Annotated in this window: 104 protein-coding genes and 2 tRNA genes (1 of these 106 only partly in view); 17 read left to right on the top strand and 89 right to left on the bottom strand. The window is 59.3% G+C overall.

What is annotated here, in order from left to right; all coding sequences use genetic code 11:
• From DXB98_RS00540 to pyrR, 30 genes are all read right to left on the bottom strand, one after another.
• Window positions 1–594 carry the start of a RodZ family helix-turn-helix domain-containing protein gene (locus DXB98_RS00540; RefSeq protein WP_117742750.1) on the bottom strand. The gene continues 918 nt to the left of window position 1, outside the view, so only the first 594 of its 1512 coding nucleotides appear in the window; it begins with the start codon at window positions 592–594; the stop codon falls past the left edge of the window.
• Window positions 594–3374 carry a DNA translocase FtsK gene (locus DXB98_RS00535; RefSeq protein ID WP_233505042.1) on the bottom strand — a complete coding sequence of 927 codons (2781 nt, stop codon included), beginning with the start codon at window positions 3372–3374 and terminating at the stop codon, window positions 594–596. The genes DXB98_RS00540 and DXB98_RS00535 overlap by 1 nt, the downstream gene beginning before the upstream one ends.
• 1 nt (window position 3375) lies before the next feature.
• Entirely contained in the window at window positions 3376–5046 is a 1671-nt protein-coding gene (locus tag DXB98_RS00530) for a ribonuclease J (RefSeq protein ID WP_117742749.1), read from the bottom strand.
• Window positions 5047–5695: 649 nt separating this feature from the next.
• Complete coding sequence (locus tag DXB98_RS00525) at window positions 5696–7942, bottom strand: polyribonucleotide nucleotidyltransferase (protein ID WP_117742748.1); 2247 nt, start codon at window positions 7940–7942, stop codon at window positions 5696–5698.
• Window positions 7943–8092: 150 nt separating this feature from the next.
• Window positions 8093–8371: a 30S ribosomal protein S15 gene (gene rpsO, locus DXB98_RS00520; protein WP_035138510.1), complete on the bottom strand. Its 279-nt coding sequence runs from the start codon at window positions 8369–8371 to the stop codon at window positions 8093–8095.
• Window positions 8372–8509: 138 nt separating this feature from the next.
• Window positions 8510–9259 (bottom strand): DNA repair protein RecO, encoded by a 750-nt coding sequence (gene recO, locus DXB98_RS00515; protein ID WP_117742747.1) that lies wholly within the window; start codon window positions 9257–9259, stop codon window positions 8510–8512.
• Between the two features lie 15 nt (window positions 9260–9274).
• The gene (gene era, locus DXB98_RS00510; protein ID WP_199407081.1) at window positions 9275–10342 is read right to left on the bottom strand and encodes a GTPase Era; all 1068 of its coding nucleotides are present in this window, start codon (window positions 10340–10342) and stop codon (window positions 9275–9277) included.
• A gap of 12 nt (window positions 10343–10354) precedes the next feature.
• Entirely contained in the window at window positions 10355–10732 is a 378-nt protein-coding gene (locus DXB98_RS00505; protein WP_117735184.1) for a diacylglycerol kinase family protein, read from the bottom strand.
• A 9-nt stretch (window positions 10733–10741) separates the two neighbouring features.
• Window positions 10742–11251, bottom strand: coding sequence for an rRNA maturation RNase YbeY (gene ybeY / locus DXB98_RS00500; RefSeq protein ID WP_117735183.1), 510 nt, complete (start codon window positions 11249–11251; stop codon window positions 10742–10744).
• A complete protein-coding gene (locus DXB98_RS00495) occupies window positions 11248–12234 on the bottom strand; it encodes a PhoH family protein (protein ID WP_117742746.1) in 987 nt (328 codons plus the stop codon). Before DXB98_RS00495 ends, ybeY begins: the two co-directional genes overlap by 4 nt.
• Complete coding sequence (locus DXB98_RS00490; RefSeq protein ID WP_117742745.1) at window positions 12215–13507, bottom strand: MiaB/RimO family radical SAM methylthiotransferase; 1293 nt, start codon at window positions 13505–13507, stop codon at window positions 12215–12217. Before DXB98_RS00490 ends, DXB98_RS00495 begins: the two co-directional genes overlap by 20 nt.
• 9 nt (window positions 13508–13516) lie before the next feature.
• Window positions 13517–14665 (bottom strand): molecular chaperone DnaJ, encoded by a 1149-nt coding sequence (gene dnaJ / locus DXB98_RS00485; protein WP_117735180.1) that lies wholly within the window; start codon window positions 14663–14665, stop codon window positions 13517–13519.
• An 81-nt stretch (window positions 14666–14746) separates the two neighbouring features.
• Window positions 14747–15850 carry a DnaJ domain-containing protein gene (locus DXB98_RS00480; protein WP_199407080.1) on the bottom strand — a complete coding sequence of 368 codons (1104 nt, stop codon included), beginning with the start codon at window positions 15848–15850 and terminating at the stop codon, window positions 14747–14749.
• A 58-nt stretch (window positions 15851–15908) separates the two neighbouring features.
• The gene (gene hemW / locus DXB98_RS00475; RefSeq protein WP_117735179.1) at window positions 15909–17141 is read right to left on the bottom strand and encodes a radical SAM family heme chaperone HemW; all 1233 of its coding nucleotides are present in this window, start codon (window positions 17139–17141) and stop codon (window positions 15909–15911) included.
• 2 nt (window positions 17142–17143) lie between these two features.
• The gene (gene dusB, locus DXB98_RS00470) at window positions 17144–18187 is read right to left on the bottom strand and encodes a tRNA dihydrouridine synthase DusB (RefSeq protein WP_117735178.1); all 1044 of its coding nucleotides are present in this window, start codon (window positions 18185–18187) and stop codon (window positions 17144–17146) included.
• A gap of 4 nt (window positions 18188–18191) precedes the next feature.
• Entirely contained in the window at window positions 18192–20003 is a 1812-nt protein-coding gene (gene lepA, locus DXB98_RS00465; RefSeq protein ID WP_117742744.1) for a translation elongation factor 4, read from the bottom strand.
• A 96-nt stretch (window positions 20004–20099) separates the two neighbouring features.
• A complete protein-coding gene (gene rpsT, locus DXB98_RS00460; RefSeq protein WP_022094714.1) occupies window positions 20100–20366 on the bottom strand; it encodes a 30S ribosomal protein S20 in 267 nt (88 codons plus the stop codon).
• A 133-nt stretch (window positions 20367–20499) separates the two neighbouring features.
• A complete protein-coding gene (gene holA / locus DXB98_RS00455) occupies window positions 20500–21462 on the bottom strand; it encodes a DNA polymerase III subunit delta (protein ID WP_117742743.1) in 963 nt (320 codons plus the stop codon).
• A 78-nt stretch (window positions 21463–21540) separates the two neighbouring features.
• The gene (locus tag DXB98_RS00450) at window positions 21541–23844 is read right to left on the bottom strand and encodes a DNA internalization-related competence protein ComEC/Rec2 (RefSeq protein ID WP_117742742.1); all 2304 of its coding nucleotides are present in this window, start codon (window positions 23842–23844) and stop codon (window positions 21541–21543) included.
• Window positions 23841–24554: a helix-hairpin-helix domain-containing protein gene (locus tag DXB98_RS00445; RefSeq protein WP_117735174.1), complete on the bottom strand. Its 714-nt coding sequence runs from the start codon at window positions 24552–24554 to the stop codon at window positions 23841–23843. Before DXB98_RS00445 ends, DXB98_RS00450 begins: the two co-directional genes overlap by 4 nt.
• A gap of 213 nt (window positions 24555–24767) precedes the next feature.
• Window positions 24768–26012, bottom strand: coding sequence for a tRNA uracil 4-sulfurtransferase ThiI (gene thiI, locus DXB98_RS00440; protein ID WP_117742741.1), 1245 nt, complete (start codon window positions 26010–26012; stop codon window positions 24768–24770).
• Entirely contained in the window at window positions 26013–26294 is a 282-nt protein-coding gene (locus DXB98_RS00435; protein ID WP_035138532.1) for a DNA-directed RNA polymerase subunit omega, read from the bottom strand.
• 5 nt (window positions 26295–26299) lie between these two features.
• Complete coding sequence (gene gmk, locus DXB98_RS00430) at window positions 26300–26869, bottom strand: guanylate kinase (RefSeq protein ID WP_117742740.1); 570 nt, start codon at window positions 26867–26869, stop codon at window positions 26300–26302.
• A complete protein-coding gene (gene mihF / locus DXB98_RS00425) occupies window positions 26870–27178 on the bottom strand; it encodes an integration host factor, actinobacterial type (protein WP_006236130.1) in 309 nt (102 codons plus the stop codon).
• A 240-nt stretch (window positions 27179–27418) separates the two neighbouring features.
• Window positions 27419–28135: an orotidine-5'-phosphate decarboxylase gene (gene pyrF / locus DXB98_RS00420; protein ID WP_117742739.1), complete on the bottom strand. Its 717-nt coding sequence runs from the start codon at window positions 28133–28135 to the stop codon at window positions 27419–27421.
• On the bottom strand, window positions 28129–29037 hold the full coding sequence (locus DXB98_RS00415; RefSeq protein WP_006236128.1) for a dihydroorotate dehydrogenase: 909 nt from the start codon (window positions 29035–29037) through the stop codon (window positions 28129–28131). Before DXB98_RS00415 ends, pyrF begins: the two co-directional genes overlap by 7 nt.
• Before the next feature lie 14 nt (window positions 29038–29051).
• Entirely contained in the window at window positions 29052–29819 is a 768-nt protein-coding gene (locus DXB98_RS00410) for a dihydroorotate dehydrogenase electron transfer subunit (RefSeq protein WP_117742738.1), read from the bottom strand.
• A 116-nt stretch (window positions 29820–29935) separates the two neighbouring features.
• Complete coding sequence (locus DXB98_RS00405) at window positions 29936–31225, bottom strand: dihydroorotase (RefSeq protein WP_117742737.1); 1290 nt, start codon at window positions 31223–31225, stop codon at window positions 29936–29938.
• Window positions 31209–32153 carry an aspartate carbamoyltransferase catalytic subunit gene (locus DXB98_RS00400; RefSeq protein ID WP_035138537.1) on the bottom strand — a complete coding sequence of 315 codons (945 nt, stop codon included), beginning with the start codon at window positions 32151–32153 and terminating at the stop codon, window positions 31209–31211. The genes DXB98_RS00405 and DXB98_RS00400 overlap by 17 nt, the downstream gene beginning before the upstream one ends.
• 4 nt (window positions 32154–32157) lie before the next feature.
• Complete coding sequence (gene pyrR, locus DXB98_RS00395; protein WP_117742736.1) at window positions 32158–32742, bottom strand: bifunctional pyr operon transcriptional regulator/uracil phosphoribosyltransferase PyrR; 585 nt, start codon at window positions 32740–32742, stop codon at window positions 32158–32160.
• Between the two features lie 452 nt (window positions 32743–33194).
• Here pyrR and rpmB point away from each other — a divergent pair, with 452 nt between their 5' ends.
• Window positions 33195–33383: a 50S ribosomal protein L28 gene (gene rpmB, locus DXB98_RS00390; RefSeq protein ID WP_022094725.1), complete on the top strand. Its 189-nt coding sequence runs from the start codon at window positions 33195–33197 to the stop codon at window positions 33381–33383.
• 226 nt (window positions 33384–33609) lie between these two features.
• On the opposite strand, the gene DXB98_RS00385 is transcribed toward rpmB, so the two are convergent.
• The gene (locus DXB98_RS00385; RefSeq protein ID WP_117742735.1) at window positions 33610–34386 is read right to left on the bottom strand and encodes a transposase; all 777 of its coding nucleotides are present in this window, start codon (window positions 34384–34386) and stop codon (window positions 33610–33612) included.
• A 332-nt stretch (window positions 34387–34718) separates the two neighbouring features.
• Here DXB98_RS00385 and adhE point away from each other — a divergent pair, with 332 nt between their 5' ends.
• Window positions 34719–37367, top strand: a complete 2649-nt coding sequence (adhE, locus tag DXB98_RS00380; RefSeq protein ID WP_117742734.1) for a bifunctional acetaldehyde-CoA/alcohol dehydrogenase — start codon at window positions 34719–34721, stop codon at window positions 37365–37367.
• Between the two features lie 88 nt (window positions 37368–37455).
• On the top strand, window positions 37456–38220 hold the full coding sequence (locus tag DXB98_RS00375; protein ID WP_117742733.1) for an aminoglycoside phosphotransferase family protein: 765 nt from the start codon (window positions 37456–37458) through the stop codon (window positions 38218–38220).
• 180 nt (window positions 38221–38400) lie between these two features.
• Here the strand turns inward: DXB98_RS00375 and DXB98_RS00370 are convergent, their stop codons facing one another.
• The 26 genes from DXB98_RS00370 to rpsP form a co-directional block, all read right to left on the bottom strand.
• Window positions 38401–40122: a proline--tRNA ligase gene (locus tag DXB98_RS00370; protein ID WP_233505041.1), complete on the bottom strand. Its 1722-nt coding sequence runs from the start codon at window positions 40120–40122 to the stop codon at window positions 38401–38403.
• Window positions 40123–41205, bottom strand: a complete 1083-nt coding sequence (gene ispG, locus DXB98_RS00365; RefSeq protein WP_117742732.1) for a flavodoxin-dependent (E)-4-hydroxy-3-methylbut-2-enyl-diphosphate synthase — start codon at window positions 41203–41205, stop codon at window positions 40123–40125.
• A 13-nt stretch (window positions 41206–41218) separates the two neighbouring features.
• Window positions 41219–42580: an RIP metalloprotease gene (locus tag DXB98_RS00360; RefSeq protein ID WP_117742731.1), complete on the bottom strand. Its 1362-nt coding sequence runs from the start codon at window positions 42578–42580 to the stop codon at window positions 41219–41221.
• Window positions 42581–42605: 25 nt separating this feature from the next.
• Complete coding sequence (gene dxr / locus DXB98_RS00355) at window positions 42606–43793, bottom strand: 1-deoxy-D-xylulose-5-phosphate reductoisomerase (protein ID WP_117742730.1); 1188 nt, start codon at window positions 43791–43793, stop codon at window positions 42606–42608.
• Entirely contained in the window at window positions 43793–44707 is a 915-nt protein-coding gene (locus DXB98_RS00350) for a phosphatidate cytidylyltransferase (RefSeq protein WP_233505040.1), read from the bottom strand. Before DXB98_RS00350 ends, dxr begins: the two co-directional genes overlap by 1 nt.
• Before the next feature lie 2 nt (window positions 44708–44709).
• Window positions 44710–45504, bottom strand: a complete 795-nt coding sequence (locus DXB98_RS00345; RefSeq protein WP_117742729.1) for an isoprenyl transferase — start codon at window positions 45502–45504, stop codon at window positions 44710–44712.
• A 1-nt stretch (window position 45505) separates the two neighbouring features.
• On the bottom strand, window positions 45506–46042 hold the full coding sequence (frr, locus tag DXB98_RS00340; RefSeq protein ID WP_006236112.1) for a ribosome recycling factor: 537 nt from the start codon (window positions 46040–46042) through the stop codon (window positions 45506–45508).
• 2 nt (window positions 46043–46044) lie between these two features.
• A complete protein-coding gene (gene pyrH, locus DXB98_RS00335; protein WP_117742728.1) occupies window positions 46045–46767 on the bottom strand; it encodes a UMP kinase in 723 nt (240 codons plus the stop codon).
• A gap of 117 nt (window positions 46768–46884) precedes the next feature.
• The gene (gene tsf / locus DXB98_RS00330) at window positions 46885–47754 is read right to left on the bottom strand and encodes a translation elongation factor Ts (protein ID WP_117742727.1); all 870 of its coding nucleotides are present in this window, start codon (window positions 47752–47754) and stop codon (window positions 46885–46887) included.
• A 45-nt stretch (window positions 47755–47799) separates the two neighbouring features.
• The gene (gene rpsB, locus DXB98_RS00325; RefSeq protein ID WP_006236109.1) at window positions 47800–48528 is read right to left on the bottom strand and encodes a 30S ribosomal protein S2; all 729 of its coding nucleotides are present in this window, start codon (window positions 48526–48528) and stop codon (window positions 47800–47802) included.
• A 219-nt stretch (window positions 48529–48747) separates the two neighbouring features.
• Window positions 48748–49644, bottom strand: a complete 897-nt coding sequence (locus DXB98_RS00320; RefSeq protein WP_117742726.1) for a tyrosine recombinase — start codon at window positions 49642–49644, stop codon at window positions 48748–48750.
• Window positions 49645–49664: 20 nt separating this feature from the next.
• Window positions 49665–51002: a methylenetetrahydrofolate--tRNA-(uracil(54)-C(5))-methyltransferase (FADH(2)-oxidizing) TrmFO gene (gene trmFO, locus DXB98_RS00315; RefSeq protein WP_117742725.1), complete on the bottom strand. Its 1338-nt coding sequence runs from the start codon at window positions 51000–51002 to the stop codon at window positions 49665–49667.
• Window positions 51003–51016: 14 nt separating this feature from the next.
• Window positions 51017–51949, bottom strand: a complete 933-nt coding sequence (locus tag DXB98_RS00310) for a DNA-processing protein DprA (RefSeq protein WP_117742785.1) — start codon at window positions 51947–51949, stop codon at window positions 51017–51019.
• Window positions 51949–53472 carry a YifB family Mg chelatase-like AAA ATPase gene (locus DXB98_RS00305; RefSeq protein WP_117742724.1) on the bottom strand — a complete coding sequence of 508 codons (1524 nt, stop codon included), beginning with the start codon at window positions 53470–53472 and terminating at the stop codon, window positions 51949–51951. Before DXB98_RS00305 ends, DXB98_RS00310 begins: the two co-directional genes overlap by 1 nt.
• The gene (locus tag DXB98_RS00300) at window positions 53472–53957 is read right to left on the bottom strand and encodes a YraN family protein (protein WP_117742723.1); all 486 of its coding nucleotides are present in this window, start codon (window positions 53955–53957) and stop codon (window positions 53472–53474) included. The genes DXB98_RS00305 and DXB98_RS00300 overlap by 1 nt, the downstream gene beginning before the upstream one ends.
• Before the next feature lie 189 nt (window positions 53958–54146).
• Window positions 54147–54935: a ribonuclease HII gene (locus DXB98_RS00295; RefSeq protein WP_117742722.1), complete on the bottom strand. Its 789-nt coding sequence runs from the start codon at window positions 54933–54935 to the stop codon at window positions 54147–54149.
• A gap of 93 nt (window positions 54936–55028) precedes the next feature.
• Window positions 55029–55370 carry a 50S ribosomal protein L19 gene (rplS, locus tag DXB98_RS00290; RefSeq protein WP_006236098.1) on the bottom strand — a complete coding sequence of 114 codons (342 nt, stop codon included), beginning with the start codon at window positions 55368–55370 and terminating at the stop codon, window positions 55029–55031.
• A gap of 210 nt (window positions 55371–55580) precedes the next feature.
• Complete coding sequence (gene ppdK / locus DXB98_RS00285) at window positions 55581–58331, bottom strand: pyruvate, phosphate dikinase (RefSeq protein WP_117742721.1); 2751 nt, start codon at window positions 58329–58331, stop codon at window positions 55581–55583.
• Between the two features lie 403 nt (window positions 58332–58734).
• Window positions 58735–59610, bottom strand: a complete 876-nt coding sequence (locus DXB98_RS00280) for a pyruvate, water dikinase regulatory protein (RefSeq protein WP_117742720.1) — start codon at window positions 59608–59610, stop codon at window positions 58735–58737.
• A gap of 34 nt (window positions 59611–59644) precedes the next feature.
• Entirely contained in the window at window positions 59645–61741 is a 2097-nt protein-coding gene (gene glyS, locus DXB98_RS00275) for a glycine--tRNA ligase subunit beta (protein WP_117742719.1), read from the bottom strand.
• A 3-nt stretch (window positions 61742–61744) separates the two neighbouring features.
• Window positions 61745–62656, bottom strand: coding sequence for a glycine--tRNA ligase subunit alpha (locus DXB98_RS00270; RefSeq protein ID WP_006236091.1), 912 nt, complete (start codon window positions 62654–62656; stop codon window positions 61745–61747).
• A 59-nt stretch (window positions 62657–62715) separates the two neighbouring features.
• Window positions 62716–63279 carry a signal peptidase I gene (lepB, locus tag DXB98_RS00265; RefSeq protein ID WP_117742718.1) on the bottom strand — a complete coding sequence of 188 codons (564 nt, stop codon included), beginning with the start codon at window positions 63277–63279 and terminating at the stop codon, window positions 62716–62718.
• A gap of 2 nt (window positions 63280–63281) precedes the next feature.
• On the bottom strand, window positions 63282–64040 hold the full coding sequence (gene trmD, locus DXB98_RS00260; RefSeq protein ID WP_117742717.1) for a tRNA (guanosine(37)-N1)-methyltransferase TrmD: 759 nt from the start codon (window positions 64038–64040) through the stop codon (window positions 63282–63284).
• 10 nt (window positions 64041–64050) lie between these two features.
• Window positions 64051–64542, bottom strand: a complete 492-nt coding sequence (rimM, locus tag DXB98_RS00255) for a ribosome maturation factor RimM (protein ID WP_233505044.1) — start codon at window positions 64540–64542, stop codon at window positions 64051–64053.
• A gap of 34 nt (window positions 64543–64576) precedes the next feature.
• A complete protein-coding gene (locus tag DXB98_RS00250) occupies window positions 64577–64822 on the bottom strand; it encodes a KH domain-containing protein (protein ID WP_229042092.1) in 246 nt (81 codons plus the stop codon).
• 42 nt (window positions 64823–64864) lie between these two features.
• On the bottom strand, window positions 64865–65206 hold the full coding sequence (gene rpsP, locus DXB98_RS00245; RefSeq protein WP_117735148.1) for a 30S ribosomal protein S16: 342 nt from the start codon (window positions 65204–65206) through the stop codon (window positions 64865–64867).
• A 201-nt stretch (window positions 65207–65407) separates the two neighbouring features.
• Between rpsP and dinB the strand changes: the two genes are divergently transcribed.
• Window positions 65408–66661, top strand: coding sequence for a DNA polymerase IV (gene dinB, locus DXB98_RS00240; RefSeq protein ID WP_117742715.1), 1254 nt, complete (start codon window positions 65408–65410; stop codon window positions 66659–66661).
• Between the two features lie 96 nt (window positions 66662–66757).
• Here the strand turns inward: dinB and rsfS are convergent, their stop codons facing one another.
• The 19 genes from rsfS to DXB98_RS00145 form a co-directional block, all read right to left on the bottom strand.
• On the bottom strand, window positions 66758–67213 hold the full coding sequence (gene rsfS / locus DXB98_RS00235; protein ID WP_117742714.1) for a ribosome silencing factor: 456 nt from the start codon (window positions 67211–67213) through the stop codon (window positions 66758–66760).
• A 28-nt stretch (window positions 67214–67241) separates the two neighbouring features.
• The gene (yqeK, locus tag DXB98_RS00230; RefSeq protein ID WP_199407085.1) at window positions 67242–67775 is read right to left on the bottom strand and encodes a bis(5'-nucleosyl)-tetraphosphatase (symmetrical) YqeK; all 534 of its coding nucleotides are present in this window, start codon (window positions 67773–67775) and stop codon (window positions 67242–67244) included.
• A gap of 87 nt (window positions 67776–67862) precedes the next feature.
• Window positions 67863–68540 (bottom strand): nicotinate-nucleotide adenylyltransferase, encoded by a 678-nt coding sequence (gene nadD, locus DXB98_RS00225; RefSeq protein WP_089573445.1) that lies wholly within the window; start codon window positions 68538–68540, stop codon window positions 67863–67865.
• Between the two features lie 3 nt (window positions 68541–68543).
• Window positions 68544–70010: a GTPase ObgE gene (gene obgE, locus DXB98_RS00220; RefSeq protein ID WP_199407079.1), complete on the bottom strand. Its 1467-nt coding sequence runs from the start codon at window positions 70008–70010 to the stop codon at window positions 68544–68546.
• 85 nt (window positions 70011–70095) lie between these two features.
• Entirely contained in the window at window positions 70096–70353 is a 258-nt protein-coding gene (gene rpmA, locus DXB98_RS00215; RefSeq protein ID WP_089573443.1) for a 50S ribosomal protein L27, read from the bottom strand.
• A gap of 33 nt (window positions 70354–70386) precedes the next feature.
• On the bottom strand, window positions 70387–70761 hold the full coding sequence (rplU, locus tag DXB98_RS00210; RefSeq protein ID WP_035138585.1) for a 50S ribosomal protein L21: 375 nt from the start codon (window positions 70759–70761) through the stop codon (window positions 70387–70389).
• Between the two features lie 67 nt (window positions 70762–70828).
• Window positions 70829–71641 carry a TIGR03936 family radical SAM-associated protein gene (locus DXB98_RS00205; RefSeq protein ID WP_117735143.1) on the bottom strand — a complete coding sequence of 271 codons (813 nt, stop codon included), beginning with the start codon at window positions 71639–71641 and terminating at the stop codon, window positions 70829–70831.
• The gene (locus DXB98_RS00200; protein ID WP_117742711.1) at window positions 71638–73515 is read right to left on the bottom strand and encodes a TIGR03960 family B12-binding radical SAM protein; all 1878 of its coding nucleotides are present in this window, start codon (window positions 73513–73515) and stop codon (window positions 71638–71640) included. Before DXB98_RS00200 ends, DXB98_RS00205 begins: the two co-directional genes overlap by 4 nt.
• A 10-nt stretch (window positions 73516–73525) precedes the next feature.
• Window positions 73526–74455 (bottom strand): YcjF family protein, encoded by a 930-nt coding sequence (locus DXB98_RS00195; RefSeq protein ID WP_117742710.1) that lies wholly within the window; start codon window positions 74453–74455, stop codon window positions 73526–73528.
• An 18-nt stretch (window positions 74456–74473) separates the two neighbouring features.
• Window positions 74474–75700 carry an FtsW/RodA/SpoVE family cell cycle protein gene (locus DXB98_RS00190; protein WP_117742709.1) on the bottom strand — a complete coding sequence of 409 codons (1227 nt, stop codon included), beginning with the start codon at window positions 75698–75700 and terminating at the stop codon, window positions 74474–74476.
• Between the two features lie 9 nt (window positions 75701–75709).
• Window positions 75710–77779 carry a penicillin-binding protein 2 gene (gene mrdA / locus DXB98_RS00185; RefSeq protein ID WP_117742708.1) on the bottom strand — a complete coding sequence of 690 codons (2070 nt, stop codon included), beginning with the start codon at window positions 77777–77779 and terminating at the stop codon, window positions 75710–75712.
• Window positions 77780–77792: 13 nt separating this feature from the next.
• Window positions 77793–78359: a hypothetical protein gene (locus tag DXB98_RS00180; RefSeq protein WP_117742707.1), complete on the bottom strand. Its 567-nt coding sequence runs from the start codon at window positions 78357–78359 to the stop codon at window positions 77793–77795.
• 11 nt (window positions 78360–78370) lie between these two features.
• The gene (mreC, locus tag DXB98_RS00175; RefSeq protein ID WP_117742706.1) at window positions 78371–79312 is read right to left on the bottom strand and encodes a rod shape-determining protein MreC; all 942 of its coding nucleotides are present in this window, start codon (window positions 79310–79312) and stop codon (window positions 78371–78373) included.
• A gap of 78 nt (window positions 79313–79390) precedes the next feature.
• Window positions 79391–80422 carry a rod shape-determining protein gene (locus DXB98_RS00170; protein ID WP_006236061.1) on the bottom strand — a complete coding sequence of 344 codons (1032 nt, stop codon included), beginning with the start codon at window positions 80420–80422 and terminating at the stop codon, window positions 79391–79393.
• 127 nt (window positions 80423–80549) lie between these two features.
• On the bottom strand, window positions 80550–81854 hold the full coding sequence (locus DXB98_RS00165; RefSeq protein ID WP_233505038.1) for a tetratricopeptide repeat protein: 1305 nt from the start codon (window positions 81852–81854) through the stop codon (window positions 80550–80552).
• A gap of 11 nt (window positions 81855–81865) precedes the next feature.
• A complete protein-coding gene (locus tag DXB98_RS00160; protein ID WP_006236059.1) occupies window positions 81866–82408 on the bottom strand; it encodes a peptidylprolyl isomerase in 543 nt (180 codons plus the stop codon).
• A gap of 107 nt (window positions 82409–82515) precedes the next feature.
• Window positions 82516–83658, bottom strand: a complete 1143-nt coding sequence (locus DXB98_RS00155) for a zinc ribbon domain-containing protein (protein ID WP_158553108.1) — start codon at window positions 83656–83658, stop codon at window positions 82516–82518.
• 231 nt (window positions 83659–83889) lie between these two features.
• A complete protein-coding gene (locus DXB98_RS00150) occupies window positions 83890–86613 on the bottom strand; it encodes an HAD-IC family P-type ATPase (protein WP_117742704.1) in 2724 nt (907 codons plus the stop codon).
• A 76-nt stretch (window positions 86614–86689) separates the two neighbouring features.
• A tRNA-Arg gene (locus tag DXB98_RS00145) sits at window positions 86690–86766 on the bottom strand.
• Between the two features lie 204 nt (window positions 86767–86970).
• On the opposite strand from DXB98_RS00145, the gene aroF reads away from it, so the two are divergent.
• The 11 genes from aroF to glf all read left to right on the top strand — a co-directional run bounded on the left by aroF (window position 86971) and on the right by glf (window position 98395).
• Window positions 86971–87993 (top strand): 3-deoxy-7-phosphoheptulonate synthase, encoded by a 1023-nt coding sequence (gene aroF, locus DXB98_RS00140; RefSeq protein ID WP_022094767.1) that lies wholly within the window; start codon window positions 86971–86973, stop codon window positions 87991–87993.
• 3 nt (window positions 87994–87996) lie between these two features.
• Window positions 87997–88911 (top strand): prephenate dehydrogenase/arogenate dehydrogenase family protein, encoded by a 915-nt coding sequence (locus DXB98_RS00135; protein WP_117735132.1) that lies wholly within the window; start codon window positions 87997–87999, stop codon window positions 88909–88911.
• Between the two features lie 36 nt (window positions 88912–88947).
• Complete coding sequence (gene aroB, locus DXB98_RS00130; RefSeq protein WP_117742703.1) at window positions 88948–90054, top strand: 3-dehydroquinate synthase; 1107 nt, start codon at window positions 88948–88950, stop codon at window positions 90052–90054.
• A complete protein-coding gene (gene aroA, locus DXB98_RS00125) occupies window positions 90048–91367 on the top strand; it encodes a 3-phosphoshikimate 1-carboxyvinyltransferase (RefSeq protein ID WP_117742702.1) in 1320 nt (439 codons plus the stop codon). Before aroB ends, aroA begins: the two co-directional genes overlap by 7 nt.
• A 1-nt stretch (window position 91368) precedes the next feature.
• Entirely contained in the window at window positions 91369–92466 is a 1098-nt protein-coding gene (gene aroC / locus DXB98_RS00120) for a chorismate synthase (RefSeq protein ID WP_117742701.1), read from the top strand.
• 149 nt (window positions 92467–92615) lie between these two features.
• Complete coding sequence (pheA, locus tag DXB98_RS00115; RefSeq protein WP_117742700.1) at window positions 92616–93761, top strand: prephenate dehydratase; 1146 nt, start codon at window positions 92616–92618, stop codon at window positions 93759–93761.
• Entirely contained in the window at window positions 93762–95012 is a 1251-nt protein-coding gene (locus tag DXB98_RS00110; RefSeq protein ID WP_117742699.1) for a shikimate kinase, read from the top strand. It begins immediately after the preceding gene.
• An 85-nt stretch (window positions 95013–95097) separates the two neighbouring features.
• Window positions 95098–95535: a type II 3-dehydroquinate dehydratase gene (aroQ, locus tag DXB98_RS00105; protein WP_117742698.1), complete on the top strand. Its 438-nt coding sequence runs from the start codon at window positions 95098–95100 to the stop codon at window positions 95533–95535.
• 132 nt (window positions 95536–95667) lie between these two features.
• Window positions 95668–96117, top strand: coding sequence for a DUF4869 domain-containing protein (locus DXB98_RS00100; RefSeq protein WP_117742697.1), 450 nt, complete (start codon window positions 95668–95670; stop codon window positions 96115–96117).
• Window positions 96117–97118, top strand: coding sequence for a hypothetical protein (locus tag DXB98_RS00095; protein WP_117742696.1), 1002 nt, complete (start codon window positions 96117–96119; stop codon window positions 97116–97118). Before DXB98_RS00100 ends, DXB98_RS00095 begins: the two co-directional genes overlap by 1 nt.
• A 152-nt stretch (window positions 97119–97270) precedes the next feature.
• Window positions 97271–98395 carry a UDP-galactopyranose mutase gene (gene glf / locus DXB98_RS00090; RefSeq protein WP_117742695.1) on the top strand — a complete coding sequence of 375 codons (1125 nt, stop codon included), beginning with the start codon at window positions 97271–97273 and terminating at the stop codon, window positions 98393–98395.
• Window positions 98396–98653: 258 nt separating this feature from the next.
• On the opposite strand, the gene DXB98_RS00085 is transcribed toward glf, so the two are convergent.
• Window positions 98654–102100 (bottom strand): RICIN domain-containing protein, encoded by a 3447-nt coding sequence (locus DXB98_RS00085; RefSeq protein WP_117742694.1) that lies wholly within the window; start codon window positions 102098–102100, stop codon window positions 98654–98656.
• A 300-nt stretch (window positions 102101–102400) separates the two neighbouring features.
• Between DXB98_RS00085 and DXB98_RS10335 the strand changes: the two genes are divergently transcribed.
• Complete coding sequence (locus DXB98_RS10335) at window positions 102401–102574, top strand: glycosyltransferase (protein WP_233505037.1); 174 nt, start codon at window positions 102401–102403, stop codon at window positions 102572–102574.
• A gap of 891 nt (window positions 102575–103465) precedes the next feature.
• Here the strand turns inward: DXB98_RS10335 and DXB98_RS00075 are convergent.
• The 3 genes from DXB98_RS00075 to DXB98_RS00065 all read right to left on the bottom strand — a co-directional run bounded on the left by DXB98_RS00075 (window position 103466) and on the right by DXB98_RS00065 (window position 106252).
• Window positions 103466–104656, bottom strand: coding sequence for an IS256 family transposase (locus tag DXB98_RS00075; RefSeq protein ID WP_117742693.1), 1191 nt, complete (start codon window positions 104654–104656; stop codon window positions 103466–103468).
• Window positions 104657–104933: 277 nt separating this feature from the next.
• Window positions 104934–105149, bottom strand: coding sequence for a type II toxin-antitoxin system RelB/DinJ family antitoxin (locus tag DXB98_RS00070; RefSeq protein ID WP_117742692.1), 216 nt, complete (start codon window positions 105147–105149; stop codon window positions 104934–104936).
• Window positions 105150–105196: 47 nt separating this feature from the next.
• Window positions 105197–106252 carry an IS1595 family transposase gene (locus tag DXB98_RS00065; protein ID WP_199407078.1) on the bottom strand — a complete coding sequence of 352 codons (1056 nt, stop codon included), beginning with the start codon at window positions 106250–106252 and terminating at the stop codon, window positions 105197–105199.
• A 289-nt stretch (window positions 106253–106541) separates the two neighbouring features.
• Between DXB98_RS00065 and DXB98_RS00060 the strand changes: the two genes are divergently transcribed.
• A complete protein-coding gene (locus tag DXB98_RS00060; protein ID WP_117742691.1) occupies window positions 106542–107690 on the top strand; it encodes a phosphorylcholine transferase LicD in 1149 nt (382 codons plus the stop codon).
• Between the two features lie 51 nt (window positions 107691–107741).
• Here DXB98_RS00060 and DXB98_RS00055 read toward each other — a convergent pair whose 3' ends face one another.
• From DXB98_RS00055 to DXB98_RS10330, 9 genes are all read right to left on the bottom strand, one after another.
• Window positions 107742–108269: an adenylyltransferase/cytidyltransferase family protein gene (locus tag DXB98_RS00055; RefSeq protein ID WP_369831377.1), complete on the bottom strand. Its 528-nt coding sequence runs from the start codon at window positions 108267–108269 to the stop codon at window positions 107742–107744.
• 4 nt (window positions 108270–108273) lie between these two features.
• Window positions 108274–108347: transfer RNA gene (locus DXB98_RS00050), tRNA-Arg, on the bottom strand.
• Between the two features lie 18 nt (window positions 108348–108365).
• Complete coding sequence (locus DXB98_RS00045) at window positions 108366–109133, bottom strand: ABC transporter ATP-binding protein (RefSeq protein ID WP_117735121.1); 768 nt, start codon at window positions 109131–109133, stop codon at window positions 108366–108368.
• A gap of 9 nt (window positions 109134–109142) precedes the next feature.
• Window positions 109143–109979, bottom strand: coding sequence for an ABC transporter permease (locus DXB98_RS00040; protein ID WP_233502199.1), 837 nt, complete (start codon window positions 109977–109979; stop codon window positions 109143–109145).
• Window positions 109980–110148: 169 nt separating this feature from the next.
• Window positions 110149–111066, bottom strand: a complete 918-nt coding sequence (locus DXB98_RS00035; protein WP_117742690.1) for a glycosyltransferase family 2 protein — start codon at window positions 111064–111066, stop codon at window positions 110149–110151.
• Complete coding sequence (locus tag DXB98_RS00030) at window positions 111056–112756, bottom strand: glycosyltransferase (protein WP_199407077.1); 1701 nt, start codon at window positions 112754–112756, stop codon at window positions 111056–111058. Before DXB98_RS00030 ends, DXB98_RS00035 begins: the two co-directional genes overlap by 11 nt.
• Window positions 112757–113698 carry a glycosyltransferase family 2 protein gene (locus DXB98_RS00025; protein WP_199406630.1) on the bottom strand — a complete coding sequence of 314 codons (942 nt, stop codon included), beginning with the start codon at window positions 113696–113698 and terminating at the stop codon, window positions 112757–112759.
• A 39-nt stretch (window positions 113699–113737) separates the two neighbouring features.
• Entirely contained in the window at window positions 113738–114700 is a 963-nt protein-coding gene (locus tag DXB98_RS00020; protein WP_117735118.1) for an acyltransferase family protein, read from the bottom strand.
• Between the two features lie 257 nt (window positions 114701–114957).
• Window positions 114958–115173, bottom strand: a complete 216-nt coding sequence (locus tag DXB98_RS10330) for a hypothetical protein (RefSeq protein ID WP_147330277.1) — start codon at window positions 115171–115173, stop codon at window positions 114958–114960.
• Window positions 115174–115343: the final 170 nt, after the last annotated feature.

Raw genomic sequence — 115343 nt, 5'->3', positions numbered from 1 at the left:
AGTATCGGCATCCGCATAGCCACCGCGAGAGCGTCCGGTGGAGACACCACGGTAACCGCGATCGGAATAGCCGCCGTCGCCGTAGCCGGCACGAGGGTCACGCGCCACGCCGCGGGCAGCGGGGAGTGCACGGTCCTCGGGCATCGGCGCACTGCGGAACCGGTCACGCTGTGAGCGAATCTCCTCGCCCGAACCCGTCTCGGTAATATAACCGGCCTGCTGAGGACGCTGTCCATAGCGGGTCGAACGACCGCCCTGAACCATCAGAAAGCGCCCGTTATCGACCGAGGAACGCGAATTGACGTAGCCGGCGGCGTCCTGAAAACGACCGCCCTGCTGCGACGTCTCGCGTTCGTATGCCATCAGGTCGTCAAAGTAGGCATTGACGACCTCGCGCGGATTGAGGCCCAAAAAGCGAGCATAGCTCGAAATCATGCCCTGCGCATAGCCGCGCGGCGGCATCGAAGCAAAGTTACCGGTCTCGAAAAACTCGATGATCTGCGGCCTGATTTTGATGGTGTTGGCGACCTGCTGAATGGAAAGGCCCATTCGGCGACGCTGCTCGAGCAGCATGTCACCAAAGCGTGCAGCCATCAGAATCCTCCAAACTCACGATCTTCACGTGCCATCTCGGCGTCGACAAATTTCAGCGCGGCAAGTCCCTCCTCGTCCAGCAGAACCTCGCGCGGCTTCGAACCGTCGGGCGGGCCGACGACACCCTTTTCTTCCAGCATGTCCATAATACGCCCGGCGCGCGCATAGCCAACCTTCAGACGACGCTGCAGGCCAGATGTGGAGCCAAGCTGCGAATCCACCACAATATGGGCGGCTTCCCAGATGAGCGGATCATCGTCTTGCGGCTCGGCGACTCCGGTGCGGACAATGCCGCCGCCACCCGCCATGGACATGGAAGCGGGCGCCACGGCAGACAGGATCTCCTCGTGGTAGTCGGGCTCGCTCTGCGACTTGACGAACTCGACAATCTCGTTGATTTCGTCGTCCGAAACAAAGCAGCCCTGGATACGGCGAGGCTTGCCCCAGTCGACCTTGGAGAACAGCATGTCGCCCAAACCGGTGAGCTTTTCGGCACCCATCTGGTCGATGATGACGCGCGAGTCGATGCCCGTGGCGACGTTAAAGGCGATGCGGTTGGTGATGTTGGCCTTGATGAGACCTGTCACCACGTTGGAGCTGGGGCGCTGCGTGGCCACGATAAGATGAATACCGGCGGCACGGCCCAGCTGAGCGATACGAACGATCGACGCCTCGACATCCTTGCCGGCGACCATCATCAGGTCCGAAAGCTCGTCGATGATGATGACCAAGTAGGGCATCTTTTGCGGCGGGTTGTCGTAATGTTCAAACTCGCCGGCGGCCTGCTTTTCGTTGTAGGTCGAGATCTTACGCACGTTGAGACGCTCGAAGACCTTCAGGCGACGCTCCATCTCGGACACGGCCCATTGCAGAGCGCTAGCGGCTTGCTTGGGCTCGGTCACCACGGGCACATAGAGATGCGGCAGACCGTTATAGCCCGCAAGCTCGACGCGCTTGGGGTCGACCATGATCAGGCGAACGTCCTCGGGAAGGGCGCGCATGAGCAAGGTCGTGATGATGGAGTTGATCATGACCGACTTACCGGAGCCCGTGGTACCGGCAATCAGCAGGTGGGGCATCTTGGCGAGATCGGCGACGACCGGCGTGCCCTCAGCGTCGCGGCCGATGGCGAGCTCGAGCGGACCGCCCTTCACATAGGGCAGCACGTCGCCCAGATTGACGTTCTGGCGCTTGCGGTTGGGAATCTCGATGCCCACGAGCGAGGTGCCGGGAATCGGGGCAAAGATACGCACCGACTGAGCAGCGAGCGAAAGCGCGATATCGTCCTCGAGGCTCGAAATCTTGCTCACGCGCTCGCCCTCGCCAGGTTGCAGCTTAAAGGTCGTCACCGTAGGGCCGGCGATCCAGCCGACCACGCGGGCACTGCGGCCAAACTCAAGCAACGTGGACTGCAGCGACTCGGCAGTCTGTTCAAGCTCCTTGTCCGAAGACGCGGCAGAAGCCGACTGCGGGTTGGCATGCAGGATCTCGAGCGGCGGAAGCTTGAGGCCATCCCCTTCTTCGCCCTCGTTATCTGCAGCGTCGTCGTCCACTCCCCCATCACGAGCCGCAGCCGATTCGACAGCACTCGAGGCAGCGCTATCGGCAACCTTGGGATGCTTCAAGAAGTCGGGAATCTGAGGTGTTGCCGAGACAGGATTCACGGCAAACGGCGGCTCGGACTCGTCAATCTTATCGGGGTCGTCTTCCATCGAAAGCTGGCCGGTTACCTGGCCGCGCTTTGCATGGCGACGCGGCAGCAAAGTTGTCTTTGCGGTCTCAATCGGAGTCTCGTCGTCCTCGTCATCACCCTCGGTAAGCTCAATCTCGCTCTCGGACCAAGACGGATCGGGCTCACTCGTATTGAGCTTGGGAACCGTTTTGCCCTTCTTGGCATGTCGGCGCGGCAGCAGCGTCGTCTTAGCGCGCTCAGCCTCCACGGCATCGGACACGTCGACAAACGGATCCTCATCCTCGTCGTCATCGTCCAAAACCGGGTCCGCATCGTTGCCCATGACCGTGGTCATGGCAGCATCAGAGCCCTTTTGACGAAGAATGCTCAGATGCGGACGGGCGACACCAGGCACCGACAGGGCCTCATCGTCACCCCACGGGCTCGCGTTAACATCGGCACGACGGCGTTCGGCAAAATCTGCCGCACGATCGCGGGCGGAGCGCAGCACGCCGCCCACCGAAAAGCCAATGATAACCAGGCCCACGACGACAAGGCCCAGCAGGACTACCATCGCGATAGGCTTACCCAGGGCATTCTGCAGCGCACTCGCAATAAACGCACCGATGTAGCCACCCGAGGCGGACAGATTTTGCGGCGTAAACATGAGGTCACACGAGTTACTCGTACCCGGCACCATCAGCGAAAGAATGGAGACGACGGCGATAAAGACCACGGCGCCGCCCGCAACAGAGCGCACGTTGAGCGGCGAGTCCTCGCCTAAAAAGAGCGTGGCGGCAAACAGCAAGATGACGATCGGCAACACGTAGGCGCCCAGACCAAAGCCTAAGTGGTAGAAACCGGCAACCGCAGCTGTAACGGGTGCAGTCGCCGGCGAAATCACGGCAATAAAGGACGCAATCGCCAAAACGGCAATGACCACGCCGGCGATATCGCGATTGGCTGAGGGCTCGACCAAGGGCTCAAAATCGTCGAAGTCTGCCTCGTGGCCCTTATTGGCACGCAGATGGGAACCGGCACCCTTAGCAGATGCCGGTTGGTTATTGGCCTTATTGCCTTTGGCGTTTTGTGCAGATCCGCGCGCCAAACTAAACCTCCATGACGACCGGGATGATCATCGGACGGGTACGCATACGGCTCCAGATAAAGTTAGAGAGCGAATCGCGCACGGCCTTGCGAATGGCATCGGAACCGCTGCTGGTAAAGCTGAACTTGCCCTTCTCGATCGTCTTCATGATGGCTGCGGAGGCATCCTCGGAGAACTGGTCGTCGATGGCAAACGAAACACCGCGGCCCGAAAACTCGATGGCCTCGATCTTCTTGTGCTTGAGCGAGACGATGGCAACAGCGGTAACCATACCGTCGTTGGCGAGCTTCTGGCGATCGCGCAAGACGATGGGGTCGGTATCGCCGATACGCAGGCCGTCGACATAGACGACGCCGGACTCGACGGGCGTACCGCGCTTGACGATACCGCCGCGCATCTCGAGCGTGTCACCGTTATCGAGGATAAAGATATGGTCGTCCTTGAGACCCATCTTGCGGGCCAGCTGGGCGTGTGCCCGCAGATGCACGGCCTCACCGTGAACCGGCATAAAGTACGTGGGCTTGGCCATGGCCATCAGAAGCTTGAGCTCCTCCTGGCTACCGTGACCGGAGACGTGGACGAGAGCGCGGTTCTTATCCCACACGTCGCAGCCGAGCTTGGCCAGGCTGTTGACGACCTGCTGAACGGCCTTCTCGTTGCCGGGAACAGGAGTTGCCGAGAGGATAACGGTATCGCCCTCGTGGATGGAGAGCGTCTTGTGCTCGCCATTGGCCATGCGGGACAGGGCCGACAGCGGCTCACCCTGCGAACCGGTGCACATGACGACAATCTTGTCGTCGGGCAGGTTATCAATGTCGAAGGCATCGATGATATCAGCGTCGTCGATGTTGAGGTAGCCCAGCTCACGCGCCACGCGGGTGTTCGTGAGCATGGAGCGACCGGTCACAACGACCTTACGGCCGCACTTGCGGGCGGCATCGCAGATCTGCTGCAGACGATGGATGTGGCTCGAGAACGACGCGACGAACACGCGACCCGGCGCATTCTTGATGGCGTGCAGCAGGTTGGGACCAACCTCGGCCTCGGACTTGGTAAAGCCGGGAACCGTGGCATTGGTAGAGTCGGAAAGCAGCAGGTCGATGCCCTGCTTGGCAAAGCGGCTGATAGCGGCATAGTCGGGCGTAACGCCGTCGATGGGCGTCTGGTCGAGCTTAAAGTCGCCGGTGTGCATAACGGTGCCCTGATTGGTGCGGATGAACACGCCCAGAGCGCCGGGGATGGAGTGTGTCATCGAGAAGAAGTCGAGCGAGATGCCGCCGAGGTTGACATGGCTACCGCCCTTGACCTCGCGGAACTTGGGTGCGCGGATGCGGAACTCGGAAAGCTTGCCCTCGATGAAGCCGAGCGTCAGCTTGCTCGAGAAGATGGGCACCTTGTTGTTGAGGTCCTGCAGCAGATACGGAAGCGAACCGGTGTGGTCCTCGTGGCCGTGGGTGACGATGATACCGCGGAGCTTCTCCTCGTTCTCCAGGACATAGGTGTAGTCGGGAAGCACCAGATCGATACCGGGCTGGGAGTCATCCGGAAACATGAGGCCGGCGTCGACGAGCACCATGTCGTCGCCGCACTCGAAGACCGTCATGTTCTTGCCGATGCCATCAAGGCCGCCGAGCGGGATGATCTTCAAGGGAGATGATTTTTTAGCTGCCATAGGTAAGTGTGGTTTCCTTTCTTCGAAACGGGTCTGGAACAACCGACGGGGCGCTTCTGGCAAACCGACCGCCGGGAACGTACAAACATGCATCGCAGAGTCGATGCAATAACTAAAATATGATACCCATTTGCACGAGCACAGACCACCCATGCATCAAAGCCCCATCTGAACCGATCTATCCCGCCGGTCTGGTCTCAGCGGGCCCGGCGCGGGCTAAGTTTCCTGCTCTACAGTCCTGCGCAAGACGGAAAGCGCATTAAGTGCTTTCCTTTGCGTGCGGAACTCGCGATAAACTTAGCCCGTGCCGGGCCCGTTGAAACCAGACCTGCCAAAAAGGGACAGGTTTATTTTGGTAGGTTTTATCTGGGGAGATGCCGACTTGCAGCTATCAACTACGTAGGAATCTGAAAACTACCCAGAAATGTCTAGCCAAATCACAGACAGCACCCCAGCCCTTTTGCTTATCACGGCGTGGGCCGCAGGTAAAGTTTATCGCGAGTTCCGCACGAACAGGAGGCCACTTAATGTGGCCTCCGTCGTGAGCAGGACTGTAGAGCAGGAAACTTTACCTGCGGCCCACGCCGTGATAAGCAAAAGGGCGACCCCGTTAAGGAGTCGCCCTAATTGAGCTACTTATGTGTGGCTGTTACTCGGCGTCGTGGTGGCGGCGGGGCTTGCGGCCTCCGTTGTCGCCGGGACGGCGCGGACGGTCGCTGCGCTCGGAGCGCTCGCGACGCGGACGCTCACGGCGCTGGAAGTGCTCGCCGTCGCCCTCGGAGGCACCCTCGGCGCGAGCCGGGGCCTCGGGCTTGTCAAGACGATCGAGCGAGATCTTGCCGCGATCGTCGACCTCGATGACGACGACCTTGACCTCGTCGCCAACGTTGAGGACGTCCTCAACCTTCTCGACGCGGCCCTTGGCAACGCGGGAAATGTGCAGCAAGCCGTCCTTACCGGGCAGCAGGTTGACAAAGGCGCCGAAGGGCTGGATGGAGACCACACGACCGGTGTACTCCTCGCCCGGCTCGGGAACCTTGATGATGAGCTTGATGCGCTCGACGGCCTGGTCCACGGACTCGCCGGTGCCGCCGACAAAGACGGTGCCGTCCTCCTGGATGTCAACCGAAGCGCCGGTCTCGTCCTGGATGCCGCGGATGACCTTACCGCCGGAACCGATGACGTCGCGGATCTTATCGGTCGGAACCTGGATGGAGACGATGCGCGGAGCGGTGCTGCGCGTGGTATGACGCGGCTCGGGGATCACATCGAGCATCTTCTGCAGGATGTACGCACGACCCTCCTTGGCCTGCTGCAGGGCGCGGGCCAGGATGTCGAAGGTAAGGCCGGTGGCCTTGTTGTCCATCTGCAGGGCGGTAATGCCCTCGGTGGTGCCGGTGACCTTAAAGTCCATGTCGCCCAGGAAGTCCTCGAGACCCTGGATATCGGACAGGACCACGGTCTTGCCCTCCTCCTGGATCAGGCCCATGGCGATACCGGAGACCGGGCGCTTAATGGGCACGCCGCCGTCCATAAGGGCGAGCGTGGAACCGCAGGTCGAAGCCATCGAAGAGGAGCCGTTGGACTCCATGACCTCGGAGACCACGCGGATGGCGTAGGGGAACTCGTTTTCGTCGGGGAGCACCGGAAGCAGGGCGCGCTCGGCCAAGTTGCCGTGACCGATCTCGCGGCGCTTGGGGCTGCCCATGCGGCCGGTCTCGCCGGTGCAGAACGGCGGGAAGTTGTAGTGGTGCATGTAGCGCTTGCCCTCGGTGGGCTCGATGGTATCCAGACGCTGGCCCTCGTTAAGCATGCCGAGTGACAAGACAGAGAGCACCTGGGTCTGACCGCGCTGGAACAGGCCGGAGCCGTGAACGAGCGGCAGGTAGTTGTCCTTCACCATGATGGGACGGATCTCGTCGGCGGCACGGCCGTCAACGCGCTCGCCGGTCTCGACGACCATGGTGCGCATGGCCTTCTTCTCGAGCTTCTTCAGCGCCACGGGAATCTCGCGCTCCCAAGCGGCCTGCTCCTCCTCGGTGAACTCGGCGCGGATGGACTCCTTCAGAGCCTCGACTTTGCCGATACGGGAGAGCTTGTCGGCGTCGCGCAGGGCGGCTGCCATCTCGTCGTAGTGGGCGAAGATGCGCTCCTGGACCTCCTCGACGGGCTGATCGAGCGGGTACTCCTTCTTGACGATGGGGCCGTTGACCTGCTCCCACTCGGCGACGAACTCGTCTTGAGCCTGGCAGAAGGCGGCAAGGGCCTCCTGGCCAAACTTCATGGCGGCGAGCATGTCGTCCTCGGAGATCTCCTCGGCGCCGGCCTCGACCATCGAGATGAAGTCGGCAGAGCCGCCCAGCTCCAGGTCCAGATCGGAGTTCTCGCGCTCCTCGTAGGTGGGGTTGACGATAAACTCGCCGGTCTCCACGTTACGGCCGATGCGCACGCAGGCAAGCGGGCCCTCGAAGGGCACGCCGCCGAGCGTCATGGCCAGGGAAGCACCCATGACGTTGATGACGTCGAAGGGGTTGACCTGGTCGGCGACGAGCGAGGTGGCGACGATGTGCACCTCGTTGCGGAAGCCGTCCGGGAAGCTCGGGCGAATCGGACGGTCGATCATGCGCGCGGTGAGCGTGGCCTTCTCGCTGGGACGGCCCTCACGCTTGAGGTAGCCACCCGGGATGCGGCCGGCAGCGTACATCTTCTCGTTGAAGTCGACGGTCAGCGGGAAGAAGTCATAGTTCTTGCGCTCCTTGGAGACGACCACGGTATCGAGCATCGTGGTGTCGCCCTGCTTGACCAGACAGGCGCCAGTGGCCTGCTTGGCAAGCTCGCCGGACTCAAAGGTGTAGGTCTTGCCGTACAGCTCAAAGGTCTTGGATACGAGTGTCATTGTTCTCCTTTACCCCACAGGCCCCTTGCCTGCGGGCTTCTCATGTGACGCGGGCCCCCTGCCCCCGCCACGCTTCAGAGCGTGATTGTTCACGCCCTTACACAAAAAGAGCGTCCCGCATGCAGGACGCTCTTAGCATGTACAAGTTCGCTACTGAATATTGTCGCGAATGCCCAGAGCCTTGATGAGCTCACGGTACTCGACGATGTCGTTCTTCTTAATGTAGGAGAGAAGACGACGACGACGGCCGACGAGCATGAGCAGGCCACGACGGGTGTGGAAGTCCTTCTGGTGGGACTTCATGTGCTCGGTCAGCTCCTTGATGCGCTCGGACAGGATGGCGACCTGAACCTTGGGGTTGCCGGTGTCGACCGGGGTGTTACCGAACTGGGCAGTCAGCTCCGCCTTGCGCTCTTTGGAAACAGTCATTGTTTCACCTTTCGTTTTGCGTCGCCATCGGGCGACTCGATTCGCCTCGGACTGGGAAGCCGCCGGTGGAGCGAGCAACCAAGGTCGAGGTACCAACAGGCCGATATGTTACCACAAGCATCCCGCGTCTGTGCATCATCACCGACCCAACATGAATTCCATCGCACGGAGGCGCTGATCGGTGTGCGTCGCAGCCCAAACATGTGAAAGCCCCAACAAAAAGGCAGCGGTATGGGGGTCGACCCTCTCGGCCATAAGCGCATCGAAGGTCATGGACATGAGGGCGCGCAGCCACGCGACCTCACCGGTCGACACCAGCTCGGCACCCGGAACGCTCGACGCACACGACCCGCACATGAGCCCGCCGGCCTGGGGCGAAAAATACGACAGCATAGGGTCTCCGCACAGCACGCAAGCCGAAAAATCGGGTCGGTAGCCAACGTGCGATAGCAGCTTAAAGACATATGCCGCCACGAGCAGGTCCATATGCGCCGCGTCGAGCCCGCCGCCCACCAGGGCAAGCGCCCGCTGCGTGATGGCAAAGGTAAACGGGTCCTCGGCGTCCTCGAATGAGCACACACGCGCGACCTCGGCAATCGCGCTTGCGGCGCAGGTCGTCTCGTAATCGGGCGCGGCGCCGAGCGGCGCTTCCATAAGCTCGGCCTGGGAAACCACATCGAGCGAGCGTCCATGTGCGAGCAGCATATCGACGGTACAGAACAGCTCGCAGCGCGCTGCCAAGCGCCCACCGGGTTTGCGCGCGCCCTTTGCCACGGCACGAACCTGCCGACCCCGCTCGTCAAGCATCGTCAGAATCAGGTCGGTCTCTTTGAGCTTCGTCTTATCGAGGACGAGGACCTTCGTGCGATATGTCCGGGAGCCTGCCATGCGCGTCGCGCGTCCTTAATCTTCGGCATTGTAGCCAAAACGGCGAATCTGAGCCTCGTCGTCGCGCCAACCGGCCTTGACCTTTACGTCCAGCTCCAAAAAGACCTGCGTGCCAAAGATGCGCTCAAGATCACGACGGGCATCGATGCCGATATGTTTGATCATCTCGCCGCCCTTGCCGATGATGATGCCCTTTTGGCCCTCGCGCTCGACGTAAATGGTGGCATGTACGCGCAACACCTTTTTGGTCTGCTCGAGCGCATCACAGATCACGCCCACGGAATGCGGAATCTCATCACGGGTGCGGCGCAAGACCTTCTCGCGCACAAACTCGGCAACGAGCGTCTCGTCGGAAGCATCGGTGCCCATGTCCTCGGGGAACCAGCGAGGACCCTCGGGCAAAAAGTGCGCAACGGTCTCGATGAAGGCATCGACGTTAAAGTTCTTGACCGACGACGTCACGATCTCGTCGTCATAGTCCATGAGCTCGTGGGCTGCCTTGAGCTGCTCCATGACCTGTGCGGGGTCGGCCTCATCGGCCTTGGTGAGCACCAGGACCTTCTTGCAGCGGGCGCTCTTGACGCGCTCGGCAACCCAGGCATCTCCCCTGCCGATCGGCTTGGTGGCGTCAATCAAAAACGCGACGACGTCAACATCGTTCAGCTCGAACAGCGCACTCTTGTTGAGCTCGGAACCCAGGCCATCCTTGGGCTTATGAATACCCGGGGTATCGACAAAGACCAGCTGGTAGCCGGGACGATTGACGATGGCGCGCATACGGCGGCGGGTCGTCTGTGCCACCGGCGAGGTGATGGCAACCTTTTTGCCGTAGCAGGCATTAAGTAGCGTGGACTTGCCGGCGTTAGGGCGACCGACCAGGGCCACGAAGCCGCTGCGGAAACCGGGTTCCACGTCACCAAAGCCCATAGGACCGTCGTCCTCGTCGCATAGGGCGTCGAGTTCCTCATCGCTCATGCCCTCAAACGGGTCGAACTCCTCGACTTCCTCGAGCTCCTCAGTATCCACCGCGTCCAGGGACTCGTCGTCCAGAATCTCATCGGTAGGCTGCATATTGTCGGACATGGGACTCCCTTTCTAAATAAAGCCGAGCGCGTGGGCAAATACCAGCAAGCCCACAATCGCGGCGGTGATGGAAAGAACGTATACAGAGGCGGCGGCGATGTCCTTCGCACGCTTGGCCAGCGGATGAAGTTCCTGGGTCGCCAGGTCGACGATGGCCTCCATAGCGGTGTTGCACAGCTCGCCGTGAATCACCAGGCCACAACAGATGATAATCGTGGCCCACTCGGCAATGTCGAGCCCCACGATGCAGCCGGCAACGACGGTGCACACGCCCGCAACGAGCATGACCTTAATGTTGCGCTCGGTCTTGACGGCGGTGACGAAGCCCTCCATGGCGTAGGAAAACGACTTTAAGAAGGACGGATGGTCCTTGTTCGATCCGGGAATCATAGACGGCTCCTAGTCGTGGACGTGGTTGGTGATGGGGCCGACGTGGACTAGCTTGGGGTCCTCGCCGCGCTCGAGCGCCAGATCGCGCAGGATGGCGTCCTCGCGGGCCTCCATGACCTCGGCCTCGTCGTCCTCGATGTGGTCATAGCCCAGCAAGTGCAGCATGCCGTGTACGAGCATCAGACGGCACTCGCCAGCGGGGCTATTGCCAAAACCGGGGGCCTGACGGGCAATAACCTGCGGGGCCAAGATAATATCGCCGAGCTCGAGCGTCTCATCGGCGGGAATATCCTCGTCAAAGGCCGAATCGCACTCGAACGAGAGTACATCGGTGGTGCGGTCGATACCGCGCCACTCGTGGTTGAGCCCGTGCATCTCGTCCTCGTCGACATACGAAAGGGAAATCTCGACTTCACGTTCAACGCCCTCAGCGGCGAGCACAACCTCGCAGATGTGTTCCACCTCTTGCGCGTCGAGCAGCGTATCGAGCTCGGCATCGTTGCTGATCAATACACTCAACGGGACTCCTTTCGGTCGCGCGAGCGTTGCTCACGCATATCATCATAAGCATCGTATGCCTCGACGATACGACCCACCAGGGCATGGCGCACCACGTCGGCATGCTCCAGGTGTGCAAACGCCACATCGTCGACACGGCCTAAAATCCGCTCAACATCGGCAAGGCCGCCACGGCGACCCACCAGGTCGCGCTGACTCAGGTCGCCGGTAATCACGAACTTGGAGTTGAAGCCCAGGCGTGTCAGAAACATCTTCATCTGCTCGGGCGTGGTATTTTGTGCCTCGTCGAGTACCACGAAGGCATCGCTCAGCGTACGGCCGCGCATGTAGGCGAGCGGGGCAATCTCGATCACACCGTGTTCCATAAGCTCATCGGTGCGCTCGCGATCCATCATGTCAAAAAGGGCATCGTAGAGCGGTCGCATATACGGGTCGATCTTTTCCTCGAGGGTGCCGGGCAAAAAGCCCAGGTTCTCCCCCGCCTCGACAACCGGGCGCGTCAAGATTAGGCGACCCACCTCGTGACGCTTAAGCGCGGCGACGGCGAGCGCCATGGCCAGATAGGTCTTACCGGTACCGGCAGGACCCAAGCCAAAGGTGATGGTATGCGAGCGGATAGCATCCACATAGCGCTTTTGCCCGAGCGTCTTGGGGCGAATGACGCGGCCGCGATACGAAAGCAGCACGTCATCGCGAAGCGACGTAGCCTCGTGCTCACCGTCGCGCAAGACGGCTAGGCAACGCGAGACATCGTCGGCAGAAAGGGTACGGCCGGCCGCCGCCTCGCGAAAAGCATGTTCGAAAAAACGCACCACGAGCTCGACCTCGTCCGGGTCGCCGCTCACGGAGATGCTATCGCCACGGGCGACCACGTGGGCGCGAACCAAGCTCTCGAGCGCACGAAGGACGCCGTCGCCGGCGCCCAAAACGCGCGAGGGGTCAATTCCCTCGGGAACGGTAAGTCTAATCTTCGAGGCTTCCATGAACCTCCCTGCGTGCATGGACCAAGCCGGAATCATCGACTCCGATGATAGCAACATCGAGCAGGCACGGGGCTGTAAGTCCACGGGTATCGTCAAGACGGGCATGATGGAACGAGCCGAGTGTCAGGTTGTCACCATACTCGAGCACGGCGCGCTCAACGGTTCCCACGCGACGACGAGCGTCGGCAATGGCGAGCTCCTGAGCAGCGTCGCGCATGCGGCGGCTGCGCTCGGCCATGACCTCAGGTGGTACCTGGTCGGGCATGTCGGCGGCGAGGGTGCCGGGGCGCTTGCTATAGCGGAACACGTGCATGCGCGAAAAGCCCACGCGACGGCATAGCGCCAGCGACTCCTCGAACTCCTCATCCGTCTCACCGGGAAAACCGACGATAACGTCGCACGAAAGAGACGCCTGCGGCAGGTTGGCGCGAATCATACGCACCGTGTCCTCAAAGGCCTCGGCGCTATAGGGACGGCCCATGCGATGCAGGGTCGCCGTGCAGCCAGACTGCACGGGCAGGTGCAAAAACGGGGCGATACGCTGCGGATAGCGAGCCATAACCTTAAGCAGGCGCTCAGAGATATCCATGGGCTCGACTGAGGAAATGCGCACATGCGGAATAGACGTGCGCTCCATAATGGCCTCGAGCAGCTCATCGATTTCGACATGTTCATCGGTCGCGCTCTTGCCATCGTAGGCACCCAGGTTCACACCGGTCAGCACCACCTCGGGCACGCCGGCCTCCTGGGCCTCGCGAACTTGCTCGAGCACGGACTCGACGGGCACGGAGCGCTCGGGGCCGCGTGCCTTCCACACAATGCAATAGGTGCAGCGATGGTTGCAGCCGTCCTGAATCTTCACGCCCAGGCGAGAGCGACCGAGCGCATCGACCACCTCGCCATCACTGCAGGCTGGAACACTATCGGACTCAACGCCCAGCACCTCGCAGACACGTTCGGCGACATCCATCTTGGACGGCTCGGCGATCACGCGATCCGAAAGCTCCAGCAGTTCCTCGGGATGCAAATTGACCACGCATCCGGTCACGACCACATAGGGGTCGTTTGGATGGGCCAGCGCATGACGGACGGCCTTACGGGTCTTGGCCTCGGCCTCGCCCGTAACGGCACAGGTGTTAATGACGATCAGATCGGCATCCTGGGGCTCCACCATGGCAAAGCCCAGGCGCATAAGATCGGCAGTGATACGGTCAGACTCAACCCGGTTGACACGACATCCGAGGTTGACGACGGAAATATGGGGTGCGAGCACGCGGGCTCCTTAATCGAGGATATCGTCGAGGGCACTCTTGATACGGTCGGTCACCGACTTCTTACCGGAAGCGACGTCATCGCCCATCTCATCGGCAAAAGCACGGAGCAGCTCGCGCTGCTTATTGGAAAGATTGGTGGGAACGACCACGCGCAGTTGCACGATCAGGCGGCCACGCGAACCGCCACCGCCAATGCGCGGCATGCCGTAATTATTGACGCTCACGGTGTCGCCGTACTGGGCACCGGCGGGAACCGTCACCTTAACGACCTCGTCGGGCATAATGCCCTCGACCTCGATCTCGCAGCCGAGCGCAGCCTGTGCAATCGAAATATCGCTCACGAGGTACAGGTCGTCACCGTTGCGCTTAAAGCGCTCGTGGTCGGCGACGCGCACGTTGACAATCAAGTCGCCCGAAGGCTCGCCGCGAAGGCCGGCCTCGCCAAAGCCGCTCACACGCAGCTGGCGACCGGTCGAAACGCCGGCGGGAATATCGATGTCGATCTTTTCATGCGAAGGCGTGCGGCCCTGACCGTCGCAGGTCTCGCAGGGATGGTCGATAACCGTGCCCTCGCCATGGCAGTCGGGGCAAGGCGAGGAGGACTGAACCTGGCCCAGGAACGAACGCTGGACCGTCGTGACATAGCCCGTACCGTGGCAGCGGCCGCACTGCTTTTCCTGTGCACCCTCGGCCCTACCGGTGCCATTGCAATCCTCACAGGGAGCAAGGCGGTCATAACTAATCGTCTTTTTGCAACCGAGCGCCGCCTCCTCAAGGGTCACCGAAAGAGAGATGGCCATATCGCGGCCGCGACGACGCTCACGACGGCTGCGGGCGCCACCGCCGGCACCGCCGCCAAAAAACGACGAGAACAAGTCGTCCATGCCCATGCCACCAAAGATATCGTTGATATCGACGTAGCCCGAACCACCAGGGCCGTCGACAGTGCCATAACGGTCGTAGTTAGCACGCTTCTGCTCATCGGAAAGAACGGAATAGGCCTCGTTGAGCTCCTTGAACTTGGCCTCAGCATCGGGGTCGTCCGAAACGTCCGGGTGTACGGTACGGGCCTTCTTTAGAAACGCGCGCTTAATCGTCCGCGCGTCGGCATCCTTGTCAACGCCAAGTACCTCGTAGTAATCCCTATTTTCCGACACGACCGAATCCTTCCAACTTTCATTATTGTCACAGTGCGTCCTATACCCAAGCTGGGCCGACCGCAAACAGAGGGTTTGATGTTATTGCATTTGATACGGCGAAAGCATGGCCCGTTGCGAGCAGCTCGCAAACCAAACAGACACGAGCGCGAACATGAAGCCGTTGGCAAAACCGTTGGCAAACTGCATCGCACCACGCTTCCACCACAGCAGGCTGCGATGAAGCACACCGTCCGAAAGCACCATGAACAGGCCCATGGTAAACGGAATAAAGCACATCACGGCAAAGGCCGAGAACACGCCCGAGATGGCCGACAGCACCAAAAACGGCGCCACAATGCCCATCAGGTAAAAACCGGTACGAGCTTTGCCTTCCAAGCGCTCGGCCTCAACATGGGCGCGGCCGACCAGGTCGCCGCCCGCGGCACCGTTGGTGCCAGCATGACCCATGCCGCTAATGCGGACCTCGTCGCTATCGTGCGTGCCGGCAGGAAACTCAATCGTCTGCTCGGAGGTTACGCGAGTACGACCGCTGCCACCGCAATCGGGGCAGGGGTCGGCCACGACCTTACCGGAACCGCCGCACTCGGGGCAGACCGACTGGAACGTGCCCGCACCAAACAGGAAGGACAGGTCAACGTCGATGTGGCCGCGGCCGCCGCAGCTCGGGCAGGTATGGGCATGCTCAGACGAAACGGAGCCCGAGCCGCCGCAGTTGCTACAGGTGTCGAAGCGCGTGTAGCGGACGGTCTTGCGGGCACCGCCCTTGGCCTCCTTGGCGTCGAGTTTGATATCGACGACCACGTTGGCGCCGTTCTCGGGATTGTAGGCAGCCTGCCCACGACGCTGCTGGCCCCAGGCACCGCCAAAAGGAAAGCCGCCCTCAAAGGGATTGCCAGAACCCGTGCTGCCGGCGTAGCCGCCACCATAGGGAGATGCCGTAGGAGCACCGGCAAAGGGATTGCCAGAACGCATGGCGTCGTAGCGCGCACGTTTTTGCTCATCCGAAAGCACGGCGTAGGCCTCGGAAACCTCTTTAAACTTTTCCTCGGCATCCGGCTCTTTGTTGACGTCCGGATGGAGCTTACGGGCCTTTTGCTGAAAGGCCTTTTGAATATCACGCGAGGTGGCGTCCTTGGAGACGCCCAGGATCTCGTAGTAATCTTTTTCGTTCATCGTCGCCATGCGCGGCAACCTCCTGCTCACAGCAGCGTATATATTCCGGTAATTCTACCCGAGCGGCTTAAGCTAGATCCCAAAACAGCTCGAACAGAACATTTCCATCGAGCCAGCCCAGGTGGGTCGGCGCCAGTCGAGCGCGAACGCGGCCCGAGACGACATCTGCCGAAGTAAAGGGTCCCTCATGGACCCCGAGCGCCTCGGGCAACCAAGTGGCAAGACCCAATTCGAGCGCGCGATCGCAGGCAGCTGCCAGCTCGCCCGTTGGGATGACGCAAGCTGCACGAACCAACAGGTCGGACGCAACACCGCGCGTCATGCGACAAGCGAGCATCAGGTCTTCGGCCGAAGCCTCGCGCTGCGACAGATATTCGGCCTCGAACGCCGTCGCGTCATCGTCGCGCTGAACCAAGCGCACACGGTACGCATCGCCTCGAGAAGGCGCGCCAGGGAACAACATAGCCAGGTGATCGAAATCCTCGGCATCGAGCATACCCGCGGCAGAGCGTCCTAGACCCAAATAGCCCTGTCCAGTCCAATAGGCAATGTTATGGGCGCACTCATGGCCGTCGAGCGCGTAGCTCGCCACCTCATACGGGTGATAGCCGGCGGCACCCAGGAGCTCGTGTGCCACGTCCATGCATGCGGCCTGAAAATCCTCATCAGGCTCGAGCGACTCGTCACGGCACGCCATGCGATAAAGGGGCGTCCCCTCCTCGAGCGTGAGCGGGTAGACCGACACATGATGCGGAGCCGCCGCCAGCACGCCATCGAGTGTGCACTGCCAACTCGCCGCCGTCTGCCCGGGAAGGCCACACATAAGGTCGCACGACACATCGAGACCAGCGTCCTTCACCGTCGCGATAGCCGCAAGTGCCCGATTAGCATCGTGAATGCGGCCAATAGCAGCCAGCTCGATATTGTCGAGGGTTTGCACGCCCAGAGAAATGCGCGTGAAACCCGCCTCGGCAAGCGCCGGGGCGAGCTCAGCGGTCAACGACTCAGGATTTGCCTCGCAGGTAAATTCAACGGGCTTGCACCACATGGAGATACGACGGGCAAGTTCTACCAGGCGCTCCCCTGCCAGCGACGGCGTGCCGCCGCCTACGTAGACTGTGCGGATCTGCCTGAGTGCCCCAGCGTTGCCAAAGGCATCGAGCCGCGCATACAGCTGCTCAAAATAGGCATCGAGCGCAGCGTCCAGGTCGCACGGGGCAAAGCTGCGCGAGTCAAAGTCGCAATAGCGGCATTTTTGAGCGCAAAACGGCACGTGCACATACAGCGCGGTAACGGACACCTTTAGGCCTCCAGCGGATGAGCGGGCACCGACTCGCCGGCGGCAAGCGCGGCCTCGCAGGCCACCACATCGCGCTCGATATCATCGACCAGCCCCATAAACTCCTCGTATGTGGAACAGCGCACCACCTGGGCGCGCCAAGCGGCTGCATGGGGCATACCCTTTAAGTACCAGCTTGCATACGTACGGGCGCGCGACATAAGCGGCAAAAGCTCGTGCGTCAGCGTCAGGTGTTCGCGCAGGGCGCCCAGGCGCTCGACCGAGGAGCGAGAAGGAACCGGCGTGCCATCGAGTGCAAGGGCTCGGGCATCGCCGAACACCCACGGATTGCCGTAGATGCCGCGCGCGATAAATACCGCGCTGGCACCCGAATTGCGCAGATGCTCCGCGGCATCCTCGGCAGTGAACACGTCACCCGAACCAATCACGGGAATCTCGACAGCGTCGGCAACCTCATCGACGACCGACCAATCGGCCTGGCCCGTATAGAGCTGCGTGGCACAGCGACCATGCACCGCCACCGCTGCGGCCCCCGCCCCCTCGAGCATTTGGGCAAACGTCGCGGCATTACAGTCCTCGGCATAAAAGCCCTTGCGGATCTTCACGGTCACGGGAACGTGTGCCACGCCCACTGCCGCCTGGACGATTTTCTCGGCCAGGTCGGGCGTGCGCATGAGCGCCGAGCCCTCGCCCTTGGTGACGACCTTGCGAGCCGGGCAGGCCATGTTGATATCGATCAGCGACAGGCGATCGCCCACGCGTTCCTCGACGGCAGCGACAGCGCTCGCAAATTGATCGGGCTTGGAGCCAAAGAGCTGCACGCAAATCTGCTGCTCCTCGTCGGCCGGCAGCACCAGACGCCACGTCTTATTGCTGGCATAGGCAAGGCCCGCCACGCTCACCATCTCGCTATAGGCAAGATTGGCACCGCGGCGGCGGCACATAATGCGATACGCGGGATCGGTCACGCCCGCCATGGGAGCCATAAGGAACGGCTGCTCGGCATAGGCGCCCAGCAGCCGCGTACTGTATTCAGAAAGCGCCATGGTCCTACTCGTCCACCTTGAGGATCGCCATAAAGGCCTCCTGCGGGACCTCGACCGAACCAATAGCCTTCATGCGCTTCTTGCCCTCTTTTTGCTTTTCGAGCAGCTTGCGCTTACGCGAGATATCGCCGCCATAGCACTTGGCCAGAACGTCCTTGCGGCGCGCCTTGACGGTGGAGCGGGCGATGATCTTGTTGCCGATGGCGCCCTGAATAGGTACCTCGAACAGCTGACGCGGGATGATCTCCTTGAGCTTGTCGCACAGGCCGCGGGCCAGGCCATAGGCCTTGTCCTTGTGCACGATAAACGAAAGCGCGTCGACCTCGTCGCCCGAAAGCAGGATGTCGAGCTTCACAAGCTCGGAGGGACGATATTCGTTGAACTCGTAGTCGAGCGACGCATAGCCCTTGGTGCGGCTCTTGAGCTGGTCAAAGAAGTCCAGGATGAGCTCGGCAAGCGGCATGTCAAAGCGCATCTCGACCGATTTGCTCGTGAGGTGGATCATATCGGTGGTAACGCCGCGGTGCTCGATAGCGAGCTGCATGACAGCACCCGTATACTCGGGCGGGCAGATGATCTTGGCCTTGAGGTAGGGCTCCTCGATACGCTCGATGCGCGTGGCCTCGGGCAGGTCCTGCGGGCTGCGGACATCGATCATCTCGCCGTCGGTCTTGTAGACGTGATAGTCCACCGAAGGGCTCGTGGCGATAAGGTCCAGGTTGAACTCGCGCTCCAGACGCTCCTTGACGACCTCCATATGCAGCAGGCCCAGAAAGCCCACGCGGAAGCCAAAGCCGAGCGCCACCGAGGTCTCGGGCTCCCACACCAACGACGGGTCGTTGACATGCAACTTATCGAGCGCGTCACGCAGGTTCTCGTAGTCCTTGTTATCGATCGGGAACAGGCCCGTATAGACCATGGGCTTGGCCTCGCGGTAGCCCGGAAGCGGCTCGGAGCAGGGATTCGATGCCCACGTGAGGGTGTCGCCCACACGCACGGCCTCGGGGTCCTTCAGGCCCGTGACCACGTAGCCCACCTCGCCGACCGTCAGCGCGTCGACCGGCGTCTCGGCGGGACGCTTGACGCCCACGCCGTCGACCAAAAAGTCGCCCTCGGCCTGCATCATGCGCAGGGTATCGCCCTTTTTGATGGAGCCGTCAAAAACACGGACCGTGGCAACCACGCCGCGGTATTCATCAAAATAAGAATCCAAGATGAGTGCTTTGAGCGGCGCATTCGCATCGCCCTTGGGCGGCGAGATCAAGAAGACGATGGACTCCAGCAGGTCGTGGATACCCTCGCCAGTCTTGCCCGACACGCATACGGCATCGTCGGCAGGGATCGCGAGGTCGTCCTCGATCTCGGTCTTGACCTCGTCGGGGTGTGCCGACGGCAGGTCGATCTTGTTGATCGCGGGCACAATATCCAGGTTGGCGTTCATGGCGAGCGTCGCGTTGGAGACGGTCTGCGCCTCGACGCCCTGCGTGGCGTCGACAACGAGCACCGCGCCCTCGCAGGCGGCCAGCGAACGCGAGACCTCATAGGTAAAGTCCACGTGGCCCGGCGTATCGATCAGGTTGAACTGATACGTCTCGCCGTCGTCGGCGTCATAGGACACGCGGACGGCATTGGACTTAATCGTAATGCCGCGCTCGCGCTCGATATCCATGGTGTCGAGCAGCTGCGACTCCATGTCGCGCTCGTCGACGGTATGGGTGAGCTCGAGGATGCGGTCACTGATCGTGGACTTGCCATGGTCGATGTGCGCAACAATCGAGAAGTTACGGATGTGGGAAATGTCAATTGAAGTACTCATGTGGACTATCTTACCCGAGGGGCACAAAAAATGGAGCCTGTTCCATAAAACAGGCTCCATTTATGCGCGTAATCTGTGTGGTGTGAAATTTACAACTTAGGCGTTGATACTGTTCACGAGCTTGGCAAGACCGGACTTGCGGTTGGAAGCCTGGTTCTTGTGGATAACATGCTTGGCAGCAGCCATGTCGAGACGCTTGGTGACGGTCTTGAGGGCAGCCTGGGCCTTCTCGGCGTCGCCCTCGGCGACAGCGGACTGGACGTGCTTGGTCAGCGTCTTGAGCTCGGACTTGACAGCCTTGTTACGCATGCGAGCTGCCTCATTGGTGCGGATACGCTTCTTCTGAGACTTGATGTTTGCCACTTCTGGAGTTCCTTTCGAGTTCCTTGCAAAAAATGTATGACACCTCTGAGACACGGTGAGGTCATGCAAGCGCCTACTATAGCACGCTCCCCCTCAAAGGGATAGAACGAATTTGTCAAATAGGCAGGTATCATCACGATTTTCTCAAGATGTTCGTAATCCAGAGCAAAAGCGCGGTCTCAGAATCGGCCGAACCCTTGAGCGCGAGCTCCACATCAACGGCACCCTCGAGCGCTGCGACGAGCTCGGTCATCGAAAAACGACGTGCCCAGGTCAGGTGATTTTTGACCTGCCAGGGCTGAAGTTTGAGCGTCGCGGCGAGTTCACGCCCCTGCCCACGAGAGTCGAGCGCCTTGGCGACGATCAGCTCACGAATGCGACCGCATAGCAGCGTGTAGGTCCACACGTAGCTCTTGGAGGGCAGAAGCTTAAAGAGCTCGAGCGAACGCCGCATATCGCGAGCCGAGACGGCGTTGAGGAAGTCCCAGGGCTGAACCTCGGCCGTACGCACGATCCAACGCTCCACGTCGGCAAACTCAATCTGGGGCGCCTCGACCATCTGGGAGAGCTTTGCCAGGTCGTTATCGAGCATGCGCGTGTTTTCGCCCGAGCGCGAAACGAGCTCCTCGGCGGCCGCCGTCGAGATCGACTTGCCGTGCTGCGTCGCCATCTGCTGCACGCGGCGCGGTAGCTCCCAGCGCTTGGTACCCGAGCAATCGACGATAGCCTTCTTGTCGATTTTGGCGATCGCCTTATACAGGCGCGTGTTCTTGGCAAGCGAGTCGGCGATGATGAGACAGACCGTTGTGGGGCTGGGACTCGCCAGATACTCGACGAGCGGCTCCGAAACCGCCTTGGCAAGCTTTGAACAGCCATCAAGGATTACCAGGCGAAACTCGTTGCCCATGGGAAAGGTATTGAGCGATCCGATAATGGACTCGATATCGGAGTCTTTGGTCATGTCGCGCTCGTCGAGGTTGAACTCGACCATTCCCGACTTTTCCAGACGCGCTTTCATACGCGAGACGGCGTGATCGCGCTTGACGCCGTCGGTACCGACGATCAGGTATGCCGGCAGCAGACCGGTTTCGGACATTGCGCTCCCCTCCCGCAGGCCTTCGTATTCATTCCGTGCCATTCTAGCCCAGGGGCCCACCACACGCCAACGATGTCGTCACGGTCGCTGGCATCGCATCGCAAAACCATTCGCAGTCGGCGCGACGGTAATGTCGCCGTGTTCGATAGTGCACGCGAACACACCGCCCGCTTCCTTCACGGAATCGATGCAGGCATCGGACGGATGGCCGTATCGATTCCCCTCGCCCGCGCTCGCGAGGGAAAGCTCGGGCTTCAGGACGTCCAGCAACTCACCATCGACTGAAACCTTGGAGCCGTGATGCCCAAGTTTAAGTACATCGATATCCCCCACCTCCTGCACGAATTCCCGTTCTTGGTCGAGTTCGGCATCACCGGTGAGGAGCATGCGCAGGCCCATGCCTTCCTGAACATAAGAGAGCAGCAGGACAAGCGAGTCCTCATTTCCCTCGCCATCCACGGACTCGAATGGCCACATCACGCGGGCGCAAAATGAGCCGATGTCGACCATATCCCCACGGCGCACCTGTCGATACTCCACGCCAGGTCGGTTCAATACCTCGACAGGAGCATCCTCCAGCGCTTCGGCCGCCACGGCAATCGTTCCAACCGAAAACTGTTCGAGCACGGCAGGCAGACCACCCCAGTGATCCTCATCCCAATGCGTCACAAAGACGGCATCGATATGGTGCACGTTATTGCGAACCAACGCCGCTACCACGCGCTCGTCGACCCCGCAGTCGACGAGCGCTACTGCGCCGCCCTGGCGGATAAGAATCGCATCGGCCTGGCCCACATCGAGCACCGTCACCGAAGGCGGAGCGAATCGATCCCAGTAGACGTACGGAATCGCAGCCAAGAGCACCAGACATGCAAACCCCACCGCCATAGGCCGTGCCTGAGGGCGCGGCCACCAGACCAGGAGAACCGCCAGCAAACACGGCGCTAGGTAAATCCACATGCTATCCGGCGGCACACTCACGGATGCACCCGGCACGGCGGCAAACAGCTGCTCGAAGAACAGCGTGCAACGGGCGGTAATCATGGGCACAACGAGCGCCCAAGTGCGCAACGGCGCCACGAGCGAAAAGGGAACCAGCACGATCGACACAGCAAGCAGCAGACTCACCACCGGACCGATGACCGCATTTGCCAGCGGAGCAATGAGCGAGAACGTACCGAAGGCAGGAATGGTAATGGGAAGAGTCGCCAGCTGCGAGCACAGCGTGACGGAAAGCATGCTGGCAATGCCCGATGGCACACCCAGCTCACCCATAGCGTAGGTCGCATAGGGGCAAAAGCACAGGATGGCTAAGACGCTGGCGCATGAAAGCTGAAACCCCATCTCGAACAGCACCGTCGGCCGCAGTAGCACAAAGATGGACATGGTTACGAAGAGTGCCGATGCGCCGTGCCGGCGACGGCCCGCGCCGTTTACGACAAGCGTCGCGAACACCATGCAGCACGCACGCACGGCCGAGGGAGACGCGCCCGTAAAGGCAGCGTAGCCTACAAGCGTTATCGCCAATATCGCCCGCTGAAGGCCACGTGAGCACCGAGTCTTTTGCAATACGCCCTCAATTACAAACCCCACGATAGCCAAATGGCTGCCCGAGACGGCGATAAGATGCGCCGTTCCCGTCACCGAAAACCAGTCGCCCGCCGGCTGGGCGCGCAGCTCGGCCGAACGACCGCAGACGACACCGGCTATGAGCGCACGCGCCGGGTCGGTCGCAGGCGCGATGGAAGCAAGCAGCCCATTTCGCAGCCGAGGCAGCGGCCCCGGAGAGCCCTCATCGACCGACACAATCCGAACGGCTTTAACCTTGCGCACCTCGCCTCGGAGCATGCGCGATCGTCCATGCGCATCGTTCTCAAAACGTGAAACGCGACCGATAACACGCACGTGCGCCCCGACCTTGAGCTCGCGGCCACACGATAGGCGAACCGTTGCCAAGCTCTTGCCGTCCGTGCGTGCCTCGCAAGTATAGGAATACACGTCGTCGTTTATGGATGGATCACCCTGCACGACAAACTCGAGGCTGCTTGCCGCTCGACCATCGAGCGCCTTCGAGGCGCTGAGCGCGCCCACAGCCCACCACGCCGAGACGACCGCTCCCGCCACGAGACCGACGGACGCGGCATACAGCCACCGCTTAAAAGGGGCAAACCGCGCACAAGATTGAGCCAGCGCAACGAATACCGCCGCCGCAACGGGAATAGCCCATAGCGGCCCGAACGCTGGCGCCTGCTCCCCCAGTAGCGCATCAGCGGCCAAGTTGAGCACCAAGGCGCAGCTCACGCACATGCCGACACACAGGGCCATCGTCCACGGAATCAGGGGCCGCGGAGGCATCACATGCTCGCGCTCGGTCGCACTCATACGCAGATGCAATCTTTGATTTTGGCAAGCTTCTTCTCGCCGATTCCCGACACACGCATCAGATCGTCAACCGAGGCAAAGGCACCGTTCTTTGTCCGCTCATCGATAATCGACTGAGCCATGGAGGGACCGATGCCCGAAAGCGTCTGCAGCTCTGCCGCGCTTGCCGTATTGATGTTTACTAGGCCTTTTGCGCCACTCACGCCCGATGATGCTGAAGCCCCACCATCGACACCGGCTTCCGCAATGGACGCCCGCTGTTCCCCTACCGTTGGAACGTGAATCTTCTGTCCATCGATGACCTTAGATGCCCGATTGAGCCCCGTAACGTCTGCCTCGGGCGCCAGCCCGCCGGCGGCATCAATCGCCTGAGCCACCCGCGCGCCGTCCTTGAGGCGATATACACCGGGCGACACAACGGCGCCATCGACATCGACATAGACCTCTGCCGCGGCAGAAGCCTTAGTCGAAGATCCTTCGGATGTCTTTCCGCTCGAAGCATCGCCGGATCCCGGCTCCACTAACGAGCCCGAACCATCAGTGCGCTCAAACGACACACCGCCGGCACCGCCGCCAAGGTTCGCCATCGCCAAGCCGCTCGCCATCGCAATGACGCCCAGCATCGCCACCACCACTGCCTTATGACCGAGCAGCTTGCCCGCCCAGCGGTCCATCTTTTTGACCCGTTCGTGTTGTTCGCGCTGCGCCATAGCAAAACCTCCCAACAACATCGTGTCAGGAAAAGAGCCCTGCAACAGCCATGCTTCAAAACCGGTTATCGCGGTCAAACCAAAAGCCGACCAAAACCTTGCACAAATCTGTCCATTTATTCAGGCACACGTCAGCAAATGAACACTTAGTCGCAAAATGCCCAGATGGCAAAAAACCGACGATGCAGGCGCATCGTCGGTCTATGCACAAATTTACTCGTGATCTTGGTAAATCTCACGCGGAGCAAGCTCCGAATGTTTGCGTTTTAAGGTCTTAGGCGCCTTATACGTGTTGCTATCGAAGTCGATGTACTCGGTCTGCTTGAGCAGACGCTCGATCATCTCCTCGTGATCGAACAACTCCCAGGCCTCATGCACGGCATCGAGTTTAGCATGCGTCTCGGGACGGCGCGGCATAAACAGCGTGCAGCAGTCGGGAGCGGCCTCAGTCGAGATATCGAACGTACCGATCTCCTCGGCGCGCGCGATGATCTCCTGCTTGTCCGAACCGATGAGCGGACGGAACACAGGGATCTTCACGGCCTCGTTGACGGCCATGATGTTCTCGAGCGTTTGGGAGGCAACCTGCCCAAGTGATTCGCCCGTAACGATGGCCTTGGCACCCTCGATGTGTGCAATGCGCTCGGCAACCGAATACATAATCCGGCGATACATGATCACACGCAAGTTGCTGGGGCAGGTGACCGAAATCTCACGCTGGCAGTCGCCAAACGGGACTACGTACAAGCGGCCGATCTGGACACCCGGTGCAAGCGCACGGATGATATCCTGCACCAAATACTCGCTCGTATCGGGCGTCTGCGGACGACCGGAGAAATGCACCGGCACGCACACCGCACCGCGACGCGCGAGCATCCAGGTCGCCACCGGAGAATCGATACCCGACGACAGCAGCGTCACGACCTTACCGGCAGAACCCACCGGCAGGCCACCCACGCCGCGCTCGGAACGCGCATACACATAAACGCTGCCCTGGACCACCAACACATGCACCATCGCATCGGGGTCGTGCATTTGAACCTTTTTATCGGGGAAGGCCTCACACAGCACCTCGCCCACCTGACGATTGATATCAATCGAGGTGAGCTCATAGTCGGTGTTGGAGCGCTTGGCGTGCACCTTAAACGAATCGAAGGAACCAAACTCGCGCAGCGCCTTCACGGCGGCGGCGCAGTACTCCTGCGGGTCGCGGTTGGTGTGATACGCCAAAGACACACGAGCAACGCCGGGAACGGTGCGAATGACACGCGCCGCCTCGTCGGCCTGATGCTCGTTAAAGGTCACGAGGATATAACCGGAAATTCGAGACACGGCATTCACGGAAAAGGCGGCCAAGGCCGCCTTGATGTTATCCATGAGGATATGCTCAAAATGTGCGCGGTTCTTGCCCTTCAGTCCAACCTCGTGATAGTGGACCAGGCAGACGCGAGCTGCCATTTAGGCTTCAGCAACCTTGTGGCCGAGCGCCTTCTCGTAACGAGCCTCATCGTAAGAGATGTCGCCATCGACAATCTCGTCCATAGCCATCGAGATAGTATCGGCACCGGAAAGCCCGATGGTGATGTCATCGACATCCTGGACGGCAAGCACGCGATTGTGCTGGCCACGCAGCATGCTATTGATGTCGCAGGCGCGCTTGGAGGCAAGCGAAGCGAGCAGGAAGCGGTTGTGATCGGTCTTCTCCAGAAGATCGTCAATGCAAGGCTTTACAACGGACACGGACCTCAGATCCTTTCATGCATATCGAGAACGCGAACGAGCTCATCGGTCGCGCGGTCGAGATCGTCATTAACCACGACGTCGTCGTAGCGGTCGGCAAGGGCAAGCTCATCGGCGGCGTTTGCCATGCGCAGCTCAATCGTCTCGGGCGTCTCGGTACCGCGACCGACTAGACGCTCGCGGAGCACCTCAAGCGAAGGCGGCTTGATAAAAATCAGCACGGCCTCGGGGAAACGCTCCTTCACCTGCAGGGCGCCCTGGACATCGATCTCCAAAATCAGTGACGCGCCCGAGGCGAGCTTGGATGTGACCTCGCTCACCAACGTGCCGTAGCAGTTACCGTGGACCTCGGCCCATTCAACAAACTCACCGTTTGCCACGCGGCGGTCGAACTCCTCGCGCGTCAGAAAAAAGTAGTTGACGCCGTCGACCTCACCTTTGCGTGGTGCTCGCGTGGTAGCCGAAACCGTCAGGCCCAGGTTCGAGCGGAGCTCGCGCACACGAGTGACGAGCGTGCCCTTGCCTGCGCCTGACGGTCCAGAAATCACAAAGAGCTTGGAATCCTGAGCGCTCACTTATTTGGTCAGCTGCTCGAGGAGCTGCTCGCGCTGACGGACGCCGAGGCCCTGGACGCGACGGGTAGCGGAGATACCGAGCTCCTCCATGATCTTGGCGGCCTTGGCCTTGCCATAACCAGGGAGAGACTCGATGAGGGTGGAAACCTTCATGCGGGAAGCGATGGGGTCATCGGAGTTGAGCACGGACTCGAGGGACTTCTCGCCCTTCTTGATCTGCTCGCGAAGCTCAGCGCGGGCGTGACGTGCGGCAGCAGCCTTCTCAAGTGCCTGCTTGCGCTGCTCGTCGGTAAGCTGAGGGAGTGCCATTCGAACCTCCAAATAGTTGGGTTATATCTGATGCAGTAATTGGCATTTTAGCACGTCAAACGCACTAAATGCCCAATCGACGGCTCCATAGATTAGACGATACCTACGAAAAGTGCAATATGCGGAGGTCAAAGTTAAGCCCCTGCCCTGCGATTCCACACAAAGGGTAGGAAAGTTTTCGCAGGTACAGGGGCATATTTGTGCTAATGATACCCAAAAGTGGTGACTTGAGGGAATCTTTTAGGCGACGTTTTCGACCAGCTCGGAAACAATAGCGTCAAATGCGGCAACCGGATCGTCGGCACCAGTAATGGGACGGCCCACCACAATGTGGCTTGCGCCACGCTCGATAGCCTGGGAAGGCGTCGCCACGCGAGACTGGTCACCAAGAGCGGCACCCATCGGACGCACACCCGGAGTAACGATCAGGGTATCGGGACCCAGCAGCTCACGCATGTCGTGAGCCTCCATCGGCGAGCACACGATGCCATCGATGCCGTTGGCCTGAGCAAGCTTTGCCAGGCGGACGGCCTCCTCGGCCACAGGCGACTCGACGCCGATCTCGCTCAAGGCATCCTGATTCATGCTCGTGAGCACGGTGATGGCAACGAGCTTGGCGCGGTCCTCGCGCGCCTCCTCGGCACCCTCACGGCAGGCGGCGAGCATAGCACCCGAACCCAAGCCGTGAACCGAAAGCAGGTCGGCACCGGCAAGCGAGGCCGAGCGGGCGGCACCGCGAACCTGATGCGGAATATCATGGAACTTAAGGTCAAGGAAGACCTTAAAACCCAGGTCCTTGAACGTCTTGACGATCTCGGGGCCCTCGGCGTAATAGAGCGTCATGCCCACCTTGAGCCAGGCGGCATGGCCCGAAAGCTCATGGGCGAGCTCGAGCGCACGCTCACGGTCGCAGTCGAGGGCGACGATAACACGGTCGCGGGCATCGGTCTCTAGCATTCGAAAGCACCTACCAGCTCGTTGATGTCCTTCACGCCCTGGGACTCAGCCCAAGCCTCGAGCTCATGCGCGATCTTGAGCGAAGCACACGGATCGACAAAGTTGGCCATGCCGACCGACACGCAGGTGGCACCGGCCAGGATAAACTCAGCCGCATCCTCGCCGGTCATGACACCGCCGACACCGTTGATGGGGATATCGACGGCCTGGGCAACCTCCCAGACCATACGCACGGCGATGTGGTGGCACAGCGGGCCCGAAAGGCCGCCCTTGGGCTTGGCCACGCGGGACTTACGGGTATGGACGTCGATGGCCATGCCCTGAATGGAGTTGATGACCGAAAGGCCGTCGGCGCCGGCAGCCTCGAGGGCCTTGGCGATCTCGGCGACGTTGACCGGCGCCATCTTCACGAACAGCGGCTTATCGGTCACCTTGCGGCAGGCAGCCATAACGGAAGAGGCGCCCTCGGGCGTGGAGCCCATGGCGGCACCGCCGGCGGCGATATTAGGGCAGCTCACGTTGATCTCGTAGCCGGCAGCCCAGGGGCACAGCTCGACATACATCTCGAGTGCGCGGACAAACTCGTCAACAGAGTGACCGGCAACCTGGCAGATGACCTGGCAGCCGTCCTTGGAAAGCTGCTCCAGCCAAGGGCCGGACTCACGGGCAAAGGCGGCAACGCCGGGGTTCTGAAGGCCCACCGAGTTGATCATACCGCCGGGGATCTCGGCCATACGGGGTGCGGGGTTGCCGGGCCAGGGCTCGGCAGCGCAGCCCTTGGTGGTGATGGCGCCCAGCTGGGAAACATCGAAGAAGTTCTGGAACTGCCAGCCGTAACCAAAAGTGCCGGCTGCGGTGTTGATGGGGTTTTGCATCTTGACGCCGCCGAAATCGACGGCCATGTTCACGGTACCCACTAGAAGACCACCACCTTGGAAGCATCGAACACGGGGCCGCACATGCAGGCGCCCTTCATACCGTCAACCGTCTCGACGTTACAGGTGTTGCAGGCGCCAAAGCCGCAGCTCATCATGCGCTCAAGCGACACCTCGCAGTACACACCGGCCTCGGCGGCAGCGGCGGCGACCTTCTTCATCATGACGGCGGGACCGCAGCTGGCGACATAGTCGTAGCCACCCTCGCCAAGCAGCTCGGCGGCCGGATCGGTGCAAAAACCATGCGTGCCAAGCGAGCCGTCGTCGGTGCATACATTAACCGTGGCGCCCAACGCGCGGAACTCATCGATACCCACGGCCTTGGACGCGGTGCCAAAGCCCATGCACACGTCGACGGCCACACCCTGCTCGGCAAGCATGCCCGCCAGGCAGAGCACGGGCGGGACACCGATGCCGCCCGCCACGAGCAGCGCCTTCTTGGCGCCCTCGGGCACCAGCCAGCCGCGACCGCCAGGGCCCAGCAGGTTAGAAGTGGAACCAGAGGCCATCTGCGACAGACGGCGGGTGTCGTCGCCCACGACGGTGTACCACAGCTCGACGGTGCCGGCCTGGGCGTCGGCGCGATAGAAGCTCAGGGGCACGCGAAGCAGCGAGGACGCATCGCCGGGCACGGCGATGTTCACAAACTGACCGGGCTTGAGCGCACTTGCAAGCTTGGGGGCCGAGATTACGAGCGAGAAGATGCCCTCGGCGATCTCCTGGTTCGAGACGACCTCGAAGTCGTGCATGCGTGCAGTGGAAGGTGTGGGCATAGACGCTCCAATCCCCCATGCGGTTGCATGGTCAAAACGAACAGAAAGCGCGGCACCGCAAGGGCACCGCGCACAAAAGCGATAAGGCTATGCTAGCAGATGCAGCCGTCGGCGAGCGTCTGCTTACCGCCGACAAACACATCGGTGGCACGACCGGTGAGCGTGCGGCCGGCAAAACCGGAGTTCTCGGCGCGCGACTCGTAACCGTCCTCGCCGACCGTCCAAGTGGCGGACGTGTCGAACACGGTCAGGTCGGCGACGGAGCCCACCTTGACCTGAACCTGGTCGAGGCCCAGGATCTCACGCGGTTTGATGGCCATGAGCTCGACCATGCGGCCCATGCTCATCTTGCCCGTATTGACCAGCTCGGTGAGCACGAGCGACAGCGAAGTCTCGAGGCCGATCATGCCAAAAGGTGCAAGCTCGAACTCGCGGGCCTTCTCCCACGGGGTGTGGGGAGCGTGATCGGTGACGATAACGTCGACGGTACCGTCGATGACGCCCTGACGGATGGCCTCGGCGTCCTCCTCGGTACGCAGCGGCGGATTGACCTTGAGCGAGGTGTTGTAGGTCTCGTCCAGGTCGTTCTCGGTCAGGAACATGTGGTGCGGGGTGGCCTCGCAGGTAACCTGAACGCCAGCGGCCTTACCGGCACGCACGATCTCCAGGCCATGGGCGGTTGAGATGTGCTGGATGTGCAGCTTGGCACCGGTCAGCTTGGCAATCTCGATGTCGCGGGCGATCTGGAGCTCCTCGCCGGCAGCCGGCCAGCCCTCGAGAGCCAGACGGGTCGAGACCTTGCCCTCATTGATCTGGCCGTGGCCGACCAGGTCCTCGTCCTGGCAGTGGCTCATAAAGACCTTGCCGAACATCTTGCCGTAGTCCATGCAGCGGCGGAGCATGCCCGCGCCCTGCACGCCGCGACCGTCGTCGGTGAAGGCGACGGCGCCGTGGGCGACCATATCGCCCATCTCGGACATGGCCTCGCCCTTAAGACCGCGGGTCATGGCGCCCGACGGATAGACGCGGCAGTGACCGACCTCGGCAGCACGGGACTTGACGAATTCCACGACGGTGCCGTTATCGGTGACGGGATCGGTGTTGGGCATGGAGCACACGCCGGTAAAGCCGCCCTTGGCAGCTGCGCGGGTGCCGCTCTCGATGTCCTCTTTGACCTCGTAACCGGGCTCGCGAAGGTGAACGTGCATATCCACCAGGCCGGGGACGAGGTACTTGCCGGAAAGGTCGCGGACCTCGGCCCCCTCGACGGCGAGATTCTCGCCGACCTCGGCGATCTTGTCGCCGTCAATCAGGACGTCAACGACACCGTCAAGCTCGACGGACGGGTCGACGACGTGGGCATTCTTAAGAAGCAAGGCCATTATCGGCACCTCCAAGCAGCAGATACAGGATAGCCATACGCACGCAGATACCGGCGTAGACCTGCTCCAGGATGACGGAGCGTTGCGGGTGGTCGGCCATATAGGAGTCGAACTCGACGCCGCGGTTGATGGGGCCCGGGTGGCAGATGATCGCATCGGGCTTCATGAGCTTCTCGCGATCCTTGGTCAGGCCGAAGAGCTTGTGGTACTCGCGAATGGTCGGGAACGGGGCGCCCTCGAGGCGCTCCTGCTGCACGCGCAGCATGTAGACGACGTCCAGCTCGGGCAGGACGGAATCGAGGTCACTCGTCACGTGGTCGCAGCCCAGGACCTCGGGCGCCGGCGGCAGCAGCGTGCCGGGAGCGACGGCGTAGGTCTCGCAGCCCATGATCTTAAGGGCGGGGATCAGCGAGCCGCAGACGCGGGAGTGCGCGATATCGCCGACGACGGCGACCTTCAGACCGTGGAAATCACCCTTGTGCTCCCAGATGGTGTACAGGTCGAGCAGGGCCTGCGTGGGATGGTTGTGCTTGCCGTCGCCGGCGCAGATGACGCTCGCAGGCGAGTTCTGCGTGACGATATAGGGAGCGCCGGCGTGCTTGTCGCGCACGACGATGCAGTCGATCTTGTAGGCGTTGAGGGTCTCGACGGTGTCGACGAGGCTCTCACCCTTGACCGTAGAGGTCGAGGAGCCGCCGAAGTTGAGGCTGTCGGCCGAAAGACGCTTCTCGGCAAGCTCGAAGGAGCTACGGGTTCGCGTCGAGGGCTCGTTGAACATGTTGACGATGGTCTTGCCCTTGAGCGTGGGAACCTTCTTGATCGCACGCTCGTTGACCTCGGAGAACGCCTTGGCGGTCTCGAGGATGAGCTTGATGTCCTCTTCGGAGTACTCGGTAATGTCGATCAGGTGCTTATGATTGAACGCCACGGTACTACTCACCTCCCAGCGGCGCGGAGCCCACGCGGGAACCCGGCGCGACGTCGTTGATCTCGACGGCGGTGTGGCCGTCGACTTCTTTCATATATAGGTGCACGTTCTCCTCATGCGACGAGGGAACGTTCTTGCCGACAAAGTCCGGCGAGATGGGGAGCTCGCGGTGGCCGCGGTCGACGAGGACCGCCAGCTCGATGCGGCTCGGACGACCCAGGTCCATGACGGCGTCGAGAGCGGCGCGGATGGTACGGCCCGTATACAGGATGTCGTCCACCAGCACGACGCGTTTGCCGTCGACGCTAAAGGGAATGTTGGTGGCGTGGATCGCGGGAGCGAAATTGGTAGCGTAGTCATCGCGGTAGAAGCTGATGTCGAGGCTGCCGAGCGGAACGTCGACGCCCTCGATCTCCTTGATCTCCTCGACGAGCTTCTTTGCCAGAAGGTCGCCGCGCGTGACGATGCCGACCAGAGCGAGGTCTTCACAGCCCTCGTTGCGCTCGAGAATCTCGTGCGCGATGCGGGTCATAGCTCGATTGACGGCGGTCTCGTCCATGATGACCGCCTTGGGGGAAGTCGTGCCCATCGATCTCCTTCCTCACATGTCTTGACTGCTGACACAGTCAAAAAAAATAGATGCCCGACCGCTTAAAGCGGACCAGACACCCACAGGAAGGGCTGCTCTTTGGCAGCTATGTAATTCCATGTGGGTATCTCGTACCCCTTTAATGGTCAAGGTATAGTGTAGCCAACCTCGAGCGTAATTGCGAGCATAAATACAAAGCAATCCATAAACGGGCGCAGGCGCTCCATAAACCTATATATATTTGTGGGACGAACTTGAAAACCTCGGTTCGAGCTGGCATAATCCCCTCTGCTGCACGCAAATCGGATCTACGTCCAGGGCCGTGGCGTGCGCACTATCGCCAAAAGAGGAATATCTCTGTGTAGATTGCGCACAGGGAGCGACTTCTGTGCTATAGTTCAGGCTTGTTTGTTAACGCGACATGTTCGTTTGTCGCCCAAGGAGGGTCAGTTATGTCCAAAGTTTGCGAAGTTTGCGGTAAGCACCCCGTTGCCGGTCGCTCCATCAGCCACTCTCACCGCGTCACCAACCGTAAGTTCCGCCCCAACATCCAGCGCGTCTACGTCGTCGTCGATGGTCACCGTCGCAAGATGAACGTTTGCTCCACCTGCCTCAAGTCCGGCAAGGTTGCGCGCTCCTAAATAAGGTCTTACCAACAAGTACCTCGGACTCTCCGGGTCAAAGACCTCGCGTTCACATAGAACTTACCAAGGGCGTCCTCCCCTACGGAGGGCGCCCTTTTGCACTCATTGGGGACAGACTTACATAAGTGTTTTCACGCATTGGGGACAGACTTAGATGAGCGCTTTCCTAAGCTCGCAGCGCATCGATGAACTCACGGCGTTTCGATCGGCCCCAATCCATACCTCACGCCGCCTCTTTCCAGCCTGTGGTGGCCTTGGTTACGCTCGTAGCGCCGATACCGGTGATACGGGCAATTTGCTTGACCGTGAGATGCGCCCGCCTGAGCCTCAGCAGACACGCATCACGTTCGGGACGAGGCAGGGCCTTGAGCAGCGCAGGATCTATGCTCGGCAACACTTCGTGCGCGACGGCAAGGGCATCCTCATCGGGGATCCGCCGGCGTGGAAGAACCCCCACTGACCAGATGCGCCCAGCAACTTCCTTGAGATGCTCGCAATAGCAACGGGAGCCTCCGACAATATCGAGCATGGGGGCCGCATCGCAGATATCAAAGGGATCATAGCCCAGCTGATATGCCTTGTAGCTTGACCAGCGGTATGCCTCGAGTGAGTCGAGCGCACCTTTCACGGGATTGAGATGAATATAGTCGAGCAGCTGCACCGCCTGCGTGTCCGTCTCAACAGCGACCCGCGAATAGCGATTGTCAAACAGATGGCCCGTTCTTCCCGTTTTCCCATTGAAATACTTAGCATACGCCGTCAGTGCGCACTGCATTGCCTTTGAAAGGTTGTCATATGGGTCATCAACCATCAAATGGAAGTGGTTGTCCATAAGGCACCAAGCCAACACCGCCACTTTATGACGCGCAAACCTGTCCGAGATGTCCGATAAGAAACGATAACGGTCGGAATCATCTTCAAAAATAATCTGTTTGGAGTTGCCACGGTCAAAGACGTGGTAATAGCCGGTGAGCGAAACGGCGCGGGCACATCGGGGCATAGCCTCTCCTTTCAAAACTGTACAGGCAACACCTAAAAGGAGAGACGCAACGCGAAATGCTGAGCCTGTAACCTATTTATATCCAATGAGCGGCAATAACAGGCCCAGAACGGCAAAATGGCAAAACGATGTCTGTCCCAAATGAGTGAAAGCACTCATGTAAGCCTGTCCCCAATGAGCGGGGCGATGCAGCAGAAAGATTGTTTTAGTTGAAACGTTTCATTTTGTTGAAGCGTTTTAGTGTGCCTTTTACAGGAATCTTGCCACTCACCGAATTATTTATTGCTATCATGCAAGGCGTAGGGTAAATCTCCGATCGCAAGGAGACACAAATGGTGAAAAAGTCACCGGAAAACACTACTCCCGCAATTGTGGACAATGTAGAGGCGCTTGAGGCTAAGCTCGCTCAGATGCGAGAGGCCCAGGCGCTTTTTGCTACGTACACGCAGGAGCAGGTCGACAAGATCTTCTACGAGGCCGCCATGGCCGCCAACAAGGCTCGTATCCCGTTGGCGAAGATGGCCATCGAGGAGACCGGCCGCGGCGTTCTTGAGGACAAGGTCATCAAGAACCACTACGCCGCAGAGTACATCTACAACGCTTACAAGAACACCAAGACCTGTGGTGTCCTGGAGCGCGACGAGGCCTACGGCATCACCAAGATTGCCGAGCCCATCGGCATCGTGGGCGCCGTCATCCCGACGACCAACCCCACCTCCACCGCGATCTTCAAGACGCTGATCAGCCTGAAGACCCGCAACGCCATCATCATCTCCCCGCACCCGGCTGCCGCCAAGTGCACCATCGCCGCCGCCAAGCTCGTGCTTGACGCCGCCGTCAAGGCCGGCGCCCCCGAGGGCATCATCGGCTGGGTCGATGTCCCCTCCATCGAGCTAACCAACATGGTCATGCGCGACGTCGACATCATCCTCGCCACCGGTGGCCCGGGCATGGTCAAGGCTGCCTACTCCTCGGGCAAGCCCGCCCTGGGCGTTGGCGCCGGTAACACCCCGGTCATCATCGACGACACCGCCGACGTGCTGCTCGCCGTCAACTCCATCATCCACTCCAAGACCTTCGACAACGGCATGATCTGCGCTTCCGAGCAGTCCGTGACCGTCATCGACAGCATCTATGACCAGGTTAAGGCCGAGTTCCAGAAGCGCGGCTGCTACTTCGTCAAGCAGGGTGCCGAGATGGAGGCCCTGCGTGGCGCCATGTTCAAGAACGGCGCTCTCGATCACCGCATCCCCGGCATGGCTGCCGCCAAGATCGCCGAGCTCGCCGGCATCGAGGTTCCCGCTAAGACCAAGATCCTGATCGCCGAGGTCACCTCCACCGATCCGGCCAAGGAGGAGTTCTCCCACGAGAAGCTCTCCCCGGTCCTGGCCATGTATCACGCCAAGGACTTCCAGGAGGCCGTCGACAAGGCCGAGCACCTGGTGCTCGCCGGTGGCCCGGGCCACACCGCCTCTCTGTACGTGCACCCCGCCCAGGCCGAGAAGATCAGCCTGTTCGAGCACGTCATGAAGGCCTGCCGTATCGTCATCAACACCCCGTCTTCGCATGGCGGCATCGGTGACCTGTACAACTTTGGCATGAAGCCGTCTCTGACCTTGGGCTGCGGCTCCTGGGGCGGCAACTCCGTCTCCGAGAACGTTGGGGTGAAGCACTTGATCAACGTTAAGACTGTGGCCGAGCGCCGTGAGAACATGCTGTGGTTCCGCGCTCCCGAGAAGGTCTACTTCAAGAAGGGTTCCACGCCCGTCGCTCTCGACGAGCTCGGCACCGTCATGGGCAAGAAGCGCGCCTTCATCGTCACCGACCAGTTCCTCTTCAAGAATGGCAACACCCGCGCCATCGAGGCCAAGCTCGACGAGATGGGCATCGCCCACGACTGCTTCTACGACGTCGAGCCCGATCCGTCGCTGCAGTGCGCACGTCGCGGCGCCAAGCAGATGGCTCTCTTTGAGCCGGACGTCATCATCGCCGTCGGCGGTGGCTCCGCTATGGACGCCGGCAAGATCATGTGGATGATGTACGAGCACCCCGAGTGCAAGTTTGAGGACATGGCCATGGACTTCATGGACATCCGCAAGCGTATCTTCACCTTCCCCGAGATGGGCAAGAAGGCCTACTTCGTCGCCGTCCCGACCTCTTCGGGTACCGGCTCCGAGTGCACGCCGTTCGCCATCATCACCGACAAGGAGACCGGCATCAAGTGGCCGCTTGCCGACTACGCGCTGCTCCCCAACATGGCTATCGTCGACGCCGACAACTGCATGACCGCCCCGCGCGGCCTGACCGCTGCCTCCGGCATCGACGTCATGACCCACGCCATCGAGTCCTATGTCTCCATCATGGCTTCCGACTACACCAAGGGCCTCTCCGAGCGCGCTGCCAAGCTCGTCTTCGAGAACCTGCCCTCCAGCTTCGAGAACGGCGCCAAGGACCCGCACGCCCGCGAGGAGATGCACAACGCCTCATGCATGGCCGGTATGGCCTTCGCCAACGCCTTCCTGGGCCTCAACCACTCCATGGCCCACAAGCTCGGCGCCTTCCATCACCTGCCCCACGGCATCGCCAACGCCATCATCCTGACGCGCGTCATGCGCTACAACGCCGCCGAGGCTCCCGTCAAGATGGGCACGTTCTCCCAGTATCCTTACCCCAACGCGCTGCACAACTACGCCGAGATGGCCAAGTACTGCGGCATCGAGGGCAAGGACGACAAGGAGGTCTTCGAGAACTTCATCACGAAGCTCGAGGAGCTCAAGGACTTCATCGGCGTCAAGAAGACCATCGCCGACTACGGTGTTGACGAGCAGTACTTCCTCGACACCCTCGACGAGATGACCGAGCAGGCATTCAACGACCAGTGCACCGGCGCTAACCCGCGCTACCCGCTCATGAGCGAGATCAAGGAGCTCTACCTGGACGCCTACTATGGCCGCGAGCCCCAGGACTACGCCGTCTGCTAGTCTTTAGCACGGTTATTTGCGGCGGGGGTGCACGGGTGTACGCACGCCCCCGCCGTTGCTTCTATCGCATCGTTGAAAGGATGCAATCATGCTGCTTCCCGATTCCAAGACCGAGCTCGTCCGTCGTGGCAACAAGGTCGTTTACGACCTGGGCGACAAGATTGTCAAGGTCTTTAACGAGACCAAGCCCGTCTCCGACGTGTTCAACGAGGCTTTGAATCTTGCCCGCATCAATGAGTGCGGCATCCGCAGCCCCAAGGCGCTCGAGGTTTCTCAGCTCGAGAACGCCAACGGCTGGGCGCTTGTGACCGAGAAGGTTACTGGCACCACCCTCGCCGACAAGATGGCTGCCGAGCCCCAGCGCTTTGGTGAGTACCTCGAGATGTTCGTCGACCTCCAGATCGAGATCCATGGCTACACCTCCCCGCTGCTCAACCGTCAGCGCGATAAGTTCGCCCGCATGATCGACAGCCTTGATCAGCTCAATGCCACCACGCGCTACAACCTTCAGGAGCGTCTGGACGGCATGACCAAGGAGTTCAAGGTCTGCCACGGCGACTTCAACCCCTCCAACGTCATCGTTGGCGACGACGGTCAGCTGTACGTCTGCGACTGGGCACATGCCACCCAGGGCTCCCCTGCTGCCGACGTTGCCACCACCTACCTGCTCTTTGCCCTCAGCAGCAAGGACCAGGCCGAGGCCTACCTGGAGCTCTACTGCGACCGCGCCGACATGCCTATGCAGGTCGTGCGTCAGTGGACGAGCATCGTCGCCGCTTCCGAGCTCGCTCGTAAGCGCAACGTGAACGATGAGTTCCTTAAGAACTGGATCGACGTCGTCGATTATCAGTAATATCTGAGCGATTTATTTCGCATCGGAGGCACAAAAGGGAAACCCCGCAGCTCGCATGGGCCGTGGGGTTTTCCTTTTAGATATCGAGGATGCCACAAGATAATAGGATGGCCCCACATCTCCCCAATCTGGAGAAATGCGGGGCCGCCCCGTATATCGAACTACAAGCGAATTCGCCGATTAACGGCGGGCAGCCTTAACAAGCTCGGCAACCTTGGCGACGATCTCGTCAATCGCCACGTCCTCGCGCTCGCCCGTGGCACGGTCCTTGAGCTCGACGGTGCCATTCTTAAGGCCGCGTTTACCAAGCACGACCTGATACGGGAAGCCCATGAGGTCGTTGTCGGCAAACTTAAAGCCGGGACGCTCATCGCGATCGTCGACGACGACCTCGATACCCTCGGCGCACAGACCGTCGACGATCTGCTCACAAACGGTAGCGCACTCCTCCTTCTTGGGATCGAGCGGAATCACCGCGACCTCGTACGGGGCAACGGAGACCGGCCAGACGATACCGTGCTCGTCGTTATGCTGCTCCACGACGGCAGCGAGCGAGCGGGACACACCAACGCCGTAGCAGCCCATGATGAGCGGCTTCTCCTTGCCATCCTCGTCCATAAAGGTGGCACCCATGGCCTCGGAATACTTGGTGCCCAGCTGGAACACCTGGGAGACCTCGATACCGCGAGCAGCAGAGAGCGGCTTGCCGCAGTGCGGGCAGGGATCGCCTGCAACGACGGTAACCAGGTCGGCCCACTCGTCAACGGTAAAGTCACGCTCGGGGCAAGCGCCGGTAAAGTGATAGTCAACCTCGTTGGCGCCGCAGGCCCACTGCTTAGACTCACGCAAGCTCTCGTCGCACACCAGACGGATGCCCTCGGGCAGGTTAACCGGTCCGATAAAGCCCTTATGCAGACCGTAGGTCTGGAGTTCCTCGTCGGTCATCATGCGATAGCCCTTGCCAAAGACGTGCTCGGCCTTGCAGTCGTTGAGCTCATGATCGCCCGGGACAATGGCCACGACAGGCTTGCCCTCAGCGTCGATGAGTGCCAGCGACTTGCGCGTGCCGTTCTCGGGGAAGCCGAAGAACTTTGCAACGGCCTCGATGGTGCCCATGCCCGGGGTCTCGACCTTGGTGAGCGTACCGTCGCCGGGGCCCTCGGTCACGACGACCTTGGTGCTTGCCGCCTCGTCGTCGGCAGCAAAGCCACAATCGTCGCAGTAGACCAGCGAAGCCTCGCCGGCGTCAGCAAGAGCCATGTACTCGACGGAGGTGTCGCCACCGATCTCACCGGAATCGGCGACAACGGGCAGAGCCTTGATGTAGCAGCGCTCGCAGATATTGGCGTACGCCTGCTTCATCTTGTCGTACTCCTCCTGCAGACTCTCCTGCGTAGCGGAGAAGCTGTAGGCGTCCTTCATGATGAACTCGCGACCGCGCATCAGGCCAAAGCGGGGACGGAACTCGTCGCGGAACTTATCCTGGATGTGATAGAGATTCACCGGCAGCTGCTTGTAGGAACGCAGTTCATTGCGTACCAGGGCGGTCACGGTCTCCTCGTGCGTGGGACCCAGCACAAACTCGCGGCCGTGGCGGTCATCAAAGCGCACGAGCTCCTTGCCATAGGCATCGATACGGCCGGACTCACGCCACAGCTCGGCATCGACCATAATGGGCATCATGAGCTCCTGGGCACCGGCAGCGTCCATCTCGTCACGCACGATATTCTCGATCTTGCGGATCGAGCGCCATGCGAGCGGCAGATAGGAATAGAGACCGGCGGCCTCCTTGCGGATCATGCCGGCACGGAGCAGCAAGCGGTGGCTGGCGAGCTCAGCGTCGGCCGGATCCTCTTTGAGCGTCGGAGCATACAGCTTAGACATATACATTGCTCGAGTCATTTATTTCTCCTCAATTAGCTTGTCGACCTCGGCCATAAGCGCATCGACAATTTGGTCCTCAGCTACTTTACCAATGATCTGGCCGTGCGAAAAGAGCAGGCCCTGACCTCGTCCACAGGCAACCCCCAAGTCGGCATCAGAAGCCTCGCCGGGGCCATTGACCGCACAGCCCATCACAGCGATCGAAAGCGGCGCCGAATAGTTCTTAAGCCGCTCGGTGACCTCCTCGGCGATTGCGATGAGATTGACCTGGCAGCGCGCACATGTGGGACACGAGACAATCTCGGGGCCACGGCGACGCAGGCCCAGCGACTGCAGAATACCCCAAGCGACCGGCGGCTCCTCAACCGGATCGGCCGTAAGCGAGACGCGCATGGTATCGCCAATGCCCTCGGAGAGCAGGATGCCCAGTCCCACCGAGCTCTTTATGGTGCCCTGCAGCTTGGTCCCCGCCTCCGTCACGCCCAGGTGGAGCGGAACATGCGGTATCTCGCGCGACAGAGCGCGATAGGCATCAAGCGTTGTTGCCACGCTATGGGCCTTGGCGGAAAGCACGATGTTGGTAAAGCCGCGGTCCTCAAAGTGCCGCACAAAGCGCTCACTCGACATCACGAGCTTCTCGGGCTGCGTAAGCTCGTCGCGCTCGGCGATATCCTGCTCGAGCGAGCCGGCGTTGACGCCGATACGAATCGCACAACCCGCGGCGCCCGCAGCATCGATCACCGCATCGACCTTAGCCCAATCGCCGATATTACCGGGATTGATGCGCAGCTTGGCGGCACCAGCCTCGACGGCGCCGATGGCGAGCTTATGGTTAAAGTGAATATCTGCAACGATCGGCACTGGGGACTCGGCACAGATGGTACGGAAGCCCTCGAGCGCGGCCTCGGTGGGTACACTCACGCGCACGATATCGCAGCCCGCCTGCGCCAACGCGCGAACCTGCCCAAGCGTTGCCTGAGCATCGGCGGTATCGGTGCAGGTCATAGACTGGACCACGACCGGCGCGCCGCCGCCGATCTGCAAGCCGCCCACATGCACGGGGCGCGTCAGCTCGTGCGGCAAAGAATGGGATAGAGACAATCCAAGCACTCCCCTACAGAATAAATCGAAGGATGTCGGAACGAAGCATATAGACAAACAGCAATGCGAAGAGCGCGACGCCCACATAGCTCACGATCGTCTGGACCTTGAGCGGCAGCTCGCGGCCAGCAATCTTTTGAATGATCTCAATTAGCAGCTTGCCGCCGTCGAGCGGCGGGATGGGCAGCAAGTTCATAAAGCCCAGTGAGAACGAAATGAGCGCGGCAAACGACAAGAACGTGATGGGACCGGCAGCAGCTGCCTGCGAGGACATGACGCTAATACCCACGATCGAAGAGGACTGATCGAGGATCTCCATCGTATGCTGCGGCTGGAGCAGGCGCATCACGCCCTCCGCTGTCTGCGCAACATACGAGAAGGAAAGGCGCGCCGAGGTGATGGGGTCCAAGCGGACCACCTGCGTAGAGGCATAAACGCCCAGACGTTCATCCTCTTTGAGTGCGACCGAGGTCGAGCACTGCTTGCCATCGCGCTCATACTCAATAGCAATATCGTCCTTACCGGCGGCCTTACCGATGGCATCGTAGACGTCCATCCAAGTGGAACATGAGACACCGTCAACCGAAAGGATCGCATCACCGGACTCGATACCCGCCCTGGCGGCAATAGACCCCTCGTCAACCTGACCGATCACGTTGGTATCGATCGGCACGGTGACACCCGCAATGGAATAGATACTCATAAGGAGCAAAAAGCCCGTCAAGATATTGACAATAATGCCCGCGAGCAGCATAAAGGCACGCTTGAGAAAGCCTTGGCCAAGATAGGTGTGCGAACGTTCTTGCGCAAGGAACTCGGCCTCGCCGCACGGCAGCTCCCACACATCGCCCTCGGCAGTTGAATGTTCGCGATCGAAACGGCGACCGTCAAAGGTGGTATAGCCTGCCGTGTCTCGCGGCAGCGTCTGATACTTGGTGGGATAGTAGCTCGGCGAGGGCTTCTCCCCTTCCTCATACCAGGGTGCGATGGAGCCCCAGCCCAGCAATAGGGCGCATGCCTCGAGCACATCCTCCTCGGAAAGCTCGAGCTCGACAGCAAGATCGGCCACGGTCACGCGACCATGACGATAGATAGCCGCGAGCACGCGATCGGCGCACGAGACGTCGGTCGGGTCCATACCGCAGATGGCAGCGTAGCCACCCAGCAGCAGCGGGGTCACGCCAAACTTGGTTCCAATGCGACGCGACGTGTAATGGATGTCAAAGCGGCACGGCAGGCCCAAAAAGAACTCGGTCACACGGACGCCGCAGGCACGAGCCGCCAAAAAGTGGCCGCCCTCGTGCAAAAACACGAGGACGGAAAGCATCAGCAGGCCCCAAAAGACCGATGAGAGAACGCTCAGAACAGTATCCATAAAACGAAAAAGCAATCCTTATGGGTTAGGAACGGGTTGCGACGAGCACCTGCGCAGCCTTTTCACGCGCCCACGCATCGATGTCGCGAAGCTGCTCAAACGAATCGACCGCCTGAATATCGTGGGCATCCATGCAGGATTCCACAATGCGATCGATATCGGTAAAGCTGCAGCCATCGTGCAGGAAGGCATCGACGGCGACCTCGTTGGCGGCATTGAGCACGCACGGCATGGTGCCACCCGTCTTGCCGGCACGCTCGGCCAGTGCCAGACAGCGGAAGGTATCCATGTCGGCAGCATCAAACGTGAGCTGCGCCAACTCGCGAAAATCGATACGAGGCGCCGGGGTATCCCAACGCTCGGGATACGAGAACGCGAACTGGATGGGAATACGCATGTCGGAAGCACCGAGATGCGCCATCACGGAGCCGTCGGCGAACTCGACCATAGAGTGAATCTTGGACTGACGCTGCACGACCACGTTAATGAAATCGAGGTCGCAGTTAAACAGATGCATGGCCTCAATACGCTCCAGGCCCTTGTTCATGAGGGTAGCGGAGTCGATAGTGATCTTGGCACCCATGGCCCACGTGGGATGTGCGAGGGCATCGACACGCGTCACGCAATCGAGCTCGTCGCGCGTGCGGCCAAAGAACGGACCGCCCGAGCAGGTGAGCCAAATACAATGAGCCTCGCGCGGGTTCTCCCCCAGATAGCACTGGTAAATGGCGGAGTGCTCAGAGTCGACCGGAATAAGCTGGCCCGGTTGCGCCAACGGCATAAGCAAGTCGCCACCGACGACGAGGGACTCCTTGTTGGCAAGAGCAAGGCGCTTATTCGAGGTCAAGGCCGCATGGCTCGCCTCAAGACCGGCAGCGCCCACAATAGCGACAAGCACGCAGTCGACATCATCGCGACGCGCGAGCTCGCAAACCGTCTGCGCGCCAACGCCGAGCTTCGTTCCCTCGGGCAACTCCTGCAGCACGGCGTCATCGCCATGAGCGACATCGGCCACGGCAACCGCCGGAACCGAAAACTCGCGGGCAGCGGCAACGAGCTCCGAGGTGCTGGAATTAACGGACAGCGCCGTCACCTGTAGGCGATCGGCATGCTGGCGGCACACATCGAGCGCCTGGGTGCCGATAGAGCCCGTACAACCCAGGATGGCAACACGGAGGCGTCCATCGGGGCCATACGTCGTCTGGAATGACATTACAGCACACCTCCGATCATCAAAAGCAGCTGCGCGGTAATGCAGCCAAAGATAAGCGAGTCGCTACGGTCAAGCATACCGCCATGGCCCGGGATAAGATTGCCGGAATCCTTGACGCCCACGCCACGCTTGATGCGTGACTCGATGAGGTCGCCGATAACGCCCAGGACGGACACGACCACGCCGCACAGCAGCGCATAGGGCAGGCTGAGCTTGTAGAAGTGCGTCGCCCACAGGATGAGCCAAATCAAAACCGAGCCCAGGATGCCACCAACAAACCCCTCCCAGCTCTTTTTGGGAGAGATCTTGGGAACCATCTTGTGCTTGCCGATACGGCTGCCCACGATATAGGCAAACGAATCGGAGACCCAAAGGGACGCGCAAACGCCCACCGAAAGCAGAGCGCCGGCAAAACCGGGCACGGAATCGCGCAGCAGCACGATAGCCGACAGCATAAAGCCAGTGTAGATGGGACCCATGAGCGTCACGGCCACATCAGAGATGCGGGTACGCGGCGACCAGACATACCAAATGCCCACCGCGAGCATCAGGGCAAAAAGCAGGGCATTCAACAACATCGAATCGCCCAACGCCGACAGCGGAAAGAGCACGGCGGCAGCGATACCCATACGCTCGTTCGCCATCTTGCCATCGAGCCTTGTCATACGGAAAAATTCATAGCAGCATAGACCGCTCATGACGGAAACAAAGATGGCCGTGGGCACGATACCCAAAACCAGGCACAGGATAAAGACGACGGCGTAGACGATACCGGCGGCGGCACGGGTAATAAAGCCCGCCAGCCACGAACCGGTGCCGCTCTTCGCTGCAGGCGCTCCCGCAGCGGCAGCTTTGCGCGCAGGCGCCGCGGAAACTGGCGTCTTGGGAGCAGATGCCTTGGGACGATCGGACACGATTAAGCCTCCTCGGTCTTACTCAGTCCACCAAACCTACGGTCACGGCCCTGATAGGCCAAAATGGCGTCGACAAGGCCCCAGCGATCAAAGTCGGGCCAATAGGTATCGGTGACGTAGAACTCGGAATAAGCCACCTGCCACAGCAGATAGTTCGAAAGGCGCAGCTCACCAGAGGTGCGAATCACAAGCTCAGGATCGGGAAGACCGGCGGTATAGAGGTGGGAAGCAACCATGTCATCATCAATTGCGGCAGGATCGATCTCTCCGGCGGCAGCGTCGAGCGCAATCTGACGGACAGCGCGGGTAATCTCGGCACGCGCGCCGTAGTTGACGGCAAGCGCCAGCGTCATACCGGTGTGATCGGCGCACTCGGCAAGACCGCGTTCAAAAACGTCGCGGGTCTTCTTGGGCAGCGCGGAAATGTCACCCAAAAAGACAACGCGCACGTTTTCGCGCTTCAGAAGCGGCAGCTCGTCGATAAACGTCTTGGCAAACAGATGCATCAAGACGTTGACCTCATGCTGCGGGCGGTTCCAGTTTTCGGTAGAAAACGCATAGGCAGAAAGCACGTCGACGCCCAGACGCACACAGGCAGTAATGATCTCGCGAAGGGAGACGATACCCGCCTTGTGGCCCTCAGTGCGTGCAAGACCGCGCGACGTGGCCCAACGACCGTTGCCGTCCATGATGCATGAGATATGATGCGGAATGTTATTGAGGTCAAGGTCGGAAAAACCGACGCCCGCAGGGGCGTCGGCAAAGTACTCGACCAGTTTATGCTCGTCGTATTGCACCTTAGATCTCCATGACCTCGGCTTCTTTTTCCTTCAGAAGCTCCTCGACCTTGGCGACATACTCATCGGTGTGCTTCTGGACCTTAGCCTGCTCGCGACGGACATCGTCCTCGGTGAGCTCCTCATCGCGCTCGAGCTTGTTGTTGAAGTCGCGACGGATGTTACGGATAGACACCTTGGCCTGCTCAGCGTACTCGCGGCACTCCTTGACGAGCTCGCGACGGCGCTCCTCGGTGGGAGCCGGGAACGGCAGACGAACGACGGTGCCATCGGAGTTGGGGGTAATACCCAGATCGGAAGCGCCGATGGCCTTGACGATAGCGTTGATGAGCGCCTTGTCCCACGGCTCGATGAGCAGCATGTGGGCCTCGGGGGTCTTTACAGCGGCAACCTGCGTGACCGGCGTGGGAACACCGTAATAATCGACGGTGATGTCGGACAGAATGTTAGCGTTGGCGCGACCGGTACGGACCTTGGAGAAGTTATGCTTGAGGGACTCGAGCGACTTGTCCATGTGGGCGGTGATGTTCTCTGCCATGCTTAATCCTCCTGATAGACGAGCGTGCCGACGGGCTCACCCGAAAGCGCGCGCTTGACGGTGTCCTCGCCATCGATGTTGAGGACCAAAAGCGGCATACGGTTATCCTGGCAAAGTGCCGTAGCCGTGGAATCCATAACCTGCAGACCGCGGACGAGAACCTCGTGATAGGTAATCTTGTCAAACCGGACGGCGTCGGCACACTTGACGGGATCCTTGTCGTAGATGCCGTCAACCTTGGTGGCTTTAATCAGAATCTCGGCGCCGATCTCGCACGCACGAAGAGCCGCGGCGGTGTCGGTCGTAAAGTACGGATTGCCCGAACCGGCGGCAAAAATAACGACGTTGCCCTTGGAAAGGTGATTGATGGCGCGACGGCGAATATAGGGCTCGCAGATCTCGTTCATCTGGATAGCGCTCATCACGCGGCAGGGAACATCGTTATGCTCGAAGGCATCCTGCAGGGCAAGCGCGTTCATAACGGTTGCCAGCATGCCCATGTAGTCGGCCTGAGCACGCTCCATGCCACCGGCAGCGCCGGCCATGCCGCGGAAAATATTGCCACCGCCGACAACGACGCCGACCTCATGACCAACGGCGAGCAGCTCCTTGACCTGCTTGGCAAGATGGTCGGTAACCTTGGGGTCGATGCCATATTGGCCGTCGCCCATCAGTGCTTCGCCGGAAAGCTTCAGAAGCACGCGTTTATATCGGATGTCGGACAAAGCGATCCTCCTTTAATTAGACTTTTAATATGATAACAAAGGCTTAACAGGGAGCCATGAAAAAGCAGGCTGTGAGTAAAACCCACAGCCTGCTCATTACCAGCTACAAGAGCTTATTTACTCGCCACGAACCAGACGGTCAAAGGCAACGACGGTAATGGTGTCGCCGAGCTCCTTGGAGACCTGCTCAGCGTACTTCTTGATGGTGAGGGAGCTGTCCTTGATGAACTCCTGCTCGGTGAGCACGGACTGCTTGTAGAACTTCTCCAGACGGCCGACAGCCATCTTCTCCTGGATAGCCTCGGGCTTGCCGGACTCGGCAGCCTGAGCCATGTAGATCTGCTTCTCGTGCTCGACGGTCTCGGCCGGAACCTGATCGCGGGTGGCGCAGATCGGAGCGACGGCGGCAACCTGAAGGGCAACGTCGTGAGCGAAGGTCTTGAAGGACTCAGCCTGAGCGGTCTCGGCCTTCTCGAAGGCGAACTCGACGAGAACACCGATCTTACCACCCATGTGGATGTAAGAAGCGAGCGCGCCGTTCTCGGCCTTGCGGGCGGCGAAACGGGAGATCTTCATGTTCTCGCCCATGATGTGAATCATCTCGGTGAGCTCGGAGGAAACGGTCTCCTCGCCCATCGGCTTCTCGAGCAAAGCGTCGACGTCAGCAGGCTCGGTGGCAGCGACAACCTCAGCGACCTTGGAAGCAAAGCCGGTGAACTTGGCGTTGGAGCCAACGAAGTCGGTCTCGCAGGAGAGCTCGAGCAGAGCGCCGGTCTTGCCATCCTCGGAGACGAACGCGGCGACAGCGCCCTCGTTGGTCTCACGGCCAGCCTTCTTGGCAGCCTTGGCAAGGCCGTTCTTACGCAGAACGTCGACAGCGGCGTCCATGTCGCCGTCAGCCTCGACGAGAGCCTTCTTGCACTCCATCATCGGGGAGTCGGTCATCTCGCGGAGCTGCTTGACCATAGCGGCGGTAATCTGGGCCATTGTGGTTCCTTTCAAAGAGATGAAAAAGAATTAACTAAGACTGATTTACTCGGCCTTGGGCTCAGCGGCCATCTCGGCCTCGGAGACCTGCTCCTTGCCGGAGCCAGCGAGGCAGGCGTCAGCCATGAGCTCGCACATAAGGGTGACAGCGGAGATAGCGTCATCGTTGCAGGGGATGCCGTACTCAACCTCGTCGGGATCGGAGTTGGTGTCGATCAGAGCGACGACGGGGATGTTCAGGCGCTGGGCCTCCTTGATAGCGTTCTCCTCGCGCTTGGTGTCGATGACGAAGAGAGCCTGGGGCAGACCCTTCATGTCGCGGGCACCACCGAGGTTGGTCTGGAGCTTGGTGAGCTCCTTGCCGAGCACAGCCTGCTCCTTCTTGGGGAGCACTGCCATGCGGCCGTCCTCGACCATGGCCTCGAGCTCCTCCATGCGGTTGATGCGGGAGCGGATGGTGACGAAGTTGGTCAGCATGCCGCCGAGCCAACGCTGGTTGATGTAAGGCATGTTGGCGCGCTCAGCAGCGTTCTTGACGGCCTCCTGAGCCTGCTTCTTGGTGCCGACGAACAGCACATTGCCACCCTTGGCGACGTTCTTGACGAAAGTGTAGGCCTGGTCGGCGTCGAGGATGGTCTGCTTGAGGTCAAGGATGTAGATGCCGTTGCGCTCACCGAAGATGAACGGCTTCATCTTGGGGTTCCAACGACGGGTCTGGTGACCGAAGTGGCAGCCGGCCTCGAGCAGGGTGCGGATATTAATCTTGGTAGCCATGTTAAACCTCCTGTGGTTTGCCTCCGCGCGGGGTCATCCTCCAAAACCAACCCGGACATGTGCTACCAAAGCCCGGGCACCACGGTATGAAGTAGCCGCGCGTGCGTGATAAAAACATGTTGCCGTGAAGCAACCCGATGAATGATAGCAGGAATGCTTCTTCCTGCCAACCCGCAATCAAAACCACACACCTGATTGCGGCGCGGGACGTCCCAGCCACTATTCGCCTCGGGGATGGGCTTGAGCCACGGCACGTTTGAGCCGATCGGGCGTGAGGTGCGTGTAGATCTGCGTCGTGGACAGGCTCGCATGACCCAGCAGCTCTTGAACCGAGCGCAGGTCCGCACCGCCCTCGAGCAAGTCGGTCGCAAAGGTATGGCGCATCGCATGCGGGGCGATATCGGCAGGAATGCCGGCAAGCGCCGCGAGCATGTGGAACCGCCTCCTGAGCATGGCGGCACTCATGCGGTTTCCACGTGCCGAGACAAACAGCGGATGCAGGCCGCTCGCACTCTCGCTTCGCTTTGCCTGTGCAAGGAGCTCCGGCCTCCCTTCCTCTATATAGAGACGGGTCGCCTCGAGAGCACGCCGATAGAGCGGCACGATACGCTCCTTGCTCCCCTTGCCCCAAAGCCGCAGCGTTCGCTCGGACCAAGCAATGGACTCCATATTGAGTGCCGCAAGCTCCGAGATGCGCGCACCGGATGCATAGAGCAGTTCGAGCATCGCCGCATCGCACAGTCCCGCGGGAGTTGAGGTATCGGGGGCTTTGAGGAGCGCCTCCACCTGTTGGTTAGTCAGCACACCGGGCAGATCACGCGGGAGCTTGGGCGAGGAAATTGCCGAGACCGCATCGCCCTCAACGATCCCCTCTGCCGCCATCCACCGATAAAGTGAGCGAATGGCAGACAAGTGCGCCGCAAGGGTCCGAGCCGCCACCTGGTCACGCGACAGCTCGGCCAAATAGGAGCGAACCGTCCGTACGTCGGCGGCACGCGCATCGACGCCTTCGCGTTCGCACCATGAAGCGAAACGCTCCAGCCGCGAAGCGTAGGCGGTCACCGTGTTGGGAGCGAGCCCTTCGACGCGAGCAATATAGGCGATGAACGAGTCGATGGTGTCGTACAGGTCAAAGGCTATGACCGGTCGCCTCCAAACAGATCGGGGCGAGTGGCCAGATAGGCATCCAGGGCCGTGAGGGCACGGTCCGCGTAGGCCTGGTAGCGGTCGCGCTTGCTGCGGCGTTTGCCGTCCTCGAGCGGTGGCACGAGGCCAAAGTTGACATGCATGGGCTGGTAGCCCACGGTGGCAGGATCGGTCGCATAGCCCACGAGCGCACCCAGGGCGCCCACACGCGGCAACTCGACGCCCGCGGCACCGATAGCCTCGGCATAGGTGTTGAGCGCCGCGAGCAGACCGGTCGCCACGGCCTCCATATAGCCCTCGGTGCCGGTGATCTGACCGGCCAGGCGCACGCCGGTACCGGGCACGGCAAAGGTGCCATCGAGCACGTGCGGGGCGTCGACAAAGGTATTGCGGTGCATGACACCGTAGCGGAAGAACTCGGCGTTCTCCAGACCCGGCACCATATGGAAGACACGCTTCTGCTCGCCAAAGGTCAGGTTGGTCTGGAAGCCCACCAGGTTATAGGCGGTCTTCTCCTTGTTCTCGGCACGCAGCTGAATCGCTGCCCAGGGGCGACGTCCGGTACGCGGGTCGGTGAGGCCGACGGGCTTCATGGCGCCAAAGCGAATGGCGTCCTTGCCGGTGCGAGCAACCTCCTCGGCAGGCTGGCATGCCTGGAACAGATCGCCGCCCTCAAAGTCCTTGAGCACCACGCGGTCGGCCGTGGTAAGCGCCTCGATAAAGGCCTCGTACTCTTCCTTGTTGAGCGGGGCATTGAGATAGTCGCCGCTCCCCTGTCCCTCGTAGCGCGACTGCGAGAACAGCACGTCCATATCAAGCGTGGAGGCATCGACGATCGGCGCCGCGGCATCGAAGAACGCAAGGGCGTCGCCACCGACGAGCTTCATGACCTCTTCGCTCAGCGCCGGCGAGCACAAGGGGCCGGCGGCAATGACCACGTGACCCTCGGGAATCCGCGTGACCTCGCCGTGAATGATCTCGATATTGGGACGGGCGGCAACCTCGGCCTCGACAAGCTCGGAAAACTTGACACGGTCGACCGCCAGGGCACCACCGGCGGGAACAGCCGCGCGACGGGCGCAATCGAGCAGGACCGAGCCCATGCGCTCAAGCTCGGCCTTCAGCAAACCAGCCGCAGAGTCCGGACGGGTCGACTTAAACGAATTGGAGCAGACGAGCTCTGCCAGGTGATCGGTATGGTGGGCCGGGGAGCTCACCTGGGGGCGCATCTCGCACAGCTTTACGGCGAATCCGCGGTCTGCCAGCTGGATCGCGCATTCCGAACCCGCCAAACCGCCACCAATAACCGTCACCTGATCAAACAGCATCTGCAAACACCTTTCTAATTGACACGTTTTCCATTGTGACCGAAGGGGGTCTGGGCGTGAAGGGCAAACTTGGAGGGCGCATACCTTCCATCCATCATGCGCTCGATAAGACCCTCGAGCTCAAGCGAACCCAGGAGTTTGAGTACGCCGACGGCATCGAGCGAGACGAGCGCCGCGATGTCATCGACCTTGAGCGGAGAGGCGATGAGCGCATGCATCACGGTCTGCTGCGTTGGATCCAGGTCGGCAATACCGGGAGCATCGGGGCGCGAGTAGCGCAGGGTGCCGTAGATGCGTGAAATAGCCATCTCGATAGATTCCTCGTCGATGATGCAGCAGGCACCGTTCGCAATGAGGTAATTCGTGCCACGCGACTCGGGCGATAGGATCGACCCCGGCACGGCAAGAAGTTCGCGCCCCAAATCCATAGCAGCCTCGGCTGTAGAAAACGTCCCGGAAGGCATACCCGCCTCGGATACAAAGAGGGCTTGCGACAGGGCCGCGATCACACGATTGCGGCGCGGAAAGGCAAACTTGCGCGGACCCATGCCCCACGGAGAGATCGACACGATCGCGCCACCCGTATCAAGCGTGCGAGTAATAAGCCCCGCGCTCGAACGCGGGTAAACCACGTCGGCGCCCGTCCCCAGCACCACGACGTGTTTGCCGCCGGCGTTGACCGCAGCCCAACCCGAGGCCTGGTCACAACCGACCGCGCCGCCCGAAACAACCGTCACTCCCGCCTCGACCGCCACCTTTGCCGCAAGCTCTGCCACGGCAAGACCATACGGAGAAGCCTTGCGCGCGCCGATAATGGAGAGCGCAGGCGTCGAAAGCACCTCGGGATTGCCGCGCACAAAGAGCGTCTGGGGTACATCAGAAAGCTCCAAAACGGTCTCGGGATACAACGCGTCACCTGGATGCAGCTCGAAGGTCCCCTCAGCCATCATTGGTCCCTCCTTCCCTGGTACATCGCCGCCTCGAGCACGTGATCCTGCGTCACCTGCTCGCTCTCGGCGACGTCGGCGATGGTACGCGCGATACGCACCAGGCGCACGATGCCGCGGCCCGTGAGATGCGTGCGCTTTGACAGGCCGAGCACACACTTCTCCGCCGCATCATCGAGCTCAAAGGTCGAAACGACGCCGTCAATGGACCGCGTCTCATCATCCTCGGCCTCGGCGTCCGCATCGTCCATACGGGATTCGCGCCAAGCGCGAAAAGCACGACCGCGCAAAACGTAGTCACGCAACTCGGCCGACGACATACCCTCCGCACCCTCGATAATCACTTGGGGGTCGGGACGGGTCACATCGATCATCATGTCGATACGGTCGGCCAAAGGACCGCGCAGCTTTGCCCGATAGCGCTCCACCATCGATGCCGAGCAGCGGCATGGCACCTCGCGATCGCCCAAAAAGCCGCAGGGGCAGGGATTGCTCGCAGCAAGCAACTGAAAGCGCGACGGGAAGGTAAAGGCCCCGTCGACGCGCACGATCCTGACGTAGCCGCGTTCGATGGGCTGACGCAGCGTCTGCAGCACACCCGTGGGAAACTCGGCAAGCTCGTCCAAAAAGAGCACGCCGCCATGAGCCAGGCTGATCTCACCCGGATGCACCGGGCGTCCCCCGCCGATAAGGCCTGCGGTCGAAATACTGTGATGGGGGCTTCGAAACGGCCGATGACCTGCCAATAAGCCATCGATGTTCTCGCCCAAGACCGAATGGATGCACAGCGCCTCCTGTTGATCCTCAACGGAAAGCTCAGGCAGGATGCCAGTCATACGGCGCGCAAGCATCGTCTTGCCCGATCCCGGGGACCCAATCATGAGCAGTCCGAGTTCTCCTGCCGCCGCAAGCGCCATGCCGCGTTTAGCGACTTCCTGCCCCAGTACGTCGGCATAGTCGAGCTCGGGCTCAAAGGTCGCCTCGAGCACTTCAGAATCCAGATAATGCCGCGCGGCGTCCCCCATGCCATGGGCAAGCTGAGATAGATGGTCGATAAACCCGCAGTCAACGCCCGCAAGCGGCACATGCTGATCGGACCTGCCGGCGATAAAGGACAGCCCCATATCACGCGCCAATAGCTGAAACGCCACCTCGCCCTTGACAGGAAGCACCGTACCGTCCAAGCCAAGCTCACCTGCGATAAGACAACGATCGAGGTTGTCGCGGGGAATCTGACCATCGGCCGCCAATACCGCAATGGCGATGGGCAAATCAAAGCCGCTACCGGTCTTGCGAATATCGCCGGGCGCCAGATTGACCGTAATGCCCGAGCGCGGAATCTCGAACCCGGCGGAGCGCATCGCGCAGCGAATACGACCGCGTGACTCCATCACCTCCATACTCGGAATGCCGAGCATCTGGATGCCCGGAACGCCACCGGCAAGCGAGACCTCGACCGTGACGTGAATCGCCTCGACGCCGCGGATGCAGGCCGCGTGAACGGCAAACGTCTCGAACGCCATCACGACACCTGCCAATCGAATGCGTTGTACTGATGCTCGATCTCGGCGATATGCCCGCCGCGGATGGTGACGCCCACGGCATCGAAGCGAATCGCCTTGAGCGGATAATGCTCCATGAGATAGCAACTTGCGATGCGGCGGTAGCGGCGTTGTTTTTGGGCGTCCACGGCCTCCTCGGGAAAGACCCGCGTGCTGCAATCCAGTGCAACGCGTCTGGTCTTGACCTCGGCCATCACCACGACATCGTCGAGCTCATCGAGCAGCACCAGATCGGCCTCGCCCTCGGCGCAGCGATAGCCCTGCTCCAGCAAGGTGTAGCCGCGCTCGTTAAAGTAGTCGATGGTGATCAGCTCGCCCAGCATGCCCAGCTCGCGGGGGCTGAGTCCCTTGATAAGCTCGGGCGTCATCGCCCCGCAGTCGAGCTCGCCGTTTTCCCAACGCTCCTTGAGCTGCTGCGTCTTGCTCTTTTTGCTTGCGGCACTCATGGGGTCTCCTTTCCCGCACACTGCATTGCCCCGATGATGAGGGCACCTTTCATGCGGGTAAGTACCGGATGCAAACCAAAAGCTGACCAAATACCGACAAAAAATGGGCCGTACGCAACAATCACGTTGAACACGGCCCGCTACCAGCAGGTTTATAAAACGCCAGGGGTCCCTTTCTCCACAATTGATCTAGAAAAGGCGCTCAGTCTGCAAAAAGTTTCCGCAAAAGCTCACGCGGTGCAGTGGACAAAGTCCATGTTTGCGAATGGCCTCGATATGCTCGGGGCTTGCATAGCCCTTCGACTCTGCCAGATGGTACTCGGGGTACTCGGCGTCGTACTCGACCATCATCTCGTCACGCGTGACCTTGGCCATGATGGACGCCGCAGCGATGCAGGCGATTTTGGCATCGCCCTTCACCACATCGCGCTCGTTAGGAACGGCGCCCAAGGGGTTACCATCCATGAGGACGCAGTCGGGCTCGAGCCCCGTATCGGCCACGGCGCCCGCGACGGCAGCGCGGATGGCGCGGGCCATGCCCATATCATCGATATCCTTCGGCGCGATATGGCAAAAACCGATCGCCGTCGCCACCTCGGCAATCTTCACCGAGAGCAGCTCGCGGCGCGCCGGCGTGAGCTTTTTGGAATCGTTGATACCCCAGACGCGCGGCTCCATAGGAAGACAGACGGCGCACACCGTCAAAGGACCGGCCACCGATCCGCGACCCACCTCATCGACACCAACGACCACCCCATCGCCGCCAAGCTCATGCATAAGCTCGTACATGTCATTGACGCGCTCACGCTCGGCAAGCTCTTTGGCATGGCGTTTGAGGGCGCGTTCACAAGCCTTGATCACCTGCTGGCGCGGGTCCTCGCGATAATGCTCCACGAGGGCGGGAATCTCCTCAAACGTAGCGCTCGCCAACTCACCGGCAACCTGCGATGCCGAAACCGAGCTCGTCATGTTGGCCATACCAGGCCCTCCTTGCATGCAAATCAGATAAAAAGAAGGGCCACCCGAAGGTGACCCTTGTGTCCAAACGAGTGGACAGACGCTGCGATCTTCTTAGCGCTTCTCGGGGATGCGAGCAGCCTTGCCCACCTTGTCGCGGAGGTAGTACAGCTTGGCGCGACGGACGCGGCCATGACGAACGACCTCGAGCTTGGCGATCTTGGGGCTGTGAAGCGGGAAGGTACGCTCAACACCGACACCGAAGGACATCTTGCGGACGGTGAAGGTCTCGCGGGCACCGGCGCCGGCCATACGGATGACGTCGCCCTGGAAGACCTGGATGCGCTCGCGGTCGCCTTCCTTAATGCGGTAGTGAACCTTGACGTTGTCGGCGACGCGAACCTGAGGAATGTCCTCGCGGATCTGCTGACGCTCGATTGCGCGGATGTAATCCATGTGCAATTCCTTACTCTTCTAGAGGTGCCGTACCACCTTGGCCGGCACGTAGTTGAACAAACGTATTCGAGTATACACGCGCGGGTTTCTGCTGCAAGAACAATTTTTTACGCAGACAAAAAGACAAAACCCGCACATGATAACCGCCCGCCTCACGAATGAGACGGGCGGCATGAAGGGGGGCTACACTAGGCGTCTACACCCAAAACGTTAGGCGGAACGCTTGGCCTCGAGCTTGGCCTGAGCGGCGGCCAGGCGCGCCAGGGGCACGCGGTAAGGCGAGCAGGACACATAGTCCACATCGGCCACGTTGAACAGGCCCTTGATAGACTTAGGGTCGCCGCCGTGCTCACCGCACACGCCAAAGTGCATGCCGGGGTTGGTGGCGCGGCCCTTCTCGACAGCCATGCGCACCAGCTCCAGCACCGCTGAGTCGATGGTCTCGAAGGGGTTATCCTTCAAGATCTTCTTGTGCATGTACAGCGGGATGAACTTGGCCTCGGCGTCGTCGCGCGAGAAGCCAAAGGTCGTCTGGGTGAGGTCATTGGTGCCAAAGCAGAAGAAGTCGGCGTGCTGGGCGATCTCGTCGGCGACCATGCAGGCGCGCGGCAGCTCGAGCATCGTGCCCACGGGAATGTTGAGCTCGACGCCCTCCTCGGAGGATACCTCGGCGATGACACGCTCGATGACCTCGCGGGTCTGGACATGTTCGGCCGTGATGGAGACGAGCGGAACCATGATCTCGGGGCGTGGGTCGACGCCTTCCTTGATAAGGCGGGCGGCAGCCGTGGCCACAGCGCGGACCTGCATGAGCGGCAGATCGCCAAAGACGACGGACAGGCGCACGCCGCGCAAGCCCAGCATGGGGTTGGACTCGACCATGCCGTCAATGCGACGCAGGCGGGCGCGCAGGGCAGTGAGCTCCTCCTCGGGAGCGCCGGCGGCCTCCTTCTTGGTGATGGCGACCTCGAGCTCGCGAGGATTATCCAGGAACTCGTGCAGCGGCGGATCAAGCAGGCGAACGACCACATCGCGATCGGACATGGTCTTGAACATCGCCAAGAAATCCTCAGTCTGGACCTTGAGCAGATCGGCCAGGGCATGCTGCTTCACGGCCTCGTCGTTGGACAGGATGAAGCTCTGGATAATGTTCTTACGGTCGCCCAGGAACATGTGCTCGGTGCGGCACAGGCCTATGGCCTCGGCGCCAAACTCGAGCGCGAGCGCAGCATCCTCGGGGTTGTCGGCGTTGACGCGCACGTGGTTGGCGTGACCGTCGGTCTCGTCCAGGCGGATCTCGTCGGCCCAAGACAGGATGGTGTCCAGATCGCCGGTGAGCTCAGCGGAGACCAAATCGACAGCGCCATCGACGACGATGCCCTGAGTGCCGTCGATGGAGATGATGTCGCCCTCGTGCAGCACGCGGTCGCTGCCCTCGATGCGCACGACCTTCTCGGCCGCGTCGATGTGGAAGCGCTCGACACCGCAAACGCAGGGCGTACCCATGCCGCGGGCGATAACGGCCGCATGGCTCGTCTTGCCACCGTGGCTGGTTAGGATGCCCTCGGCGGCAACCATGCCCTTCAGGTCATCGGGGTTGGTCTCCCAGCGGACCAGAATGACCTTATGGCCCTCGGCAGAACGCGCGACGGCGTCATCGCTCGAGAACACGACCTCACCCACGGCGGCACCGGGGCTGGCGTTAAGGCCGTGTGCGAGCGCCTCGTACTTCTTAGAGGAGTCGAACTGCGGGTGAAGGAGCTGGTCGAGCTGCGCGGGGTCGATGCGGCTCACGGCCTCCTCACGGGTGATGAGGCCTTCCTCGACCATCTCGATAGCGATGCGCAGAGCGGCGGTGGCGGTACGCTTGCCCACGCGGGTTTGGAGCATCCAGAGCTTGCCCTGCTCGATGGTAAACTCAATGTCGCACATGTCACGGTAGTGATCCTCAAGCGTCAGGAAGACACACTCAAGCTCCTCACCTGCGGACTCGAGGCCCGGGGTGGTCTTGAGGTCGGCAATGGGCTCGGTGTTGCGGATGCCGGCGACGACGTCCTCGCCCTGGGCGTTGACCAGAAAGTCACCGTAGAACTCCTTGGTGCCGTCGGCCGGGTTGCGCGTAAAGGCGACACCGGTCGCCGAGGTCTCGCCCTTATTGCCAAATGCCATAGCCTGAACGTTGACGGCGGTGCCAAGGTCGTCGGAAATGCCGTGCTGCTTGCGGTAGATGCAGGCGCGCTCGTTCATCCAGCTGCCGAAGACGGCCTGGATAGCAAGGCGCAGCTGGAGCTCCGGATCGTGCGGGAAGACAGGCTTGCCGTCGGCGACCTCGAGCTCGGGGTACAGGGCGGCCTCGACGTACTCGGAGAAGATACCCTTGAACGTCTCGACGAGCTCCTGCAGATCCTCGGCCGAAAGCTCGGAGTCGACGCGGGCGCCGGCGACCAGGCGGGCATGGGTCAGGGCATTCTCGAATAGGTCGGCGTCAACGCCCATGACAACGTTGGAGAACATCTGGATAAAGCGACGGTAGCTATCCCAGGCAAAGCGCGGGTTTTGCGTCTGGGCGATGAGACCCTGAACCGAGTCGTCGTTGAGACCCAGGTTGAGAACCGTGTCCATCATGCCGGGCATGGAAAACGGAGCACCCGAGCGAACCGACACGAGCAGCGGATCGTTAGCGTCACCAAGCTTCTTGCCGCAGCGGTCCTCGAGGTCTGCCTCGGCGGCAACGATCTCATCGAGTGCGCCCTCGGGCCAGACGTTACCGGCACCGGAGTACTCAACACAGGTCTGGCAGGTAATGGTAAAGCCACCGGGGACCGGCAGGCCGATGCGGCTCATCTCGGCAAGGTTTGCGCCTTTGCCGCCAAGCACGAAGTTCATGGACTTGTCGCCCTCAGTGACACAGGTGCCCTGAGCGTCGGTTCCAAAACGGTAAACCCTCTTGCAATCGCTCACGATACTTCCCCTTCCATGCGCTCTCGCGCACGACCGTGGTAACGAATCGACCCGCCGGATGCGGGCCGTGAGGGAACTATACGGCGGGTTTTGAGCGGGCTTGAGCAGAGGATGCGCGGTTTGGTAAACGTGCTAAAACTGGCGGTAAACGGTAGGTAAAGGTGGTTACCTTATGAAGATACCAATGCAAGTAACTTGCAGGTCAAAAGCGGTAATAACTGCTAAATCGCTTTACCATAATCATGCATTATTTTGAGGTAGTCTCTTTGGGTGGCTAATTTGGGACGGGGCTATTTTAGCTACCCCACACGAGCGTTCGGCCCCAAGCCGTATCCGGATTATGGGTAGCTAAAATAGCCCCGTCCCAAATTAGCTACCCAAACACAACCTTATCCCAAATGGGCTACGTTTGTTGGGCCCGACGGGCGGCGCGGCGTGCGCGGGCTTCTTTGATTTCCTCCAGATGGCTAATGATCTCGGAGGCGCTCTCCTCGATCGCCTTGCCGTCGGTACGCACCACAAAGCAGCCCAGGCGCTTCATGAGGGCACGGGCTTCCTCGAGCTCGCTGCGCACGCTCTCGGGCTCGGCATAGGAACCGGCGACGGCGCGGGCGTAGTCATCACCCAAGCGGCTATCGCGAATTTCGGAAATCACATCGACGGTCGAAATCAAGCCGAACAACCGCATCGGGTCGACCTCGAAAATTGACTTCGGCGGCTCCATGCCATGGGCAAAAGGAACATTGGCAACCTTGTAACCCTGATAGGCCAAATACATCGACAGCGGCGTCTTGGACGTGCGCGATACGCCCAACAGCACGATATCGGCACCCGACAGATCATCGCACCCGCGCCCGTCATCGTGCTCGACAAAATACTCCATGGCCTCGATGCGATGGAAATACCGATCATCAGTCTTATGAATCACGCCCGCAACGCCTTTGGGTGCAACGCCAATAAGCGACGAAAGCACGGCGAGTGTCGGGCCGATCAGGTCGACCGAACGGATATGCAGCATACCCAGGTAATCGAGGACGCGGGCGCGAAGCGCCGGATCGACAATGGTGTGGAAGACGGCAATGTCGCGATGGTCCGCATCGACACGCGGACCCACAAACGACTTGACCTGCTCCACCGAGGTCACCTTGGGCAGGCGCAAAAGACGAAAAGCCCCTTCATCAAATTGCCCGGACGCCGCAAGCACCACCTCACAAGCGGTATCACCGAGCGAGTCGGAGATAACGATAACGGTGGGACGAGCGGTGACCGGGCAATCCATGCGGGGCTCCTTTTGCGCTTACGCGCAGGCTAGCTTACTTTTTGCGGGCAAGCTCACCGATGTTGGCGATGCCGGAGAAAACGGCCTCGAAGCGGTTGAGCAGCTTAAGGCGATTATCGCGGAGCTGCTCGTCCTTGTCCATGACCATAACCTCATCGAAGAAGCGGTCAATGGGGGCACGCAGGGCGGCAAGGGCGGCAAATGCCGCAGGGTAATCCTCGGCAGCAAGGGCGGCGTCGACAGCGGTCTGAGCAGCCTCGGAAGCGTCGGCAAGAGCAAGCTCGGCATCGCCCATCAAGCTGCGGTCGTACTCCGCACCCAGCTCGGGCTTGGAGATGTGCGCGGCGCGGGCATAGGCGGTCGCCAGGTTATCGAAGGTCTCGGCGTCGTTCTTGAGGGCCTCGTCGAGGGCGGCGCAGCGGGCGAAGAAGACCGACGGGGCGATGATATGCACCGCGGAAACGGCGGCAACGGTGTCGGCCGGAATCTTCTCGTCGCGGGCCATGCTCACCAGGCGGCCGTGGAAGAAGTCGCGAACCTGCTGGGCGACCTCGGCGGCGTCGAACTCAATGCCCTGCTCGCTATAGAGCTGGAGCGCAAAGTCGATGAGCGACGTGGGGTCGATCGGCAGACGATCACGCAGGATATTGATGATGCCGATAGCAGCACGGCGCAGCGCGTACGGGTCGGAGGAGCCGGTCGGGGGCTCGCCGATGGCAAAGATACCGGCGATGGTATCGAGCTTGTCGGCGCAGGCAACGATGCAGCCAGCGGTGCCCTCGGGCAGCTCGTCGCCGGCAAAGCGGGGACGGTAGTGATCGCGAATGGCGCGGGCGACCTCGTCGTTCTCCCCCATCGCGCATGCGTAGTAACCACCCATCACGCCCTGCTGGCTCGTGAACTCGACGACGGCGTTGGAAACCAGGTCGGCCTTGCACAGATGCGCGGCGCGAGCGGCGTCCGCAGCCAGGTGGGCGCCCAGATGTGCCTCGCGTGCAATAGCGAGCGCGAGCTGCTCAATACGCTCGGACTTGGCGAGCACACTACCGAGCTTCTCCTGGAAGGCAACCTTAGCCAGACGCTCGCGGAACTCATCGAGGGAGATCTTCAGATCCTCCTCGTAGAAGAACTTGGCGTCGTCCAGACGGGCGCGCACGACGCGCTCGTTGCCGTCGATCACGCGCTCGGCGTTCTCGGGCTTGCTGTTCGAAACAACCACGAACTCACGAGTGAGCTTGCCCTCGCCGTCATAGATCGGGAAGTAGCGCTGATTGGTGAGCATGGACTCGCAGATAATCTCGTGCGGGACCTTGAGGAACTCCTCATCGAAGGTACCGACGAGCACCGTCGGCCACTCGCAGAGGTTGATAACCTCCTCAAAGACCTTCTTGGGCGTGTCGACATGGCAGCCGGGGCGAGCAGCCTCGACTTCGGCGATACCGGCAAGAATGGCCTCGCGACGACGCTCGGCAGAGAGCACGCCGGCACCCTCGAGCACCTGCTCGTAGACGGCGGGGCTGGCGACAACGTGGTCACCGGGGCCAAGCACGCGATGACCGCGTGTGGTGTTGCCGCTCGTCACATCGGCAAAGGACACGGGCACGACGTCCTCGCCCAGCAGGCAGCAGATCCAACGGACCGGGCGCACGAACGTAGCGTGCTCGTGGCCCCAGCGCTGGCTGCGGTAGTTGGGCCACTGCAGGCCGGCGATGGTCTTCTCGCACAGGGCCGTCAGGATCGGGGTAGCCGGGGCGGAAGGAATGTTCTTCTCGGCGAACACATATTCGCGACCGTCGGTGTCCTCGCGACGGACCAGGTCCTCGGCAGCCACGCCGCACTTGCGGGCAAAGCCCTGGGCGGCCTTGGTGGCGTTGCCGTCGGCGTCGAAGGCAATGTTGGCCGCGGGGCCACGCTTGACCTCGTGAACCTCATCGGTCGCGGTGGCGACGTCGGCAACGAGCGCAGCCAGGCGACGCGGGCTCGAGATCACGCGGACCTCGCCGTGGGCCAGACCGGCCTCATCGAGACCCTTGGCGATCATGGTGCCAAGCTGCTTGACGGCATTATTCAGCGGTGCAGAGGGCATTTCCTCCGTACCGATCTCAAACAGGAAATCCTTAGCGTCTGCCATGGCTTACGCCACCTCGCCTTCCTGATCGGCATTCTCGTTGACTCCGGCGACCTCGGCCATGTAGGCCTCGCAGCACGCCTTGGCGACGGCGCGGACGCGCAGGATGTAGTTGGCACGCTCGACCGCGGACAGCGCGCCACGGGCATCGAGCAGATTGAAAGCGTGGCTGCACTTCATGACGCAGTCGTATGCGGGCAGCGGCAGCTTGCGTTCCAGGCAGGAATGGCACTCGGCCTCGTAGTCGTCAAACTTCTGACGCATCATCTCGACGTTGGCGACCTCAAAGTTATAGGCACTGAACTCGCGCTCGTTCTCGAGGAACACGTCGCCGTAGGTCATGGGCGTGCCGTCGGGCAGGTAGCTCCACACCAGGTCGTAGACCGAGTTGACGCCCTGAGCGTACATGGCGATACGCTCCAGGCCATAGGTGATCTCGACGGGCACGGGGTCGACCTCGATACCGCCCACCTGCTGGAAGTACGTAAACTGCGTGACCTCCATGCCGTTGAGCCAGACCTCCCAGCCAAGGCCCCAGGCGCCCAGCGTCGGGCTCTCCCAGTCGTCCTCGACAAAGCGGACGTCATGGTCGTTGGGGTCCAGGCCAATGGCGGCAAGAGATCCCAGGTAGAGCTCCTGGGCGTTAACCGGCGAGGGCTTGATGAGCACCTGGAACTGATAGTAGTGCTGCATGCGGTTGGGGTTCTCGCCGTAGCGGCCGTCGGCGGGACGGCGGCAGGGCTGCGCATAGCAGGTGCGCCACTCGGCGGGACCGAGCGAGCGCAGCGTGGTCGCGGTGTGGAAGGTACCGGCACCGACCTCGGAGTCATAGGGCTGCATAATGACGCAGCCCTGCTCGCCCCAGTACTGCTGGAGACGCAGGATGATGTCTTGGAAGGAAAGCGATGAAGCGTTCATGCCTCTAATATCCCCTCGTCGAAACGATTACACGGTTAGGTACTGTACTATAGCGGTTTTTAGTCGATAGCGCCGATACGGCTGAGCGGCCAGTAGCGCACAAGCGCCACGGCGATCAAGTCGGAGCGGTCGACCGGGCCAAAATAGCGGGAGTCAGCAGAGTTCTCGCGGTTGTCGCCCATCACCCACACGCACCCGTCGGGAACGGTGTAGGGATAGCTCACCTGAGCGCCAGGGGCCTGGACCGAAAGCGGCCAGCTCATGCCGGTCGTATAGTCCTCATCGAGCGTCTGGCCGTCAACGACCACGTGTCCGTCCTGAAGGTCGACCGTCTGGCCGGCCGTGGCAATAACTCGCTTGACGAGAACATCGTGCTCGGAGGTGCCATCGGGGTTGTGGAATACCACAATATCGCCCTGTTTGACGGGCTGACCGAGCTCGAGGCTCACCTTTTGCGCCAGGATCTGATCGCCAATCTCGATCGTAGACTCCATGGAGCCGGTAGGCACCACAAAGGGTTCAACCACAAACGAGCGAATCAAAAAGGTGGCGACGAGCGCAATCGCGACGACCACGATCCACTCAAAGGCACCCTTTAGCACGGAATGCTGCGATGGAACCATTCTCACTCCTCGCTTAACGAATACGACGCGTCCAAAATCTCTTGCGCGTACGCACGCTCCTCAGGCGTAAGCCGCGCCGTCTCGATCAGATCGGGTCGCCAGCGGCAGGTACGCTCAATGGCATTCTTACGGCGCCAGGCGTCAACCTTGGCATGATCGCCACTCACGAGCACCGGGGGCACACCCTCGCCGTTGAACTCGGCGGGGCGGGTGTACTGCGCATATTCGAGCAGGCCACCGTCCTCGGCAGTCGAGAAGGACTCATCCACGTTGCTCATCTCATCGCCCAGGGCGCCGGGGATGAGGCGAACGACAGCATCGGCCACGACCATGGCGGGGAGCTCGCCGCCCGTGAGCACATAGTCGCCGATCGACAGGCGCTCGTCGGCATACGCATACGCGCGCTCATCGACGCCCTCGTAGCGGCTGCACACAAACAGCAGGCGCTCGCTTTTGAGCAGGCGCTCGGCCACATGCTGCGTAAAAGGCTCGCCACAGGGGGTAAAAAACACCACAGTGGGCTTGGGACCCTCTGCGCTAATGGCCTCGACGGCCTCGGCAATAGGCTCGACCTTCATGAGCATGCCCTGTCCGCCGCCGTACGGCTCGTCATCGACGGTACGATGGCGGTCGTGCGTCCAGTCGCGCAGGTTATACGTCTTAAAATCAAAAAGGCCGGCCTTGCGGGCGCGGCCCAAAATCGACGTGGACATGACGGGCTCAAACATCTCGGGAAAGACCGAAAGGGTCTCGATCAGCATGTTGTCCTCCCTACTTGTCCATATCGACCAAACCATCCATAACGTGGACGGAAATTGCCCCCTGATCGGGAAGATCGAGCACAACCTGCTCGATCACGGGAATCAGTACCTCGCCGTACCGATCGCCCTCGACAACCCAAACATCGTTGGCGGGCGTCGACATAATCTCGACAATCGTGCCGAGCGAGCCAAAGCGCTCATCGACCACCTCGCGACCCATCAGGTCGGTATAGGCGGCGTCGAGTGAATCGAGCTCGAAATCGTCACGATTTGCCAGCACATAGCATCCCGTGATGCCCTCGGCTGCCGTCAAGTCGTCAATGCCCTCAAACGCGACCAGATCGCCATCGCCCGTATCGGTGACGGAAACGACCTTGCAAAAGCGGTCGCGCTTGAGTGACGGCGGCGTCAAGGCGACGCGCATACCCGGCTCCAATACAGAAGGAAGCCCCCGCAGCGGCTGCGCGAGGACCTCCCCCTTCCTTCCGTGCGGCTTGACCACACGGGCGATGTTTTTGTACTGGGACCTCAAGGTCCTAGCCCAGAACCTCTACCTCGACTGCAGTGTCGAGGCGAGCGGCCAGTGCACGGGCGAGCGTGCGAATGGCCTTGATGGTACGGCCACGACGGCCGATGACCTTAGCGACGTCATCCTCGGCAACCGAAACCTCAATAGTAGAGGCGTCTTCGCCATCGATGACCTCAAGGCTCACGGAATCCGGGTCGTCGACGATCTGAACAACGAGATATTCGACGAGATCGGCGATGCGATCTGAGAGCATTGCCTCACCCTCGAGCTGTGCAGCGTCAACCTCAGGCACGATTTACTCCTCGGCGCCCTCAGCGGCCTCAGCGGCAGCCTTAGCGGCCTCGGCCTCTTTGGCGAGCTGCTTCTTGGACTTCTTGACGACGGTCTCGGTCTTCTCGCCCTCGTTGGCGGCCTTGACCAGAGCGACGACAGCGTCGGTGAGCTGAGCGCCCTTGGCCTGCCAGTCGGCGATCTTCTCGAGATCGAGGTTGATGGTCTTGGGGGCGGTCATCGGGTTGTAGCGGCCAACCTCCTCGATGATACGACCGTCACGCGGAGCGCGGGAATCGGCGACGACGACACGGTAGTACGGACGCTTCTTAGCGCCGTGACGAGCAAGGCGAATCTTGACTGCCAAAGGAAACTCCTCCAACCAAGCAGCTTTAGGCTGCAACTACAAACAAACAGTTGAATATAATACGCCATCGACGCGGGCAGGTGAAGTCCGTGAGACCAACTTCTTCGGTGTAGTCGAAGGCAAATCCATATCTTAGACAAGAATTCGCGATTTGCAAGCACATCCACGCACCCCACATGAGCTGCGCGGTATACTCATGCCATGAAAAGACGCGAACATACATACGGTTATGAGGATGCTGCGGGCGTCACGCCGCCGCCCTGGACGGGACCGGCGGTGGGCCTCATGGACCTCGACGCGTTTTTTGCGAGCGTGGAGATGCTCGACCACCCCGAGTGGCGCGGCAAGCCGCTCATCGTGGGCGGTGACGCCGATTCTCGCGGTGTTGTATCGACCTGCTCCTACGAGGCGCGTCGCTTTGGCGTGCATTCCGCCATGCCCTCGGCCGAGGCACGGCGCCTGTGTCCGCAGGCCATTTGGACGCATGGGCATTTTGATCGCTACCGCGAGGTCAGCGCGCAGGTCATGGCGATTCTCGCCGACGAGACCCCGCGCGTTGAGCGCGTATCCATCGACGAGGCCTTTATCGATATCACACCGGGTCGTTTTGCGCCCGAAGACCCGCTGCTGGTTGCACGGCGCATCAGTGATCGCGTGGCAGCGCTCGGCGTGACCTGCTCCATCGGTGTCGGCTGCAACAAAACGGTCGCAAAGATCGCAAGTGAGCGGGACAAGCCGTTTGGGTTGACCATCGTGCGTCCCGGAACCGAACAGCGCTTTTTGGCTGCGCTGCCGGTATCTGCCATGAGCGGCATCGGGCGCTCGGCCGAGGAGCGACTGCGCCGCATGCGCATCTACACGCTCGGCGAGCTGTCACGTGCACCGGAATTCACCTTGGCCTCTATTTTTGGTGTCAACGGCGAACGCATGCGCCAGCGTGCGCTGGGACTCGAGGTTTCCGAAGTCACGAGTCTTGATGAGGAACGCGAGGTTAAATCGGTGAGCAATGAGCGCACCTTTGCGAAAGATTTGACTGAGCGTGGGGACATCGAAGCGGCGATTGCGCTGTTGGGAGAGTCAGTGGGACGCCGCCTGCGCCGTCAGGGACTAACGGGCGCCACGGTGACGCTCAAGCTCAAGTATTCGTATGGAAGTGGGCGAACGGCGCAGCGGCGGCTTCCCCACCCCACCGACGACGAGAATATCTTTGTTGCCGTGGCGCTCGAGCTGCTCGATAATATCTGGCAAAAAGGCATGCACGTACGTCTGGCAGGTATCGGTATGAGCGACTTCGACCACCAAGGCGGTATCCAAACCGACCTGTTCTGCGAAGTCGATGACCGCGGGGCCCAATCCAGCGACCGTCGCGACCTCTCAGTCGCCATCGACGCCGTCCGAGACAAATTCGGCGACACCGCCCTATCCTTCGGCCGCCAATCCCGCTTCAACGATTAACCACCTTTGGGTAAAAAGAAAGCCGGGCAGGTGCGGAAAACCGCAACTGACCGGCGATATGCATGAGGGTAGCTAAACCCCGTCTCAAATGAGCTACTAGAGGAGGTTGAGGGGGAGCAGGGGGGCGTCGCCCCAGAGCTTTTCTAGGCGGTAGAAGTCGCGGGCTTCGGGAGTGAAGACGTGGACGACAACAGAACCGTAGTCCATGAGCATCCAGGTCTTCTGCTCACGGCCCTCGATGGAGAACGGATGCTCGCCGCAAGCCTCGGCGACCTTCTCCTCGATCTCGTCGACGATCGAATCGACTTGGCGGTTGTTGGTACCGGTGGCGAGCACAAAGTAGTCGCACACATCGGAAAGCTCGGTCAGGTCGAGCACCTGCACGTCCTCGCCCTTCTTGTCGTAGGCGGCCTGCGCGGCGGCGCGGGCGACATCCTCGGCGGCGACACCGCTCGCGGACAGCGAGGCGGCGGTGCGGTCGGACGTGGCGGCGAAGCTCTTGTGCTCCACACCTTCAAGAATCTGCTCGTCGGTCATGGTCTCGTCGGCCATGGAATACCTCTTTCTAGACGCACCCGAGCTAGCGCAGCTGGGCGTAATGGTTGTAAATCGTAATAGCCGTGGGATAAAGATAGCGCCCGGACTGGATCACATAGACCAGACCTTGCGCAAAACAGGAGAAGAACAACTCATCGAGCGTCGACTCCCCCACCATCTTGCGCAGCGCATGCGCATAGTCGCCGTGGCGGTTGGGCTCGATGGCATCGGCCACAAAGACCACCATATCGAGCGGCGTCATGTCGCAGGCACCCACGGTGTGACGGTCGACAGCCTGGAAAACGGCCGGCGACAACTCGGAGAAAAGCTGCGGAAGCTCATAGGCGGCAACAGGGCCATGCAAAAGCGGCGTCGCGGCGGAAGGAGAGCCGGCAATCTTAATGCCGTAATGCAGAGCGCGCGTGACCAGCTCGTCGTCGGAGAGCACTTTGTCCCAGTCATGGATCAGGCCGGCGGCAGCGGCATCAAAGCGGTCAACGCCGTAGACCTCGGCCAGATGAAGTGCGGTCTCGGCAACACCCAGCGAATGCACATAGCGCTTGCGCTTATCCTTCATGCGAACATCGAGCAGCTCTTGAATGCGCTTGAGCAGCGCGCGCTCATCGCCCTCAAACTGATCCTCTACCGACAACGTAGACCCCCATCACTCAAAATCTTCTTGGCCCAAATCGGCATATAGCCTGCGTTTGCGAATGTAGCCGAGCACGGACTCGCTCGTAAGATAGCGCACGCTCATACCGCGAGCTACTCGCTTACGAATGTTCGTCGAGCTGATCGCCAGCGCCGGAATCTGAATATAGCGCACGTCGAACGGCAGCCCCGACTCTTTGATTCGGGCACGCGCCGTATCGATATCAAAGCCCGGTCGTGTCGCCGCAATAAAGGTAGCAAGCTCAGCGATTCGTTCGGCATCATGCCAGGTAACAATATCGATAATCGCGTCAGCGCCCGTAATAAAGTAGAGCTTTACCTGCGGCGGGTAAAAGTCGCGAAGGGCATGAAGCGTATCGGCCGTATAGGTTACACCCGGACGGTCAATCTCGAACCGACTCGCCAAAAAGGCCGGGTTCGCAGCGGTGGCGAGGACCGTCATGGCATAACGGTCCTCGGCAGGCGTCACCGGCTTGTCAAGCTTAAAGGCAGGCGTGCCCGCCGGCATAAAGAGCACGGCATCCAAGTCGAGGGACTCACGCGCCTGCTCAGCGGTCACCAGGTGCCCGTAATGGATGGGATCAAAGGTGCCACCCATAATGCCGAGCCTAAACTCCTGCCCGTCCTCTAGAGGAAGCTCGGGCAGACCGATTCCACCGCGCAGCGACATGGCTTACTCGCCCTCCGAGGTCTCGGCATCGTCCTCGGCATCCGCCGCATCGACAACCTCGACGCCCTCATCCGCAGCATCGGCCACGTCAATGGCCTCGACGGCAACGTCCTCGCCAGCATCCTCGAGCTCTTCGTACTCCGAGAAGTCCTCGGCGCCCTCAAAGTCAAAGGCGCGCTGGCAAATGCGGACCTCGTCGCCCGCACGGCAACCGGCCTTCTCGAGCGCGTCGTCAACACCCATACGCGCAAACTTATGCTGCAGGTAAATGACGGCTTCCTCGTTTTCCCAGTCGGTCTGGATGACCATGCGCTCGATGGCACGACCGACCACGCGGAAGGCACCGGGCTCTTCCTGGACAATGCGGAACCGCTTCTCACGCTGCAGGCGGCGGCGCTCCCACTCATCGTCGCGCAGAACGACCGGCTCATCAGAGACCGCAAGCTCAGCGCGCAGCTTAGCCACCTGCTCGCCCACGGCAAGCATCAGCGTGTTGAGGCCGGCGCCAGTCACGGCGGACACGGCAAAGAACATATGGCCATCGTCGAGCGCCGCACGCTTAAGGTCGGCAATCTTGTCGGCCGTGCCCGGCGCATCGCACTTGTTGGCAACGACGATCTGCGGACGCTCCGAAAGCTCGGCGCCATACTGCTCGAGCTCGCGGTTGATGATGCGATAATCCTCAACCGGATCGCGATCCTCAAAACCGCCCGTCATGTCGACGACGTGCATGATCAGGGCCGTACGCTCAATGTGGCGCAAGAACTGGTGACCCAGGCCCTTGCCCTCGCTCGCGCCCTCAATAAGGCCGGGGACGTCGGCAACGACGTAAGAATATTCGCCGGCACGCACCATGCCCAGATTGGGCACGAGCGTGGTAAACGGGTAGTCAGCAATCTTGGGGCGGGCGGCACTCATGCGCGCAATGAGCGATGACTTACCCACCGAGGGAAAGCCCACGAGTGCGGCATCGGCCATAAGCTTCATCTCGAGCTCAATCCAGTGCTCCTCGGCCGGCTCGCCTAGCTGGGCAAAGGCCGGAGCGCGGCGCACCGACGTCACAAAGTGGGTATTGCCCAGACCGCCGGCACCACCGGGCGCCACGACGACGCGCTCGCCGTCGTGCACCAGGTCGGCAATCTCGAACATCGGTGTCTGCGTCTCGGGGTCGAGCTCGCGCACCACGGTACCCATAGGGACCTTAAGAATCAGGTCCTCGCCGCTCTTACCGTTACGACGGGCACCCTGCCCGTGCGTGCCGCGCTCGGCGCGAAAGTGATGCTTAAAGCGGTAATCGATCAGCGAAGAAAGCTGAGCATCGGCCTGGATGACGACATTGCCGCCACGACCGCCGTCGCCGCCATCGGGGCCGCCCTTGGGGACAAATGCCTCGCGCCTAAACGACATGCATCCGGCTCCGCCGTCGCCGCCGCAAACGTTAATGCGGCTGATATCGGTGAACTGTGACAACAGAATCGCCTCCTACAAAAAAGAGGGAGACCCTTGAATCCTAAAACTCAAGTGCCTCCCACATATGTGCTCTATGAAGGGTGAATTACGCGTTCGCGAGCGGGCGTACGCTGACCCTGTGCTTGATACCCTTGTGGAACTCAACGGTACCGTCGACCAGCGCGAACAGCGTGTCGTCCTTGCCACGGCCAACGTTCTCACCCGGGTGGATGTGCGTGCCGTGCTGACGGACGAGAATCGTGCCCGTGGTTACCGTCTGGCCGGCGAAGCGCTTCGTGCCAAGGCGCTGACCGCGGGAGTCACGGCCATTACGGGAGGAACCGAGTCCTTTTTTGTGTGCCATTGTGTATACCTACTCTTTCGTTACGAGTGTAATCTACTCGGCGACGGGAGCCTCGGCAACAGCCTCGGCCTCTGCCTTGACAGCCTTCTTGGCGCGGGACGTAGCCTGGACCTTCACGATCTTCAGCTTGGTGAGCTGCTGACGATGACCCTTCAGACGACGATAGCGCTTACGCTTGTGGAACTTGAAGACCAGCTGCTTCTCGCCCTTGAACTGCTCAACGATCTGAGCGGTAACCTTGGCCTTGGCCAGCTTGTCGGGATCGGTGACGATCTTCTTACCATCGTTGAGGAAGATGACCGGCAGGGTGACCTTGTCGCCCTCATTGCCCTCGATCTTCTCGACGGTGATGACATCGTCGGTGGCGACCTTGTACTGCTTGCCGCCCGTGTTAACGATTGCGTACATGTTTACTTGCCCTTCATGCATCAGTTAGTGCAACAGCCGAATATAGTAGCAGGCGATAATACCCCCGTCAACGAGTATGTGGAGCAAATCCACAAGTTCGCACAGGTATGGGGCTGACGAGTCGGCCCTCGTCGTCCTCGCATGCTTGATTCTGACGCTCGACATCGTAGGAGCAGATGGTCACGAGGTCTTGCATACCGGTGGAAACAATAGGTGCATCCACGCCCGGGGTCAAGCCCTGCAACAAAACATCAGCAGCGGAAAGCAAAATTTCCGGACGCATGGAGCCCTCGTTGTCGGCATGGGTGTCGAGCATGAGCACCAAATGGTCCGGGCGATCCCCCGCCGTGAGCTCATAGCCCACGAGCGTGTGATCCAAATCCAAGCGCTTGCTTTTTTTGCCGCGCGCGTAGTCGATGCCATGGTCCGCGCGCAGTGCGTCGATCGCGCGACGCACCTCGTCGGCGCTTACGGGCGCCTCGGGATCCAAGTGCAGGTCGATGCGATACGACAGGCGCGTGAGCTGCGCCGTCAGCGCCGGCGTGCGCACGTCGATGTACGCCGCCTCAATGGGCGCCAGATCGGCCGGAGACGCCGCAGCCAGGCGCCCAAACGCCTCGTCGAGCGCCACGAACTCGGTCATAAACAGGTCATACCACTCGCAGGTCGACGACGTACCCACCGGTAGCGCCGAAGAGAAGCCCACGCGCATGTGCGGAGAGAAGCCCTGCGTGACGGCATAGGGAAGTCCCGCACGGCGCACGATGCGCTCAATGGTATGGATTACTTCGAGATGGCCCAGGTACTTAAGGCGATCGCGCTTGCCATAGCGAACACGAAGCCTAAAGAGCGTGGGGTTGTCGGTCAGGCGCTCACTCATGCGCGATCACCCATCAATACATTCTTGGCGTGGAGCGTGGGGCAGATTCCGCAGCCGGTGCACGACGTGCGGGTGCAGTCGGGAGTCGTGACACCCTCGAGCGAGCGACGGTACTCGCGCTCGAGGAAGCCGCGCGTGCAACCGGGGCTCACATGCTCCCACGGCAGGCGCCAGTCCAACTCGTAGGGCAGGTGCACGAGCTCATTGAGGTCGATGCCGTTTTTGGCAGCAGCCTCCTTCCAGTTATCGAGCGAGAAATGCTCCACCCAGGCGTCAAAGCGAGAGCCCGCGCGCCAAGCATCGATGATGACGGGCGTCATGTCACGACCGGCGCGGGACAGCGCGGCCTCGATGAGCGAGGTCTCAGCATCGTGGTAATGCACGCGGACGGCACGGTTACGAACGCTCGTGATAAGCAGCTTTTGGCGACGCTTGACGTCGTCGTAATCGAGCTGCGGGCACCACTGGAACGGCGTGGCAGCCTTGGGGATAAAGACCGAAACCGAGATGGACACCGAAATCGAGCCGCGACGAGCCTTGGGCACCACGGAGCGACCGAGCTCCAGCACGTGATCGGCCAGATTGGCGATGGCCACGATGTCCTCGTCGCGCTCGCCGGGAAGGCCCATCATAAAGTAGAGCTTCATGCGGTTCCAGCCGGCCTCGAAGGCCGCCTTGGCCGCACGGTCCAGGTCCTCCTCGGTCACGTTCTTGTTAATGATGTCGCGCATGCGCTGACTGCCGGCCTCGGGCGCGAACGTCAGGCCGCCCTTCTTTTCGCCGGCGACCGACTCGGCCATATCCACGCCAAACGAATCCAAGCGCTGCGACGGAATGGACACGCGAATACCCGTATCCTCCAGGCGACGGTTGAGCCTGCCGAGCACGTCGCGGATGCAGGAGTGGTCAGTCGTGGAGAGCGAGGTCAGCGACACCTCGTCATAGCCGGTCTTTTCCAGACCCTGAATCACCGACGAGACGATCTGGTCGGCCGAGCGCTCGCGCACCGGGCGATACGTCATGCCTGCCTGGCAAAAACGACACCCGCGGGCGCAGCCGCGCAGGATCTCGATAGACAGGCGGTCGTGGACCAGCTGTGCATAGGGTACGCACGACTGCGACAGCGGATTGGTGGCACCAAAGTCCTCGACGACGCGCTTGTAGACCACGGTCGGCGCATCCTTGCCCTCACGCGGCACGGTGTAGCCATGCGGCGAGCAGGGATCGTCGTGACGAACCTCATAGAGCGACGGCACGTAGTTGCCGGCAATGGATGCAAGCTGCTCAACAATCTGCGCGCGCGGGACCCCTTCGTCACGCAGTCGGCGATGCAGCTGGCAGGTCTCGAGCAGCGATTCCTCGCCCTCGCCGATGAGGATAGCATCGAAGAAGGCCGCGTACGGCTCGGGGTTGTACACCGAAGGACCACCGGCGATGACAATGGGGTCGTCCTCGGTGCGGTCGGCCGCCAACAGCGGAATGCCAGCGAGGTCGAGAGCCTCGAGGAAGTTCGTCACCGCCATCTCGTGCGGCACATGCAGGCCGACGATATCAAACGAAGCGACGGGGGCGGCACCTTCGAGCGACAGCAGTGGAATACCCGCCTCGCGCATGGCGTCACCCATATCAGGCCACGGCACATAGCCGCGCTCGCAGGAGATGCCCTCGGCCTGGTTAAGAATGTTGTAGAGGATGGCGATACCTTGGTTGGGCAGACCGACCTCGTATACGTCCGGATAGATCAGGCAACAACGGTAATCGGCATCGGCCTTGGAAAGCGTGCCCCACTCGTGATCGATATAGCGGCTCGGTTTCTCGACCTTGGCGAGCAGCGGCTCAATTAAATGAAAACAATCTTGGTATGCAACGCGCAACGGAAAACCCCTAAGCAGCGAGATCGGATGCGTCCTGGTAGGACGCCATAGGACGGGTAGCGCCCGCGACCCTGGTCACCAGATCGCGAACGCGGGAGAACGTGGCAGTGACCACCTCGTTGGCACGGCTGTAGTCGACATCGCGCTCGTAAAGCGAAACGAGCGCACGGCCCATGCCATAGGTGCCCGCGGCAGCAGTGAGCGCCTTGACGGCAAACCCAATATGCGGCGTCTGCTTGACGAGCACGCGGGTGACCGCGCGGATCACAAGACCGCCGGCAAGCACGCCCGCGACCTCGTAGCCGCGCTCAGGCTTAATGCCGCGCCCAAAGACGGCAGCGAGCTCAAAGAGCATGCCCACCTGCGCCAGCGCCATAACGGGATAATCGGCGCCCGGCAAAAACACCAGCGCACCGGTCGCCATATTGGTGAGCGCGCACGAGGTGATAATACGATTGGCAGCCGCGATGCGCATGAAGGCAAAATTCGCAGCAAAAGCCGTTTCCTTGTCGGTGCGATCGAGAATCCAGCGGGCAAGCGTCTCGAGCAGATACGTCTTATCGGTTGCCGCTACCACGCCGAGCATGGGCGTGGACTCCTCGATAAACGGCACCTCCACAGCAGACTCGGCAAGCACGCATACGGGCGCGCCGGCGATCACGAGCTCCTGCACGGCACTCTCCAAGCGGTCGGAACCACACGAGAGCACCAGTGCCACATCAGTATCGGTCTTTGGAGCAATTCGCTCCTCCCCCAGACGCTCGACGCGCACAATGCCCGAGGTCGTCTGCGGCACAAAGGCGTCACGCACCGTCTCGGCCAGAAAGCGCGAGGCGGACGAATCCAGATAGACCGAGACGCGCACCGGCGTATCGGAATCCTTCTTAACGGACGCGCCCATCTTAAAAGCGCGGGTCAGCTTATCTACGGGAATTTTCATAGCAAACCCCTCCAGCGGTTACGCGGCGCCCGAACGATGCCGCCATATGGATTGTACGATACCCACCGTCAGCAGCTGAATCATCATCGAAGACGAACCAAAGCTAATAAACGGTAGCGGAATACCGGTAATCGGCATCATGCCGATGCACATGCCGATGTTTTCGAAGGTCTGGAACGCCCACATGCCAACGATGCCCACACACGAAAGACGCAAAAACAGCGACTCACACTTAAAGGCGACGCGAATCGTCGAAAAGATCAACAGCACGTAGAGGCACAGGAGCAAAAAGGAACCGCAAAAGCCAAAGGTCTCGGACAGGAAGGCGAAGACGAAGTCGGTGTGGAACTCAGGCAGAAAGCCGCCGGCCGACTGCGTCGCATGGCCCAAGCCCTTACCAAAGAAGCCGCCAGAGCCAACGGCGATAAGCGACTGCTGCAGGTTGTAGGCATCGTCCGAATCGGCATTATCGGGGTCGATAAAGACCGTCAGACGGTTCATCTGATACTGCTTGATGAGCACATCGTGGCCGAGCAACGAATCAAAGACCGAATCGAGCGCCAGGACGAGGGCCACCAGGCCCACGAGCAGGGCTAGGGTCGACAGCACCCATTCGCGGCGTGCACCGCTCATACAAATGACGATGGCGCCCGAAACCAGCACGACCAGGCCCGAGCCCAGGTCGCCCATGGCAACGACGGCCAAAAACGGAATGGACAGCATGCCGCAGAGCTTGACGTAGTCGCGAGCGGTATCGATGCGACCGTTATACTGCGAGCCAAGCGTAGCAATAAAGAAGATGGTGATGAGCTTGGCAAGCTCAACCGGCTGGAATGTCAAGCCGATACCGGGAATCTTGATCCAGCCCGTCATGCCCAGACCGCCCGTATAGGACAGACCCGGAATCTTGGGCGAGAAGATCACAATCAGGTCGATGACGAGCAACGCCGTCGAGAAATTGGATATACCGCGCAGGTCGGTACGCCAGACCAGCACCGCCAGCACCGCACCGATGCCAATTCCCAGCAGATGGCGTGAGAACGAGGCATCGGCCTTAAACTGCGAAGCCGACCAGATAATGATGGCACCGTAGGCGACGAGCGCCACAGTAGCCACGAGCACACCGATATGCACCTTTTGGCGAAACGTGCCGCGCGAGGCCGAAAGTTGCTTGTTGACGCGGTCCAGGCTGCTGCGAGAGCCGGTCTTGGTTGAACGGAACAGATCCGCCGGAGAAAAATCCATCGCAACCTCCTATCGAACCGAAGAATCGCCCGAGGCCGAAGAGGTATCGGGCTCGTCATAAATCACACCGAGCACGTCGCGCACAACATGCATCGCGGTATCTGAGCCGCCGCCGCCCTGCTCCAGGACAGTAGCGATGACATACTTGGGATTATCGGCCGGTGCATAGGCGCAGAACCAAGCGTATTCGTCCTCGCCGCTTTTCTCGCCCGTGCCCGACTTGCCGTATACCTGCGGCGTCAGGGTACCAAAGTGCGCCGCCAGGGACGTCGATGCCGTGTAAATCACGTCGTGCATGCCGTTGCGAACAAGAGCCAAATCCGAATCGCTGTTGATCTTGGCCTCCAGACGCTTCTTCTTGCCCTTGCCGTTGTACTTATAGGCATCGCCGTCGCCATCGCGCGACACGGCAGACAAAAACACGTGAGGCACGTACTGTTTGCCGCCGTTGGCAAGACCCATATAGGCGCACGCCATCTGCAGGGGCGTCACCAGGATGTCGCCCTGGCCGATGGCAATGTTGGTCATATCGCCGGCATTCCACTTACGATCCTCGGCAGAGGCATCGGTGAAGTACGACTCTTTCCACTCGGCATCGGGAATACGGCCCGCGCCCTCACTCGGCAGATCGATACCGCAGGTCTTGCCTAGACCCCAGCGACGAAAGACCTCCTGCAGGCCCTCGGGATGTTGCTCGTCATAGAAGAACGCCTTGCCCATGTCGTAGAAGACGGGGTCGCACGAGTTGGCGATACCCGACTGCAGCGTCATGGTGCCGTGGCCGGAATGCAGCCAGCAGCGCTTGCCCCAAGCCTTGCCCAAGCCCGTCCAATAGCCCGTGCAGTTGGTTGTCTGCGTTGAGGTGTAGGTTCCAAACTCAAGACCGGCCAGTGCCGAGAGTGGCTTGATGGTCGAGGCCGACATGTACTGTCCGCTAATGGCGCGGTTGAGCAGCGGGTGCGAGCCCTTGTCATCATTGAGCTCGGTCCACACGTCATTTGAGACGCCGCCGATAAAGACGGACGGATCGAACTTGGGCTCGCTCGCCATGCCCAGGATCTCGCCATTGTTGGGATCGAGACACACCACGGCGCCGTTGCCGGCATTGCTGTAGCCAGTGGTCTTGGCAAGCTCGATAGCGCTCGCCAGCGCCGTCTCACAGGCCTGCTGGATCTTAAGGTCGAGCGTGAGCTTAATGTCGGAGCCGGCCTTCGCGGGCACGGCGCCGGCCTGACCGGTCACATTGCCCGAGGCATCGACCTTGACGGTCTGCTCGCCACGAATACCCTGCAGCAGGTTTTCGTAGTAGCTCTCAACGCCCGCTTGGCCCACGATATCGCCCGACTGGTACGTAATCCGGCCAGCAGAAGCATCATCATCGCCAGAGGTTTTCTTATTCTGGGCCTCGAGCTGCTCTGAGGTAATGGTGCCGGTATAGCCCAAAATGTGACAGGCCGTCTCGCCGTACGGGTACTGGCGCTCGGTACGCTCGGCAATCTTGACGCCCGGGAACTCGCCTGCGTGCTCCTTGATATAGGCAACCGTGGAACGACGGACGTCCGTCGCGATGGTATGCAGGCTCTGGGCGCCCTCGGAATTGTCCTGGATATTGCGCAGAACCGCCACGTAGGGCATACCGAGCACGTTGGCAAGATGGCGAACCAGAACCTCATCCTCGGCAAGGTCGCGGTAGGCCACGACAGCAAGTGAGGGACGGTTCTGGACAAGTGCCACGCCATTGCGGTCGAGGATGCGGCCGCGCACAGCGGGTGTGGTAACGGTGCGCGTCTGATTGCTATTAGCCTGCTTTTCGTAATAGTCCGACGAGACCATCTGCATGCCCCACAGCTTGACGGCAAGCGCCGCGAACATCGCGCCCACACCCGTGGTGAGGATGGAGAAGCGGCCCTTAAAGGCGGTCGCCGCGGTATTGCCCTCGCCCTCGGTGGCGCGCGGGGCCGTTCCATGCTGCGTATCGTAGGTAAAACGGGAATCGCCGCGACGCATGATGACCAGCGCGACCACGATGGCCACAACCAGCACGATACCGGCGATAATAACCGTCATCTGGGAAGACATCTACGAGCCTCCCCTATTTGAGCTTACGGGTCTTGGGCTTAAAGCGCATGCCCGTCTGGCGTCCGCCACGTGCGGAGAATCCATAACCGGACTGCGGCACGACGCCGGACATCAAAAACGGAATGGCAACCAGACCCGTCAGGATCGAAGACGGCAGCGCATGGCCGAAGATCGCCACGACAAAGCTCGTCTCCAAACCCATAAACAGCAAGATGATGCTGTAGATCACATTAATGACGAGCGCGAAGGCACCCACCGTGATGCCGCGCGCACTCGGGGTACCGCCCGTCTGACCGGCGGCGCTATGCACCAGGGCAAAAGAACCCACGGTCAGCAGGAGCGACATAACTCCCACCGGCACGGCAGCGGAAAGGTCATAGAACAAGCCGCTGCAAAAACCGCACGCGACGGCACGGGTCGGGTCGCCCGAGAACACGCTTAGGCACACCAGGATAATCATAAAGTTGACGCGACCGCCCGCAATGGAGATCTGCGGTGTCAGGCCTGCCTGAAGCAGCACGCACACGATGGCGGCGATTACAAACGTGCGGGAGCTCATCCCCTGCTCGTGTAGATCCATGGACATGCCCCCTATTCGCTCGAGCCGGAATCGGTCGTCTCGGACGTGTCGGAACTGTCATCCGAACTCTCGTCCTTCGTCTTGGTCGCAGCATCGCGCGACGTTCCCTGCGGCGTGCTGTTGGCCGTGCTCACGTCCTCATCCGAGGCCGACTGTTCGTCGGTCAGCGAGGTAATGACCAGCACTTCCTCGTTGTTCTCGGCCGTGGTCTGAGCGCGCACCACAATGGTGTAGTAAACGTCGTTTGCCGATTTCTCAACCGACGAGACGGTGCCGAGCGGAAGGCCCTTGGGGAACACACCGCCAATGCCCGAGGTCACGATGATGTCGCCAACCTTAACGTCGGAATCGACGCTCACGTACTCAAGACGCAGCGTGCCGTCAGCCTGACCCTGCAGCATGCCCTGGGCGCGCGTGTCCTGCACCATGGCGGACACGCCCGAGTTCTCATCGCCAATCAGGCGCACGGTGGACGTCTTGGCCGAGACCTCGATAATCTGGCCTATGACACCGGCCGAACTCGTCACAGGCATGTTGATGGAAAGCCCGTCGGCAGAACCCTTGTCGATGGTTACGGTCGAGGTCCAGGCATCGCCCGAGGCACCAACGATACGAGCTGCGGTCGATTTGAGGTTGTAGGTCGACTGCAGGCCGACCAGCCCCTCCAGACGCTCAGCAGTCTTTTGGGCCTCGGAGAGCTCGGCGACCTTAGAGGTCAGCTCCTCATTTTGCTTCTTAAGCTCGTCAAGCGTGTCCTGCGACGCCGTAAGGTTAGAGAACACGTTGCCGATCGCATTGAAGGGAGCCGCCACAGCCGAGCCCACAAAGCGTATCGGCGAGGTAATCGTCGTCACGCCCGAACGCACGGCATGAATCGGCCCTGCCTCGCCCTCGCGGATGTAAAACGTGAGCAGCAACACCGAAATCAGGCTGAAAACAATCAACGGGCGCATACCCGTTGATTGTCGCTTGGTATTCAGATTTGTGGAGAAACCCGAAGATCGTGCCAAATGGAATCCACCTTTTGGAAATTAAGCATTGGTCTGGACGAAGCCGCCATCAAACGCATTGGCCTCGAGCACACGGGCACAGCCGTTAACGACGTTATCGAGCGCCGTGGGGCTAACGTTGACCGAAACGCCGGTCTCATCGCGCAGGCGCACGTCGAGACCGCGCAGCAGCGCGCCGCCACCGGTCAGCAAAATGCCGTAGTACATAAGGTCCGAGGCAAGATCGGGAGGCGTAGCGTCGAGTGCGTCCTTGACGGCCTTGGCCATCTCGTCGAGCGGCTTGTTGAGTGCGCGACGAATCTCCTCGCTCTCGATGCGCACAGTCTTGGGCAGACCGGTGATCACGTCGCGGCCGTTGACCTCGACGTCGAGCTCGTCCTTGAGCGGCACGGCGGAGCCGACCTTGATCTTGATGTCCTCTGCCGTACGCTCGCCGATGGCCAGGTTGTAGGCATCGCGAACGTGCGTGAGGATAGCCTGGTCGAACTCGTCGCCGGCAATACGGATGGACTGCGAAACGACGATGCCGCCCATAGCGATAACGGCAACCTCGGTAGTACCGCCACCGATGTCGATAACCATGGAGCCGGTGGGCTCCTCGACGGGCAGGTCGGCGCCGATGGCGGCAGCCATAGGCTCTTCGATCAGATAGGCCTGGCGGGCACCGGCCTGGATCGTGGCCTCAAAGACAGCGCGCTTCTCGACCGACGTGACGCCGGAGGGAACGCAGACGACAACACGCGGACGCGGAGTCCACGGATAGCGCTTCTCGGACGCCTTGTCGATAAAGTAGCGAAGCATGGCCTCGGTAACGTCGAAGTCGGCGATGACGCCGTCCTTCAGGGGACGAACGGCCACGATGTTGCCGGGCGTACGGCCGAGCATGCGCTTTGCCTCGATACCGACCGCCAGGATGCGCTCGTCGTTCTTGTCGATGGCGACTACAGAGGGCTCGCGAATGACGATGCCCTTGCCGCGCACTGAGACAAGCGTATTGGCGGTGCCGAGGTCGATGGCAAGATCGCCCGCATAGCTACCGAAGAACATATCCATCAAAGAAAACAACGCAACTCCTGATGTGTTGGATGATTGCTGGAAAACTACTAGCTCATCATACTAGCGCAAGCCCGGCACCTCACTTGCGGTGAAGCGCCGGGCAAAGCTAAATCCCATAAGGTCACTACTGGTTGTCAGCAGCCGAGAAATCCATATCGAGCGAGGAAACGGCCCAGCCGATATGGTTGCCGGAGCGCACGAATTTAACGGTGTACTCCTGCTCGCCTCCCTTGGACAGCGATGCCTTCACCTTGGCGGTCGTCTCGGTCATGGACTGATCCATGCCCTCGACTGACACGGTGGCACCCTGCGGAATCGAGGAGATGATCATCGACTTGGCGTCCTCGGACAGGCTCGAGGCCAGGCAAGACTCGGCCTTTGCGGTGTCACCGTCGCCGGCAGCCTGGAACAGATCGGTAACGACAGACTCCTGGGACGGGAAGCCAAAGCCGCGCGTGTAGGCAAAGCCCAGACCGCCCGCGGCGATCAAAATGAGCAGAAGCAGCACGATGAAGACTTTGAGACCCGTGTGGCGATGGCGACGACGGACCTTGGCCTGCTTACGGTCCTGACGGTCCTGCTGGACCATCTCGGACTCGGACAGCGTAAAGAAGCCGGTGTCCGAGGGATCGGGCATAAACTGACCGGTCGCGCCCGTAGGATCGAGCGGATCAACGGCAGGAGCGTCCATCGCGGGCGCCGGAGCCGTGGCCATAGCCGTCTGGGCAGACAGCGCGGCAAGCGAATCGTGCACGCGGGCAAGCTCATCGGCCTGCTCGGAGGTGAGCTGGTAGATGCCATCGGCAGTAGCGGCGTTAAAGGCGTCGAGTGCGTCGGAAGGACGGCCGGCGGCAGAAAGCGCCTGACCCATGCCGGCGTTGAGCGCACGCGTGTCGTCGCGGGGGCCGGCAAAGTCGATAGCCGTGCGGTAGGTCTCCACGGCATCCGCCGGACGGCCGAGCTTAATGAAGCAACGACCGAGCTCGCCGAGTGCGGCGGCAGGAGCCGGATTGGCGCCGTCGATGGCGGCCTGACGGAAGGCGGTTCCCGCGTTGGCATAGTCGCCCGACTGGAACAGCGCATTGCCCAGGCCCAGATAGGCCTTGAACGGCGTAACATAGGAAGCATCCTGCGTAGCGGCAGAGAACGCCTGAGCGGCCGTCGTGTAGTCGCCCACGGCGGCGAGCGCCTTGCCGCGGTTGGTGAGCAGCGCGCCGCGCTTGCCGTAGGTGCCGTCGTTGAGGGCGGCGGCATAGGCCTCGGCGGCCTCGGCATACATGCCCAGGTGCATCAAGGCGTTGCCACGAAGGTGATCGGCCTCGCCCATAATCTCATCGGGAGTCTTTGCCGCCCCAAGCATCTGGGCTGCAGCGGAAAAATCACCCGCGCGGTAAGCGGCGCGGCCCTGTTGGATCAGCTGGCTATTCAAGGAAGTCCCCTTTACTCGTGAACGATCTCGACATGGACGATCTCGTCGCCGGCACGCAGCTGCGAAATCACATCGAGACCCTCGACCGTGGTACCAAAGACGGTGTAACCGGAATCGAGGTTATGCTGGGCACCCAGGCAGAAGTAGAACTGCGAACCCGCGGAATCGGGATCCATGGAGCGCGCCATGGCAAGGGCGCCATCGACATGGCTGTTGCGCGGATTGGTGGCAAACTCGCCCTTGATGCAGTAGCCGGGGCCACCGGTACCGGGCATGCCGTCGGGGCCCTCAAGACCGGCAGCGACGTCGGCGCCGGACATGTCGCGGGTATTGGGGTCGCCGCCCTGGATGACAAAACCGGGCACATAGCGATGGAACTTAAGGCCATCATAGAAACCCATCGTGGAAAGCTCGCAGAAGTTCGCGACATGAATGGGAGCGCCCTCGCCGTCAAACTTGACCTTGATGGTACCCTTCGACGTCTCGATAACGGCGCATTCGTCGCCGGCAAGCTGATACTCGGGCGTGTAGAGCTCTTTCTTAAAACCAAACATGTGGTTCCTTCCCCGTGCGTTTAAAGCATATTTGTACGAATTGTAGCAATAAGCATGCGCTTACATCAATTGCGCACGTAGGTTATGCCGACTATGGCGAACTAATTTTAGGAACGCTGCTGCGGCTTCCAGGAGCCCACGTTGGCGTCGTACTGATTCAGCGCGCTGTTGCCGCCCTGTGCGATGGGCGCCAGGATCTCGCTTTGGTGGGAACTCATCGACTCGCCATCGGGAATGGCCAGCGAGATGTCCCAGCTCTGGCAGATCACGTCGACGCGCTCGTACATCCACTCGGCAAGCTGCTTTAAGTGGGCGATGTCGTCCGCATAGACCGTATCGTCCTGTACTTTCAGGTTGTTGAGCTCATCTTGCGTCTTTTTGATCTGGTCGCGCAGGGCGTAGGCACTCTGCGACAGCTCCTGACGGGTGGACAGTGGCGTTCGAAGATAACCATTGTTAAAAGAATCGATGACCTCGCCGATCTGGTCCTCGTCACCGTAGGACACGATGGTCTGATACAGACCGTCGAGCCTGGTATAGAGCTGATCATCGGTGAGCACGGTTTCTTCCTGGACCACCTCGGCAGAATCGTCCTGCTTGGTATCGTCCTCAGTCGCCTCGCCCTTTTGGCGCGTGGGGAAGGTCGTCTGCGCGGCCTGGCCAAACTGGTCGTAGAAGCCAGGCATGACACCCATGGGATCGGTCGTCACGAACCAATAGGCACCGCCGCAAACGACGGCAAGGACCGCGATGATAATGAGCGGCTTGGGGATATGACGCTTGTGCTTGTGATAGGCGTCCTCGTCGGGGTGCACCTTGCGCTTGGTTTTTTGAGCATCGTCATGCAGGGAAACGGGCGTGGGAACATCGACCTTGGGGATACCGAAATCCTTATCGAAAGCCGGCAGCACGCAGGTCTCGTTAGGATCAGCGGCATCCGAAAGCACCGCAGCGGCAGAGGCCGGCGCATGCGGCACCTCGGTATCGATCTGCTCTTGCGTTAGGCGCGGAAAGCCCGCCGTGCGGCCCGCTGCCAGGTCGGATGCGGCCGCGTCCTCGGAGAGGATGCCCGGAGCGGGGCGTCCGCATTTGGGGCACGTACGATCATGCGGAGAAAGACGGGCACCGCAGCCCTCACAGAACACGAACTCGGTGTGCTCGGGACCATCGCCCGGACCCACATAGGCGTTGCAGTAGGGGCAGAACGAGGCGCCGTCCTCGATAGTCTTAAGGCAATGCGGGCAGATCACGGCATCCTCTTTTCGAAGCAATTCAAATAATCGAGGTTAGAGCATAACATCGCCACGGCCCCACAGGAGCAAGGCATCAATTCAACATCGGAGGGTAGCTAATTTGGGACGGGGCTTTTTTAGCTGCCCTGGCCGCCAATTGGCCAAATCGATCGCGCCATCAGCCTGGGGGCCATCAACCGGGGTAGCTAAAAAAGCCCCGTCCCAAATTAGCTACCCTGTAAGGTGCGGTTACAACTTCTTTTTCTTGGGCATCGAGACTTTGATACCTTGGGCGGACTTGGTTACGCGGGAGCGCTTGGCGCCCGTGGGCTTCTTTTTCTTTGGCTGGGCCTGGGCCACGCCCTCGAGTGCGCGGGCCTCGGCCTCACGAACGGTGCGAGCTTCGCGGCGCTGCGCCATGTCGGCGGCGACGCGCTTGGCTAAACGCTCCGCCGTCGAACCCGTCGAGCTCACCTTGCCGCCACCCCGACCCAGGCGGACGCGCACACCGCGGCCAAAACCAGTTGCGGCATGACGACGACGCGGCTTGAGCGAATCCATCATCGTGGCGAGCTTAAAGAACACCGAGCAGGTAAAGACCACGATGACAGCCAAGATAACCATCTGGTCCATCGACAGGTTGGCAATAGACAGCAGCTCCGGGAATCCGATAACGCCCACCAGGATGCCGGCGACTACAAACACAAAGAGCACCACACGTAAGGGCGTGAGAGGCTGCGAGATGCGCCAGATCAGGCTGACGCTCGCCGCGCACGACGTAAGCAGGCACATCGTAGACAGCGTGAGCTGGCTAAAGCCAAACACGCGCGCCACAAAGATATCGAGCACCGCAGCCAAAATGACCGCAATCGAAGCCGGCAGTGCCCGCTTGAGCACGTTCGTCAGGAACGACCCCTTCACGCGAGCATTGTTGGGCTCCAGGCCCAACACAAAGCCCGGCGCGCCAATACAGAAGAAGTTAATGAGCGTCATCTGGATGGGCTCAAAGGGGTACGGCGGCAGCGCGATGCACAGCGCCGCCAGGCCCATCGAGAACAGCGTCTTGGTCAGGAACAGCGAGGCCGAACGCTGCAGGTTGTTGATGGAGCGACGGCCCTCGGCCACCACGGCGGGCATCGAGGCAAAGTCGTTGTCGACGAGTACGATCTCGGCCACGTTGCGCGCGGCGTCGGAGCCAGCCGCCATGGCGACGGAGCAGTCGGCCTCCTTGAGCGCCAGCACGTCGTTGACGCCGTCGCCCGTCATGGCCACGGTGTGCTCGCGGCGCTTGAGCGCCTGCACGAGCTCGCGCTTCTGCTGCGGGGTCACACGACCAAAGACATGGTAGCGGTCCACTGCGGCATCGAGCTTGGCCGGCGTATCGAGCGTCGTGGCGTCCACATAAGCGTCCGCCCCCGGCACGCCCACCACGCGCGCGATCGACGACACCGTACGCGGGTCGTCGCCACTGATCACGTTGAGGGTCACGCCCTGCTCGTTAAAGTAGCCGATGGTCTCGGCCGCCGAGGTACGAATCTCATCGCGGATGGTCACAAAGCCCACGGGCTCGGCCTCGCCCACCATATCGCCATCGGGCGTAAAGCCGTCCACGCGCGCCACCACGAGCACGCGGCAGGTATCGGCAAGCTCGGCGACACGGTTCTCGACCTGCGAAAACACACGCTCCGAAAGCACAAACTGCGCGGCGCCCATCACATAGGAGCCCTGCGCAAAAGTAGCGCCACTCCATTTTTTAGACGACGAGAACGGAATGACCGACAGCGGCTCAGACACCTCGACCGGGCGATCAGCGTAATAGTTGAGCAGCGCCTGGCAGGTCTCGTTGGCATCTGCCGAAGTCGCACGGGCAACGTTTGCCAGGGCAAAATCGAGCACCGTGGTATCGACGAGAACAGCCGCCTCGTTCTCCCCCACGCCCAGGGCAACGCCCTCAACCGGCAGCGGATACGTGCCCTCGACCTCCATGCGGCCCGACGTGATGGTACCCGTCTTGTCCAGGCACAGCACGTCGACGCGAGCGAGCGTCTCGATGCAGTAGAGCTGCTGCGCCAGCACCTTGCGGCGGGCCAGGCGCACCGTGGCGATGGCGAGCACCGACGAGGTCAGCAGCACCAGGCCTTGCGGAATCATGCCCAGCAGGGCGCCCACCGTGGACAGCAGCGCCGACGAAGGCACATGGCCAGCCAACAGCTCGGAGAAGCACCACGAAAGCGCGCTATCGCCCGGGGTTCCCGCGGCATCCCACAGCTCGCTCACACTCGAGGCAAACAACGCCAAACCGAGCGGGATCATGATGATGCTCGCAAAGCGCACGATGGCGTTCAGCGCGTTCATGATCTCGGAATTGACCTTTTTGACGTACTTGGCCTCGTTATTAATTTTGGCCACGTAGTTGTCGGCGCCAACATGAATCACGCGGGCGCGCAGCAGGCCAGAGTCGATAAAGCTGCCGCTCATGAGCTCGGAACCGGGCTGTTTCTTAATAAGGTCGCTCTCGCCCGTAAGCAGGCTCTCGTTGACGAGCGCCTCGCCCGAAACCACCACGGCGTCAGCGGGAATCTGGTCGCCGCGCCCCAGGCGGATGATGTCGTCGAGCACGATCTGGTCCAGGTCGAGCTCCACCTCGACGCCGTCGCGCACCGCGATGGCCTTCTTGGAGGTCAGCAGCGTGAGCTTATCGACCATCTTCTTGGAACGCATGGATTGAATGACGCCAATAGCGGTATTGAGGAACACCACGAACAGAAACGTCAGATTCTTAAACGAACCGGTCAAAATGACCAGGACTGCCAAAATCACGTTGATCAAATTGAACAGCGTGCAGAGGTTCTCGATGATGAGCTCTTTGACCGACTTGGTCTTGAGCTCCATGTTACGGTTGATCTTACCGGCGGCGATGCGCTCCTCGACCTCGGCGGTCGAGAGTCCGCGCTCGATATCCGTTGCTGCCATACCACGTCCCATCACGTCGCGTCGGTATAAGAAAAACCGCCCGGACCATGCGAGGTTCGGACGGTCTTACGTTCGATGGTGCCCCATGTTGGATTCGAACCAACGGCCTTCTGCTCCGGAGGCAGACGCTCTAATCCCCTGAGCTAATAGGGCCAACGTATGGCATTATACCCAAGTGCACCACGGGCTATCAAAATAAAAGAAAAAGCTTTGCAATTCCGAGGAAGACGAGCCGCAACGGCCCACTTTAGAAGGCAAAAGCGAGTCAGATAGTATAAACTCTCATGCACCATATATACACGGCTCGCGATGCGGGCCGTTTTTGCAAAAGTTATCCATCGAGGTGAGAGGCACACCATGATTGCAATTTTAAAGCAGAGCGCCAGCGACGAGGCCGTAAGCCATATCGTCAGCTGGATTGAGAAAAAGGGTCTGAAGACCGATGTCTCGCGCGGCGAGAACGAGACGATCATCGGCCTGGTGGGCGATACGACCAAGATCGACCCGTTCCTGCTCGAGTCCATGGATGTCGTCGAGCGCGTGCAGCGCGTCTCCGAGCCTTTTAAGCGCGCCAACCGCAAGTTCCACCCCGAGGACTCCGTCATCGACTGCGGCCACGGCGTCAAGATCGGCGGCGACCAGTTCCAGGTCATCGCCGGTCCCTGCTCCGTCGAGGGCGAGAACCTCATCCGCATCGCACGCCGCGTGAAGGCCGCCGGTGCCACGATGCTGCGCGGTGGCGCCTACAAGCCCCGCACCTCCCCCTACGCCTACCAGGGCATGGGCCCTGCCGGCCTCGACCTGCTGTGCGAGGCGTCTGCCGAGCTCGACATGCCGATCGTCACCGAGATCATGGACCCGCGCGACGTGCAGGTCTTCTTGGACAAGAAGATTGACGTCATGCAGATCGGCGCCCGCAACGCCCAGAACTTCCCCCTGCTCAAGGAGGTCGGCAAGACCCAGACTCCGATCTTGCTTAAGCGCGGCATGTCCGGCACGATCGATGAGCTGCTTATGGCAGCCGAGTACATCATGAGCGAGGGCAATGACAACGTCATCCTGTGCGAGCGCGGCATCCGCACCTTCGAGACCCGCACCCGCAACACCTTCGACCTCAACGCCGTGCCGGTGCTGCACCACCTGTCGCACCTGCCCGTCGTCGCCGACCCCAGCCACGCCACCGGCTACACCCGCTACGTTGAGCCCATGGCGCTCGCGGCGACCGCCTGCGGCGCCAACGGTCTGGAGATCGAGGTCCACGACGAGCCGAGCCGTGCCTGGTCCGACGGCGCTCAGGCCCTCACCCCCGACCAGTTCGACGACACCATGCGCCGCATCCGAGCCATCCGCGAGGTCGTCTGCCAAGAGACCATGGAGTAGCCCATGGGTACGGTGAGAAACGCGCGCGTTAACCAGGGCGGTCCCAAATGCACGGGCATCGTCGGCCTTGGCCTCATCGGCGGCAGTTTTGCCCGCGGCTATGCGCAGGCGGGCGTCCGCGTGCTGGCCTGGGACCCCGATGACGATGTCATGACGGCCGCCAGCATGGGCACTGTCGCCGGAGAGCTCAACGACAAGACACTCGGCGAATGCGACATCATCGTCCTGGCCTGCTACCCCGAGGCCTGCATCGAGTGGCTCGAGGCGCATGCCCAGGCACTCGCCGACGCCACCGACACCGAGGCCATCATGGGCCCCGTGGTGATCGACACGGTGGGCGTCAAGGGCATCGTGTGCGAGCGCGCCTTTGAGCTTGCCCGCGAGCACGGCTTTTACTTTGTGGGCGCGCACCCCATGGCGGGCACGCAGTACTCGGGCTATGCACACTCCCGCGCCGACCTGTTCCAGGGCGCACCACTCGTTCTCGTGCCGCCCGCGGTGAACGACGCACTCAAGCTGGAGCTTTTGGGCCAGGTACGCGAGATGGTGCGCCCCCTGGGCTTTGGCAAGTTCAGCGTGACCAGCGCAGCCGAGCACGACCGCGTCATCGCCTTCACGAGCCAGCTTGCGCACGTGGTATCCAACGCCTATGTTAAGAGCCCGACCGCTCAGGTCCACCACGGCTTTTCGGCCGGCAGCTACCGCGACCTCACCCGCGTGGCGCACCTCAATCCGCAGATGTGGTCCGAGCTCATGATCGACGACGCCGATGCTCTCGCCTTCGAGATCGACCACCTGATCGACTCGCTCGGCGCCTACAGCCGTGCGCTCAAGGACCGCGACCAGCGCTATCTGGAGAATCTCCTTGCCGAGGGCGACCGCATCAAGCGCGCACTCGACGACGAGGCCTCCCACTAGACCACCTATCACGCCAGGTCGAAAGGACCGAAGCTTATGGCGATTACCATCGATATCGACACTGCACACCCCTACCAGGTGCATGTTGGCACGTTTTTGCTGGAGCAGGCGGGGCCGCTCGTGCGCGCCACCGCCGGCGGCACCAAGGCCGTCATCGTAACGGACACCAATGTGGGTCCGCTCTACCAGATGCCCGTTAAGCAGAGCCTGGAGGCGTCAGGCTATGAGGTAAGCATCTGCACCTTCGAGGCCGGCGAGGCCCATAAGCGCGCCGAAACCTATGTTGCCATTCTTGAGTTTGTGGCCGAGCACGAGCTTTCGCGCTCCGATGTGATCGTGGCGCTTGGCGGCGGCGTCGTGGGCGACGTTGCCGGCTTTGTGGCCGCCACCTACATGCGAGGCTGCAAGTTTGTGCAGATCCCCACGAGTCTGCTCGCTATGGTGGATTCGTCGGTGGGCGGCAAGACTGCCATCGACCTGGCTGCCGGCAAGAACTTGGCCGGCGCCTTTTGGCAGCCGAGCGTGGTTATCGCCGACGTGGGGTGCCTGGCCACCCTCACGCCCGAGCAGTTCGCCGACGGCTGCGGCGAGGTCGTCAAGCACGCCGTGATCGCCGATCCGGAGCTTTTCGCCGAGCTGGAGAAGACCCCGCTCACGCTGGAGCTGCTCAACCGCGATGTGGCCCGCGTAGCGCTCATCATCGCCCGCAATATCGACATCAAGCGCGCCGTGGTCGTCGCCGACGAGCGCGAAACCAACCAGCGCAAGCTGCTTAACTTTGGACACAGCGCCGGACACGCCGTCGAGGCCTGCGAGCACTTTGAGCTTGGACACGGTAACTGCGTGTCGATCGGCATGGGCATCATCACGCGCGCCGCGGCCCTGCACGGCATTTGCGATACTGCACTGCCCGGTCGTATTGAGGAGCTCTGCGCCCGCCATGGCCTCAAGACCCGCTGCGACCTAGATGCCGATGCCGTCTTTGCCGAGGCGCTGCACGACAAAAAACGCGCGGGCGACACCATCGACCTGGTAATTCCGCACAGCATTGGCCGCTGCAGCATCGACCGCACGCCGCTTTCCACTTTCCACGAACTCATTGCCGAGGGCCTCGGCCAGAAGGGAGACGCATCCGCATGCTAGCCCGCATCACCCCGTCCCCACTCAAGGGCACCGTTCCCGCCATCGCGTCCAAATCGATGGCGCATCGCCTGATCATCTGCGCGGCGCTTGCCAACGGCAAGACACACGTCACCTGCAACACCACCTGCGCCGACATCGAGGCTACGGTGCGTTGCCTTACGGCCCTGGGCGCCCGCATCGAGACCGTCGAGGACGGCTTCCAGGTCCATCCCACCATGAAGAGTGTTGAGTTTGGCCTACTCAAGGCCCTTGCCGGCGGCACGCTCGACTGCGGTGAAAGTGGCTCCACGCTGCGCTTTATGCTGCCTGTCGCCTGCGCGCTGGGTGCGGATGCCACTTTTGTGGGCCAAAGCCGTCTGGGTGCTCGCCCGCTCTCCCCGCTCTCGGACGAGATCATTGCCGCCGGCTGCGACCTGCAGGGTCTGGGCGGCTTTCCGATCAAGACGAGCGGTCGTATGCGCCCGGGCACCTTTATCCTGCCGGGCAACGTGAGCTCGCAGTACATCTCCGGCCTGCTGCTGGCAGCCCCGCTGCTGGCCCAGCCCTCCTGCGTGCAGGTGACCGGCCTCATTGAGAGTCGCCCCTATATCAACCTGACGATCCAGGCCATGAAGGCCTTCGGCGTCGAGGTCAACGTCGAGCGTATTCCCGCCCGGGACGGCCAGCCCGAGGTCACGAACTTCCGCGTGAGCAGTGGCTCGTATCGCACGCCCGGCAGCGTGGCCGTCGAGGGTGACTGGTCCAACGCTGCCTTTTGGCTGTGTGCCGGCGCTATCGGCACCGACCCCATCACCGTCGAGGGCGTGTCCCTGAGCTCCGCACAGGGCGACCGCAACGTACTTGCCGCGCTTTCGCGCTTTGGCGCCCGCATCGTGCGTTCCACCAACGCCGCCACCGTGCAGTCCGACAAGCTCGCCGGCTTTGAGATGAGCGCCCACGACATTCCCGACCTGGTACCCGTTATCTCGGCCGTGGCATCACTGGCGCAAGGCCGTACCTTCATCCGCGACTGTGCCCGCCTGCGCATCAAGGAATCCGACCGCCTGGCAACTACCACCCGCGAGCTCACCGCGCTGGGCGCGCAGGTGCGCATTGCCGGTGACGACCTCATCATCAAGGGTGTCGATGCCTTCACCGGCGGCGAGATCGATTCGCACAACGACCATCGCATCGCCATGATGGCCGCCATCGCCGCGAGCCGCGCCACCGGCGAGGTCGTGATCCACGGCGCCGAGGCGGTCAACAAGTCCTATCCCGATTTCTTCGACCACTACCGCCTGCTGGGCGGCAAGGTCACACTCGAGGAGGAATAGCATGTCCTCGACCTTTGGCAACGTCTTGCATCTGAGCATTTTCGGCCAGTCGCACTCCCCTGCTATCGGCTGCTCGCTTGACGGAATTCCCGCTGGTATCGCCGTTGACCAGGAGGCGTTGCAGACCTTTTTGGACCGTCGCGCCCCCGGTCGCGACGAGACCGCGACCAAGCGCCGCGAGGCCGACGCCGCGCATATCATCGCCGGTGTGGTCGATGGACACACCACCGGTGCGCCCATCGCGGCGATTATCGAGAACACCAACACACGCTCCAAGGACTATTCCGAGCTGCGCCGCAAGCCCCGCCCCGGACATGCCGATTTCCCGGCGCGCGTGAAGTACCACAACATGCACGATGTCGCCGGCGGCGGACATTTCTCCGGCCGCCTAACGGCACCCCTGTGCATCGCCGGCGGCATTGCGCTGCAGGCACTTGAGGCCCGCGGTATTAAGGTGATGGCGCATGTGGCGCAGATTGGCAGCATCTCCGACCTGCCCATGGACGACATGGTCTATCGCGAGGCCGACCGCAAGGCGATTCTTACGAACGATCTGCCGTGCATTGACACCGCCGCAGCCGGCCGCATGCGCGAGGAGATCCTAGCCGCGCGCGATGAACTCGACAGCATCGGCGGCATCGTGGAGTGCGGCATCTACGGCCTACCTGCGGGCATCGGCGACCCCATGTTCGACGGCATCGAGAACCGCATCGCGCAGATCGCCTTTGGCATTCCCGCCGTGAAGGGCGTGGAGTTTGGCATGGGCTTTGCCGTCGCCGCCATGCGCGGCAGCGAGAACAACGATCCGTATCGCATCGATGCCGAGACCGGTGAGATCGAGGTCGAGTCCAATAACGCCGGCGGCATCGTGGGCGGTATTTCGACCGGCGCGCCCGTCATGTGGCGCATGGCCGTAAAGCCGACGCCCTCCATTAGCCGCGAGCAGCAGACGGTCGACATGGACGCAATGGAAAATGTCGAACTCTCGGTCCACGGTCGTCACGATCCCTGCATCGTCCCGCGCGCCGTCCCCGTAGCCGAAGCAGCCGCCGCCCTCGCAATTTGGGATGCCCTCCTCGAGGACGCAGGCCAGCGCTAGCCCACCCCAAGGGTAGTTAATTTGGGACGGGGCTTTTTTAGCTACCCCGGCAGTTAACGCGACGTTTTGGCCGATTTGCTGCCGGGGTAGCTAAAATAGCCCCGTCCCAAATTAACTACCCCAGGCAACGATTTACGAAAGGGGCCTCCATGGACCTTGCCGCCATCCGCCAGGCCATCGATGGCATCGACACCACGCTTCTCAGCAGCTTTGTCGAACGCATGGACATTGCCACCGAAGTCGCCAAATCAAAAATCGAGATGGGCAAGGCCGTCTTCGACCCCGCCCGCGAGCGCTCCAAGCTCAACAACCTCGCCAGCCGCGCACCCGAGCGCTACGAGGCGCAGACCATCACGCTGTTCCGCCTCCTCATGAGCATGAGCAAGGCCGAGCAGCAGCGCTATATCAACGAGCTCAAGGGCATCACGGTCTCGCAAAAGGCCCACGCCACTGCCGAGGCCTTCGACACACCCTTCCCCCAGACTGCCAGCGTCGCCTGCCAGGGCGTTGAGGGCGCCTACAGCCAGATCGCCGCGTGCAAGCTCTTCGACGTGCCCGATATCGCGTTCTTCGACACCTTCGAAGGCGTCATGCGCGCTGTACGCGACGGCTTCTGCGAATTTGGCGTACTGCCCATCGAGAACTCCACCGCCGGCTCGGTCAACGCTGTCTACGACCTGCTCGCCCAGTTCGACTTCCATATCGTGCGCTCGCTGCGCCTCAAGATCGACCACAACCTGCTCGTCAAGCCCGGCACCAAGCTCCAGGACGTGCACGAGGTCTACAGCCATGGCCAAGCCATTGCCCAGTGCGCCGGCTTTATCGAGGCGCACGACCTGCACGCCACCAAGTATCCCAACACGGCCATGTCGGCCGAAATGGTTGCCAACTCCGAGCGCACCGACGTCGCCGCCATCGCCTCGCGCAGTTGCGCGGCGCTCTACGGTCTGGAGGTGCTGGAGCCCAACATTCAGAACTCGGACAACAACTACACGCGCTTCGTCGTCATCAGCCGCGAGCCACGCGTCTACCCCGGCGCCAACCGTACCTCGCTCATGATCACCACGGCCAACGAACCGGGCGCCCTCTATCGCGTGCTCGAGCGCTTCTACGCACTCAACATCAACCTTATCAAGCTCGAAAGCCGCCCCATCCCCGGGCGCGACTTTGAGTTTATGTTCTACTTCGATCTGGACTGCCCCTTTGGCAGCAAAGCCCTCGACGACCTGCTCGACTCGATTGACGACGTGTGCGAGAGCTTCACCTACTTTGGCAGCTACACGGAGGTGCTCTAGATGGCCGATACCGCCACAACCCGCCCCTACGGCGTGCTGGGCCGCGTGCTGGGCCACAGCTACACCCCGACCATCTACAAGAAGCTCGCGGGGCTTGAGTACGTGCGTTTTGAGCGCGAGCCCGAAGACCTCGCGGCCTTTATGACGGGCGATGAGTGGGAGGGCACCAACGTGACCATTCCCTACAAGCGCGCCGTCATGAACTATCTGGACGAGCTGAGCCCACTCGCCGAGCGCATGGGCAACGTCAACACCATCACGCGCCTGCCCGACGGCCGCCTACGCGGCGACAACACCGACTACTTTGGCTTTCAGTGCCTGGTCGAGGAGCTGGGCGTAGAGGTCGCCGGCAAGAAGGTCCTCGTGCTCGGAGCCACCGGCGGCGCGGGCACTACGGCCAGTATGGTGCTCGGAGACCTGGGCGCCACCGTCGTGCCCGTAGGCCGCACGAGCGAGGTCAACTACGACAATATCGCGCAGCAGTCCGAAGCCGCGCTGCTCGTCAACTGCACGCCTGCCGGCATGTTCCCCCACTGCCCCGACGCCCCCTGCACGCTCGAAGGACTCGATGCGCTCGAAGGCGTCATCGACATTGTCTACAACCCTGCCCGCACGGGCCTCATGCTCGAGGCGGAGCGCCGCGGCATCCCCTGCATCGGCGGCCTGCTCATGCTTGTGGCCCAAGCGGCGCAAGCTGTCGAGCGCTACACCGGCCAGGTCACCCCGCGCGAGCGCATCCTGGACGTGACGAAACGCCTGTCCCACCGCGAGCAGAATATCGCCCTGATCGGCATGCCGGGGTCGGGCAAAACCCGCGTGGGCGAGCAGATTGCCCTGCTCACGGGACGCGAGCACATCGATCTGGACCGCGCGCTTGAAGAGCGCCTAGGCATGCCCTGCGCCGACTTTATCGTCGAGCACGGCGAGCCGGCCTTCCGCGAGCAGGAGACGGCGGCCCTGGCCGATATCTCCAATCGCAGCGGCCTGGTGCTTTCCACCGGCGGCGGCGTCGTCACGCGAGACGAGAACTACCCGCTGCTGCACCAGAACAGCCAGATTGTGATGCTCAACCGCAAGCTCGACGAACTCGCCCACAAGGGTCGCCCCATCACCGCCCGCGACGGTATCGACAAGCTGGCCGAGCAGCGCATGCCGCGCTACCGCGCCTGGGCCGACTACATCATCGACTCGCGCGACTGCGCCGCCAACACCGCGGTCGCCGTCCTCGACACCCTTCCACCAGCCCTCTAGCAAAAACCACCACAAAGGGGACAGGCACCTTTGTGGTGGTTTTCCGTTCCGCCGCACCGCCCGCCCAACCGCAAAGGAAGCAACCATGAAAGCACTCGTCATCAACGGTCCCAACCTCAACATGCTCGGCATTCGCGAGCCAGGCATCTACGGCAGCGATAACTACGACCGCTTGGTTCAGATCTGCCAGGAGGCAGGTGCCGCGCAGGGCTTTGACGAGGTCGAGATTTTCCAGTCCAACCACGAGGGCAGCATCGTCGACAAAATCCAAGAGGCTTACGGCAAGGTCGACGGCATCGTCATCAACCCGGCAGCCTACACGCACACCAGCGTGGCCATCCTGGACGCCCTCAAGGCCGTCGCCATCCCCGCCGTGGAGGTACACATCAGCGCCGTCGAGACGCGCGAGGACTTCCGCCAGGTGAGCTACGCCCGCCTAGCCTGCTTCGCCACCATCACCGGCGAAGGCCTCCAGGGCTACGCTCATGCGCTGGAGCTGCTGAGGGAGCGTCTCGAGAAGTAGCCTCGCGAGCAAATCCATCAACGCCGATTCTCACGCTAATAATAGCCAGTGCCGCCAGCAGCAACCTCGCTACTGGCGGCACTTTATTACTGGCATATAATCGTTGCAGTAACGCAACGTCTGGAGACCCGCATGCTGAGCATTCACCTGGGAGATTACCCCGGTTCCATCTACGATACCGAAACCTATTTTAGGAACTCATACCTAGACTCATGGTTCGAAGACCCCATGGCCGCACAGATAATTAAAAGCGTTGACGGATCTGAGCTCGTCGGACCTCACAACATCATAAGCAAGCAGCTGGGCTCAATCACCCCACTCGAACTGTCCGGCGGCGTTAAGACGCTGCTGCTGGTACGCAATCTCCCAAACATGGTGTTCAACGCATCTACCTGCGGAGACAACTGTGCCCGCTGGCTACTCAAAATCGGCAAAGAGCAGGATGTACTGGTGACCCTTTACCACATCATGAAATTCCCCTGGAAGAACTTTGAAATCCGCATTGAAAACGATGGTCGTATCGTCAAAAACATGCAGGAGCTTGTCGGCGCCACGAATGACTTTTTGGATGTTGATGAGTAATGAAGGGAACGCATACCGTTGTCGTAGAGCGTGCAAAGGTCAAATACACGCTCACCTTTAAACGTAATATCTCCTTCATCCGCGGCAACAGCGGAACGGGCAAAACAACACTCGTATCGATGATTCGCGACTTCAACGACCGAGGCCAAGAAAGCGGCGTTACGCTTAGCTGTGATGTGCCGTGCGAAACACTTTCCGGCAGACGTTGGGAGCGCGAGCTTTCAATCATCGAGGATTCAATTATATTTTTGGACGAGGGCAACGAGTTTATCTACTCAAAAGACTTCGCTAAAGCCGTTAACGGATCATCCAACTATTTTGTTCTGATATCTCGTCGTGATGTCAGCGAACTCCCCTACAGCGTCGACGAGATCCTAAAACTGGTCAACACGACGAGCAAGACGATCAATGGCCGCAAGAGCGACAGGCGCTTCTACTCGGTGACCAAGCCGCTATATGACCACACGACAAGCATGCTGTACCAGGATCTAAATGTTGGATTCGAGATACCCGACGCTGTAGTTGTCGAGGACAGCAAGTCAGGCTATCAGTTCTTCAGCACCCTTTGCAACCGACTGGGAATCCCCTGCTATACCGCTACCGGCGTAGCAAACCTAAAACGAACGATTCACGAATGTCCCGAGCAAAACATCCTTGCCATAGGAGACGGCGCTGCGTTTGGTCCCTACATCGAAAAGGTGCTTGGGCAGCGCGTTTACAAGAACGTTCTCTTGTTCCTCCCGGAATCATTCGAGTGGACGCTTCTGCAATCTGGCCTCATTCCCAACAATGACATTCCAAAGATCCTCAAGGACCCTTCGAGCTATATCGAAAGTCGCGACTACCTGAGCTGGGAGCGGTTCTTCACCGATATGTTGGTCAAATACTCGACAGACACTCGTTATGCTTACAAAAAGACGAAGCTTAATGAGCAATACCTAAAGCCGCAGGCGATGAATGCAGTTGCAAACGTCTTGCCCGAGTGCCTGAGGGCGGAATAGCGAGTCCTTAACATCATTTGGAAACCAGGCAACGCCCACGCTTTGGAGCTGCCGAGGGAACGACTGCTACACTAACCCTTGGGGCGACACATTAGGTATGTTTGTCCCTAAACTAAAGGAACTGTCCGATTAACATACAAAGGAGCATATCCATGTCCCAGTACGATTACCTCGTCGTCGGCGCCGGCCTCTCGGGCGCCGTCTTCGCCAACGCCGCCAGGCGCGCCGGCAAGTCGGTCCTGGTCATCGACCGCCGCGACCACATCGCCGGCAACATCTACACCGAGGACATCGAGGGCATCCAGGTCCACCGCTACGGCGCGCACATCTTCCACACCTCCATGAGGGACGTCTGGGACTACGTCAACCGCTTCGCAGAGTTCAACAACTACGTCAACTCGCCGGTCGCCAACTTCCGCGGCAGCATGTACAACATGCCCTTCAACATGAACACCTTCGCCAAGATGTGGCCGGGCGTCGTCACGCCGGCGGACGCCAAGGCCAAGATCGCCGAGCAGGTGGCCGCCGAGAACATCGGCGATCCGGCAAACCTCGAGGAGCAGGCGCTGTCGCTCGTCGGCCGCGACATCTTCGAGACGCTCGTGAAGGGCTACACCGAGAAGCAGTGGGGCCGCGACTGCCGCGACCTGCCCGCGAGCATCATCAAGCGCCTCCCCTGCCGCTTCACCTACGACAACAACTACTTCAACGACCGCTACCAGGGCATCCCCGTGGGCGGCTACACCAAGATGGTCGCCAACATGCTCGAGGGCGTCGAGGTGCGCTGCGGCGTGGAGTACAAGGAGCTGGCCGCCGTCGAGCCCGATATCGCCGCCAGGACGATCTACTGCGGCCCCATCGACGCGTTCTACGACTTCAAGCTGGGCACGCTCGAGTACCGCAGCCTGCGCTTTGAGACCGAGACGCTCGACGAGCAGGACCACCAGGGCGTGGCCGTGGTCAACTACACCGAGCGCGAGATCCCCTACACCCGCATCATCGAGCACAAGCACTTCGAGTTCGGCACGCAGAACAAGACCGTCATCACGCGCGAGTACCCGGCCGACTGGAAGCCCGGCGACGAGCCCTACTACCCCATCAACGACGCCAAGAACGAGGCCCTCTACAAGCAGTACGAGGAGCTGGCGGCGCAGGAGGGCGACGTGGTCTTCGCCGGTCGCCTGGGCGGCTACAAGTACTATGACATGGACAAGGCCATCGCAGCAGCCTTCGAGCTCGTCCGCAACGAGCTTGGCGTGGAGCCGACTGGGGCGTAGAGAGCTCAACGACAAAGGAAGACAGCCATATACACAAGAGCAGAAAGCCCGGTGCGGCATCAATCGCTGTACCGGGCTTATTTGTGGAGCAATTAAGCGCACCGCGATGCCAAAATTCGCGGCGATCAAGCAAACGGCCCAGCCCATGAGTTACTCATCAACAGAAAAGGCCGCCCGACGCAAGTCGAACGACCTCAGTAAATAGCCAAATAAAACAACAAGACCCTAAAAACGGACGTAAAAAATCAGTCTAAAGCCCTATTGCGCCGTCTCAAGCCAATCCAGACGGCTGTTGAGCCATGCGCGTACATCATCGGGAGACTCAGAAGAGACACCCCACAGTATGGACTCCATGTTCACAGAGGTAGCAACACTGGACTCATACGCAAGGTAATCCTGCCCATTGATGCACCCCCGGGCTTCGTCAAGCACTTCCTGCTTGACGGCATCAACAGCAGCGCAAACCGTCGGATCCTGCAGCAGACGAGAGCCTAAAAGAGCATTGCGCGTAAGCCAACCCTGCGGCGACAAGTAACTGTCACTTGACTGGGATGAAAGAGCGTTTCCCATCGCCAAGTCAAAATCCCAGGCTGGACCGAAAACAAACCGCGAGTCGCCAGAGGTATCAGAATTCTTGAACAGATACGTTGACGAGTAATTAAAACCGTCAACGCACTTGGTGATCTCATTGAGCCAGTAAAGGCGCGCAAGAGAATCAATGTCGCAGTAATCTGCCGTCGTTTTTCCCGTCTCAGGATTGACACCTCCGTTGCGAATGCAATCAAAGAATTCCTGGAAACGAGAACTCAAATATTCAGCTTCATCCTTGGTCCAAACACCAGGCGACTTGCACACAAAGTACAGTACACCGTTTCCCGAATCTACGCTAAACCAGGCGCCCTCATTCACATAGCGCTCCTGATCAAACTCAATCAGATAGCCGCCCGTGATGTCGGAGGGATTTTGCAGTCCCGTAGCGTACTTCATTCGATTACCGTAAGAGTTAACCCCCTCGACAAGTTGATAACTTGTCCCGCCATTAACGGCGTCGTTAGCGTCTTCAAGGTTGTCGATGTCCACGCGGCCCGAGTTGATCTGGACCTTCTCGCAGAGCATATAGGCACCGCGGTATTGTCCGTCATAATACAGATCAACGGCACGGTACTCAATCGGTGCATGAGTTCCCAATGCAGACGCAAGCGAATATGCCGCAGCATTGCGCATCGAAGTTCCATCGTAAGCGTTTGCCAAAAGCACCCAGGTCTTATTCTTATTCGCTTTATCGCCCGTCTCCAAAAGGTCGGCCTTCTTATCGAGCTTGATCTGATATGGCTTCTTGTCCATCATCCACGTGCTGTTGCCGCGGCCCTTAATCTGAGATAATGCGCCGTCATACACAGAGACGCCGGAGGCGTCGACAAGCTTCATGGAGCCGGTAGCAACTGCAGTATGATCTCCACTCGATTCGATGTAGCCACGCCCATAATTGACCGGATCGTCGCTGCTAATAAACATCGAAGCCACGCCAGCGGTCTGCTTAATGTCAAACGTGAACAAATCGGCCGCATCAAGGGCGGATCGAACGGCAATCGGATTATCAGAGTTTACACTGCTTGTCAGGCCAAGATCGCTCAACGTCACCGAAGACCCCACGGTAAGTCCAACAGAGTAGTCTCCTACGGTAATAGACGTCTCCGGCCCGCCGCTGTATACAAGCTGAGCAGAGTTAAGGTCAAAAACAGACGGAAGCGCAAAGTGCGCATTGCCGTAACGATCAAAGGTCATTCCAATTTCAAGCGAGTCCGAGCGAAGACTCAGATTGTATTCAGACGCAGCCGCGCTATGCGAAATGACAAGATCGCCGGGATTGCTAACATTCCTAAACTCCCATTCGGACTGCGGAGTTGTCATGTCGATAGAAATAATAGCGAGCACACCCGATTCGGCCCCGCGCTTGGTCGATAGCGCATAGTCACCGAGCGCAGACTGGATATAACCACCGCTGAAAGTAGGAACATACTTCCAAGACTGAGCTTTGGTATCGTTCTCGGCATACTGTTGGACAATGGTCCCCGATTTGGCACGGCCTGAGCGAACATCAAGACACAAACCCGAGTTGTTGTTCTTAATGGTAAAGAAACCGCCGCCCGTGTTCTCGAGATGCCACTGTTGAGCCGCCGAGCCATTGAAAACGTACGTCTGAAGCGCAAGTCCCCCGTCAGACGAAGCGTTCGGAACATCAAGAACTTGCCTGGTGCCACTCTGGTTTAGCAGATAGTAGTCACCATTCTCAATCAAATTGCATGGGACGAGCAACCACGATTGGGCCTTGGTTCCGTTACTCGAGTACGTAGAAACACTGTTACCAGCAGCGCTCGATCCACCGGAAAGATCGATACATCTGCCGGACTGTTTGTTTTTAATACGATATCCCCCGTTTAAGCTAGCATCCAAGATCCAGTATGAATAACCCGAAGGCTCTTTACGATATTCGATTCCACTTTTCGCGATTTCCGTCAAATACAGGCCCGAGTTGGCATTTTTAAAGGTATACGAGCCATCATCTTGACGCTCAAGCACCCACTTCTGCGCCAGAGACAGATTTGAACTCCAAAGCTGCGATGCAGCACCAGAATCCTTTGACCCACCGGAAACGTCAAGAACACCTGATTCGTCAACAGTTGTCTTAAGCTGGAAAGAACCAGAATGATCTACTGGAGACGTGTTGAACGTCCATTTTTGAGCGTCAGTATGGTTGGCCTGATACATTTGCAGTTGGTTGCCATTAGAAAGAGAAGCACTGGGAACGTCCAACGCCTTACCTGTTAGTGCCGAGACAACTTCAATGTGACCGTCAGAAGTCAGCAAAAGACGCCATTGCTGTGCCGGAGTTCGATTAGATGAGTACTGCTGAATGCGCACGCCGGAAGACTTGGAACCACCAGGAATATCAAATGAACGACCTGACAGCGCAGAGAAAATGGAATAGTAGCCTGTATTCTGATCGAACACAACATTCCAAGCCTGAGCCAACGAATCGTTATCTTCGTAGATTTGAACAGCGGCTCCGTTATCTAAAGATCCGCCCCAAAGGTCAATCATCTTTTTATTCGACAGAGCGGTAGAAATACGATAGGAGCCGTCTTTAACAGGTTGAGTGACGCGCTCGACCCTCCATTTTTGCGCCTTGGTGCCATTTGACGTATAAAGGCAGACATTAGCTCCATTTTTTGAGCTTCCACCGGAAACATCAAGAAATAAACCATTGCAGTCAGAACGAATTGAATACGATCCGTCAGCATTCTGGACAAATTTCCATCGTTGAGCCTGCGTGTTGTTCGAATCATATAGCTGCGCATTAGCACCCACTATTTTTGAACCACCAGCAACATCAAGCACCATGCCGGTAATCGAATTCTCAATGGAATAAGAGGACCCTTTCTTAGAAATTCTCCAAGCCTGGGCATAGGTATGGTTACCTTCATAAACCTGCACGTTCGAACCGTTAACGCAATAACCGCCCGCAACATCCAATGATTTATCAGCAATAACATTAGTGACAGTGTAAACACCGTCATCAAGCTCAGCATAGCTCTTGGCCTCTGCCTGAGCTGGCATTACGCCAAGTGCGATGAATAAGAGAATTAGCGCCATTCCCCTCGATCGTTTTCGAAAGCAGATTTGAACCACATCAGTACCAACCATCAAATCACCTAATTCCCTAACACTACTTAACTACACCTTGAACGAACAGCCCAATTAGAGCAATACGGAAATCGACAAGCGGTGAAATTGCTGCACCGGGTCTCTTTATGCGACGATTGAAGCACACCACGGTCCAGATTAACAAATTGGACCGTAAGTCATTCCTATGTCTTACGGCCTGCGTTTAAACAAAAGCACGGATCACGAATGAATCCCATCTGGTTTTAAAGTCATTAAAACCAGACTAAATAACCAACGGCTGCACTTCTTTCGGTCACAAATAAAACCATGAGGAGCGACGTGAATTCAAGCGATATTGCCGCAATCATTCCTTGTTGCAACAAAGCGCTGACCATCGCCAAGGTTATAGACGATTTTCACCGCGAGCCGCCTGAAGCCACAGTCTATGCCTATGACAACAATTCGACTGATAGCACCGCGCAAATTGCACGTGAACACGGAGCGTCCGTATAATATGAACCCCGTCAAGGCAAGGGCAACGTACGCCGTCAAATGTTCCGTGATATCGAGGCCGATTGTTATCTCATGGCCGATGGAGACGACACCTATCCGGCGGAGTCAGTGCACGATTTGTGCAAACCCATCTTTGCCGGCGAAGCTGATATAACCGTCGGCGATCGTCTGTCCAACGGAACGTACGCAGAGGAGAACAAGCGCGCTTTCACGAATTTGGCAACAACCTTGTACGCAGCATGATCAAGTGGATTTATGGTTACAGCTCTGACGACGTCATGACTGGCTATCGTGCCAAAGCAAGCTCGTCGTTAAGACGCTTCCCGAGCTCTCCGAAGGCTTCCAAATCGAAACAGAACTATCCATCCACGCGGTCGACCATCGTTGCCGGATCAAAGATGTATCCACCGAGTACCGCGACCGCCCGGCTGGATCGGAGTCCAAACTCAATACCATAAGCGATGTTATTAGAGTCATTGCCATGATCGGTACCCCTTTAAGGACTACCGTCCGCTTAAATTCTTCTCGCTTGTTGCGCTCGTCTTTGCGGCCATCTGTCTTATCATAAGATTTCCTCTCATCACAGAATACCTTGCCGCCGGTTTGATGCCTCGCTTCCCCACCGCAATACTCGCAGTCGTATTTATGTTCCTGTACGGATTGTCGCCCGCCACAGGCTTCATCTTGGATTCCGTCTCCGAGGTGGAGCGAAAGGAATGGGAACCTAAGGTAAATAAGACAAACGATCAGTAGCCACTGTATTAAGGCGCCTCTTACCGACTCAGAAAATAAGCGGCAGCCCGTGTCAACGTTTTCAATTGATTCAGCAACAACCGGTACCGTCAAGATTCTTTCGCAAATTGATCGCAGCGGCCTCGGCCCCGGCTTGCTCTAGCCCTCCGCCTTTTCCTTCAGCTCATCCATCTCCTCTAGTTTGGACATGTCCAGGTACCTCCTCTTGCCCCATTCGTGCTCGACTATGTACTTCAGCCTCGCCGTCACCAGCATGAGTGCCGAGTTGCCGTCCGGGAAGGTCCCTACGACCCTCGTCCTCCGCCTGATCTCGCGGTTGATGCGCTCGATGCCGTTATTGGTCCGGATCCTGCGCCAGTGCTCCGGCGGGAAGTCCGTGTAGGCCAGGGTCTCGGCGAAGCCGTCGCGCACCGTCCTCGCGGCCGCGCCGAGCCTCATCCCGTCCAGCTCGTCCGCCACCTCCGCCGCCTTCCTCGAGCACGCCTCGCGCGATTCCTGCGCGTGGATCGCCTTCAGCATGCGAGCCACGGCCTTCCTCTTGGTCACGGGCACCCTTCCCAGCACGTTGCGGTAGAAGTGGACCGTGCAGCGCTGGTAGCGGGCCCCGGGGAACACCTCCTCGAGCGCGCCGAGCATCCCCGCGCACTTGTCGCCGGTGACGAGCCGCACGCCGGAGAGCCCGCGCCCCTTGAGCCACGAGAGGAACTCGCGCCACGAGTCCGCCGACTCGGTGTAGCCCTCCGCGCAGCCGATGACCTCCCGGTCGCCGTCGGAGTTGACGCCGATGGCCACCGGCACGGCCACGTTCTCGTAGGACCCTCCCCAGCTGCGCTTGAGGTAGATGCCGTCGACGAAGACGTAGGGGTAGCCGCCCTCGGGCGGCCTCTGGCGCCAGGCCTCGATCGACGCGAACGCCTTCTCGTTGAGGTTGGAGACGGTCCCGGAGGACACGGGCGCTCCCCAGAGGAGCTCGGAGACGTCCTCGATCCTCCTGGTCGATACGCCCGCGAGGTACATCTCGACGATGGCCTCCTCGACCGAGGTCTCGCGCCTGCGGTAGCGCTCGATGACGGCCGTCTGGAAGGTCGCGCCGCGCAGCTTCGGCACGCTGAGCTCGACCTCTCCGGCCCCGGTGACGAGCTTTCTCGCGTAGTGGCCGCTGCGGTATGCCTCCCGGCCCGCCGTCCTCTCGTAGCGCCCGGCCCCCACGAGCTCGGACGTCTCCTCGTCGAGCAGCGCGTTGAGCGTCTCCTCGACGGTCTTCCTCACCGGATTCTTTATGTCCTTGCGCAGCGACTCCTCGTCGACTGTTACGATGTTCGCAGACACGGCCCGTGCCCCTTTCGTCGTTGATTTGTTGTTTAGCCGCTAGAAATCATATGACGGGGCGCGGGCCGTGTTCCGCTATGCGGTTGTCAATTTGCGAAAGAAATTATGCGTCACCCAACAACCATAGTTGAATCAATTATCGTCGCCCCATTAGACCAATAGCAGCATTGCACTTAGAAATTAAAATAGGCCTCTGTGCTGCAGAAGGGAATTAATATGGCTCTGTTAGACCAAATTTGACACGATCGGCTGTTCGTCGAACCGGAAAATAATCGGGCTACCCCCGTCCATCGCGGTCCTCGCCCTCCCCGTCAGCCTTCCCCGCAGATCCCAGCCTGACGTCGAAGGGCAGACCACCCTCGCGGATCACCGCCCTGAGGAATATGTTCATGGCGCCCGACATGGAGAGCCCGAGCCCGCCGAGCACGGCTGCGGCCTCCCTTTTGACTTCGGGGTCGATTCTTATCGTGGTGGCCGGGACGTTCGATGTCATTGCCGCTCCTTCCGCGGTCGCTGCTCCGTGTCCACCATTTTAATTCGCTAGGCCGCCCGCCCGTCCCAGTAGTCCATATAGGGCGGCAGGACGTTGAACATGTCGCGGATGCGGGTCGCGCAGGTTCCGTTGGCGAGCTGACGTGCGACCGTGGACCCCGCGCTGCGGGAGTCGGTCGCCATGAAGGTGCGGCACCAGCGGAACCAGTCGAGATAGGCTCCCAGGTGCTTGGTGGACACTCCCTTGAAGCGGGCCATGAACGAGCCGAGGAGCGAATGGACGGCGTTGATGCGGTTGATGGTGCCCTCCGAACGGTCCTTGGAATCATAGGATTCATGCGAGGCGACCTTCAGGTCGCGCAGCACGTCGATGTATGCGGTCGCCTTGTCCGTGGCGACGACCGCGCCCGCGCCGATGCGGTCGCGAAGGGCCTCCGCCGCACGCTTGCGCGAGACCGCGCCGCGCCCCGAGACCTCGAAGAAGGTGGCGTTCGCGTCGCTGATTCCCGTCATGACGCAGATCTGCTCGCGGGAGAGGCCGCGCCTGTGGGCCTCCTTGCCGCGATGGCGGGCCTTCCTCGGCATCTCGAAGGAGCCCCTGGAGTGGTTGCCCTTGAAGGACTCGGGGAAGTACGTCTCGTCGAGCTCGCAGGCACCGCCCCGCCCGACGCGGAAATCCGGGGAGTACGCCTTGAGGCACTCGATGAGCCTGAGGCGCATGGTCCAGGCGGTCTTGAGGCAGACGCCGCATCGGGCCGCGCACTCGCGCAGCGGGAGCATGAGCGCGAAGCACTCGGCGTAGGCCATCCAGGTCTCGCGCGGCAGCCTGCTCCTCCCGAGCACCCGGCCGGTGGAGCCGGAGAAGGTCCTGCCGCAGCCGCGGCAGAGGTAGCGCCGGTCGCCGTTCTTGGATTTGCCCTTCTTGACGACGGCCGTCGATCCGCAGCGAGGGCAGCGCTCGATTTCGTAGTCCTCGCCCGCCGCGTCATCGAACATGGCGGCGCGGACGACGTCCCCGACCAGCTCGACGGCTTTACGGCGCTCAGTCCTGCTGAGCTTCGCCAGGCTCTTCTTGAGGGTGATGACCAGGTCGCCTGCATCCATGGGCGCTCCTTCGACGTTAATTGAAGGGTAACGCCTCGCGGTGACATCGTTTTTATGTCAAACTTGGTCTAACAGAGCCATTAATATTCCAAGCACAGTTCTTGTGCCATTCACAATAGGAGAAAGTCGATAATATAATTTATAGTTAAACAATATAAAAGCTGGAATTCTATTAATAGGAAGATTCCCCTGTCACGCAAACAATCAAGACACTTTAACCCTTCCAATTCCACTTACGCACCAAATTTGCCATGAGCTATTGGAAGCCATTTATGAAGGGAAGCCTTTTATGCTCAGTAAGATTAAACAATTCCTCCCAGGTTCCTCGCGTTCCCTACACGCCATGCACAACGACATTCAAATCCTTCGTGATGACATCATTCGTTTCCAACAAGAAACGCAAGAACAGATTGAGCGTCTTTATAAACGAGTCGAGACCGCCGATAACGGTATTAACATGAATATCGATTACAAGTTTGATTGTCGAACCATTCCAATGATCGAATCTATCGCTAGCGATATTGACGCGCACGACGAACACATGAAGATGTTCGCTTGGGACAACTATCGGAAACCGAGCGAGAGCATACAGGACGCCAAGAAACGCTTTTTCAGAGAACTGCCCAAAGCAGAGGGTGGTCTTCGCCTACTCCAGCTCGGATGCGGAAAATTGCTCGGAGAATTCGACGCGCTGTGCAAAGACAATAACATAGACTACTGGATTAATTTCGGAACCCTTATCGGTGCCATCAGACACAAAGGATTCATACCTTGGGACGATGATACTGATCTGGGCATAATGCGAGATGATCTCGAAAGGTTACAGGAAATTGTCCGCAGTGACCGTAGATATAAAATAACTGTCGTCTATGATCACTATGTGCATTGTCGTCAAATTCGTTTTCTCTATAACGATGAGGATATCCCATGTTTCCTAGATCTGTTTATCTATGACTGGGCACCCTCAATTGATAACGACTCCGCTGAAAAGCAAAGGAAATTGCGGCAGACAATGGTTGAGGAAATGGAAACAGATTCAGAGCTCGATTTTTGGAAAAATGAACCTTACTATTCGGGCGAAAAAAACTTTAACATCCAGAAGTACTTTGACAGCTGTCTAGAAAGATCTAAGGAAGCAGGACTCATCTGTGATAAGAAAGATGCAGTCGGTATCATGTGGTCTATCGATAATCTAGATGACGGCAAACAAAGGCAATGGGTCTATCCTATCGAAGATTTGTACCCTACACAGCAAATAGAATTTGAAGGGGAACAGCTTAAAGCGCCGTGCAATCCTGATATCTTCCTCTTGAGCCGTTATGGCAACATATACGATCTTCCAAAGGATATCAATACGCATTTTGAACACGTAAATCATGATGATCTCGAATCTGGAAATGCAAATAATGCAATTAGAAAACTAATTGCTAGTGACTAGTAAGCCATAAAAGTCTTCTGGTGCACCATTAAGATGCAGCAGAAGACTATTTTACTGAGCAAGACGACTCTTTACCTCTGTAGTCGAGATGCCGGCAGTGCGATTTAAATAAATAACATCGCAATACGGTCTAAGAGCTTCAAATCGTTCGTCGTCTTTCCAGTCGCCACCCATACAAACAATATCAACATGATACGCCTGTATATCCCCCGGCTTCTGATTCCAACTGTCTTCCGGAATTACCAAATCAACGTACCGCAGCGCCTCAAGCATCTCACGCCTGACATCATATGGATAAAAACTCTTCTTACCCTTAAGCGAATTAAACTCATCCGTTGAAAGACCAACAATCAAATAATCGCCAAGTTTTGAAGCCTGCTGAAGAAGTCGCACGTGACCATAGTGAAGCAAATCAAACGTTCCGTATGTCAGCACTCGTTTTAATGAATGTCGGCCACCGGGTTCGGAATACTTCGAAGAAAGCAGTTCGGAATTAGCTTCCAGGCGAACAGATGAAAGCGAGCCCATTCCATACTCCAATAGATTAAGAGCCATCATAAAGATGGCTCTGAGATACATAGGGTGCTCCATGGCGGATTCGAACCGTCGACCTTGGGATTAGAAGTCCCCTGCTCTATCCAACTGAGCTAATGGAGCAAACAAGAAAAGTATAGCCTACTTGAACTGATCTCGATACGCTTTGCAAACATCATCCACGGGGCCATCCATCCTAAGATCACCCTTCTCAATCCACACAGCACGCTGGCAAATACGCTCAACCTGCTCCATAGAATGAGAAACGAAAAGGACGGTAACATCACCAGATTCAATAAAATGCTGGATACGACGCTCGCATTTCTCTTGGAAGAATACATCGCCGACAGAGAGCGTCTCATCGACAATCAGAATATCAGGCTCAGTGATAGTCGCGATTGCAAAGGCAATGCGGGCAACCATACCCGAAGAGAAATTCTTCAACGGCATATCGACAAAATCTTGAAGCTCGGCAAACTCAATTATGCCGTCAAAATTGGCATCAATGAACTCTTTTGTATAACCTAACAGTGCGCCATTGAGATAAATATTTTCACGGGCAGTGAGCTCAGCGTCAAAGCCCGCACCAAGCTCAATCAAAGGTGCGATGTTGCCATGAACCTTTACCTCGCCTTCAGAAGGCTCGAGTACGCCGGCAATAATCTTAAGCATGGTTGACTTGCCGGATCCGTTTGTACCAACGAGACCTACAACTTCGCCTCGATGAATATCAAAAGAAATGTGCTTTAGGGCTCGGAACTCTTCAAAAAAGAGCTGATGCTTTGCAAGCTTTATAAAATACTCTTTGAGATTAGTGAGGGACTCTGAGGCCATATTAAAAATCATAGTTACGTCTTTGACTTCAACGGCGAGAGGCTGATCCCTGTAGTCCTTAACAGAAAAAGGCATGGTCAATCCTTAGATATAGAGAATGAACTTGTGCTCTGAGCTATGGAATACGACGTATCCCAATACAAGGGCAACAACCGCCCAAGCTACGCACATACCAACCGTGAAAAAAGTCGGAGTCGTCTGGAACAAGAAAATATCGCGCATAAACTGAATGTAGTTATACATGGGATTCGCATACATGATAATGCGAACAACATGTGGCATCTGACCGATAAAGTCTGTTGTCCAGAAAATAGGAGTGAGATAGGTCCAAGCAGTAATCACAACACTCCACAAGTGCATAATGTCGCGGAAGAAAACGGTTAGAGCCGAGAGCATCATGCCCAGCCCCATGCAAAACAGCATGAGAAGGAAGAGACAGACGGGCAGCAGAATTAAATGCCAAGTGGGAACAATATGGAACCAAATCATAACAATGGCAACGGCAATGAGGGAAAAACCAAAGTTAACAAGCGAAAAGAGCACCTTCTGAACAGGGAAAACCCATCGATGGACTTTTACTTTCTTTAGCAGCGATGATGCCCAAATGATGGACATGAGAGCCTGGTTAGTAGATTCCGACATTACGGAAAAAGTAACATTACCCACGATAAGATACAGAGGGTAAAGCTCAGGACTCACTGCGCCGTTTCGCCCCTGAGCAAAGATGGTCGAAAAGACAACAGCCATAACAATCATCATGAGCAGCGGATTTAAGACAGACCAAGCAACGCCCAAAAAACTCCGCCTATATTTGATCTTAAAATCCTTGGTAACCAGCTGCTTGAGAATAAATCGATCTTTCTCTACCTCATTCTTCGCATGAGACGAGACAATCATTCCCTGATCGCTTTTAGATATCATTAACAGCTCCGCCGTCCATTTCCAATTTCAACAATAATTTAAGAGTAATAATACCCGTAAGAGCGAAGCTCTCCATTGCGCATCATGCAATCCAGTAAATACCAACAGTAAAAAGGCTCGCCATATACATGACGAGCCAAATAAATCAACCCTGTGTAACAAATAATGGTTACATAGTCTGAGGATAATCAATTTTAGGATTGAACTTAATGGCCTCACGCATCTTTTTACGCATCTGACGCTGCAACTTCTTATTCACTCCTCCAGCTTTCATGCTGCGGCAAACCTGGGCACAAAACAACAAATACGCAGCCTTACCTTCATGGTGGAGCCTATACGACGCCTGATTACGAATGCCGTAAGAGAATTTCCACGCATTCTTTTCATCAATCATCGAGAAGTTTACACCCTTATTAGATGCCATGTCGTGAATGATCACGCTGTCAAGCACCTGAACACCGGGGCAGGTCTTAGTAATGCGAAGTGTGTACTCGGCATCATCAAACCAAATAAAATATTCCTTAAAAGGAAGGCCGAAAGATTCAAGAACCCAACGTGGAATCAGCACCGAAACAAACGAGCAGGAGGTAACCATGACAGAGTTTTGCCCCTTTGCGAGCAATCGACCCCAATCCCAAGTGGGCACGGGATTGTTCATCTCGCAAATAGAACCATCAATAAACTTTACGACCGAGCAAGCGTATGGGACATCGGGACCAAGCTCATCAACGGCGCCATTATAGCCTTGAATCAGCTTCTCTAAAGCATCGGGCTCGGGATAGCCATCATCGTCAAAGATCCAAACGAAATCTGAACCGCTGTCGTAACCGGATTTCATTCCAGCAGAAAAACCACCAGCTCCGCCAAGATTCTCCGAACAAGAAATAACCTTAATGGGCATGCCGCCGTGCTGCTCAGATGCATATGAAGCCAGGAAATCACCGGTGCCGTCAGTCGAAGCGTTGTCAACAACAACAAGCTCGCTAGGAGGAAGCGTCTGCCCCTCAAGGGCAGAAAGAACATTCTTCAACTTGTCGAGACGGTTATATGTCACCACAACGGCGGTAACAGTAGGACTATTGCTCATCATCACTCCACTTCCCCAGAATCTCAGTAAAGAGGGTGTTGGCATTTTTTAGCTTTGAAAACTCCACAAGCCTATCCATCTCAGATTGCCAGACGGATTTACGGAAATCGTTATCCTCGAGCATCTTCAAAAGGATACGCGATGCGCACTTAATGAAATCGCGAGTGGACCGTGGAGTCAATGCTTCAGTTGGAATAAGCGTATTCTGAGAACCGACATCAGTTGAGACAACAGGCAGTCCAGCACTGAGAGATTCAATCGTCGTCAAAGTAATTCCTTCATTAATGGCAGAAACAACGAGGACATCAGAATCAGAATAGGTCTTATCGACAGGAATCTGCATCCCCCTCCGCTCAATTAAGTCGGAGAGTTCATGACGAGCAATGATCTTGTCCACCATAGGATCCAAATCACCGTTGCCGTGCATGATAAACCTAAAACGACCAGGAGCACACTTATCGAGCTTCTTAGCAAGAAGGACAAATGCTTCGGGCCTCTTCTGGCGGGAAATCCTGCCCACGAAGCAAACAGTGAGCTTACTCTTAGACGCGGGTTCCTTGCACGCCTTAGCAGTCACGTCAGCAGTAAGCCCAACAAGCGGAGCGTCTACAACCTTATTAGCATCAATTCCATGCGACCCAACAAGCCAAGACACAAGCTGGGGAGAAATCACATGATGTAAATCAATAAACGCATCGCGGCTAACCGCCTGATTGGGATAACCACCACCATAGGGGTATTCAACAATATGCAGAGAATCAACTACAGTCGCATTGGGTCGATACTTTTTGATCCACCACAGACGATCGTAAAGCCATTGGCAATGGTGAATGAGGACGCCCTTAATATCGAATTGTTCAACAAGCGAGCGAAGCAAAGGCTCATCGCCTGGACGCTCCTGTATAGGGAACGTAAGGCACAGCACCAAGGCATCTTTGAACTCCGGCCTATCGATCCAAGGCTGATGGCTGGGTCGATCCGATATGACGATAGGCAGCATGCCCGCTTCGCGAACACGGCGCACCGTCTCAACAGCCCAGCGCTCAGCGCCGCCGGCCTGAAGCCAATGCATACCGATAATGACAGCTTTCTCAGCCCCGAGCCTAACGGCTCCGGGAGCAATCTCTAGATAGGGATGGTGAGTAGTCTGCTCTTGATTAATCTTCGCTAAATCTGGAGCCTCAAAATGATCAACAGGGCCCAATCCCCTACTCCAACGACGCTGGCGCTGAATTTCGCGAATATCGTCAAAAGCAACCGGGCAGCACGCTTCGAGATTGCGATAAAGCTCCTGCTTCTTCGAAAGAGAGTTATGCGTCTCAACGTCAGCATCGGTGGCATCGTCAGGCGTCAAAAGAATATAACGATGTCCATCGTCTTTGATATGCTCAAGGCCTGCGAAATAATGGGGTGAATACTCGGACAAAGGCTGAACCAAAGATTCTGCTTTAACAGAAAAGAAAGGCTGAAGTCCCTCGGTAACAGTTAGCCCACCATTTAATGTCGAAAGATCAGTTAAACAAGGATATTGCCACTTCTCACCCATATAAAAATGATAGACAAGCGAGCGGCCCGGCTGAATAAGAGAGTTGTACTTAATTGCAGAATCTACAAGAGACCTGATTCGACACGACATTAAGCCGTCGCTACAAAAATCCTCGTAGATAACCCCATATAAAGCATGAGACATCTAGCACTCCTTATCTTGGAAACTTTGGCCAATCTTATAGACGCTGAGTTCCCATTCCTTACGCTCAACTTTAGCAACAGAATCAAGAATAAGCCCTGTTGTCAAAGAAAGACCGCAAAGGAATATAAAGGCAGTAGCGAGAATAGCAGTAGGGAGGCGTGCAACAAGGCCAGTGCGTGCGAAATCAATAATTACCGGAATTCCAGCAATAAGGCCCAGGAGCAGGAAAAGAACAGAAACCAGACCAAAGAACTTCAGAGGACGGTAGTCCTTAAATAAGGTGCCAATCATACAAACAACTTTAATTCCATCAGAAATAGTAGACAGCTTAGATTCAGATCCGGCTGGCCTGTCGCGGTAAACAATTGGGATATCCTTGATGCGCCAACGACGGTCAACAGCATGAATTGAAAGTTCGGTCTCAATTTGAAAACCTTCAGATAGTACAGGAAAAGTTTTGACAAAAGGTCGACTCATCGCTCGATAACCCGTCATAACATCATCAAACGAATAGCCATAGATCCACTTGATCATTGCCCTAACAAGATTATTACCGAACCCGTGAAAAGCCCTTTTGTTCTCTTCGGCGTAGGTACCGTTAGAAAGACGGTCTCCAACCGTCATATCCGCTTCACCTTTTAAAATCGGCTCACACATCGCGCGAGCCATTGTCTCGTCATAAGTATCATCGCCATCAACCATAAGATAGCAGTCGGCATCGATATCACGAAACATTTGACGGCAAACATTGCCCTTACCCTGACGCGACTCAAATCGAACAATGGCCCCATGCTCACGAGCAATGCAAGCAGTATCATCGCTTGAATTATTGTCATAAACATAGATATCCGCTTCCGGCAACTCGCGCGAGAAGTCATCGACTACTTTTCCTATCGTCATGGCTTCGTTATAACAGGGAATAATAACTGCGATTTTACTCAACGCCAAACCTCCGCAATAGTCCTGAGGACAATAATTAAATTACAAGCCTGTTCGGCTCAAAGCTGGAGCAGACAACCTGATTAGCACATACATACTAACAACAAGCATGAGATGAATAACACCTGAAACTAGGAATGAAAACACACCTAAAGATATAAATTCCACAGTCGACCAGTTAATAAAAGCACTTTCAACCTGATGAAGGCAGAGCAAAAGTAACGAGTTCTTACCCAACTCAGAAATCAAAGTGAAAAGCTTCGAAAGAGAGAATACGCGCTCAAACGAAGAAAAGAACAATAGAAGGACAAAAGATGACGATAAGGTCATCAAGAGTCCGAACGCAAGTGATCCGACGTGAAATAAATTGCCTATGCTAAAAAATACTCCCTTATAGAGTCCAATAACCCAAATTGTTAATGCAATAAAAATCACGGGGAACTTTGTCCGTTTTAATTCCGAAAAATCAATCTCACGGCAAAGCTGACCTAAACACAAATAAGGTAAAGATACTAAAGCTTGGCTTAATGCAAAAGGCAAAACCAAATAAGACGATCCAAGAAATGATAAATAAGAAATTATTATGTATAAAAGTAACTTTAAAAAACAATTAATACTAAAATTTAAAAAAAATGCCTCAATATTGGCAAATATCACCTTGCTAAAATATAGAGCAAGCAAGAACCAGGCAAGGCCAATGCCGGGAATATCGAAACAGTCGACAGTGCCGCCCGATCCCCATACGACAGACAACAAAAAAGAAACCAATCCATTACTGCCATTATGAATGAGGCTAAGAATTCCAAGAAAAACACAGATACTTATATACGGAAATACAATCCGCTTGACCAGTTTTGCCTTATTGAACTTTTGAACGTTGAAGGTATATCCAGACAAGACAAAAAAGAGGGGAATATGAAAACTCATTACAAAAGAAAGAATTGGGTTTCCGTACAGATACGTATGGCCAACCACAACCGAAAGAATCGCTAACGCTTTAGCCATATCGATCCAAATTAGTCTTTTACCCACTGCTAAATACCTGTCTAATTGCAATTGCTCAATAATAGTCATAGTCTGATACAAAGAGGCAAATCAGTCAAAATCATATAACGCGCCTCACCAGCAACACTTATCTTCAGTGCGGTGCATCGCGCTGGGCCGTCATGCGGTCCAGAGAACGTAGGGTTTCACATGGTGAGAAGCATTAGGAAGCTTATAGGACAAAATGTGTGTCCCGATAGAACATCCGTTTCCATCCATTAATCCAGCCGGAACGGGTACGGGCCCCTGTGGTGGAGGTCCTCCCACACGGCCCCGTCGCCCCATTCCGGCCCTCCGTCCTCGCGCGACGGCGAGGCGGAGTAGACGCTGAACAGGAAGTCGATGTCCGCGTCGGTCGGCATCGCGGAGAGCTTCTCGCGCGCCGCCCTCGCGTCCCCCGAGTGCGCGTGGCACCACCAGAACACCGCCTTCACGCGCTTGACCGACGTCAGCCCCCGGTGGTTGCGCAGGACGGTGTTAGCGTCAATATATTTTTCACCATTTTCACCAACGTATTTTCGCCAATCGCGCCAATGTTGATGTTCACTAAGAAGTGGCCCGAGTGATCACTGGGAAATAAGCACCGTGAGCACGAAAAATTGAG

Origin of the sequence: Collinsella sp. OM07-12 (assembly GCF_003438275.1) — a bacterium.
Taxonomy (GTDB): Bacteria; Actinomycetota; Coriobacteriia; order Coriobacteriales; family Coriobacteriaceae; genus Collinsella.
Note: the sequence above shows the minus strand (reverse complement) of the source record. Positions and strands in the feature narration are given on the sequence as shown.

Coding starts and splice junctions, on each gene's coding strand:
- DXB98_RS00530 (WP_117742749.1), bottom strand. CDS start 5,046: ATGGCAGCTAAAAAATCATCTCCCTTGAAGATCATCCCGCTCGGCGGC.
- DXB98_RS00525 (WP_117742748.1), bottom strand. CDS start 7,942: ATGACACTCGTATCCAAGACCTTTGAGCTGTACGGCAAGACCTACACC.
- rpsO (WP_035138510.1), bottom strand. CDS start 8,371: ATGACTGTTTCCAAAGAGCGCAAGGCGGAGCTGACTGCCCAGTTCGGT.
- recO (WP_117742747.1), bottom strand. CDS start 9,259: ATGGCAGGCTCCCGGACATATCGCACGAAGGTCCTCGTCCTCGATAAG.
- era (WP_199407081.1), bottom strand. CDS start 10,342: ATGTCCGACAATATGCAGCCTACCGATGAGATTCTGGACGACGAGTCC.
- DXB98_RS00505 (WP_117735184.1), bottom strand. CDS start 10,732: ATGATTCCCGGATCGAACAAGGACCATCCGTCCTTCTTAAAGTCGTTT.
- DXB98_RS00495 (WP_117742746.1), bottom strand. CDS start 12,234: ATGGAAGCCTCGAAGATTAGACTTACCGTTCCCGAGGGAATTGACCCC.
- DXB98_RS00480 (WP_199407080.1), bottom strand. CDS start 15,850: ATGGCGACGATGAACGAAAAAGATTACTACGAGATCCTGGGCGTCTCC.
- dusB (WP_117735178.1), bottom strand. CDS start 18,187: ATGGCGCTTTCTGAATACAGTACGCGGCTGCTGGGCGCCTATGCCGAG.
- lepA (WP_117742744.1), bottom strand. CDS start 20,003: ATGAGTACTTCAATTGACATTTCCCACATCCGTAACTTCTCGATTGTT.
- holA (WP_117742743.1), bottom strand. CDS start 21,462: ATGTCCGAAACCGGTCTGCTGCCGGCATACCTGATCGTCGGTACCGAC.
- DXB98_RS00450 (WP_117742742.1), bottom strand. CDS start 23,844: ATGAGTGCGACCGAGCGCGAGCATGTGATGCCTCCGCGGCCCCTGATT.
- DXB98_RS00445 (WP_117735174.1), bottom strand. CDS start 24,554: ATGGCGCAGCGCGAACAACACGAACGGGTCAAAAAGATGGACCGCTGG.
- thiI (WP_117742741.1), bottom strand. CDS start 26,012: ATGGCAGCTCGCGTCTGCCTGGTCCACTATCACGAGGTTGGACTGAAG.
- mihF (WP_006236130.1), bottom strand. CDS start 27,178: ATGGCACTCCCTCAGCTTACCGACGAGCAGCGCAAGCAGGCACTTGAG.
- pyrF (WP_117742739.1), bottom strand. CDS start 28,135: ATGCTAGAGACCGATGCCCGCGACCGTGTTATCGTCGCCCTCGACTGC.
- DXB98_RS00415 (WP_006236128.1), bottom strand. CDS start 29,037: ATGGCCGTCGATTTCGGCGGCGTCAAGATGCAAAACCCCATCAACACC.
- DXB98_RS00410 (WP_117742738.1), bottom strand. CDS start 29,819: ATGCACGACTTCGAGGTCGTCTCGAACCAGGAGATCGCCGAGGGCATC.
- DXB98_RS00405 (WP_117742737.1), bottom strand. CDS start 31,225: ATGGCCTTGCTTCTTAAGAATGCCCACGTCGTCGACCCGTCCGTCGAG.
- pyrR (WP_117742736.1), bottom strand. CDS start 32,742: ATGGGCACGACTTCCCCCAAGGCGGTCATCATGGACGAGACCGCCGTC.
- rpmB (WP_022094725.1), top strand. CDS start 33,195: ATGTCCAAAGTTTGCGAAGTTTGCGGTAAGCACCCCGTTGCCGGTCGC.
- DXB98_RS00385 (WP_117742735.1), bottom strand. CDS start 34,386: ATGCCCCGATGTGCCCGCGCCGTTTCGCTCACCGGCTATTACCACGTC.
- adhE (WP_117742734.1), top strand. CDS start 34,719: ATGGTGAAAAAGTCACCGGAAAACACTACTCCCGCAATTGTGGACAAT.
- DXB98_RS00375 (WP_117742733.1), top strand. CDS start 37,456: ATGCTGCTTCCCGATTCCAAGACCGAGCTCGTCCGTCGTGGCAACAAG.
- DXB98_RS00370 (WP_233505041.1), bottom strand. CDS start 40,122: ATGACTCGAGCAATGTATATGTCTAAGCTGTATGCTCCGACGCTCAAA.
- DXB98_RS00360 (WP_117742731.1), bottom strand. CDS start 42,580: ATGGATACTGTTCTGAGCGTTCTCTCATCGGTCTTTTGGGGCCTGCTG.
- dxr (WP_117742730.1), bottom strand. CDS start 43,793: ATGTCATTCCAGACGACGTATGGCCCCGATGGACGCCTCCGTGTTGCC.
- frr (WP_006236112.1), bottom strand. CDS start 46,042: ATGGCAGAGAACATCACCGCCCACATGGACAAGTCGCTCGAGTCCCTC.
- tsf (WP_117742727.1), bottom strand. CDS start 47,754: ATGGCCCAGATTACCGCCGCTATGGTCAAGCAGCTCCGCGAGATGACC.
- rpsB (WP_006236109.1), bottom strand. CDS start 48,528: ATGGCTACCAAGATTAATATCCGCACCCTGCTCGAGGCCGGCTGCCAC.
- trmFO (WP_117742725.1), bottom strand. CDS start 51,002: ATGCTGTTTGATCAGGTGACGGTTATTGGTGGCGGTTTGGCGGGTTCG.
- DXB98_RS00310 (WP_117742785.1), bottom strand. CDS start 51,949: ATGGCTGAGGGGACCTTCGAGCTGCATCCAGGTGACGCGTTGTATCCC.
- DXB98_RS00305 (WP_117742724.1), bottom strand. CDS start 53,472: ATGGCGTTCGAGACGTTTGCCGTTCACGCGGCCTGCATCCGCGGCGTC.
- DXB98_RS00300 (WP_117742723.1), bottom strand. CDS start 53,957: ATGAGTGCCGCAAGCAAAAAGAGCAAGACGCAGCAGCTCAAGGAGCGT.
- DXB98_RS00295 (WP_117742722.1), bottom strand. CDS start 54,935: ATGGCCAACATGACGAGCTCGGTTTCGGCATCGCAGGTTGCCGGTGAG.
- rplS (WP_006236098.1), bottom strand. CDS start 55,370: ATGGATTACATCCGCGCAATCGAGCGTCAGCAGATCCGCGAGGACATT.
- DXB98_RS00280 (WP_117742720.1), bottom strand. CDS start 59,610: ATGGATTGCCCGGTCACCGCTCGTCCCACCGTTATCGTTATCTCCGAC.
- glyS (WP_117742719.1), bottom strand. CDS start 61,741: ATGGCAGACGCTAAGGATTTCCTGTTTGAGATCGGTACGGAGGAAATG.
- DXB98_RS00270 (WP_006236091.1), bottom strand. CDS start 62,656: ATGAACGCTTCATCGCTTTCCTTCCAAGACATCATCCTGCGTCTCCAG.
- lepB (WP_117742718.1), bottom strand. CDS start 63,279: ATGGTTCCATCGCAGCATTCCGTGCTAAAGGGTGCCTTTGAGTGGATC.
- trmD (WP_117742717.1), bottom strand. CDS start 64,040: ATGCTGATCGAGACCCTTTCGGTCTTTCCCGAGATGTTTGAGCCCGTC.
- DXB98_RS00250 (WP_229042092.1), bottom strand. CDS start 64,822: ATGCTCTCAGATCGCATCGCCGATCTCGTCGAATATCTCGTTGTTCAG.
- dinB (WP_117742715.1), top strand. CDS start 65,408: ATGAAAAGACGCGAACATACATACGGTTATGAGGATGCTGCGGGCGTC.
- rsfS (WP_117742714.1), bottom strand. CDS start 67,213: ATGGCCGACGAGACCATGACCGACGAGCAGATTCTTGAAGGTGTGGAG.
- yqeK (WP_199407085.1), bottom strand. CDS start 67,775: ATGAAGGATAAGCGCAAGCGCTATGTGCATTCGCTGGGTGTTGCCGAG.
- nadD (WP_089573445.1), bottom strand. CDS start 68,540: ATGTCGCTGCGCGGTGGAATCGGTCTGCCCGAGCTTCCTCTAGAGGAC.
- rpmA (WP_089573443.1), bottom strand. CDS start 70,353: ATGGCACACAAAAAAGGACTCGGTTCCTCCCGTAATGGCCGTGACTCC.
- rplU (WP_035138585.1), bottom strand. CDS start 70,761: ATGTACGCAATCGTTAACACGGGCGGCAAGCAGTACAAGGTCGCCACC.
- DXB98_RS00205 (WP_117735143.1), bottom strand. CDS start 71,641: ATGAGTGAGCGCCTGACCGACAACCCCACGCTCTTTAGGCTTCGTGTT.
- DXB98_RS00195 (WP_117742710.1), bottom strand. CDS start 74,455: ATGAAAATTCCCGTAGATAAGCTGACCCGCGCTTTTAAGATGGGCGCG.
- DXB98_RS00190 (WP_117742709.1), bottom strand. CDS start 75,700: ATGGATTTTTCTCCGGCGGATCTGTTCCGTTCAACCAAGACCGGCTCT.
- mrdA (WP_117742708.1), bottom strand. CDS start 77,779: ATGTCTTCCCAGATGACGGTTATTATCGCCGGTATCGTGCTGGTTGTG.
- DXB98_RS00180 (WP_117742707.1), bottom strand. CDS start 78,359: ATGGATCTACACGAGCAGGGGATGAGCTCCCGCACGTTTGTAATCGCC.
- mreC (WP_117742706.1), bottom strand. CDS start 79,312: ATGCGCCCGTTGATTGTTTTCAGCCTGATTTCGGTGTTGCTGCTCACG.
- DXB98_RS00170 (WP_006236061.1), bottom strand. CDS start 80,422: ATGGATATGTTCTTCGGTAGCTATGCGGGCGATCTTGCCATCGACCTC.
- DXB98_RS00160 (WP_006236059.1), bottom strand. CDS start 82,408: ATGTTTGGTTTTAAGAAAGAGCTCTACACGCCCGAGTATCAGCTTGCC.
- DXB98_RS00150 (WP_117742704.1), bottom strand. CDS start 86,613: ATGGCAGCAACGGATATCGAGCGCGGACTCTCGACCGCCGAGGTCGAG.
- aroF (WP_022094767.1), top strand. CDS start 86,971: ATGATTGCAATTTTAAAGCAGAGCGCCAGCGACGAGGCCGTAAGCCAT.
- DXB98_RS00135 (WP_117735132.1), top strand. CDS start 87,997: ATGGGTACGGTGAGAAACGCGCGCGTTAACCAGGGCGGTCCCAAATGC.
- aroB (WP_117742703.1), top strand. CDS start 88,948: ATGGCGATTACCATCGATATCGACACTGCACACCCCTACCAGGTGCAT.
- aroA (WP_117742702.1), top strand. CDS start 90,048: ATGCTAGCCCGCATCACCCCGTCCCCACTCAAGGGCACCGTTCCCGCC.
- aroC (WP_117742701.1), top strand. CDS start 91,369: ATGTCCTCGACCTTTGGCAACGTCTTGCATCTGAGCATTTTCGGCCAG.
- pheA (WP_117742700.1), top strand. CDS start 92,616: ATGGACCTTGCCGCCATCCGCCAGGCCATCGATGGCATCGACACCACG.
- DXB98_RS00110 (WP_117742699.1), top strand. CDS start 93,762: ATGGCCGATACCGCCACAACCCGCCCCTACGGCGTGCTGGGCCGCGTG.
- aroQ (WP_117742698.1), top strand. CDS start 95,098: ATGAAAGCACTCGTCATCAACGGTCCCAACCTCAACATGCTCGGCATT.
- DXB98_RS00100 (WP_117742697.1), top strand. CDS start 95,668: ATGCTGAGCATTCACCTGGGAGATTACCCCGGTTCCATCTACGATACC.
- DXB98_RS00095 (WP_117742696.1), top strand. CDS start 96,117: ATGAAGGGAACGCATACCGTTGTCGTAGAGCGTGCAAAGGTCAAATAC.
- glf (WP_117742695.1), top strand. CDS start 97,271: ATGTCCCAGTACGATTACCTCGTCGTCGGCGCCGGCCTCTCGGGCGCC.
- DXB98_RS00085 (WP_117742694.1), bottom strand. CDS start 102,100: ATGGTTGGTACTGATGTGGTTCAAATCTGCTTTCGAAAACGATCGAGG.
- DXB98_RS00070 (WP_117742692.1), bottom strand. CDS start 105,149: ATGACATCGAACGTCCCGGCCACCACGATAAGAATCGACCCCGAAGTC.
- DXB98_RS00065 (WP_199407078.1), bottom strand. CDS start 106,252: ATGGATGCAGGCGACCTGGTCATCACCCTCAAGAAGAGCCTGGCGAAG.
- DXB98_RS00060 (WP_117742691.1), top strand. CDS start 106,542: ATGCTCAGTAAGATTAAACAATTCCTCCCAGGTTCCTCGCGTTCCCTA.
- DXB98_RS00055 (WP_369831377.1), bottom strand. CDS start 108,269: ATGTATCTCAGAGCCATCTTTATGATGGCTCTTAATCTATTGGAGTAT.
- DXB98_RS00045 (WP_117735121.1), bottom strand. CDS start 109,133: ATGCCTTTTTCTGTTAAGGACTACAGGGATCAGCCTCTCGCCGTTGAA.
- DXB98_RS00040 (WP_233502199.1), bottom strand. CDS start 109,979: ATGATATCTAAAAGCGATCAGGGAATGATTGTCTCGTCTCATGCGAAG.
- DXB98_RS00035 (WP_117742690.1), bottom strand. CDS start 111,066: ATGAGCAATAGTCCTACTGTTACCGCCGTTGTGGTGACATATAACCGT.
- DXB98_RS00030 (WP_199407077.1), bottom strand. CDS start 112,756: ATGTCTCATGCTTTATATGGGGTTATCTACGAGGATTTTTGTAGCGAC.
- DXB98_RS00020 (WP_117735118.1), bottom strand. CDS start 114,700: ATGGCTAAAGCGTTAGCGATTCTTTCGGTTGTGGTTGGCCATACGTAT.